Origin of the sequence: Euzebya rosea (assembly GCF_003073135.1) — a bacterium.
GTDB classification, from domain to species: Bacteria; Actinomycetota; Nitriliruptoria; order Euzebyales; family Euzebyaceae; genus Euzebya; species Euzebya rosea.
On sequence record NZ_PGDQ01000015.1, the window covers coordinates 1 to 114,070 of the forward strand.

105 protein-coding genes and 1 pseudogene (1 of these 106 cut by a window edge) are annotated in these 114,070 nt (G+C 71.7%); 66 read left to right on the forward strand and 40 right to left on the reverse strand.

Annotated features, from left to right (window positions below; all coding sequences use genetic code 11):
- The 3 genes and pseudogenes from CUC05_RS25405 to pdxH all read right to left on the reverse strand — a co-directional run.
- Nucleotides 1-831, reverse strand: a pseudogene (locus CUC05_RS25405) (hypothetical protein); the annotation flags it as partial.
- A complete protein-coding gene (locus CUC05_RS18485) occupies nt 767-1,282 on the reverse strand; it encodes a DUF2059 domain-containing protein (RefSeq protein WP_108667613.1) in 516 nt (171 codons plus the stop codon). The pseudogene CUC05_RS25405 and the gene CUC05_RS18485, both read right to left, overlap by 65 nt.
- Nucleotides 1,283-1,450: 168 nt before the next feature.
- Nucleotides 1,451-2,095 carry a pyridoxamine 5'-phosphate oxidase gene (gene pdxH / locus CUC05_RS18490; protein WP_108667614.1) on the reverse strand — a complete coding sequence of 215 codons (645 nt, stop codon included), beginning with the start codon at nt 2,093-2,095 and terminating at the stop codon, nt 1,451-1,453.
- 21 nt (nt 2,096-2,116) lie between these two features.
- Between pdxH and CUC05_RS24310 the strand changes: the two genes are divergently transcribed.
- Both CUC05_RS24310 and CUC05_RS18500 read left to right on the forward strand, forming a co-directional pair.
- Nucleotides 2,117-4,372 (forward strand): threonine synthase, encoded by a 2,256-nt coding sequence (locus CUC05_RS24310; protein ID WP_114476336.1) that lies wholly within the window; start codon nt 2,117-2,119, stop codon nt 4,370-4,372.
- A gap of 42 nt (nt 4,373-4,414) precedes the next feature.
- Nucleotides 4,415-6,145 carry a phospho-sugar mutase gene (locus tag CUC05_RS18500; RefSeq protein ID WP_205712425.1) on the forward strand — a complete coding sequence of 577 codons (1,731 nt, stop codon included), beginning with the start codon at nt 4,415-4,417 and terminating at the stop codon, nt 6,143-6,145.
- 30 nt (nt 6,146-6,175) lie between these two features.
- On the opposite strand, the gene hppD is transcribed toward CUC05_RS18500, so the two are convergent.
- Complete coding sequence (hppD, locus tag CUC05_RS18505) at nt 6,176-7,315, reverse strand: 4-hydroxyphenylpyruvate dioxygenase (RefSeq protein ID WP_108667616.1); 1,140 nt, start codon at nt 7,313-7,315, stop codon at nt 6,176-6,178.
- Nucleotides 7,316-7,379: 64 nt separating this feature from the next.
- On the opposite strand from hppD, the gene CUC05_RS18510 reads away from it, so the two are divergent.
- The gene (locus CUC05_RS18510) at nt 7,380-7,865 is read left to right on the forward strand and encodes an Lrp/AsnC family transcriptional regulator (protein WP_108667617.1); all 486 of its coding nucleotides are present in this window, start codon (nt 7,380-7,382) and stop codon (nt 7,863-7,865) included.
- Nucleotides 7,866-7,932: 67 nt separating this feature from the next.
- On the opposite strand, the gene CUC05_RS18515 is transcribed toward CUC05_RS18510, so the two are convergent.
- Together CUC05_RS18515 and CUC05_RS18520 are read right to left on the reverse strand one after the other, a co-directional pair.
- Entirely contained in the window at nt 7,933-8,376 is a 444-nt protein-coding gene (locus CUC05_RS18515; RefSeq protein WP_157965744.1) for a hypothetical protein, read from the reverse strand.
- Between the two features lie 80 nt (nt 8,377-8,456).
- Complete coding sequence (locus CUC05_RS18520) at nt 8,457-8,972, reverse strand: nitroreductase/quinone reductase family protein (RefSeq protein ID WP_157965745.1); 516 nt, start codon at nt 8,970-8,972, stop codon at nt 8,457-8,459.
- 82 nt (nt 8,973-9,054) lie between these two features.
- On the opposite strand from CUC05_RS18520, the gene CUC05_RS18525 reads away from it, so the two are divergent.
- Nucleotides 9,055-9,690, forward strand: a complete 636-nt coding sequence (locus CUC05_RS18525) for a TetR family transcriptional regulator (RefSeq protein WP_157965746.1) — start codon at nt 9,055-9,057, stop codon at nt 9,688-9,690.
- 477 nt (nt 9,691-10,167) lie between these two features.
- On the opposite strand, the gene CUC05_RS18530 is transcribed toward CUC05_RS18525, so the two are convergent.
- Nucleotides 10,168-10,497: a (2Fe-2S) ferredoxin domain-containing protein gene (locus tag CUC05_RS18530; protein ID WP_108667620.1), complete on the reverse strand. Its 330-nt coding sequence runs from the start codon at nt 10,495-10,497 to the stop codon at nt 10,168-10,170.
- Nucleotides 10,498-10,685: 188 nt separating this feature from the next.
- Here CUC05_RS18530 and CUC05_RS18535 point away from each other — a divergent pair, with 188 nt between their 5' ends.
- The 8 genes from CUC05_RS18535 (at nt 10,686) to CUC05_RS18565 (ending at nt 17,865) form a co-directional block, all read left to right on the forward strand.
- Nucleotides 10,686-11,354: a hypothetical protein gene (locus CUC05_RS18535; protein ID WP_108667621.1), complete on the forward strand. Its 669-nt coding sequence runs from the start codon at nt 10,686-10,688 to the stop codon at nt 11,352-11,354.
- Between the two features lie 68 nt (nt 11,355-11,422).
- The gene (locus tag CUC05_RS18540) at nt 11,423-12,169 is read left to right on the forward strand and encodes an SDR family NAD(P)-dependent oxidoreductase (RefSeq protein WP_108667622.1); all 747 of its coding nucleotides are present in this window, start codon (nt 11,423-11,425) and stop codon (nt 12,167-12,169) included.
- Between the two features lie 64 nt (nt 12,170-12,233).
- Nucleotides 12,234-12,680, forward strand: coding sequence for a hypothetical protein (locus CUC05_RS24315; RefSeq protein ID WP_114476337.1), 447 nt, complete (start codon nt 12,234-12,236; stop codon nt 12,678-12,680).
- 12 nt (nt 12,681-12,692) lie between these two features.
- A complete protein-coding gene (locus CUC05_RS24855) occupies nt 12,693-13,778 on the forward strand; it encodes a hypothetical protein (protein WP_157965747.1) in 1,086 nt (361 codons plus the stop codon).
- Nucleotides 13,775-14,425 carry a DUF4129 domain-containing protein gene (locus tag CUC05_RS24860; protein WP_157965748.1) on the forward strand — a complete coding sequence of 217 codons (651 nt, stop codon included), beginning with the start codon at nt 13,775-13,777 and terminating at the stop codon, nt 14,423-14,425. The genes CUC05_RS24855 and CUC05_RS24860 overlap by 4 nt, the downstream gene beginning before the upstream one ends.
- Complete coding sequence (locus CUC05_RS18555; protein ID WP_108667624.1) at nt 14,422-15,564, forward strand: DUF4350 domain-containing protein; 1,143 nt, start codon at nt 14,422-14,424, stop codon at nt 15,562-15,564. The genes CUC05_RS24860 and CUC05_RS18555 overlap by 4 nt, the downstream gene beginning before the upstream one ends.
- A complete protein-coding gene (locus CUC05_RS18560) occupies nt 15,557-16,519 on the forward strand; it encodes an AAA family ATPase (RefSeq protein WP_108667625.1) in 963 nt (320 codons plus the stop codon). The genes CUC05_RS18555 and CUC05_RS18560 overlap by 8 nt, the downstream gene beginning before the upstream one ends.
- Nucleotides 16,516-17,865 (forward strand): DUF58 domain-containing protein, encoded by a 1,350-nt coding sequence (locus CUC05_RS18565; protein WP_108667626.1) that lies wholly within the window; start codon nt 16,516-16,518, stop codon nt 17,863-17,865. The genes CUC05_RS18560 and CUC05_RS18565 overlap by 4 nt, the downstream gene beginning before the upstream one ends.
- A 22-nt stretch (nt 17,866-17,887) precedes the next feature.
- On the opposite strand, the gene CUC05_RS18570 is transcribed toward CUC05_RS18565, so the two are convergent.
- On the reverse strand, nt 17,888-18,316 hold the full coding sequence (locus tag CUC05_RS18570) for a hypothetical protein (protein ID WP_157965749.1): 429 nt from the start codon (nt 18,314-18,316) through the stop codon (nt 17,888-17,890).
- A gap of 136 nt (nt 18,317-18,452) precedes the next feature.
- Here CUC05_RS18570 and CUC05_RS18575 point away from each other — a divergent pair, with 136 nt between their 5' ends.
- A complete protein-coding gene (locus CUC05_RS18575; RefSeq protein ID WP_205712426.1) occupies nt 18,453-19,985 on the forward strand; it encodes a choice-of-anchor B family protein in 1,533 nt (510 codons plus the stop codon).
- A 106-nt stretch (nt 19,986-20,091) separates the two neighbouring features.
- On the opposite strand, the gene CUC05_RS18580 is transcribed toward CUC05_RS18575, so the two are convergent.
- The gene (locus CUC05_RS18580) at nt 20,092-21,111 is read right to left on the reverse strand and encodes a stage II sporulation protein M (protein WP_108667628.1); all 1,020 of its coding nucleotides are present in this window, start codon (nt 21,109-21,111) and stop codon (nt 20,092-20,094) included.
- 96 nt (nt 21,112-21,207) lie between these two features.
- Between CUC05_RS18580 and CUC05_RS18585 the strand changes: the two genes are divergently transcribed.
- Both CUC05_RS18585 and CUC05_RS18590 read left to right on the forward strand, forming a co-directional pair.
- Nucleotides 21,208-23,028 carry an AMP-dependent synthetase/ligase gene (locus CUC05_RS18585; protein ID WP_108667629.1) on the forward strand — a complete coding sequence of 607 codons (1,821 nt, stop codon included), beginning with the start codon at nt 21,208-21,210 and terminating at the stop codon, nt 23,026-23,028.
- A gap of 10 nt (nt 23,029-23,038) precedes the next feature.
- A complete protein-coding gene (locus CUC05_RS18590; protein ID WP_157965750.1) occupies nt 23,039-23,887 on the forward strand; it encodes an RDD family protein in 849 nt (282 codons plus the stop codon).
- Nucleotides 23,888-23,948: 61 nt separating this feature from the next.
- Here the strand turns inward: CUC05_RS18590 and CUC05_RS18595 are convergent, their stop codons facing one another.
- Both CUC05_RS18595 and CUC05_RS24865 read right to left on the reverse strand, forming a co-directional pair.
- A complete protein-coding gene (locus CUC05_RS18595; RefSeq protein WP_108667631.1) occupies nt 23,949-24,290 on the reverse strand; it encodes a hypothetical protein in 342 nt (113 codons plus the stop codon).
- 120 nt (nt 24,291-24,410) lie between these two features.
- The gene (locus CUC05_RS24865; protein ID WP_157965751.1) at nt 24,411-25,184 is read right to left on the reverse strand and encodes an alpha/beta fold hydrolase; all 774 of its coding nucleotides are present in this window, start codon (nt 25,182-25,184) and stop codon (nt 24,411-24,413) included.
- A 148-nt stretch (nt 25,185-25,332) separates the two neighbouring features.
- Here CUC05_RS24865 and CUC05_RS18605 point away from each other — a divergent pair, with 148 nt between their 5' ends.
- Together CUC05_RS18605 and CUC05_RS18610 are read left to right on the forward strand one after the other, a co-directional pair.
- Entirely contained in the window at nt 25,333-25,827 is a 495-nt protein-coding gene (locus CUC05_RS18605; protein WP_157965752.1) for an SRPBCC family protein, read from the forward strand.
- A 17-nt stretch (nt 25,828-25,844) separates the two neighbouring features.
- On the forward strand, nt 25,845-26,237 hold the full coding sequence (locus CUC05_RS18610) for a RidA family protein (RefSeq protein ID WP_108667633.1): 393 nt from the start codon (nt 25,845-25,847) through the stop codon (nt 26,235-26,237).
- 6 nt (nt 26,238-26,243) lie between these two features.
- Here the strand turns inward: CUC05_RS18610 and CUC05_RS18615 are convergent, their stop codons facing one another.
- The 3 genes from CUC05_RS18615 to CUC05_RS18625 are packed head-to-tail and all read right to left on the reverse strand — an operon-like array spanning nt 26,244 to nt 28,883.
- Nucleotides 26,244-26,660 (reverse strand): DUF3052 family protein, encoded by a 417-nt coding sequence (locus tag CUC05_RS18615; protein WP_108667634.1) that lies wholly within the window; start codon nt 26,658-26,660, stop codon nt 26,244-26,246.
- Complete coding sequence (locus tag CUC05_RS18620) at nt 26,657-27,094, reverse strand: DUF3151 domain-containing protein (RefSeq protein WP_108667635.1); 438 nt, start codon at nt 27,092-27,094, stop codon at nt 26,657-26,659. The genes CUC05_RS18615 and CUC05_RS18620 overlap by 4 nt, the downstream gene beginning before the upstream one ends.
- A gap of 7 nt (nt 27,095-27,101) precedes the next feature.
- Entirely contained in the window at nt 27,102-28,883 is a 1,782-nt protein-coding gene (locus CUC05_RS18625) for a sensor histidine kinase (protein ID WP_170128059.1), read from the reverse strand.
- 174 nt (nt 28,884-29,057) lie between these two features.
- Here CUC05_RS18625 and CUC05_RS18630 point away from each other — a divergent pair, with 174 nt between their 5' ends.
- From CUC05_RS18630 to CUC05_RS25165, 12 genes are all read left to right on the forward strand, one after another.
- Nucleotides 29,058-29,432: a response regulator transcription factor gene (locus tag CUC05_RS18630; protein ID WP_205712427.1), complete on the forward strand. Its 375-nt coding sequence runs from the start codon at nt 29,058-29,060 to the stop codon at nt 29,430-29,432.
- Between the two features lie 69 nt (nt 29,433-29,501).
- Nucleotides 29,502-31,118, forward strand: a complete 1,617-nt coding sequence (gene argS, locus CUC05_RS18635) for an arginine--tRNA ligase (protein WP_108667638.1) — start codon at nt 29,502-29,504, stop codon at nt 31,116-31,118.
- 31 nt (nt 31,119-31,149) lie between these two features.
- Nucleotides 31,150-32,424 carry a diaminopimelate decarboxylase gene (gene lysA / locus CUC05_RS18640; RefSeq protein WP_108667639.1) on the forward strand — a complete coding sequence of 425 codons (1,275 nt, stop codon included), beginning with the start codon at nt 31,150-31,152 and terminating at the stop codon, nt 32,422-32,424.
- Nucleotides 32,425-32,446: 22 nt separating this feature from the next.
- Nucleotides 32,447-33,751, forward strand: coding sequence for a homoserine dehydrogenase (locus tag CUC05_RS18645; RefSeq protein WP_108667640.1), 1,305 nt, complete (start codon nt 32,447-32,449; stop codon nt 33,749-33,751).
- A gap of 81 nt (nt 33,752-33,832) precedes the next feature.
- Entirely contained in the window at nt 33,833-34,807 is a 975-nt protein-coding gene (locus tag CUC05_RS18650) for a homoserine kinase (protein WP_108667641.1), read from the forward strand.
- A 219-nt stretch (nt 34,808-35,026) separates the two neighbouring features.
- Nucleotides 35,027-37,000: a transcription termination factor Rho gene (rho, locus tag CUC05_RS18655; RefSeq protein ID WP_108667642.1), complete on the forward strand. Its 1,974-nt coding sequence runs from the start codon at nt 35,027-35,029 to the stop codon at nt 36,998-37,000.
- A gap of 17 nt (nt 37,001-37,017) precedes the next feature.
- A complete protein-coding gene (locus tag CUC05_RS18660) occupies nt 37,018-38,103 on the forward strand; it encodes a DUF1385 domain-containing protein (RefSeq protein WP_108667755.1) in 1,086 nt (361 codons plus the stop codon).
- Nucleotides 38,104-38,116: 13 nt separating this feature from the next.
- Nucleotides 38,117-39,205 carry a peptide chain release factor 1 gene (gene prfA, locus CUC05_RS18665; protein WP_276308922.1) on the forward strand — a complete coding sequence of 363 codons (1,089 nt, stop codon included), beginning with the start codon at nt 38,117-38,119 and terminating at the stop codon, nt 39,203-39,205.
- 263 nt (nt 39,206-39,468) lie between these two features.
- Entirely contained in the window at nt 39,469-40,464 is a 996-nt protein-coding gene (locus CUC05_RS18670; RefSeq protein ID WP_108667643.1) for a hypothetical protein, read from the forward strand.
- A gap of 442 nt (nt 40,465-40,906) precedes the next feature.
- The gene (gene wrbA, locus CUC05_RS18675; RefSeq protein ID WP_108667644.1) at nt 40,907-41,518 is read left to right on the forward strand and encodes an NAD(P)H:quinone oxidoreductase; all 612 of its coding nucleotides are present in this window, start codon (nt 40,907-40,909) and stop codon (nt 41,516-41,518) included.
- A 172-nt stretch (nt 41,519-41,690) separates the two neighbouring features.
- Nucleotides 41,691-42,512: a N5-glutamine methyltransferase family protein gene (locus tag CUC05_RS18680; RefSeq protein WP_108667645.1), complete on the forward strand. Its 822-nt coding sequence runs from the start codon at nt 41,691-41,693 to the stop codon at nt 42,510-42,512.
- Nucleotides 42,513-42,555: 43 nt separating this feature from the next.
- The gene (locus tag CUC05_RS25165) at nt 42,556-43,536 is read left to right on the forward strand and encodes an L-threonylcarbamoyladenylate synthase (RefSeq protein ID WP_114476338.1); all 981 of its coding nucleotides are present in this window, start codon (nt 42,556-42,558) and stop codon (nt 43,534-43,536) included.
- Here the strand turns inward: CUC05_RS25165 and CUC05_RS18690 are convergent.
- The gene (locus CUC05_RS18690) at nt 43,533-44,297 is read right to left on the reverse strand and encodes an SDR family oxidoreductase (RefSeq protein WP_157965753.1); all 765 of its coding nucleotides are present in this window, start codon (nt 44,295-44,297) and stop codon (nt 43,533-43,535) included. The genes CUC05_RS25165 and CUC05_RS18690 overlap by 4 nt on opposite strands.
- A gap of 73 nt (nt 44,298-44,370) precedes the next feature.
- On the opposite strand from CUC05_RS18690, the gene rpiB reads away from it, so the two are divergent.
- The 13 genes from rpiB to CUC05_RS18755 all read left to right on the forward strand — a co-directional run bounded on the left by rpiB (nt 44,371) and on the right by CUC05_RS18755 (nt 55,095).
- A complete protein-coding gene (gene rpiB, locus CUC05_RS18695; RefSeq protein ID WP_108667648.1) occupies nt 44,371-44,820 on the forward strand; it encodes a ribose 5-phosphate isomerase B in 450 nt (149 codons plus the stop codon).
- A 60-nt stretch (nt 44,821-44,880) separates the two neighbouring features.
- A complete protein-coding gene (locus CUC05_RS18700) occupies nt 44,881-46,149 on the forward strand; it encodes a serine hydroxymethyltransferase (protein WP_108667649.1) in 1,269 nt (422 codons plus the stop codon).
- Between the two features lie 121 nt (nt 46,150-46,270).
- The gene (locus CUC05_RS18705) at nt 46,271-47,437 is read left to right on the forward strand and encodes a glycosyltransferase family 4 protein (RefSeq protein WP_108667650.1); all 1,167 of its coding nucleotides are present in this window, start codon (nt 46,271-46,273) and stop codon (nt 47,435-47,437) included.
- Between the two features lie 126 nt (nt 47,438-47,563).
- On the forward strand, nt 47,564-47,839 hold the full coding sequence (locus CUC05_RS18710) for an AtpZ/AtpI family protein (RefSeq protein ID WP_108667651.1): 276 nt from the start codon (nt 47,564-47,566) through the stop codon (nt 47,837-47,839).
- 51 nt (nt 47,840-47,890) lie between these two features.
- A complete protein-coding gene (locus CUC05_RS18715) occupies nt 47,891-48,343 on the forward strand; it encodes a hypothetical protein (RefSeq protein WP_108667652.1) in 453 nt (150 codons plus the stop codon).
- A complete protein-coding gene (atpB, locus tag CUC05_RS18720) occupies nt 48,340-49,161 on the forward strand; it encodes a F0F1 ATP synthase subunit A (RefSeq protein ID WP_108667653.1) in 822 nt (273 codons plus the stop codon). Before CUC05_RS18715 ends, atpB begins: the two co-directional genes overlap by 4 nt.
- 151 nt (nt 49,162-49,312) lie before the next feature.
- Complete coding sequence (gene atpE / locus CUC05_RS18725) at nt 49,313-49,585, forward strand: ATP synthase F0 subunit C (protein WP_108667757.1); 273 nt, start codon at nt 49,313-49,315, stop codon at nt 49,583-49,585.
- A gap of 11 nt (nt 49,586-49,596) precedes the next feature.
- Nucleotides 49,597-50,139 carry a F0F1 ATP synthase subunit B gene (gene atpF / locus CUC05_RS18730; protein ID WP_108667654.1) on the forward strand — a complete coding sequence of 181 codons (543 nt, stop codon included), beginning with the start codon at nt 49,597-49,599 and terminating at the stop codon, nt 50,137-50,139.
- A gap of 11 nt (nt 50,140-50,150) precedes the next feature.
- Nucleotides 50,151-50,684, forward strand: coding sequence for an ATP synthase F1 subunit delta (gene atpH / locus CUC05_RS18735; RefSeq protein WP_108667655.1), 534 nt, complete (start codon nt 50,151-50,153; stop codon nt 50,682-50,684).
- Nucleotides 50,685-50,733: 49 nt separating this feature from the next.
- The gene (gene atpA, locus CUC05_RS18740; RefSeq protein WP_108667656.1) at nt 50,734-52,356 is read left to right on the forward strand and encodes a F0F1 ATP synthase subunit alpha; all 1,623 of its coding nucleotides are present in this window, start codon (nt 50,734-50,736) and stop codon (nt 52,354-52,356) included.
- A 56-nt stretch (nt 52,357-52,412) separates the two neighbouring features.
- Complete coding sequence (locus CUC05_RS18745) at nt 52,413-53,297, forward strand: F0F1 ATP synthase subunit gamma (protein WP_108667657.1); 885 nt, start codon at nt 52,413-52,415, stop codon at nt 53,295-53,297.
- Between the two features lie 47 nt (nt 53,298-53,344).
- On the forward strand, nt 53,345-54,766 hold the full coding sequence (atpD, locus tag CUC05_RS18750) for a F0F1 ATP synthase subunit beta (RefSeq protein WP_108667658.1): 1,422 nt from the start codon (nt 53,345-53,347) through the stop codon (nt 54,764-54,766).
- Nucleotides 54,763-55,095, forward strand: coding sequence for a F0F1 ATP synthase subunit epsilon (locus CUC05_RS18755; RefSeq protein WP_108667659.1), 333 nt, complete (start codon nt 54,763-54,765; stop codon nt 55,093-55,095). Before atpD ends, CUC05_RS18755 begins: the two co-directional genes overlap by 4 nt.
- 92 nt (nt 55,096-55,187) lie before the next feature.
- Here CUC05_RS18755 and CUC05_RS18760 read toward each other — a convergent pair whose 3' ends face one another.
- Nucleotides 55,188-55,838, reverse strand: a complete 651-nt coding sequence (locus CUC05_RS18760; RefSeq protein WP_108667660.1) for a hypothetical protein — start codon at nt 55,836-55,838, stop codon at nt 55,188-55,190.
- Nucleotides 55,839-55,957: 119 nt separating this feature from the next.
- On the opposite strand from CUC05_RS18760, the gene CUC05_RS24875 reads away from it, so the two are divergent.
- The 10 genes from CUC05_RS24875 to CUC05_RS18810 all read left to right on the forward strand — a co-directional run bounded on the left by CUC05_RS24875 (nt 55,958) and on the right by CUC05_RS18810 (nt 66,751).
- Nucleotides 55,958-57,193 (forward strand): DUF418 domain-containing protein, encoded by a 1,236-nt coding sequence (locus CUC05_RS24875; protein ID WP_157965754.1) that lies wholly within the window; start codon nt 55,958-55,960, stop codon nt 57,191-57,193.
- Complete coding sequence (locus CUC05_RS25725) at nt 57,163-59,085, forward strand: ATP-binding protein (RefSeq protein ID WP_240606289.1); 1,923 nt, start codon at nt 57,163-57,165, stop codon at nt 59,083-59,085. Before CUC05_RS24875 ends, CUC05_RS25725 begins: the two co-directional genes overlap by 31 nt.
- A gap of 115 nt (nt 59,086-59,200) precedes the next feature.
- On the forward strand, nt 59,201-60,559 hold the full coding sequence (murA, locus tag CUC05_RS18775) for a UDP-N-acetylglucosamine 1-carboxyvinyltransferase (RefSeq protein WP_108667662.1): 1,359 nt from the start codon (nt 59,201-59,203) through the stop codon (nt 60,557-60,559).
- 63 nt (nt 60,560-60,622) lie between these two features.
- Nucleotides 60,623-61,360, forward strand: a complete 738-nt coding sequence (locus CUC05_RS18780) for a CPBP family intramembrane glutamic endopeptidase (protein ID WP_108667663.1) — start codon at nt 60,623-60,625, stop codon at nt 61,358-61,360.
- A complete protein-coding gene (locus CUC05_RS18785) occupies nt 61,357-61,791 on the forward strand; it encodes a hypothetical protein (RefSeq protein WP_108667664.1) in 435 nt (144 codons plus the stop codon). The genes CUC05_RS18780 and CUC05_RS18785 overlap by 4 nt, the downstream gene beginning before the upstream one ends.
- A gap of 472 nt (nt 61,792-62,263) precedes the next feature.
- On the forward strand, nt 62,264-64,033 hold the full coding sequence (locus tag CUC05_RS18790) for a 3-hydroxyacyl-CoA dehydrogenase family protein (protein ID WP_205712428.1): 1,770 nt from the start codon (nt 62,264-62,266) through the stop codon (nt 64,031-64,033).
- A gap of 68 nt (nt 64,034-64,101) precedes the next feature.
- Nucleotides 64,102-64,407: a hypothetical protein gene (locus CUC05_RS18795; RefSeq protein WP_205712429.1), complete on the forward strand. Its 306-nt coding sequence runs from the start codon at nt 64,102-64,104 to the stop codon at nt 64,405-64,407.
- Nucleotides 64,404-65,162, forward strand: coding sequence for an SDR family NAD(P)-dependent oxidoreductase (locus CUC05_RS18800; protein ID WP_108667665.1), 759 nt, complete (start codon nt 64,404-64,406; stop codon nt 65,160-65,162). The genes CUC05_RS18795 and CUC05_RS18800 overlap by 4 nt, the downstream gene beginning before the upstream one ends.
- A 145-nt stretch (nt 65,163-65,307) precedes the next feature.
- Nucleotides 65,308-66,240 (forward strand): peptidylprolyl isomerase, encoded by a 933-nt coding sequence (locus tag CUC05_RS18805; RefSeq protein WP_157965755.1) that lies wholly within the window; start codon nt 65,308-65,310, stop codon nt 66,238-66,240.
- A 4-nt stretch (nt 66,241-66,244) separates the two neighbouring features.
- Entirely contained in the window at nt 66,245-66,751 is a 507-nt protein-coding gene (locus CUC05_RS18810; protein ID WP_108667667.1) for a peptidylprolyl isomerase, read from the forward strand.
- Between the two features lie 11 nt (nt 66,752-66,762).
- Here the strand turns inward: CUC05_RS18810 and nrfD are convergent, their stop codons facing one another.
- The 9 genes from nrfD to CUC05_RS18860 all read right to left on the reverse strand — a co-directional run bounded on the left by nrfD (nt 66,763) and on the right by CUC05_RS18860 (nt 77,893).
- A complete protein-coding gene (nrfD, locus tag CUC05_RS18815) occupies nt 66,763-67,740 on the reverse strand; it encodes an NrfD/PsrC family molybdoenzyme membrane anchor subunit (RefSeq protein WP_108667668.1) in 978 nt (325 codons plus the stop codon).
- Nucleotides 67,737-68,729, reverse strand: coding sequence for a 4Fe-4S dicluster domain-containing protein (locus tag CUC05_RS18820; RefSeq protein ID WP_108667669.1), 993 nt, complete (start codon nt 68,727-68,729; stop codon nt 67,737-67,739). The genes nrfD and CUC05_RS18820 overlap by 4 nt, the downstream gene beginning before the upstream one ends.
- Complete coding sequence (fdh, locus tag CUC05_RS18825; protein ID WP_157965756.1) at nt 68,726-72,022, reverse strand: formate dehydrogenase; 3,297 nt, start codon at nt 72,020-72,022, stop codon at nt 68,726-68,728. The genes CUC05_RS18820 and fdh overlap by 4 nt, the downstream gene beginning before the upstream one ends.
- A gap of 87 nt (nt 72,023-72,109) precedes the next feature.
- Entirely contained in the window at nt 72,110-75,238 is a 3,129-nt protein-coding gene (locus CUC05_RS24880; protein ID WP_108667671.1) for a cell wall-binding repeat-containing protein, read from the reverse strand.
- 205 nt (nt 75,239-75,443) lie between these two features.
- The gene (locus CUC05_RS18840; protein WP_108667672.1) at nt 75,444-76,073 is read right to left on the reverse strand and encodes an MBL fold metallo-hydrolase; all 630 of its coding nucleotides are present in this window, start codon (nt 76,071-76,073) and stop codon (nt 75,444-75,446) included.
- A gap of 29 nt (nt 76,074-76,102) precedes the next feature.
- The gene (locus CUC05_RS18845) at nt 76,103-76,483 is read right to left on the reverse strand and encodes a hypothetical protein (RefSeq protein WP_205712431.1); all 381 of its coding nucleotides are present in this window, start codon (nt 76,481-76,483) and stop codon (nt 76,103-76,105) included.
- A gap of 11 nt (nt 76,484-76,494) precedes the next feature.
- Nucleotides 76,495-76,956, reverse strand: coding sequence for a methylmalonyl-CoA epimerase (gene mce, locus CUC05_RS18850; protein WP_108667673.1), 462 nt, complete (start codon nt 76,954-76,956; stop codon nt 76,495-76,497).
- The gene (locus CUC05_RS18855; RefSeq protein WP_108667674.1) at nt 76,956-77,645 is read right to left on the reverse strand and encodes a hypothetical protein; all 690 of its coding nucleotides are present in this window, start codon (nt 77,643-77,645) and stop codon (nt 76,956-76,958) included. The genes mce and CUC05_RS18855 overlap by 1 nt, the downstream gene beginning before the upstream one ends.
- Complete coding sequence (locus CUC05_RS18860) at nt 77,642-77,893, reverse strand: hypothetical protein (protein WP_108667675.1); 252 nt, start codon at nt 77,891-77,893, stop codon at nt 77,642-77,644. The genes CUC05_RS18855 and CUC05_RS18860 overlap by 4 nt, the downstream gene beginning before the upstream one ends.
- 69 nt (nt 77,894-77,962) lie before the next feature.
- Between CUC05_RS18860 and CUC05_RS18865 the strand changes: the two genes are divergently transcribed.
- Nucleotides 77,963-78,493, forward strand: a complete 531-nt coding sequence (locus CUC05_RS18865; RefSeq protein ID WP_157965757.1) for a hypothetical protein — start codon at nt 77,963-77,965, stop codon at nt 78,491-78,493.
- 38 nt (nt 78,494-78,531) lie between these two features.
- A complete protein-coding gene (locus CUC05_RS18870) occupies nt 78,532-79,974 on the forward strand; it encodes a hypothetical protein (protein WP_108667677.1) in 1,443 nt (480 codons plus the stop codon).
- Nucleotides 79,975-79,983: 9 nt separating this feature from the next.
- Here CUC05_RS18870 and CUC05_RS18875 read toward each other — a convergent pair whose 3' ends face one another.
- Together CUC05_RS18875 and CUC05_RS18880 are read right to left on the reverse strand one after the other, a co-directional pair.
- On the reverse strand, nt 79,984-80,556 hold the full coding sequence (locus CUC05_RS18875; RefSeq protein ID WP_108667678.1) for a hypothetical protein: 573 nt from the start codon (nt 80,554-80,556) through the stop codon (nt 79,984-79,986).
- The gene (locus CUC05_RS18880; RefSeq protein WP_108667679.1) at nt 80,553-81,110 is read right to left on the reverse strand and encodes a hypothetical protein; all 558 of its coding nucleotides are present in this window, start codon (nt 81,108-81,110) and stop codon (nt 80,553-80,555) included. The genes CUC05_RS18875 and CUC05_RS18880 overlap by 4 nt, the downstream gene beginning before the upstream one ends.
- Before the next feature lie 68 nt (nt 81,111-81,178).
- Between CUC05_RS18880 and CUC05_RS18885 the strand changes: the two genes are divergently transcribed.
- Together CUC05_RS18885 and meaB are read left to right on the forward strand one after the other, a co-directional pair.
- On the forward strand, nt 81,179-82,360 hold the full coding sequence (locus CUC05_RS18885; protein WP_108667680.1) for an acetyl-CoA C-acetyltransferase: 1,182 nt from the start codon (nt 81,179-81,181) through the stop codon (nt 82,358-82,360).
- A 109-nt stretch (nt 82,361-82,469) separates the two neighbouring features.
- Nucleotides 82,470-83,417 carry a methylmalonyl Co-A mutase-associated GTPase MeaB gene (gene meaB / locus CUC05_RS18890; protein ID WP_108667681.1) on the forward strand — a complete coding sequence of 316 codons (948 nt, stop codon included), beginning with the start codon at nt 82,470-82,472 and terminating at the stop codon, nt 83,415-83,417.
- On the opposite strand, the gene CUC05_RS18895 is transcribed toward meaB, so the two are convergent.
- The 5 genes from CUC05_RS18895 to CUC05_RS18915 form a co-directional block, all read right to left on the reverse strand.
- Entirely contained in the window at nt 83,378-85,027 is a 1,650-nt protein-coding gene (locus CUC05_RS18895) for a hypothetical protein (RefSeq protein ID WP_157965758.1), read from the reverse strand. The genes meaB and CUC05_RS18895 overlap by 40 nt on opposite strands.
- Before the next feature lie 65 nt (nt 85,028-85,092).
- Nucleotides 85,093-86,604, reverse strand: coding sequence for an aldehyde dehydrogenase family protein (locus CUC05_RS18900; RefSeq protein ID WP_108667763.1), 1,512 nt, complete (start codon nt 86,602-86,604; stop codon nt 85,093-85,095).
- A gap of 192 nt (nt 86,605-86,796) precedes the next feature.
- Nucleotides 86,797-87,228 (reverse strand): hypothetical protein, encoded by a 432-nt coding sequence (locus CUC05_RS18905; RefSeq protein ID WP_157965759.1) that lies wholly within the window; start codon nt 87,226-87,228, stop codon nt 86,797-86,799.
- A gap of 113 nt (nt 87,229-87,341) precedes the next feature.
- Nucleotides 87,342-88,766 (reverse strand): serine/threonine-protein kinase, encoded by a 1,425-nt coding sequence (locus tag CUC05_RS18910; protein ID WP_108667684.1) that lies wholly within the window; start codon nt 88,764-88,766, stop codon nt 87,342-87,344.
- Between the two features lie 133 nt (nt 88,767-88,899).
- Nucleotides 88,900-89,466 (reverse strand): DsbA family oxidoreductase, encoded by a 567-nt coding sequence (locus CUC05_RS18915; RefSeq protein WP_157965760.1) that lies wholly within the window; start codon nt 89,464-89,466, stop codon nt 88,900-88,902.
- 125 nt (nt 89,467-89,591) lie between these two features.
- On the opposite strand from CUC05_RS18915, the gene CUC05_RS18920 reads away from it, so the two are divergent.
- Entirely contained in the window at nt 89,592-91,430 is a 1,839-nt protein-coding gene (locus CUC05_RS18920; RefSeq protein WP_170128060.1) for a trypsin-like serine protease, read from the forward strand.
- Nucleotides 91,431-91,488: 58 nt separating this feature from the next.
- On the opposite strand, the gene CUC05_RS18925 is transcribed toward CUC05_RS18920, so the two are convergent.
- Nucleotides 91,489-92,490 (reverse strand): acyl-CoA dehydrogenase family protein, encoded by a 1,002-nt coding sequence (locus tag CUC05_RS18925; protein WP_108667687.1) that lies wholly within the window; start codon nt 92,488-92,490, stop codon nt 91,489-91,491.
- Between the two features lie 9 nt (nt 92,491-92,499).
- Nucleotides 92,500-93,672 (reverse strand): acyl-CoA dehydrogenase, encoded by a 1,173-nt coding sequence (locus CUC05_RS18930; protein WP_157965761.1) that lies wholly within the window; start codon nt 93,670-93,672, stop codon nt 92,500-92,502.
- A 131-nt stretch (nt 93,673-93,803) separates the two neighbouring features.
- Here CUC05_RS18930 and CUC05_RS18935 point away from each other — a divergent pair, with 131 nt between their 5' ends.
- Nucleotides 93,804-94,619, forward strand: a complete 816-nt coding sequence (locus CUC05_RS18935; protein ID WP_157965762.1) for an NAD(P)H-binding protein — start codon at nt 93,804-93,806, stop codon at nt 94,617-94,619.
- Between the two features lie 370 nt (nt 94,620-94,989).
- Here the strand turns inward: CUC05_RS18935 and CUC05_RS18940 are convergent, their stop codons facing one another.
- On the reverse strand, nt 94,990-96,876 hold the full coding sequence (locus CUC05_RS18940) for an HNH endonuclease (RefSeq protein WP_157965763.1): 1,887 nt from the start codon (nt 96,874-96,876) through the stop codon (nt 94,990-94,992).
- A 297-nt stretch (nt 96,877-97,173) separates the two neighbouring features.
- Between CUC05_RS18940 and recA the strand changes: the two genes are divergently transcribed.
- Complete coding sequence (gene recA, locus CUC05_RS18945) at nt 97,174-98,217, forward strand: recombinase RecA (RefSeq protein WP_108667764.1); 1,044 nt, start codon at nt 97,174-97,176, stop codon at nt 98,215-98,217.
- An 89-nt stretch (nt 98,218-98,306) separates the two neighbouring features.
- Here the strand turns inward: recA and CUC05_RS18950 are convergent, their stop codons facing one another.
- Nucleotides 98,307-100,778 carry a protein kinase domain-containing protein gene (locus CUC05_RS18950; RefSeq protein ID WP_108667691.1) on the reverse strand — a complete coding sequence of 824 codons (2,472 nt, stop codon included), beginning with the start codon at nt 100,776-100,778 and terminating at the stop codon, nt 98,307-98,309.
- A 61-nt stretch (nt 100,779-100,839) separates the two neighbouring features.
- The gene (locus tag CUC05_RS18955) at nt 100,840-101,652 is read right to left on the reverse strand and encodes a sulfite exporter TauE/SafE family protein (protein WP_108667692.1); all 813 of its coding nucleotides are present in this window, start codon (nt 101,650-101,652) and stop codon (nt 100,840-100,842) included.
- Between the two features lie 120 nt (nt 101,653-101,772).
- Here CUC05_RS18955 and CUC05_RS18960 point away from each other — a divergent pair, with 120 nt between their 5' ends.
- The 5 genes from CUC05_RS18960 (at nt 101,773) to CUC05_RS24885 (ending at nt 107,230) form a co-directional block, all read left to right on the forward strand.
- Entirely contained in the window at nt 101,773-102,546 is a 774-nt protein-coding gene (locus CUC05_RS18960; RefSeq protein ID WP_108667693.1) for an enoyl-CoA hydratase/isomerase family protein, read from the forward strand.
- 47 nt (nt 102,547-102,593) lie between these two features.
- Entirely contained in the window at nt 102,594-103,520 is a 927-nt protein-coding gene (locus CUC05_RS18965) for a class I SAM-dependent methyltransferase (protein ID WP_108667694.1), read from the forward strand.
- Nucleotides 103,521-103,531: 11 nt separating this feature from the next.
- A complete protein-coding gene (locus tag CUC05_RS18970) occupies nt 103,532-104,458 on the forward strand; it encodes an acyltransferase (RefSeq protein ID WP_108667695.1) in 927 nt (308 codons plus the stop codon).
- A 93-nt stretch (nt 104,459-104,551) separates the two neighbouring features.
- The gene (locus tag CUC05_RS18975; protein WP_108667696.1) at nt 104,552-106,075 is read left to right on the forward strand and encodes an LVIVD repeat-containing protein; all 1,524 of its coding nucleotides are present in this window, start codon (nt 104,552-104,554) and stop codon (nt 106,073-106,075) included.
- 66 nt (nt 106,076-106,141) lie between these two features.
- A complete protein-coding gene (locus CUC05_RS24885) occupies nt 106,142-107,230 on the forward strand; it encodes a trypsin-like peptidase domain-containing protein (RefSeq protein ID WP_157965764.1) in 1,089 nt (362 codons plus the stop codon).
- A 3-nt stretch (nt 107,231-107,233) separates the two neighbouring features.
- Here CUC05_RS24885 and CUC05_RS18985 read toward each other — a convergent pair whose 3' ends face one another.
- Entirely contained in the window at nt 107,234-110,383 is a 3,150-nt protein-coding gene (locus CUC05_RS18985) for a protein kinase domain-containing protein (protein WP_170128061.1), read from the reverse strand.
- Between the two features lie 113 nt (nt 110,384-110,496).
- Here CUC05_RS18985 and CUC05_RS18990 point away from each other — a divergent pair, with 113 nt between their 5' ends.
- On the forward strand, nt 110,497-111,234 hold the full coding sequence (locus CUC05_RS18990) for a Type 1 glutamine amidotransferase-like domain-containing protein (protein ID WP_108667765.1): 738 nt from the start codon (nt 110,497-110,499) through the stop codon (nt 111,232-111,234).
- Here CUC05_RS18990 and CUC05_RS18995 read toward each other — a convergent pair.
- Both CUC05_RS18995 and CUC05_RS19000 read right to left on the reverse strand, forming a co-directional pair.
- Complete coding sequence (locus CUC05_RS18995) at nt 111,158-112,693, reverse strand: sensor histidine kinase (RefSeq protein WP_108667698.1); 1,536 nt, start codon at nt 112,691-112,693, stop codon at nt 111,158-111,160. The genes CUC05_RS18990 and CUC05_RS18995 overlap by 77 nt on opposite strands.
- Complete coding sequence (locus CUC05_RS19000) at nt 112,690-113,376, reverse strand: response regulator transcription factor (RefSeq protein WP_108667699.1); 687 nt, start codon at nt 113,374-113,376, stop codon at nt 112,690-112,692. The genes CUC05_RS18995 and CUC05_RS19000 overlap by 4 nt, the downstream gene beginning before the upstream one ends.
- A gap of 136 nt (nt 113,377-113,512) precedes the next feature.
- Here CUC05_RS19000 and CUC05_RS19005 point away from each other — a divergent pair, with 136 nt between their 5' ends.
- Nucleotides 113,513-114,070: the 5' portion of a hypothetical protein gene (locus CUC05_RS19005; protein WP_157965765.1), read on the forward strand. The gene runs 174 nt beyond the window's last position; only the first 558 of its 732 coding nucleotides appear in the window; its start codon is at nt 113,513-113,515; its stop codon lies off the right edge, out of view.

Here is a 114,070-nt window from a genome sequence, read left to right on the forward strand (position 1 = left end):
TTCCTCGCCGTCGGTGAGGCCGTCGTCGTCGGTGTCGGGGTCGAGGGGGTCGGTGCCGTGGTCGTTGACTTCCTCGCCGTCGGTGAGGCCGTCGTCGTCGGTGTCGGGGTCAACCGGGTCGGTGCCCTCCTCGTCCTCCTCGTCGTTGGTCAGTCCGTCGTCGTCGGGGTCGTCGTCGACGGCGACACGCGCGGGCAGCACGACCGTGCCGCTGCGGCCGGGACCCTCCGTGGAGGTGATGGCGACGTCCATCGCGGGGTTGCCGTCCACGGGCAGGCGCACGAACACGGTGCCGGTGATCGACTCCCCACCGGCGAGGGGGATGTCGACGTCGGCGCGCAGCGGGTTGTCCTCGAGGTCCTCGGCGGCGCCGAACAGCTCCTCGGAGGTGCCGACGACGACGGTGCCGGGCGGCAGGGACGCCAGCACCTCGGTGACCGTGGCGACGCCATCGGTGCGGTTGGTCAGGGTGATGTCGACGGGCACGACGCCGTCGGCGTCGGCCTCACCCGGGTCGACCGTGACGGCCACGGCGGAGTCCGGGACCTCGTCGGCGACGGTCGCGCAGGTGGAGGAGGCGTGGGCGCTGGCGACGGCGACGTCGACGTTGGCGAGCTCGGTCAGGCCCAGCAGCGGCAGCGAGGCGAGGGTGTCACCGATGTAGAGGTGCAGGCCGGACACGGTGACCCCGTGGCGGTCGGTGTCGGCGACGACCTCGTTGAGGACGAGGGTGGCGACCTCGAGCGGCTCGGCCAGGCCCAGCGGGTCAAGCGGCAGCGGGACCTCGATCGGGATGGCCAGGTTGGTCGGGACCAGCCCGGCCAGCGGCACGTCCCTGACCCAGGATCCGCAGCCGGTCGATGGTGGTGGACGTCGTGGCGACGCCGTCGCAGTCGAGGCTGACGGCGGCGTGCACGGCCCCGACCTCGACGACGGCGCCGACCCCGGGGATCTCCAGGAGGACGACGTCGGCGACCTCGCTGTCGGCGAGCGCAGCGCCGTCGGGACCGGCGGTGGCCGCGACCTCGATGACGGCGGCGCCGACGAGCGGGGCGGCGGGCACGGGCACCAGGACGTCGTTGGCCTCGACCGGGTCGGTGCCGGCGGAGAAGGCCATCACGCTCGGCAGGCCCTCCAGCGGCAACACCTCCGTTCCGAGGAGGTCGACATCGGTCGACAGCCCGCGGGCGTCGGCGACGGAGGCAGTTGGGTCCTGGGCGCTTGCCGGGGCGGCGACGGCAAGCAGCAGGACGCACAGGATGGCGGCGGTGAGACGGGACACGATGTGTTCTCCCTGTGGGGGTGGCGCGCGGTCCGAGCAGGCGGGGACGGGACGGCGCGATGGTGATTTGTGACTACGCAGTCGTACGTACACAGGGGGTCTCGGTCACTCGGAAGAGGACCTTTACCGAATCACATCGTTCTGGTTCCGGAAATCCGGAGCGGGGAGTCAGGGCGCCAGGCGGGAGATCCGCCACGCACCGCGCTGGAACTCGTAGACGAACCGGTCGTGCAACCGGTCGTCCCGCCCCTGCCAGAACTCGAAGCGCCGGGGCGTGACCACGTACCCGCCCCAGCCGTCCGGCCGGGGGACCTCACCGGTGCCGACCATGGCCGCCACGTCGGCGAGCCGCTGGTCGAGGACGTGGCGTCCCTCGATCGGCGCGGACTGGGGGGAGGCGTGCGCACCGAGCTGTGATCCCCGCGGACGGGAGGCGAAGTAGGCGTCGGACTCCTCGGGGGTGGCACGGACCGCCGAGCCGAGGACCTCCACCTGGCGGGCAGGGTTCGCCCAGCGGAACAGCAGGGCGACGTGTGGGTTGTCGTCGAGGTGTCGTGCCTTGCGCGAACCGTAGGAGGTGTAGAAGTACAGCCGGCCGTTCTTGATGCGGCGCAGGAGCACCGTCCGGGCCGCGGGACGGCCGTCGCGGTCGACGGTCGCGAGGGTCATCGCGCTCGCCTCGACGCCCTGGTCGGTCGTGCCCGCGTGGTGCAGCCAGGCCTGCAGCTGGGCGATCGGATCGGCCTGCAGGTCGTCCGAGTCGAGGCCGTCGTCGCCGTAGCCACGGCGCTCGCTCACCGGATCCGTCGTCATGACGTCCTATCCTCAGCCATCGTGGAGTCCAGCCTCAGCTTTCTCGAGGGTTCGCGCAGCGGGGCACGCTATGACGCGGACGTGCTTCAGCGCGTCGATCCCGTCGATGGCGCACCGTTGCTGGCACGGTACGACCTCGAGCGGGCCGCGCGCACGCTGACCCCCAGATCACTCGCCGAGCGGCACGGTCCGGGCATGTGGCGCTGGCGCGAGCTGCTGCCCGTCAGGGACGCACGGCATCGGGTACACCTCGGCGAGGGCTCCACGCCGTTGCTGAAGGCCACACGGCTGGGCCCCGCCCTCGGGGTGGACAACCTGCTGGTCAAGGCGGAGGGGCAGCAGCCGACCGGCTCGTTCAAGGCGCGGGGGATGACCGCGGCCGTGTCGCGTGCCCGCGAGCTGGGTGCCAGGTCGCTGATCGCGCCGTCGGCGGGCAACGCCGGGGGTGCGCTGGCCGCCTACGGCGCCGCGGCGGGCCTGCCGGTCACCGTCGTGATGCCGGCCGACGTCCCGGAGTCCAACCTGGTCGAGGCCCAGATGTGCGGCGCCCAGGTCGTGCTGGTCGAGGGCTTCATCACCGACTGCGGGCGGGTGGCCCGCGCGATCGCCGAACGAACGGGTGCCTTCGACGTCTCCACGATGAAGGAGCCCTACCGCGTCGAGGGCAAGAAGACGATGGGGCTGGAGCTCGTCGAGCAGCTCGGCTGGACGATGCCCGACGTCATCGTCTACCCGACGGGCGGGGGAACCGGCCTGATCGGGATGTGGAAGGCCTTCGACGAGCTCGAGGCGCTGGGCCTTGCCGGCGCGGGCCGTCCGCGGATGGTCAGCGTGCAGGCCCAGGGGTGTGCCCCGATCGTGCGGGCCTTCGCCGCCGGCGCCGAGACCGCAGAGCCGTGGGTCGACCCGTCGACACGGGCCAGCGGGCTGCGGGTGCCGTCGGCGATCGGTGATCGGCTGATCCTGTCGGCGCTGCGCGAGTCCGAGGGCACCGCGGTGGCGGTGCCCGAGCAGGAGATCGACGCGGTCCAGCGCCTGGCCGGTCGCCGGGGCGTGGGGTATGTCTCGCCCGAGACCGCCGCGGCGCTGGCCGCGGTGGCCAGCCTCGCCGACGAGGGATGGCTGTCCGCCAACGAACGCGTCGTGGTCTTCGACACCGGGATCGGCCACAAGTACCCCCCACCGGAGCTGCCCCGCCCCGTCACCCTTCGCCCCGAGGACGCCGACGATCCCGACCTGCTCGAGCTCGTGCGACGTGGGCGGGCCGGCCGGGCGACCGCTCCCACGCGGTCGGCAACGCCGTCCAGCCGTGACGACGGACCTCGAGGCGAGCCATCCGAACCCGCCGGCCCGGCCCCACGCCTCGAGCCCGACGAGCCCGACGATGCGGTCGAACCGGACGGCGACGAGCCAGTCGCGCTCGACGAGGCACCCTCCCCTCCCACGTCACGCGAGACCGGACGGGCACGCATCGCCGAGCTGATGGCCCAGCGGATCGTCACGCGCGACCCGGACGAGATCGACTCCGACGACGAGGCCGATCCCGACGAGATCGACTCCGACGACGCGGGCGACCCGGACGATGCCGAATCCGACGACGCCGACGGCGAGCCCGTCGAGGGCGCCGTCGACCCGGACGAGGTCAGCGACGAGCCCGTCGAGGACCCCGCCGCCGCCGGTGGTGGCGACACCGTGGTCGTGGACGACGCCGAGCTGTCGGCGGCGCGCGCCGTTGCCCCTGCGCCGGTGCACATCGCCCGCCGGGACATCGGGGGCCCACGTGTCCCCGGTGAGGCACAGGTCCTCCGATCGCCGGAACCCCAGCCACGCGTGCCCGGGACCGCCGGCGCCGGGTCCGTCCCCGACGTCCGTCCCGCGGCAGTCGCCCCGCCCGCAGACCCCGTCGCTGCCCAGCCCCCCGCCCCCGTCCAGCCGTCGGCGGGCCCGCCTGCCGCGACACCGGTCCAACCGGTGTCACCTGCCCCGCCGCCCCACGAGGGACCGGGCCCCGAGCAGCCGACCGTCGCCCCGCCGTTGCCCGAACCCGCGATGCCGACGCCCTCGGCCATCCCGTCGACGGGTGCGTCCACACCGGAGGCCGCAGGCGCCCCCGACGCCGGACCCCCGGCAGGCCGGGCGCCCGACACCAAGGATCCGTTCGCCGCCGACGACGCACCTGCCGAGGCGACGACGGACGAACCCTCGCTCCGGCTGCCGCGTCCACCGTTCCGCGAGATCGTGGTGCACCCGCTCCCCACCCCTCCCCGGGACGCCTGAACACGAGTCGGATCTCCGCCCGGTGCTCTAGGGTGCGGGCCGATGGCTTCCACTTCCAACGACGGCGTGATGGACCACCGCGAGCAGGCCCTTGCCTGGTTGGCGGAGGACCCCGATCCCGACACGCGGGAGGAGCTCCAGCGCCTGCTGGACCTCGATGACCTCCCCGGTCTGGAGGACCGCTTCGGCGACCGCCTCGAGTTCGGCACCGCGGGCATGCGCGGCGCGATCGGGGCCGGCCCCAACCGGATGAACCGGGCCATGGTCCGCCGGGTCACCGCGGGCCTGGCCGACCGGCTGAACGCCGCCGCCGGAGCCGGTGCCCGAGGTGTCGTCGTCGGCCGCGATGCCCGCCACAAGAGCGACGCGTTCGAGGCCGACACCGTCCGGGTCCTCGCCGGCGCGGGCCTCGGGGTGTGGACGTTCCCCGAGGTCGTGCCCACGCCGATCGTGGCCTTCGCGATCCGCTATCTCGAGGCGGCGGCCGGCGTGATGATCACCGCCAGCCACAACCCGCCGGCCGACAACGGCTACAAGGTCTACGGCCCCTCCGGACGGCAGATCGTCGCGCCGCTGGACAGCGAGATCTCCCAGGCCATCGACGCCGTCGGGTCGCTCGGCAGCGTGCCGCTCGCCCCGGCCGACGATGAGCTGATCTGGCGTGCCCCCAACGACGTGATCGACCACTACGTGGCGGCGGTGGTCGACCTCATCGAGGCCGACGGGCCACGTGACCTGCGCATCGCCTACACCCCGCTGCACGGTGTGGCCGGCGAGCTGTGCGGTCGTGTCCTCCGGGAGGCCGGGTTCACCGACCTGCACGTGGTGCCCGAGCAGGCCGAGCCCGACCCGGCGTTCCCGACGGTGGAGTTCCCCAACCCCGAGGAGCCCGGGGCGATGGACCTCGCCGTCGCGATGGCCACCGATGTCGACGCGGACCTGATCCTGGCCAACGACCCCGACGGTGACCGCATCGCCGTCGGCATCCGGCGGGACGGCGAGTGGCGGCTGCTCAACGGCGACGAGATCGGGACGCTGCTGGCCGAGGACCTGCTGTCCAACGGCCGCATGACCGGTGGGCTGCGCCCGGCCGTGGGAACCACCGTCGTGTCGTCGTCGTTGCTGGCGCGCATCGCCGCCGCTCACGACGCGATCTACCGCGAGACCCTCACCGGGTTCAAGTGGCTGTCGCTGGCCGCGGAGGAGCTGGCGGACGCCCGGATGGTGCTCGCCTACGAGCAGGCCCTCGGCGTGACCGTCGGCGACCTCGTCCGGGACAAGGACGGCATCTCGGCGGCGCTGTGCGTGGCCGACCTCGCCGCACGGACGAGGGCACGGGGCCGTACGGTCGGCGACGTGCTCGACGACATGGTCGGCGCCTACGGCGCCCACATGACCCTGGGCCGGTCGGTGCTGCTGGACGACGGCGAGGACGACCTGGTGCAGCAGGCGCTCGACGGACTGCGGCAGCAACCCCCGACCGACCTCGAGGGCGAGGAGATCGTCGAGGTCTGGGACCACGACGCCGGCATCGTCACCCGCACCGACGGCTCCTTCGACGAGATCGACCTGCCGGCCACTCCGCTGCTGCGCTACGTCGGCGCCGACGGGACCCGTGTCATGGTCCGGCCCAGCGGGACCGAACCGAAGCTGAAGTTCTACGCCGAGGCGGTCGAGCGCCACGACGACCCGGCCGAGGCACGACGGATCGCCGAGGCCCGGGCCGACCGGGTCCTCACGGCCTTCATGGAACGCACGCTGCCCGGCGGATGATCCGCCGGGCAGGGACAGCTGGCACGCTCGCTACAGGTTGCCGCGGAGGTCCTGCTCGCGTTCGATGGCCTCGAACAGGGCCTTGAAGTTGCCCTCGCCGAAGCCCTTGGCGCCGTGCCGCTCGATGATCTCGTAGAACACCGTGGGGCGGTCCTGCACGGGCTCGGTGAAGATCTGCAGCAGGTAGCCCTCCTCGTCGGTGTCGATGAGGATGTTCTGCTCGGCCAGGGCCTCGATCGGCTCGGCGATCTCGTCCCAGTCCAGCTTCTCCTGCTGCTCGGCGTAGTAGGTCTCGGGGACCCGCATGAAGCGCACGCCGTTGGCGCGGAGGGCCTTGACGGTCTCGACGATGTCGTCGGTGTGCAGGGCGAGGTGCTGGACGCCGGGGGTGCCGTAGTAGTCCAGGTACTCCTCGATCTGGGACTTCTTCTTGCCCTCGGCCGGCTCGTTGATGGGCAGCTTGATGCGGCCCTCGCCGTCCCAGAGGACCTTGCTCATCAGGGCCGAGTACTCCGTGGAGATGGCCTCGTCGTCGAAGTGCTTCAGCTGGGTGAAGCCCATGATGCGGCTGTAGAAGCCGGCCAGGTCGTCCATGCCGCCGAGGTGGGTGTTGGCGACGACGTGGTCGACGAAGCGAAGGCCGATGTCGGTGCCCTCGGGGGCGTACAGGGGGGTCTTGGTACCGGTGCCGTCGGTCGCCTCGTGGGCGAGCGGCTGGTACCCGGGCAGGAAGACGCCGGAGTAGTTGGAGCGGTCCACGAAGCTGTGGACGGTGTCGCCGTAGGCCTTGATCCTCGCGATGACGACCTTGCCGTGCTCGTCCTCCATGACCGTGGGGGCCATGACGCTCTCGGCGCCGCGCTCGAGGGCGACGCGGTGGGCGGTCTCGGCGTCGGGGACCTCCAGGGCGACGTCCTTGACGCCGTCGCCGTGGGCCAGCTGGTGCTGGCAGATCTCGGAGTCCGGGCCGAGCCCGGCGGTCATCACCCAGGTGATGTCGCCCTGGCGCATGACCCAGGACGCCTTGTCGCGCTGGCCCGTCTCGGGGCCCGCGTAGGCGACGGGGGTGAAGCCGAAGGCCGTGCGGTAGTAGTGCATGGCCTGCTTGGCGTTCCCCACGTAGTACTCGATGTGGTGGTACCCGAGCAGGGGCATGAGGTCTGCGGTCATTCCCGTGATCTCCTTTATGATCGGCAAGCAGGACTGGACTCCAGCCTAACAAGTGGAAAGCGCCATGGGAACACTGGAATCGATCGCACAACCCCGGCTGGACGAGATCGACCGTCGGATCCTGCAGCTGCTGCAGGCCAACGCGCGCATGTCCAACGCCGCGGTGGCCCGCGAGGTGGGCCTGACCCCGCCGGCCACGCTGGAGCGGACACGTCGGCTCGAGGACGCGGGGATCATCCGCGGGTACCACGCCGACCTGGATCCCGAGCCGCTCGGCTACGGCATGACGGTGCTGCTGCTGATCCGCCTCGACCACCACGGACGCGAGGCGGTGCACGCCTTCCGGGACGCCATCGCCGACGTCGACGCGGTGGCCGAGTGCCACTATCTGACCGGGACCGCCGACTTCATGCTCAAGATCCGCGTCCCGGACGTCGCCGGGTACCGCGAGCTGCTGGAGGACGAGGTGTCGGGCCTGCCCGGCCTGGCCCACGTCGAGTCCGCGGTGGTCCTGGAGACGTTCAAGGAGGACCGCTCGGTCCGCGTGTGACCGCCGGGTGCAGCCGGACACGACGACGCCCGCCCGCGTGATGCGGACGGGCGTCGAGGTCGTCGGGTCAGCGGGCGCTCGTGGCCAGGTTCAGGGTTGCCAGCGGGCTGCCGGCGAAGTTGAGGATGTCCACGGTGATGGTCGAGCAGTGGGTGGCGTTGGTCACCAGCAGCGCCTCGCTCGGCCCGTCGAGGACCGTCGTGCCGTAGGTGCCGTCCTCACCGATGGCCATGTCGAAGTCGCTGACCTCGTCGTCCCAGGTCAGGAACAGGTCGACGTTGGCCTTCGTGTCGGTCACGGGGTTGCCGGCCAGGTCCACGGTGAAGGTGATGGAGGTCTCACCGACGAGGGGCTCCAGGGGTGTGTCGGGCGTGTGGGACTCACCGGCGAGGGTGATCGTCGGGTTGCTGGTGGTGCAGGGCTGCAGGACGTCGTCGTCGGCGCCCACGGGCACGGCGGCCATGACGACGAGGGCCAGGACGGCGATCAGCTTGACGGGAAGGGACGGCACGAGGTCTCCGAGCACGGTTGGGGGTGGTGTCGCACGGACAGTTCGCCACCCCGGTCTCGATTCCTCCCCGCTGCTACCGATCAGGCAGGGGAGAGGCGCAGGATCGGCAGGTGGCGGCCGGCCTCGTCGATCAGCCGTTGGTAGTCCGCGAACCCGGCGTAGAGGGTCGTGGCCTTCACGAACAGGTCGTCGCGCTCCTGCCCCTCGACCTCCCGGGCGACGTAGTCATGGGACTCCCCGTCGGCGGTCAGCGTCACCGTGGGGTGGGCCAGCACGTTGTGGTACCAGGCGGGGTAGTCGGGTCGACCGAACGACGACGCCATCAGCATCACGTCGTCGCCTTCGGTGAAGTACACGAGCTGGACGGTGCGGGGGATTCCGGTCGTGCGTCCGGGGACGGTGAGCTGGACGTGTCGGTAGATCCCGAAGATCGACGCGCGACCCCTGCTCCACTTCAGCAGGTACGGGTCGACGGGGGTCAGGACGTTGATGCCCAGCCAGCGTCCCATCGAGGTGCGGCCGAACCGGGCGTAGGGTTCGGCGAGCCAGCGCGGTCCGCGGAGGGGGTTGGTGGGGTCGACCGGAGGGATGCCCATCGTCGGCAGCGTAGGGTCTGCAGTGCATGGAGGGGGTCGCGAGCAGCCGGTTGAGGTGTTACCGGTGGTATCATCTGCGGTGATGTCGAGCCGCACTGCTGCCACCGAGGAACGCCGAGCGCGTCGCCGATCCGAGTTCCTGGACGCCGCTGACGCCGCCATCCGCGAGGCCGGCCCGGCGGTGACCATGGCGGACGTGGCTGCGGCTGCCGGGGTGACCAAGCCAGTCCTCTACCGGTTCATCAGCGACAAGGGCGACCTGGCCGGCGCGCTGGCCGACCGGTACGTCAAGCGGCTGCAGGACATCCTCGACGTGGAGCCCACCGAGGAGAGCGACCCGCGAGGCATGCTCGACCGGACGATCACGGCCTACTTGGCCTTCATCGAGTCCGAGCCGGAGATCTACGAGTTCCTGGTCCAGCGGGCCCCCGTGGAGTCGCCGGACGTCATCGAGCACCTCAGCCGCTTCACCCACCGGCTGGCCGGCAAGGTCACCGACGTCGTGACCGCCGAGCTCGAGCGGTTCGGCCGATCCACGGCCGGCGCGGAGGCCTTCGCCCACGGCATGATCGGCATGGTCCAGGCGGCGGGGGACTGGTGGCTGGCCCGCCGCAGCGAGGGCGAGCAGATGAGCCGCGACCAGCTGGCCCGCCACCTCGTCCGCGTCCTCTGGACCGGCCTCGCCGGCCTCCCCCCGGCCGACCCCGAGACCACCTGACCCCCGGGCCTGCGGCTGCCGTCCCGTCCGCCCGCCCCGCCCCGACCCGCCCCGGGGACGGAATTCGACCCATTTCCGCGGGGGAACGTCGTGGCTGGGTCAACTTCCGTCAGGGCGTGCCCGGGGTTCAGGGGTTTCGGCGCCTCGCAGGGGTGAATACCGTCGACGGGTGGGTCAAGATCCGCCAACGCCACAACGCGCTTCGGGGCCCCGGGCTGCCCTCCGGGCCTCGGCCCTCGCTGGCGCTCGGACCTCGTGTCCTCGGTCAGCCCTGCTTGCACAAGGGGGCTCCGCAGGCTCCGCCCCCTTTCGAACCCCCGGGCTGCCCTCCGGGCCTCACGAAGCGCCTGCGGCGCGGTTCGGGTCCTCGGTCAGCCCTGTTTGCCCAAGGGGGCTCCGCAGGCTCCGCCCCCTTTCGAACCCCCGGGCTGCCCTCCGGGCCTCACGAAGCGCCTGCGGCGCGGTTCGGGTCCTCGGTCAGCCCTTGTACCGGAAGTCGTCCTCGCCGATCTGGAGGAAGCCGACCGGATCGCCGCCCTCGAGGTGGTCCATGATGCCGGGGACGTCGGCCTCGGTGACGCCGCCGTAGTAGACGTCGTCGGGGTAGACGCCCACGACGGGGCCGACGCGGCAGGCCTCAAGGCACAGGGCGGCGACGACCTTGACGTCCTCGTTGCGGCGGCGTCCCTGCTCCTCCCGCAGCGCGTTGAAGATGTCGGCGCCCCCGAGGGGGAAGCACGACGGGCGGGGATGTTCGGGGTCGCGCTCGTTGATGCAGACGAACACGAACTTGCTGGGCTTCGACACGTGACCTCCGACGGGTTCGGTGGGGGACGATCGTAGTGCGGCGCACCTCCACTACGCTCCCGGACATGGAGTCCACCGGCCGCCTCGTCGGCGCGCACGTCCGGCTCGGCATGGTCCGCGATGCCGACATCGACCCCGCCGGCCACGCCAGGCCGGCCGGCTGAGCCCGTCGGCCTAGACTCCGGCGGGTGCCCGACGAGCAGCCGATCGACGCCTTCGACCCCCGGTTCCCCGACCGCGGGACCGAACGGGACGACGTCGACCGCAAGCGCAGCCTCGTCCAGTCACGTGGCCCGGGACCCAACCCGGGCGATCCGAAGGTGCGCATCCTCCGCCTGGCGATCCCGGCCCTGGCCGCGGCAGCCATCCTCGTCATCGGGGCCGTCTTCTTCCAGGGCCTGCAGCCCTCCGGCGCCACCACGGTCGTCATCGGCCACGTCGACGCCGTCCGCGACGCCGTGGCGGACCGGCCCCGCCGGGTCTGCCTGAACGACAACAACCCCTGCGCCTGGATCACCGAGTTCGACGGCCTCCTGCACGCCTTCAACACCAACGGCCCGCTGCCGGAGGAGTACGGTCGCCTCGGGGTCGCCTGGTGCCCTTCCAGCGGATGGTTCGGCGCCAACTCCACCGGCTCGCGGTGGGACCAGCACGGGCAGATCGCCGAAGGACCCTCGCCGCGCTCCCTCGACCGGTTCACCGTCACCGTGGAGAACGACGGGGACGTGGTGGTCGACTTCGCGTCGTTGACCGCGGGACGTGCCGACTGGCAGGTGGAGGAGGTCCTGCCGCCCGACGGCCCCGCCTGCGAGGAGATCCCGTTCGAGCGCGACCCCGACCTCGACCTGCAACCCTGACCGATCACACGACCCCGACCACGCGACCCCGATCACACGACCCCCGACCACGAAGGACGACAGCACCGATGGACATGGGACTCCGCGGCCGGGTGGCCGCCATCGCCGGCGGCACCTCCGGACTGGGCCTTGCGACCGCCGAGGCGCTGCGGGCCGAGGGGGCCACCGTCGCCGTCTGCGGCCGCAGCGCCGACCGGGCCGACGCGGTCGGCGACCGGGTCGACCACGTCGCCACCGTCGACGTCACCGACCACGACGCCGCGACCGCCTGGATCGACGAGCTGGCCGACCGGCTCGGCGGGCTGCACATCCTCGTCGCCAACGCCGGCGGCCCACCCCAGGGCATGGCGACCGCGTTCGACGTCGCCGACTACCGTGCCGCGGTCGAGCTGAGCCTCCTCAGCCAGATCAACCTCGTCCAGGCCGCCCTGCCGCACATCCGCCGGGCGGGCTGGGGACGCATCCTGTTCGTCACCTCCAAGTCGGTGAAGCAGCCGATCCCCGGGCTGGCGCTCTCCAACACCGCCCGCGCCGGCATCCTCGGCTACGCCAAGTCCCTCGTCGCCGACCTCGGCGCGGGCAACATCACCGTCAACGTGCTGGCCCCGGGATCGACGCGGACGGCCCGCCTCGAGCAGCTCGCCGGCGACGACGTCGAGGCCGGCCTGGAGGCCATGGCCGCCAACATCCCGCTGGGGAGGGTGGGTCGCCCGGAGGAGTTCGGGGCCGCCGCCACGTTCCTCGCCAGCGAACGTGCCAGCTTCGTCACCGGCGTGGTCCTGCCCGTCGACGGGGGCGAGATCCAGGGGTTGTGACTCCTCCGGTCGTCCACCCGCCGGCTGGCTCCTCCGGCCCCTCGGCGGGGTAGGGTCCGCAGCCATGATCGTGGTCATCCCGGTGGTCGTCGTGCTCGGCGGCCTCCTGCTGTGGGCGCTGTACGCCGAGGAGGTCCCCGTCGAGACGGGGCCGGTCCTGCGTCCGTGGGACGGCATCCCGACGACGGCCGACATCACCCGCACCGACTTCCCGCTGGCGGCGGTCGGCTACGACCGTACGGCCGTCGAGCAGCACCTCGCCCGGGTCGCCGCGGCATGGGATGCGCTGCAGGGCGCCCACGCCCACATCACCCCCGATCCGGACGACCCCGCAGCTGGCCCGGTGCTGGCCGAGTCGCCGGACCCACCGCCCCCGCCGATGTCAGCCGCGCCGGGATCGGAAGAGGACACCCGGGCCGAGGACACCCGGGCCGAGGACACCCGGGCCGAGGATGCACCGGCCGGGGGCGCGCCGGCCGACCAGGCACCGCCGCGACCGCCGGCGCACTAGGCTGCCCGCCTGATGGGTGAGGACGGTCGGGTGGCAGCAGACGGGGGCGCAGCGTCCTCCTCGCGTGCCACGGCTGCCCCGCCGGCTCCCATCGCGCCCGCCTTCGCCCCGCCCGAATCGACCAACGCGCCGGCGACCGGGTCCGTGGCCGCCGCCATGGAGCGCGACCGCCACACCGCCACCGTCTCACCCGCGGGGAACGGGCGGGCCCGTCCGGTCGACCCGCCCGTGCCCAGCGGCCCCATGGGGTTCACCGACATCCTCGACGGCGCGTTCCAGCTGTACCGGGCATCCCGGCGGGTCATCGTCGGCGTGTCGCTCGCGGTCCTCGTGCCGCTCCACCTGCTTGTGGCCTTCCTGCAGCGCGACTCCGTCCTGACCGGCGGGCTCGGGGGCCTGCTGGAGGATCCCGAGGCCGCCGCCGCGCTGCTCGGCGAGGGTGGGGACCCGACCGCCGCCGTGGTCGGGCTGGTCCTGGTCCAGGCCACCGTCCTGCCGTTGCTCGCCGGTGGCTGGATCGCGCTGGCCAGCCGGGTGATCGACGGCGGCCAGCCCTCCGCGGGCGTGGTCGTCCGCACCTGGCGACAGCGCGGGCCGGCGTTGCTGGGGGCATGGTGGCTGCACGCCCTGGCCTACGCGGTGCCCGCAGCACCGCTCGCCCTGCTGGCGCTCGCCGGGGCAGAGGTCGCGGCCGCCGTGGCGCTGGCCCCGGTCCTCCTGCTCACCTCCCTGCTGCTGCCCTTCTTCGTGCGGGTCGCCCCCGCGGTCGTGATCGAGGGGCTCGGCCCGGTCGCGGCGATCCGACGTTCGGTGGCGCTGACCAGGCGCCGGTACGCCGCGACCCTCGCGGTGGTCCTCGGCACGACGTTCGTGATCGCCCTGATCGCCACCCTCATCAGCGGGGTGCCGGAGGTCCTCGGCTTCATCGGCGGGTTCGGGTGGGCGTGGGTGCTGCTGGCCATCGCCGCCATCACCTCCGGCCTGATCCAGGGACCGCTCACCGCCCACACCGCGACGCTGATGTTCATGGACTCACGGGCCCGCCTCGAGGGCCACGACCTCGTGCAACGGGCACGACGCCGGCGGGAGCTGCCATGACCCCGCTGCTGGCGCAGGCCTCGCCCGAGGAGGTCCGCCGGGCGGTCGAGGAGGTGCTCGGACGGCCCGAGTACCGCCAGACCGCAGCCGGGGACTCGTTGCTGGACCGCCTCGTCGATGCGCTCGTGGAGCAGCTCGGACGGCTGCTGCTGCGCCTCGCCGGCCAGGGCGGGGACGGGTCGTGGGTGGGCAGCGTGGTGCTCGCGGTGCTGGTGGTCGCCATCGTGGTGGTGGCCTGGCGCACGCTCAGCCGGTTCCGACGTGGCCACACCGTCGATCCGATCGTGGACGGGCCCACTGGTCGTTCCGCTCGGGACTGGGGCAGCGAAGCCGCCTCGCACGCTGCCGCCGGCCGTCACCGTGACGCGCTGCGCTGCCGGTACCGCGAGACGGTCGCCCTGCTCGCTCGGGCGGGCCTGCTGGAGGAGGTGCCCGGCCGCACCACGGGCGAGTACGCCGCCGCGCTGGCCGACGCCCTGCCCGCCGGCCGGACTGCCTTCGACCGGCTGACCCGCCTGTTCGAGGCCGCCTGGTACGGCCGCCGGGACGTCACCGCCGAGGACGTGCAGGACGGGCTCGACGCGCAGGCTGCCGTCGTCGCCGCCGGCTCGTTGCCGTCCCCGGTCGGCGGAGGGGGGAGCGGGTGACCCGGCGACGCTGGGGGATCCTCGGGGCCGTCGTCCTCGTGGTGGTCGCGGTCGTCGCGATCGGGCCGCGGCGGGGGGACGGGCCGCCCCTCGACCCCGACTCGACCGGGCCGGCCGGTGTGGCCGGCATCCTCGACGTGCTGGAGGAGGTCGGTGCCGATGTCGAGGTTGCCGACGGCGTCCCCACGGCCACCCACGCCACCGCGCTCGTGATCCTCGACCAGATGACCGACGACCAGCGAGCCGGCGTCCGCAGCTGGGTCGCCGACGGCGGGACCCTCGTCGTGGCCGACCCGCTGTCGGCGCTCGCCCCGGGACTGGGTGGGGTCACCAGCATCGCCTTCACCGAACCCACCATCGAGCCGGCCTGCGACGCCCCGGCCGTCGCGGGCGTGGAACGGGTCAGCGTGGCGGACGGGATCGTCTTCACCCTGCCCGAGGGGGCGACGGGCTGCTTCCCCCGCAACGGCGGCCACTGGATGGTGACCGAGGAGGTGGGGGAGGGCCGCATCGTCAGCCTCGGCGGCCCGTTCACGCTGACCAACGAGCTGCTCGACGCCGCCGACAACGCCGTCCTGCTGGTCAACCTCCTCCAGCCCGTCGACGACCGCGCCGTCCGCGTGGTCACCGGTGACGACCCGACGGCCCGCGGCGAGGACGGCCTGCTGGCGATCCTGCCCGAGCAGGTCCAGGTCGCGCTGCTTCAGATCCCGTTGCTGTGGCTGGCGATCCTGTGGTGGCGGGCACCCCGCCACGGCCGACCGGTGTGGGAGGACCCGCCCGTCCGGGTCGACGCCTCGGAGACGACCGTGTCCACCGGCCACCTGCTGCAGCGTGCCGGCCGAGCGGCCGACGCCGGGGCGGTCCTGCGGCAGCAGGCGCTGCTGGAGCTGCACAGCCGGCTGGGCATCCCCGACGACGTGCACGGCGAGGAGCTGATCACCCTCGTGGCCGACCGGACCCGCCTTCCCGCCGAGGACCTGCGGGCAGCCCTCGACGGGCCGTTGCCCCACACCGACGACGAGCTGGTCCTGCTCGCCCGCCGGACGGCCGCCCTGCGTCGCACGCTGCACCGCGTGGACGCCCACCGACCCCCGACCGACGACCTCGTGCCCGACAGGAGCCCGACCCGTGAGTGACCCCAGGAACGCCATCGTCGCCGTCCGCGACGAAGTGGCCAGGACCGTCGTCGGCCAGCACGGCACCGTGAGCGGGCTGCTCACCGCCCTGCTCGTCGGCGGCCACGTGCTGCTCGAGGGGGTGCCCGGCACCGCCAAGACCCTCGTCGTCGCGTCGATGGCCGCGGCGCTGGACCTGCAGCAGACCCGCGTGCAGTTCACCCCCGACCTGATGCCGTCCGACGTGCTCGGCCAGAGCGTCTACGACGCCGACGCGACGTCGCTGCAGGGGGCGTTCAGGTTCCGCGAGGGGCCGGTGTTCACCAACCTGCTGCTGGCCGACGAGATCAACCGCACCCCACCGCGCACCCAGTCGGCGCTGCTGGAGGCCATGGAGGAGCGCCGCGTCACCGTCGAGGGGACCCCACGGGTGCTGCCCGATCCGTTCCTGGTCGTCGCCACCCAGAACCCGGTCGAGTACGAGGGCACCTACCCGCTGCCGGAAGCGCAGCTCGACCGGTTCCTGTTCAAGCTGGTCGTCGGGTACCCCGCCGTGGAGGACGAACACGAGGTGCTGCGCCGACACGACGCCGGCATGAACCCCCACGACGTGCGTGCCTCGGGCATCCGGCCGGTCGCGGGCCCCGAGGACCTCGCGGCAGCTCGTGCCGGCATCCAGGCCATCCGCACCGACCCGGCGGTGCTCGCCTACATCGTCGACATCGCCACGGCCAGCCGCCAGTCACCGTCCCTGGTGCTCGGGATCAGCCCACGTGGCTCCACGATGCTGCTGAAGGCCGCCAAGGCATGGGCGTGGCTGACCGGCCGTGACTTCGTCACCCCCGACGACGTCAAGGCCATGGCGATGCCGGCCCTCCGCCACCGCGTCCAGGTCCGCCCCGACGTGGAGCTCGAGGGCGGCGACGCGGACTCGGTCCTGCGGGGCATCCTCGCCGCGGTGCCCGTGCCACGGTGATCCCCACCCGGCGGCTGCCGGCGGCCCTCCTGCTGGTGGGCCTCCTCGTGCTGCCGTTGGGCACGTGGGGCGCAGGCACATGGGTGCTCGGCAACCTGCTGCTCCTCGTGGCGGTCGTCGTCGACGTGGCCCTCGCGGTGTCGCCCCGCCGACTGGTCCTCCAGCGCGAGGTCGACCAGGTCCTCGTGATCGACACCGACGCCCGGCTTCGGTGGGTGGTCACCAACCCCACGCGACGACGGGCACGGGTGCACCTGGCCGACGCCCTGCCCGAGAGCCTGCGCGCCGTCGACCGGCGGGCCCGGGTCGTGGTGCCGGGCGGCGCGCGGGTCCACGCCGACGGGACCGTGCGGCCGGCCCGACGCGGGGCCATCGACCTGGAGGCCGTCACGCTCCGGTCGCGTGGCCCGCTCGGCCTGGTCGACCGCCAGCGGACCGTGCCGGTCCACACCCGGGTCCGGGTCCACCCGGCCTTCCCGAGCCGCCAGGAGACCGAGCTGCGGCTCCACCGGGCCCTGCGCCTCAGCGAGGGCGTCCGGACGGTTCGCCTGCGTGGCCAGGGCACCGACTTCGAGTCGCTCCGGGAGTACACGCCCGACGACGAGACGCGTCGCATCGACTGGGCCGCCACCGCCAGGGCACTGCGGCCGATCGTGCGGACCTACCGGGCCGAACGCAACCAGCACGTGCTGATCCTGCTCGACCACGGGCGCACGATGGCGGGCCGGATGGGCCGACGACCGATCGACGATCGCCACGACGGCCCCGAGCTGCTGGGCCGAGCCCCGCGCCTGGAGCACGCCATGGACGCGGCGATGGCGCTGACCCGCATCGCCACCGGCCTCGGTGACCGCGTCGGGTTGGTCACCTTCTCCGACGTGGTCACCGGCACGCTGCCGCCCCGGGGCGGCAACGCCCAGATGACCCGGCTGGTGCAGACGCTGGCCGACATCGACCCCGAGCTGGTCGAACCGGACTACCGCGGCGCGTTCGGTGAGGCGCTGGCCCGCTACCGGCGACGGGCGCTGGTGGTCGTGCTCACCGACCTCGCCGCCGGTCCCGTCCACGAGTCGTTGGTCCCGGCGCTGCCCCTCCTCGGTCGACGCCACCTCGTCCTCGTTGCCTCCCCGGCGGATCCCTCGATCGCCGCCTGGACCACCGACGCCCCCCGCGATCCGACCGCCGCCTACCGGATGGCGGCCGCGATCGAGGCGGAGGAATCGCGTCGCCGGGTCAGCCGCACGCTGCGGACCGTCGGTGCGACCGTGGTCGACGCCACCCCGACGCTGCTGCCCGGACGGCTGATCGACGCCTACCTCGACCTCAAGGCCGCAGGGGCGCTGTAGCCGGCGTCCTCGTCGGCTCGGGTCAGCGGCTGGCGATCGACCGACGGGCCCATGCCAGCGCGGCGACGATGACGACGAGGACCACGCTTCGGCCCATCGCCCCGTCCGCGTCCGAGCCCCCGGCAGCCGCGTCGCCGAGCTGCAGCACCAGCAGGACCGCGAAGACGGTCAGCGCCGCGGTGGTGGCGGCCCCGGATCCCCGCAGCACCATCACGCCGAGGGCGGTCGTCGTCAGTCCCAGGACGAGCAGTCCGCCTGCGGCCCCGGGTGACAACAGGATGAGGTCGCTGGCCATCGCCAGGAGGCCCAGCACGGCGTTGGCGAGGCCCAGCAGGACCAGGAGTCCCCCGGCGGTTCGGGCGGGCCAGGCGCGGGCGGTGGGTGTCGGACGGGTGGCGGCGTCGGTCTGGACCATCGAGAAGTTCCCCCTGCGGCGAGTGGTGGTTGACACAGACTAGTCATCCTGCTTGGGTCCGTCGGGACGGGGGACGTCACACACCCTGCAGGGCCGCCGTACCTGCGTTCGGATTCCTCCGTCATCCCGCCACGCTGCCCTGGGGCAGCACCCCCTACCGGAGGATCCTGTCTTGGACCACGTATCCGTCCCGCCGTCCGTACGTGCCCTGCGCGTGCTGCTCGCCGTCAGCCTCGCGCTCGGCGTGCTCGCCATCGCCCCGTCCACCGCCCGAGCCCACGACTCGTGCGCCATCGCCCGCCCGGCCGCCACCGGGTTCGTCGCGTCCGTCCTTTCGACCGTCAACGTCTTCTCCTCGTTCGTGGAGACCACCTCCGCGCCGTGCGGTGACAAGTACGGCGAGGTCGACGTCCAGCTCACGAGGGACTGGGGGCAGGACGACACCGCCGAGCAGTCCAGCCCGCCGGACGCCTTCTCGCCGGGGGCGACCGCCGCCACGAACGGCAACGCCCCCTCGACCCACGCCCCGTGCCGCCAGGGCATGGCCGCCGACTTCTTCCCCTGCGACGGCATCGACATGCTGAGCCACGTGTCCCACGCCGAGCTCGGAACCACGTTCGTCAACGACATCTGGGGCTGGACCGACCCCAGCACCCGCAAGGACTACGCGCTGGTCGGCGCCAGCAACGGCACCGTCTTCGTCGACATCAGCGACCCCAAGCGCCCCGAGGTCCTCGGCATCCTCCCGACCGCGTCGACCCGCGGTGGCGGCTCGTGGCGTGACATCAAGGTCCACGAGGACCACGCCTTCGTCGTCTCCGAGCACCGTGACCACGGTGTGCAGGTCTTCGACCTCACCCGCCTGCGCGACTGGGACGGCACCTACACCACCTACGACATGGACGCCCACTACACCCAGCACGGGTCGGCGCACAACATCAACATCAACACCGACACCGGCTACGCCTACTCCGTCGGCGCCGGCAGCTACCAGGGCGTCCCCGCCGTGTGCGGCACCGGCCTGCACATGATCGACATCAACGACCCGAAGAACCCCGAGTTCGCCGGGTGCTTCCAGGACCACGGCTACATCCACGACACGCAGTGCGTGGTCTACGACGGTCCGGACGCCGACTTCCGCGGCCGTGAGATCTGCGTCAACTCCAACGGCATCCAGTACCGCCTGAACGGCGAGAACTACCTGTCCATCGTCGACGTGACCGACAAGGCCAACCCCGTGGCGCTGGCTCGGGTGCCCTACGGCGGCTCCGGATACTCCCACCAGGGATGGCTGACGGAGGACCAGGGGTACTTCCTGCACGGCGACGAGGGCGACGAGATCCTCGCCGGCATCAACTCCACCACCCGGGTGTGGGACCTCACCGACCTGACCGACCCGTTCGTCAGCGAGGAGTTCGTCAACGACACCACCTCGATCGACCACAATCTCTACACGCAGGGCGACTACGCCTACGCCTCCAACTACACCACGGGGCTGCGCGTGTACGACGTCAGCGATGTCGCCGACGGTGAGGTCGAGGAGGTCGCGTACTTCGACGTCTACCCGGACAACGACAACACCTCGTTCGAGGGTGGCACCTGGTCCAACTACCCCTACTTCCGGCAGAAGGGGATCGTGGCGGTGTCCAGCATGGACCGCGGCCTGTTCGTCCTGCAGCCGCGGGTCGGCCGCAACGGCGGCTGATCGGGGGGCACTTCACGGAGGAGGGGACGCCGCGACGGCGTCCCCTTCGCCGTTTCCGGGTCGGCTGAGCCGGGTCGCTCGTGCCCGGGTCGGCTGAGCCGGTCGGTCATGCCCGGGTCGGCTGGGCCCGCGCCGACTCCCAGGTGGCCCGTTCGGCCTGGCGCAGCGTCCCGGTCAGGCCCCGTGCGGCGGCCTGGCGGCCGTACACCAACGCGAAGGCCAGGAACGCACCCTCGGCCAGGACGCCGACGCCCACACGCAGCCAGGTCGGCAGCGGCGCCCCGGTCACGAACCCCTCGATCAGGGCCGCCACGCCGAACACGACGATCAGCCCGCCGACGATGGTGATGGCTCGGCTGGCCTGGTCCTGGAGGGACTCGGCCCGACGACGGTCGCCCGGATCGATCCACGACCAGCCGAGCGCCAGCCCCGTACCGGCGGCAACGAAGATCGCGGTCAGCTCCAGCAACCCGTGCGGGGTGATGAACCCCCAGAAGACCTCCGCCACCCCGTTGGCATGGAACAGGCCCCCGGCGAACCCGACGTTGGCGGCGTTCAGGCCCAGCAGCAGCACCGTGGGCAGGCAGGCGAGGATGCCGCCGGCGAAGGCCCCGAAGCCCACCTGGATGTTGTTGAACCCGACCTCGGCGAAGAACTGCCCCGAGGGGCGGTCGGAGTAGTACTCCACGAAGTCCCCGGCGATCAGGGCGTCCTGCACGGCCGGCGGGATCGCCGCGTCCAGCGCAGCCGGCGACGTCGCCGTCCACGCGCCCAGCCCGAACGCGATGGACAGGAAGATGGCCGTGGCCACGCCGATCGGCCAGCGCTGGTGCCACATGGCGGCCGGGAAGGTCTCGGTGAAGAAGCGGACGACGAGCTGCCAGCTGCGTGGTCGTGTGCCGTGAACCGTCGCCCCGGCACGAGCGACCAGCTGGGACAGCCGCAGGGTCAGCTCGGGGTCGCCCAGGGTCGTCCGCGCGGTCGAGAGGTGCGTGGCCGTCCGCTGGTAGTCCCCGACGAGCTGCCGGATCTCCGCGGCCGACATCGTGGCCGGGTCCCGTCGAGCCGCCCGGTCCAGCCGCTCCCACATCGGGGCGTGGGCGGCGACGAAACGGTCCAGGTTCATCGTCGCGAACCCTATCCCGAACAGCCCGTTCCCTGCGGCACCGGCCTGCTCTAGGGTGACTCCGGTCAGGAGTCGAACCGTTGGAGGACACCAGGGATGCCGGAGACGTTGACACGCGAGCAGCTCCTCGAGGACATCGAGGGCCAGACCGTCGGGCAGTGGCTGCTGGACGCCGCAGCCGAGCAGCCCGACGACGTGGCGCTTCGCTGGAAGGACGGGGACGCGTGGCACGAATGGACCTGGGCGCAGGTGCTGGACCAGGCCAGCCGCATCGCTGGGACCTACCGCAGCTGGGGCATCGAGCCGGGTGACAGCGTCGCGCTGTTCCTGCGCAACCGACCCGAGTTCCACGTCGCCGACCTCGGCGGGTTGCTGTGCCGCGCCAAGACGGTGTCGATCTACAACTCCTCCGCTCCCGAGCAGGTCGAGTACCTGCTCGGCCACATGGAGGCCAAGGCGGTCATCTGCGACGACGTGGAGTTCCTCGAACGGGTCCTCAAGGTCCGCGGCCAGCTGCCCGACCTCGAGCACGTCGTCGTGGTCGACGACCCCGAGGGCCTCCGGCCCGACGACGTCCTGTCGTTCTCCTCGTTGCTGGACGGCGATCCCGTCGACGTGGAGTCGGCCGTGGCCGCCAGCCAGCCCGACGACCTCGTCACCCTCATCTACACCTCGGGCACGACAGGACAGCCCAAGGGTGTGATGCTGGACCACACCAACATCTGCGCTGCCGGGCAGGCCACCTTCGGCCTGCTCCACGAGGAGGACCGGACCGGCCAGCGGATGGTCAGCTACCTGCCGATGGCCCACATCGCCGAGCGGATGGTCAGCCACTACGGCTGGCTGCGCCAGCGGCACGTCGTCACGACCTGCCCCGAACCCACCGAGCTGCTGCCCTACCTCGTGACCGTGCGGCCACAGGTGCTGTTCGGTCCGCCCCGGGTCTTCGAGAAGCTGCGCTCGGGCATCCTGGCCGCGGTCGCGGCCAAGGGCGGCGACGCGGCGGAGAAGTTCGACCAGGCGCTGCAGGTCGGGCAGAAGGTGGCCGCGCTGACGGCCGACGAGCAGCCCGTGCCGGCCGAGCTCGCCGCCATGCACGCCCAGGTCGACGCCGTGGCCTTCGCCCCGCTGCGCGCCATGGTGGGTCTCGACGAGATGCGCATGGCCTTCACCGGTGCCGCGCCGCTGCCGGGGTTCGTGTTCGACTTCATGCGTGGCATCGGGGTGCCCTTCAGCGAGATCTACGGCATGAGCGAGAACACCGGCGGCATGACCTGGGACCCCTACCGGGTGAAGCGACGGGCCGTCGGCCGGGCCCTGCCGGGCACCGAGGTCGTCCTGGCGGAGGACGGCGAGGTCCTGTGCCGCGGCCCCATCGTCACCCGCGGCTACTACAAGGACCCGGAGCGGACCGCCGAGTCCTTCGACGACGACGGCTGGTTGCACACCGGCGACATCGGCCAGTTCGACGACGAGGGCTACCTCTCGATCGTGGACCGCAAGAAGGAGCTGATCATCACCGCGGGCGGCAAGAACGTCTCGCCCGCCAACATCGAGGCGATGCTCAAGTCCCTGCCGCTGGTCGGCCAGGCCTGCGTCATCGGTGACGACCGGCCGTTCCTGACCGCCCTGCTCGTCCTCGACCCCGACGTGGCGCCCGGCTGGGCGCTGGAGAAGGGCATCGAGGACCGCTCGCTGGCCGCCCTCGCCGAGGACCCGCTGGTGCTGGAGGAGATCGACCGCGGCGTCCGCGAGGTCATCAAGGGCTTCAACAACGTCGAGCAGATCAAGAAGTGGACGGTGCTGGGCGACGACTGGGTACCCGACTCCGCCCAGCTGACGGCCACCATGAAGCTCAAGCGGCGCGGCGTGCACGCCACGTACGTCGACCGGATCGAGGCGCTGTACGCCTCGTGAGGCCCTGCCGGTGAGCCTCCTCCCCGGGCCCGCGCACGCCACACGGCGCCGGGCCGCACTGGTCACCCCCGAGGCGGTGACGATCGACCTGCCCCTGGCCGACCTCGGGTCCCGGACCCTGGCCATCCTGGTCGACCTGATCATCCTGTTCGCGCTGCAGTACGCCGTGGTCGTCGCCGCGGTGCTGGCGGTGGGGGTCGGCTTCGGGCTGGGGTTGGGTGGCGGCCCGGGCTGGCTGGCCATCGTGGCGTTCCTGCTGCTGAACTTCGCGATCCTGTGGGGCGTCCCCGTCGCCTGCGAGGTGCTGCTGCACGGACGAACCCCCGGCAAGGCGCTGCTGGGCCTCCGCGTCGTCACCGTCGACGGGGGCACCGTCCGGTTCCGCCATGCCTCGATCCGCTGGCTGCTGGCACTGGTGGACTTCTACCTGCTGCTCGGCATCCCGGCGATCGTCACGTCGCTGGTCACCGCACGGAACCAACGTCTCGGGGACCTGGCCGCCGGCACCGTGGTGATCCGGGACCGGGTCCGTCGTGGCGTGGTGGACCAGCCGGTCGCGTGGCAGGTCCCTCCAGCGCTCGTCGGATACGCCCGGACGCTGGACGTGTCTGGCCTCGACGGTGAGGACTACACGCTGGTGCGGTCCTTCCTGCTCCGCTCCGGGTCCTTCGCGGCTGACCAGCGGCAACGGATCGCCGAGGAGGTCGCCACGACGATCGCCGCGCGCATGCGGCACCGTCCGCCGCCGGGAACGCACCCGGAGGCGCTGCTGGTCTGCGCCGCGGCGCTGGTCCAGCAGCGCGACACCGCGCCAGTCCCGACGGTCCCCGACATCGTCGACCCCTTCGCCCCGGCCTGAGGGGTGCGACCCTGCTGACGGCTGCGAGCTGGGTCGCGTGCCGTCGTGGGCACCCCCGCGGTCAGGCGGCGGCCAGCTCGCGTTCCTGCATCCAGCGGACCACACCGGCGCGGCCGGACGACCGCCCGTCACGCAGCTTGGCCTGCTGGACCCACGCGAACACCAGCGCTGTGGTGGCCGCGTCCTGACGCGACCAGGTGGCGCGCAGCGCGTCGTGGAGGTGGGGGACGTGCTGGAGCGCGTCGACCAGCCCGGACCGGTTGCGGGTGAGGACATCCAGCGGCGTGTGGCGCAGCAGCCGGCTCAGCCGGGCGATGTCGGCTGGTCGACCCTCGGCGAGCGTGGCACCGAGGGCGGGGTCGCCGGAGGTCAGGTGGCCGTACAGCTCGTCGAGGAAGTCCATGTCAGGTCCCTTGGAAGTGGATCGTCACACTTCGTATCGACCTGTATGCCCGTCGACAGGAGGACCAACCCGAAGATGGTCACTTCGGGTCAGTCCCGCCTGGTCATCCGTTGCCGACGCTCAGGTCAGGTACTCCAGGATCGCGGCGGCCAGGATGTCGGGCTGCTCGAGCATGACCCAGTGGGCGGCCGTCGGGATGACCCGGACGCGGGACACCGGGATCTCGGCGTGCAGCTCCTCGGTCATGGCGATTGGGGTGGACCGGTCGTGGTCGCCGACGACCAGCAGCGTGGGCTGGCCGATGTCCTCGCGGGGGATGCGGGGCATCTTCGCCAGGGCGCGGCAGGACTTGGCGTAGGCCTGCGGGTCGTTGCGGAGGTACATGTCGCGGGTCAGGCCGACCAGCTGGGGCAGCTTGGCCTGGGTGCGGGGGGCGAGGGCGCCGGGCAGCCACCCGTCGACGACGGCGTCCATGCCCTCGGCCTCGACGAGGTCCGCACGGTCGTTGTAGGCCTTCTTGGTCTCCGGCTCGAACCAGGAGATGCCGCCGACCAGCACGAGCTGGTCGATGGCCTCCGGCTTGTCCAGCGCCGCCTGCTGGGCCACGAGGCTGCCGAGGGAGTGGCCGACCAGCGTGACCGGCGGCAGCTCGAGGGCGGCGATCAGGGCGTTGACGTCCTGGGCCCACATCTGGACGGAGTACCCACCGGACCCGGCGTCGCTGCGGCCGTGGCCGCGGAGGTCCAGGGCGATGACGTGGTGGTGGACGGCCAGGCACTCGATCACGCCGTACCAGGCGTGGAGGTCGCCACCCAGGCCGTGGACGAGGACCACGGGCGGGCCCTCCCCCTTGGAGACGTAGTGGTGGCGTACGCCGTTGAGCTCGATGAACATCGGTCTTCCTCTGCAGGTCTGTGAAACGGGGGCCCGGGGCGATCCCGTGCGGACACGGTGCCGGGCGACGGCGGCGGGCTTCGCGGATGTCGCGGCTCGTTGGCCGCTCGCGTGGCTCGGTCCCGAACGGGGTACCGTCCGCCGTACGATGGCAAGGGTAGAGGAACGCGTCCACATCCACCGACCCACCGACCAGGTGTGGCAGCTGCTGGTGCGCTGGGAGGACCAACCCGCCTGGATGCAGGACGCCCAGTCGGTCACCGTCACCAGCGACCAGCGGGAGGGCGTCGGCACGGTCATCCACGTGCCGACCAACATCGCGCTCGGCCTCGTCATCCCCGACGAGATGCGGGTCACGGAATGGGTCGAGGGCAGGAAGATCGCGGTGCTGCACACCGGTCCGATCATCAAGGGACACGGCGCCTTCGAGCTGACCCCGACCAGGCTCCCCGACGGCCGCGAGGGGTCGTTGTTCACGTGGTGGGAGCAGATCGACGCCCCCCTCGGCCGGGTGGGCGACCTGGTTGCGCGCAACGTCGCCGTGCCCTACGTCTCCCACATCTTCCGACGCAGCCTCCGGGCGCTCAAGCAGGTGGCGGAGGACGAGATCCCGGTGCAGCCGGTCCCCGACCGGACCGGCTGACTGCCACACTGTCGGCCATGCGACGTCTCGTGGCCGGATCCTCTCCGTACGAAGCTCCCATCGGCTTCTCCCGTGCGGTGCGCGTGGACGACGTCGTGGAGGTCGCCGGAACCGCCCCGGTGTGGCCCGACGGGTCGTGCCCCGAGGACGCCGAGGCCCAGGCCGACCGCTGCTTCGAGATCGCCCTCGACGCGTTGCGACGGGCCGGCGGTGACCCGGCCGACGTGGTCCGCACCCGCATGTACCTGACCGACGCGTCGGACTGGGAGGCGGTCGGCCGGGCCCACGGCCGGCGGTTCGGTGCCGTCAGGCCGGCGGCCACGATGGTCGTCGTGGCCGGCCTGCTGGATCCGCGCTGGAAGGTCGAGGTCGAGGTGCGGGCGATCCTGCGTCGCCAGCCCGGCCGGTGATTCTCCTCAGCCCTTCCTGAGCTCCTTGCGGATCACGAGCTTCAGGCCGCTCCACACCTCGTCGATGGCGCAGACCTTCGTGTCGACCAGCCCGGTCGGCAGCGCCACCTCGCGGATCACGTCCTCGGTCATGTCGGTCGGGACCCGGCTGGCCTTCTTGGGCCAGGCGATCCAGATGGCGCCGTCCTCGGGGATGCGGCGACGGGCGATCGGCAGGCGCCGCTCGAACTCCGCTCGGGTGTCGTAGAACCCGATCACCATGTCCATGTTCCCGCGCAGGTGGGTGTGCATGGAGATGCCGTCGGGGACCGGCAGGAGCGCCAGTCCCACGAACTCGGGAGGCGGGTTGTCCAGCCCCAGCCGCATGCCCGCGGCCAGGCCGAGCTTCTTGGCCAGCGGCGTCCCCGAGTAGCCGGCGTTCACTGCCCCGCCACTCCCAGGTGGTCCTCGGGGTCGAGCTGCAGCAGGAAGTCGCGGCAGCGTTCGGGCTCACCGGGTTCACCGATGGCGGCAGCAGCACGGCGAAGGGCGTCGAGGGAACGGAGGAAGCCACGGTTCGGCTCGTGCGACCACGGGGCCGGTCCCTGTCCGCGCCACCCGGCGCCGCGGATGGCGTCCAGGCCGCGGTGGTAGCCGACGCGGGCGAAGGCGTAGGCGCCGATGGGGTCGCCGGCGTCCAGCGACCGTTCGGCGAGCTCGGCCCAGACCGGCAGGAAGGAGGGGGCGCTGGCGGCCACGTCACGAAGCGCCGACATGGGGTCGTCGGCGGCCGTTGCGGCCTCCAGTGCGGCGACCGTGTCGGCCGGCCAGGCGGGGATGTGGGTCGGGGTCACACCGTGCAGGGGGAGTTCGGGCATACCTCGGTCATACCACGACGTCGGGGGCCGTTGTCGCGTCCGGGTGGCGCAGGCGGACGTCGAACCGTGCCCCGCCGTTGTCAGCCGGCCGGTACGACACCGTCCCGCCGAAGCGCTCCGCGAGCGCCTTGACCAGGCCGAGGCCAAGCCCGGTGCCACGCGACTGGCGGCCCCGGACGAACCGCTCGAACAGCGTCGGGACCAGCGAAGCCGGGACGCCGTCGCCGTCGTCGATGACCGACAGCGTGACCCCGTCGTCGTCGGAGGTGGTCCGGACGGTGACGTGCGGGCCGCCGTGGCGGTAGGCGTTGGTCAGCAGGTTGCTGACGATCCGCTCGACGTACCGGTGATCGGCGGTGACCCGGTCGTCCTCGCACGGGTCGAGGTCGACGACGGTGCCGTCGGGCGGCGGTGCCGACGCAAGGGCGGCCTCGATGACCGGACCGAGCGACACCGGCTCCAGGACCAGGGGCGACCGTCCCGACTCGATGCTGGCCAGCTCCAGCAGGTTGTTGACCATGGCCATCATCGTGTCCAGCTGCCGCACGGCCATCTGCTCGAGCTGGGTGCGCTGGGCCTCGTCGAGGCCCTTGCGGCCCATCTCGAGGGCCTGCAGCGATCCGCGGATCGTGACCAGCGGCGTCTTCAGCTCGTGGGCCACATGGTGGACGAACGCCTCCTTGGCCTCGTCGGCGCTGCGCAGCTCGGCCACCAGCGCACGTTCCCGCTCGTAGGCATCGGCGTTGGTGACGATCACCGCCGCCTGTGACGCCAGGGCCGTGGCGATGAGCTCGTCGACCTCGGTGAACTCCTGCCCGCCCCGCTTGTCGGTCAGGTACAGGTCGCCGATGACCCGACCCTGGTGGGCGACGGGCACCCCGAGGAAGGTCCGCATCACGGGATGGTTCTCGGGGAAGCCGACGCTGGCCGGATGGCTGCCGAGGTCCTTCAGGCGGATGGCCCGGCCACCCACCATGACCGCACGCATCACTCCTCGACCGACGGGCAGGTCGCCGATCACCTCCACCAGCTCGGGATCCATCCCGGTGTGGATGAAGCTGGAGAAGGAGTCGCGGCCCTCGCCCAGCACGCCCAGGCCGACGTAGGTCGCGTCCACGAGGTCGGCGGCGGCGTTGACGATCTGCTGCAGCGCGTGGTCCACACGCCGTTCGGTGGTCAGGACGGTGTTGACCTCGACCAGCCGCTGCAGCCGTCGGGTCAGCTCGCGCTCGCGGTCGTACCGGGTCGACATCTCGATGGCGATGGACGCCTGGCCGGCCAGCGCCGTGATCAGCGCCTCGTCGGTGTCGGTGAAGCCCGCCCCTCCCTCCTCGTCGGTCATGTCCTTGTTGGTCATGTAGAGGTGGCCGAGGACCTTCTCGCCCGAGCGGATGGGGACACCGAGGAACGATCGCATCGGCGGATGGTTGGGCGGGAAACCCTGGCTGGCGGGGTGCAGCGCCAGGTCGGGCAGCCGCAGGGCCCGCCCCTCCACGATGACCGCCCCGAGGATCCCGTGGCCCGTGGGGAGGTTGCCGATCCGCTCGACGGTCGCGGGGTCCATGCCGGTGTGCAGGAACGCGTCCAGTGTCCGCCCGTCGTTGCCGACGATCCCCAGGGCGGCGTACTCGGCGCCCGAGACGGTTCGTGCAGCCTCGACGATCTGCTCGAGCATCTGCTCGGGGTCGTCCTGGACGCGGGTGATGGCCGTGACCGCATCGACGAGGGCACGCATGCGCGCGACGGACGCCTCGGCGAGGCCCCCCGGCTGCTGGTCTCCTTGGGTCACATGGCGAGTATGCATGTCCGCACCCCGGTGGTGTCGGGGGCGATGCGATGCCGAGGCTCACCGGACGCGGACGCCCATTCGGTACCCTCCACCCGTCCCCTGCAGCGGGTAGCCTTCCCGCGGCTTCACCAAGGAGCGGGGGACCGCAGGCGAGGACGACGACAAGGACGACACGTGGCACGAGTGATGGCAGTCGATGACGACCACGTCATCAGGGGCCTGCTCGAGGTCAACCTCGAGATGGAGGGCCACGAGGTCATCACCGCCGTGGACGGGCAGGACGCCCTGGACCGTGTGCACGACGAACGCCCCGACCTGATCCTGCTCGACGTCATGATGCCCAACGTCAACGGATGGCAGGTCGCGGAGACCCTCAAGAACGACCCGGAGACGCGCCACATCCCCATCGTCTTCCTGTCGGCCCGCGCCATGGAGGCCGACGTGCGCAAGGGCACCGACCTCGGCGTGCAGGCCTACGTGACCAAGCCGTTCGACCCGATCGACCTGATGGACCTGGTCAACCGCCTGATCGCCGAGCGGTCCGCCTAGGCGTCCCCTGCCAGCTGTCGCTCGGCGCGCGGTCGGGGAGGTCCCGCGGGGCTGGCTACGCTGTCGGGGATGATCGGACCCGAACAGCTCGCGACCGCCGTGGCCAAGGCCCTGGCCGACGCCGGACTCCCCGAACGCACGCCCACCTTCGAGCGGCCCAAGAACCGCGATCACGGTGACTGGTCGACCAACGTCGCGCTGACGCTGGCCAAGCCCGTCGGACGCCCGCCGCGCGAGGTCGCGCAGACGATCGTGGACACGCTCGGCGACGTCGAGGGTGTCGACGGCGTGGAGATCGCCGGTCCCGGGTTCATCAACTTCCGCCTTGCGCAGGACGCGTTCGGGGCGATCGTGCGGGCCGTTGTCGAGGCCGGTGAGGACGGGTGGGGACGTTCCACCAGCGGAACGGGACGCAGCGCCAACATCGAGTTCGTGTCGGCCAACCCCACGGGCCCGCTCCACGTCGGCCACGGCCGCTGGGTGGCCATGGGCGACGCGCTGGCCAACGTGCTCGAGGCGACCGGGTGGTCGGTGACGCGGGAGTACTACCTCAACGACGCCGGCAACCAGATCACGCTGCTGGGGGCGTCGGTCGCCGCCCGGATGCGTGGCGAGGAGGTGCCCGAGGACGGCTACCGCGGCGCCTACATCACCGAGATCGCCGACCAGCTGACCGCGGCCGGCGTCGACCCCGCCGACACCGCCGACGTGGTCGCGAAGTCCGTGGCGGCGATGACCGACCAGATCCGCGCCACCATGGAGTCCATCGGCATCCACATCGACGTGTGGTTCTCCGAGAAGACCCTGCACGCCGACGGGGCGATCGACGAGACGATCGGCTCGTTGCGCGAGCGCGGCCACGCCTACGACGCCGACGGCGCGGTGTGGCTGCGGACCTCGGCGTTCGGCGACGACAAGGACCGCGTGCTGGTCAAGGCCGACGGCACCAAGACCTACTTCGCCGCCGACACGGCCTACCTCGCCGACAAGGTGTCGCGGGGCTTCGACCTGGCCATCTACCTGCTGGGCGCGGACCACCACGGGTACGTGGGGCGGCTGCACGCCATCGCCCGGGCCGAGGGCATCCCCGACGGGGTCGTGGAGGTCATCATCGGCCAGCTCGTCAACCTGCTGCGCGACGGCGAGCCGGTGCGGATGGGCAAGCGGTCGGGCAACTTCGTCACCCTCGACGAGCTGGTCGAGGAGGTCGGCGCCGACGCGACCCGCTACACGTTCCTGCGCTCGTCGATGGACACCCCGCAGGACTTCGACATCGCCCGGGTCGTCAGCGAGGACAAGGCCAACCCGGTCCACTACATCAACTACTCCTACGCCCGGATCGCCGGGATCGGCCGCAAGGCCGCCGAGGTGGGCTTCGACGCCGGGGCCGTCGAGGAGGCCGACCTGACGCTCCTCGACCACGACACCGAGCAGGAGCTCATCCGCCGCATCGACGCGTTCGGCGAGACCGTCGAACGTGCCGCGGCCGACCGTGCCCCCCACCGGGTGGCGCGGTACGCCGAGGACGTGGCCGACGCGTTCCACCGCTTCTACACCGAGTGCCAGGTCATCGACACCGACGCCCCCGAGCTGTCGGCTGCGCGGTTCTGGCTGTGCGAGGCCGCTCGGATCACCGTCGCCGCTGCGCTGGGCATCCTGGGCGTGACCCCGCGGGAGCGCATGTGATCGCCGCCGGTCGCGGACCGGGCGCGCCGTCGTGAGCGGGCCCCTGCCGCCCCATCTGCTGCCCGACAACGCCACCGTCGGTGATGCCGGACAGCTCGTCATCGGCGGCTGCGACACCCTCGAGCTGGCCGCGGCGTTCGGCACGCCGCTGTTCGTCTACGACGAGGACCACCTGCGGGCCCGTGCCCGCGAGGCGGTCGCGGCGTTCGGCGACCACGCCACCTACGCCTCCAAGGCGTTCCTGTGCCGGGCGATGGCCCGCCTCGTGCACGAGGAGGGCATGTCCATCGACGTCGCCACCGGCGGGGAGATGGCGGTCGCGCTGGCCGCCGACGTGCCGGCGGACCGCCTGCACCTGCACGGCAACAACAAGTCCACCGCCGAGCTGCGCGACGCCATGGAGGCCGGGGTCGGACGGATCATCGTCGACTCCACCGACGAGATGGACCGCATCGAGGCGCTGGTCGCCGACGGGGCCCCGGCCCCGCGGGTCCTCCTGCGCGTCACCCCGGGCGTGAAGGCCGAGACCCACGAGTTCATCGCCACCGGCCAGGACGACTCCAAGTTCGGCTTCACCGTCGCCACCGGCGTCGCGCTGGACGCGGTCCGGCGTGCCGAGGCCAGCGACGCGATGGACCTGGTCGGCATCCACTGCCACATCGGGTCGCAGGTCTTCGAGGCCGAGTCCTTCGCCAAGGCGCTGGGGGTCCTCGCGACCTTCACCGCCCCGCTGGACCTGCCCGAGCTGGTCATCGGCGGCGGGCTGGGGGTGCCCTACGTGACCGGCGAGCACGCGCCCAGCATCACCGAGTGGGCCGCCGAGCTGACCTCGGCCGCGGCGTCCCTGGGCATCACGGCGACCCTCGGCATCGAGCCGGGCCGCGCCATCGCCGCCGCCGCTGCGGTCACCCTCTACACCGTCGGCACCGTCAAGCCGTTGGAGGGGATCCGGACCTACGTCGCCGTCGACGGCGGCATGAGCGACAACCCCCGCCCGGTGCTGTACGGCAGCGGCTACGAGACCTTCCTCCCGCGTGCGGTCGAGGCGGCACGGCCCCAGCGGGTGCGGGTGGTCGGCAAGCACTGCGAGTCCGGCGACATCCTCGTCCGCGACGCACGGGTGCCCGCCGACCTCGCCGTCGGGGACGTGCTCGCCACGCCGGTCACCGGTGCCTACGGCCACTCGATGGGCTCCAACTACAACAAGGTCCTGCGCCCGCCGGTGGTCTTCGTCCGCGACGGCGACGCCCGCCTGGTGGTCCGGCGGGAGACCCCCGCCGACCTGCTCCTGACCGACGTCGGGTGATCGCGACGTAGCATCTGGCCGCATGGCACACGATCCGTCCCAGCCCCAGCGCACCCTGACCGTCGGCCTGCTCGGCCTCGGCGTCGTCGGAAGCGGCGTCGCGACCCTGCTTCGCGATCACGCCGACGAGATCGCCGGCCGCGTCGGCGCGCGGCTGGAGATCGGACCGGTCGTCGTCCGTGACGTCAACAAGGTGCGGGACGTCGACGTGGCCGTGACCGACGACGTGTCCACCGTCGTCGGCGCCGAGGGCGTCGACATCGTCGTGGAGGTCATGGGCGGCATCGACCCGGCCCGCGACCTGCTGACCCGCGCGCTGAAGGCCGGCCAGAGCGTGGTGACGGCCAACAAGGAGCTCATCGCCACCCACGGCGCCGAGCTGCTGACCGCCGCGCAGGAGCACTCCGTCCGCCTGGAGTACGAAGCGGCCGTCGCCGGCGCCATCCCGATCATCAAGCCGATGCGCGAGTCGCTGGCCGGCGACCGGGTCCGCAAGGTGCTGGGCATCCTCAACGGCACCACGAACTACATCCTCACCCGCATGACCGAGGAGGGTGCGGAGCTCGCGCCCGTCCTGGCCGACGCCCAGGCGCTGGGCTACGCCGAGGCCGACCCGACCGCCGACGTCGGCGGGCACGACGCCGCTGCCAAGGCCGCGATCCTGGCCAGCCTCGCCTTCGACGCCCACGTCGTCCGCGACGACGTCTACACCGAGGGGATCATGTCGGTCACCGCCACCGACATCGCCAACGCCAAGCGCATGGGCTACGTCATCAAGCTGCTCGGCATCGCCGAGGAGCACGACGACTCCAGCATCGGCGTGCGCGTCCACCCGGCGTGGATCCCCACCTCGCACCCGCTGGCGTCCATCCGCGAGGCGTACAACGCCATCTTCGTGGAGGCCGACGCCGCCGGGGACCTGATGTTCTACGGCCGTGGTGCAGGGTCGTTGCCGACCGCCTCGGCCGTCGTCGGTGACGTCGTCACGGCCGCCCGGGCCATGCTGGCGGGGGAGCGGTTGCCGTCGGTCGCCGTGGCCGACAAGCCGATCCGTCCCGTCGACGAGGAGATCGTGCAGTACTACCTGCTGCTCGACGTGGCCGACGAGGCCGGGGTCCTGTCCCGCGTGGCGGCGACCTTCGGGGACCACGACGTGTCGATCAAGAGCGTCTGGCAGGAAGGGGAGGGGGATCAGGCCCAGCTGCTGCTGATCACCCACGCCGCGCGCGAGGGCAACGTCAGGGCGTGCGTGGAGGCCCTGAAGGACCTCAGCGACGTCAACGCGATCGCGTCGTCGATGCGCGTGGAGGACCGGCGCGAGGGCTGATCGCCCCGGGCAGCACCACAGCCGGCGTCCCTGACGGGCTGCCGCACGAGGCCCCTTGGAGGGGCGGGACGAGGAGCGAGCGTGACCGAAGCCGATCACACCGTTGCGATGGTGGCCGACACCGTCAGGGCCGTCGACCTCGACGCAGACCTGGACGGTCGGTCGGTGGTCGCGGCGGTCGAGGTCCCTGCGACGTCGGCCAACCTCGGTCCCGGCTACGACGCGCTCGGCGTGGCCCTCGACGTCCCGCTGCTCGCCATCGCCAGGGCGCCGGGACCGGAGCGGGTCACCTCCCACGGCCTCGGTGCCGGCGAGCTGCCGACCGGTGAGGGCAACCTCGTCTGGCGGGCCGTCGTCGCCTGGTGCGAGCGGGTCGGGGCCGACGTGCCCGACGTCTCGATCGACGTGCACAGCGCCATCCCGCTGGAACGCGGGATGGGGTCCTCGTCGGCCGCGGCGGTGGCCGGCCTGGTGCTGGCCCGCGCGCTGGTCGGCGGCCCGGGTGGCAACGCCGACGTGCTCGAGCTGGCCACGGCCCTGGAGGGGCACCCCGACAACGCGGCGGCGGCGATCGCCGGTGGCCTGGTCGCATGCCTGCCCGACGGCGGGTTCCAGCGGGTCACCCCGGACACGGGCCTCATCCCGGTGCTGCTGATCCCCACGACACGCCAGAACACCGGCCACGCCAGGGGAGTGCTGCCCGTCGAGGTCCCCCTCGCCGTCGCCGCGGCCAACGGTGCCCGGGCGGTCGCGACCTTCGCCGGCCTCGCCGGCCTGGTCCCGCTGCAGGCCGCCGCCATGGTCGACGAGCTGCACGAGCCCCCTCGCCTGGCGATCATGACCACCAGCGGCCAGCTGGTCGGCCGACTCCGCGAGGCCGGCGTGCCGGCGGCTCTGTCGGGGGCGGGCCCGTCGGTGCTGGCGGTGCTGGACCACCCCTCCCAGCTCCGGGTCGTGGCCGACGCCGTCGACGCCGTCGACGGCGCCGTGGAGGTCCTCGAGACCACCTGGAACCTGGCCGGCGCCCGCGTGCACCGAGCCCCCGTGCCGGCCTGAGCGCCGACGGGCAACCTTGTTGCCGTCCGTCGGTGACCGGTATGCTTCCTTCAGCGGCGAGCCGGGACGCCGCACTCCAGCCACGCTGGATCGCCGAGGGTTCCCTCGCTCCGCACTTGTTCCCGACGACCATCTCGACCCGCATGCGCGGGTCGACACGCCAATGGGGTGACGTGATCGAGACGTCCCCCAGTGCCTGAGAACCACACAGGAGAGGGCATGGATCGCAGCGTCCTGGCTCGCAAGCCGATGACCGAGCTGAAGGACATCGCCTCGCATCTGAACATGCGTGGGTACCAGAAGCTTCGCAAGGCCGAGCTGATCGACGCGATCGTCGAGTCGGCCACCGGCCAGGCGTCCGCGTCCGCGAACGGTGCCGCCGAACCGGGGGACGACGCCGCTCCTGCCCGCTCGCGCACCCGGACACGCAGTCGTGACGACGCGTCCGCTGACGCGCCCGCTGACGACGCGCCTGCTGATGATGCGCCTGCTGGTGACGCGCCGGTCGAGTCGGCGCCGGCGGGGGAGGACGCGGCAGCACGTGCTGCTCGGGAGGAGACGGCCCGCAAGGTGCTGCCCCCCACCGCCCGCCAGGCCGACGCCGCTGGGGACGGCGGTCAGGGCAAGGGCCAGCAGGAGGAGCGCAGCCGCTCCCGCGACCGCAACAGCTCGCGTGGTGGCAACCGCAACGACGACAACGGCCGTTCCCGTGGCAGCGCGCAGGACAGTGGTCGTGATTCGGGCGGTCGTGATTCGGGCGGTCGTGACTCCGGTCAGGGTCGTGGGTCCGGTGGTCGTGACAGCGGTTCTGGCCGTGACAGCGGTGCTGGCCGTGACAGCGGTGGCAGTCGTGACAGCGGCGGTGGCAGTCGTGACGGCGGCAAGGGTGAGGACCGGCCGCGTGACGGCGGGCGCAAGGACGACGACCGTGGTCGCGCCGACGCCCCTCGCGCCGACGACAACGGCAACGACGACGATGACGACGATGACGACGACGCGGCGAGCCGCAAGCGTCGCAGCCGTCGGGACCGTCGCAAGCGCAACCGCGAGCGCGCCCAGCAGGAGAACCAGCAGGGCGGCGGCGGTGGCGGGGGCGGCAACGAACCCGGAGAGGTCCGCGCCGGTGTGCTCGACATCCTCCCCGAGGGGTACGGCTTCCTGCGCACGACCGGCTACACCCCGGGCGACCGCGACGTCTACGTCTCGCAGGGCCAGATCCGCAAGCACGGGCTTCGTCGCGGCGACGTCGTCCAGGGGCCGATCCGCCAGCAGCGCAACAACGAGAAGGTCCCGGCGCTGCACCACGTGCAGAAGGTCAACGGCGGCGAGCTCGAGGGCGGACAGGTGCCCGAGCGGCCCGACTTCCGCGACCTCGTGCCGGTGTACCCCAGCGAGCAGCTGCGCCTGGAGACCGAGAAGGCCCCCACGGTCCTGCGTGCCATCGACCTGCTGGCCCCGATCGGACGCGGGCAGCGTGCCCTCCTCGTGGCACCGCCGGCAGCCGGTCGAACCGACACCCTCAAGGGCATCGGCCAGGCCATCGCGACCAACGCGCCCGAGGCCCACCTGATGGTCCTGCTGATCGACGAGCGTCCCGAGGACGTCACCGACGTCAAGCGCGCCATCCCCGGTGAGGTCATCGCGAGCACCTTCGACCGTCCGGTCGAGGACCACACGCAGGTCGCCGAGCTCGCCATGGAGCGGGCCCGCCGGCTGGTCGAGCTCGGCCACGACGTCGTCGTGCTCGTCGACTCGTTGACGCGGCTGACCCGCGCCTACGGCAGCGGCGGCATCGATGCGACGTCGCTGTACCCGGCCAAGCGCTTCTTCGGCAGCGCCCGCAAGGTCGAGGACGGCGGCTCGCTGACGATCGTGGCCGCCATGCTGACCGGCGACGGAAGCGCGGTCGACGAGGCGATCCTCGAGGAGTTCCTCGGGACAGCGAACGCCGTCATCCACCTCGACGGCGACGTGGCCCCGCACCTGCGGCCGGTCGTGCGCCCCGACACCTCGGCCACTCGCCGCGAGGAGCTGCTCGTCGACGACGAGACCCTCCAGGCGATCTGGGCGGTTCGCAAGCGCCTGGCCGACCTGCCCCACGACGAGGCCGCGCGCACGATCGCCAGCGACCTCGAGGGCACCCTGGACAACGCCACCTACCTCGCCGGTGCCGGAGGTTCCAGCACACGGTGAGCGACACTGAGCAGGACATGAGCGACCACAGCAGCAGCGACACCCCCCACCAGCACTTCTACGGCGGCCAGGCCGTCATGGAGGGTGTGATGATGCGGGGTCAGAAGACCTGGGCGGTCGCCGTCCGTCGTCCCGACGGGACGATCTACCTCGAGCGGCACCCCGTCAGCGACCTCCCCCAGCGCAAGCCGATCTGGACCAAGCCCATGCTCCGCGGCATGTGGGGCCTGGTCGACGCGCTGACCATCGGCACCAAGGCGCTGACGATCTCCGCCAACGCCGCGGTCGATGACGAGGAGCAGCTGTCCAAGGGCGAGATGAGTGGGTCGCTGGCCATCGCGCTGCTGGCCTTCATCGGCATCTTCATCGTCCTGCCGAACCTCGGCCTGGCGGCGATCGAGGAGCCGTTGGGCGGAGGGGACTCCCTCACCTTCCACCTGGTCGAGGGCGTGGTGCGGCTGGGCATCTTCCTGCTGTACCTGCTGGGCATCTCGATGCTGAGCGACATCCGCCGGGTCTTCCAGTACCACGGTGGCGAGCACAAGACGATCCTCGCCTGGGAGCACGACGAACCGCTCCGAGCCGGCGCGATCCAGCCGTACTCCACCAAGCACCCCCGCTGCGGGACCAACTTCCTGCTGATCGTGATGCTGCTGGCCATCGTGATCTACACGACGGCGGGCATCATCTTCCCCGCGCCGGAGGGGGCCAACTTCTTGGCCTTCCTCGGCTACCAGGTGGCCCTGCGCGTGATCCTCCTCCCCGTCGTGGCGGGCCTGGCCTACGAGGTCCTGCGCCTCGGCGCCGACCAGACCAACCCGCTGATGCGGGCGCTGGCGACCCCCGGCCTGTGGCTGCAGAAGATCACCACCAAGGAGCCCGACGACGAGCAGGTCGAGGTCGCCATCCGCGCCTTCGAGGCCGTCGTCCCCACCGCCCACCTCGCCGGTCGCACGACCGACCTTCCCTCCCCGGTGGTGTGGGGACCGGACACGACGACGGAGGTCGTGGGCCTGCCTCGCGACGAGGCTGCCGTGCCGCCGCCCCCTGGCGTGGATGCGGTCGACGACTCCGGGGTCGACCCCGGCTCGACGATCGCCTGAGCGAGGTCGCGACATGATCGACGATTCGATGCGTCAGCGTCTCGAGGAGCTCGTGGCCACCCACGCCGAGCTCGAGATGGACATGACCGACCCGGCGGTCCTCGGTGATCAGGAGCGCTACACCTCCACCGCCAAGCGGCATGCCGAGCTGAGCGAGGTCGTCAAGGTCTACGCGAAGTACCAGGAGCTGCTTGAGGACGCCGAGGCCGCCGAGGAGCTGGCCGAGCTCAGCGACGGGGCCGAGGGCGACAGCATGGTCGCGGAGGCGAAGGCCAACCGTGCGCAGGCCGAGGGCATGGAGGACCAGCTGAAGGTCCTCCTGCTGCCCAAGGACCCGATGGACGACAAGAACGTCATCCTCGAGATCCGCGCCGGGGCAGGCGGCGACGAAGCCGGCCTGTTCGCCGCCGAGCTCGAGCGCATGTACACGCGGTACGCGGAGGGACGCCGCTGGAAGGTCGCCCGGCTGAGCGTGTCGGAGAACGACGTCGGCGGGGTCAAGGAAGTCACGTTCGAGGTCAACGGGACCGGCGCGTACTCGGTGCTGAAGCACGAGTCCGGCGTCCACCGGGTGCAGCGCGTGCCGCAGACCGAGTCGGGCGGACGCATCCATACCTCCACCGCATCGGTGGCCGTCATGCCCGAGGCCGAGGACGTCGACGTCCACATCGACCCGTCGGACCTCAAGATCGACGTGTACCGGTCGTCGGGCCCCGGCGGGCAGTCGGTCAACACGACGGACTCGGCCGTGCGGATCACCCACGTCCCGACCGGTGTCGTCGTCGCGATGCAGGACGAGAAGAGCCAGCTGCAGAACAAGGAGAAGGCCCTCCGCGTCCTGAAGGCCCGCCTGCTGCAGGCCGAGAAGGACCGCATGGCCGCCGAACGCGCCGACGCCCGCGCCAGCCAGATCGGCACCGGCGACCGGTCGGAGAAGATCCGGACCTACAACTTCCCGGACTCCCGCGTCGCCGACCACCGCATCGGCTTCAAGACCAACGACCTCTCCGGCGTCCTCGAAGGCAAGCTCGACGAGCTCTTCGACGCCCTCATCCGCCAGGAACAGGCCCAGAAGCTCCAGGCCCTCACCGAAGACGCCTGACCCCACCCGCCGGGCCCCGCTCGGCAAGCCCCGCGTGACGGAATTTGACCCAACGGGTGGTCTGGTCGTCGGGCATGGGTCAACTTCCGTCATGGGCGGCCGTCCAAGCCGGCGTTTGGCCACGCAGGCGGGTCGGAAACCTTCAGCAGGCAGGTCAAGATCCGTCAGCGGGTCGTTCCGATGACGGTCAGCAACGGGATGTTGTCCACAGGCGTCGACGATTCGTCGGCCCGCCACCACGGCGACGGCGCACCGTGGGACCTGTGCTTCCAGACCCCATCCGCGCCATCACGTCCGGCCACCCGGCGGGCCTCGTCTGCCGGAAGCAGATCCTCGAGGCGGGGTACGGCGACGGAGCCATCCACGCATGGCATTCCCGAGGACTCCTGGTCCGCCTGGCTCCTGGTTGGTACCGGGACGCCTCGTTCCATCCCCATCCGTTTCAGCATCAGCACCTCGTCGACGGCTACTTCCGCTCCTCCGCCAAGCGCCCGCGGCCGTTCGTCAGTGGAACCGCTGCGCTGGAGGTCTATGGCGTACTCGATCCTGTGGACCAGCCACCCACGTTGCTGGTGCCGTGGGCCTGGCAGGTCAAAATCCGGACTCAGCCCTTCGCTCACCATCGGGTTCGCGGCTTGTCCGACGTCATGGCATGGACGGCCCGGGGCCTGAACGTCGCCGAACCCGCTCGCGCCCTCGCTGACGTGTTCGCGCTGGAGGGTGCGCCGCTGGACCGGGTCGCACACCTCACGTACCAGACCATGCATGCCTTGAGGTTGCGTCCGGTGGACCTGCTCCAGCGCTGGAATCAGCTCGGCGACCCGGGTTCCAGGAGGTTGATCGAGCTGGCCAGTACCGGAGTCCTGGACGTCGAGAGCCCTGCTGAGTGGGCGGTCCTCGATGAGGTCTTCGGTGCGTTTCCTCCTGCCCCCGACGCCCAGGTCCAGATCACGGAGCGGTACCGAGCGGACTTCGCCTACGTGTTCGCTGCGCTCACCCTCGAGTACCAGAGCGAGCGCTTCCATGCCCGACGCATCGATGAAGACGGGGTGCGGACGGCGGACGTCCGCAAGCGCGGATGGGACTCGCTGTACATCACGAAATCCATGGTCAAGGACGCGCATGGGACCGCAGAACTGGTGCACCGAACACGTCGTGAGCGCGAGATGCTGATGCTCGAGGGCCGCCTTGCCCGCCCGTTCCTTCCCGCTCAGCGCCACCGACGCGTGCCGCTCCGGACCCTCGTCCCCTTGGGCTAACCCGGTCGTCGCGGCCGTCGTGGGTGCGGTTCGAGGGGCCGGCGACGCCGAGGACACCAAGGACGCCGAGGACACCAGGGACGCCGACCGTGACGGATCTTGACCCATCTCAGCAGGGGGCGACCTGGAGGTTGGGTCATTATCCGTCACCATGGGGCCGCGCCCTCGGGGCTACGGCCGTGAGCTGGGTCGAGATCCTCCGCCCGATGGGTCAAGATCCGTCAGGGGAGGCAGGGGGGCAGGGGGGGCGGCCGGACGCCGACGGCCGGACGCCGTTGGGCGACGGCCGGCGCCGCCCGGCGGTAACTGCGGTGAGCCGGCCGGCAGCCCATGCGAGTCGGCCACCGGGGTGACAGGGGAGGGGGTGGGGGACGTTTGCGGGTCCGGCGGGGCGGCTACGTCTGGAACCGTACGAACTTGAACCAACCCTCGGAGCCACCCCATGAGCGCTGACATCGGAATCATCTTCCACTCCATGTACGGACACACCCACGAGCTCGCCGAGCAGATCGCTGCCGGCGTCGAGCAGGGGGAGGGGAAGCCGCAGCTGCGTCGGGTGCCCGAGCTGATGAGCGAGGGACAGCTGGCCGAGGCGGGTGCCGCCGAGGCGCAGGACACGCTGTCGACCGTCCCGCTGGCGACCATCGACGAGCTCGCCGAGTTCGACGGGATCATCTTCGGCTCGCCGACGCGCTTCGGGAACCGGACCTCGCAGATGTCGTCGTTCCTGGACCAGACCGGCCCGCTCTGGGCATCCGGCGCCCTCGTCGGCAAGACCGCGGGCTTCTTCACCGGAGCATCGACCATGCACGGCGGGTTCGAGTCGACGATCCTGACCATGTCCACCTTCGCCTACCACCACGGGATGCTCATCGTCCCCATGGGCTACAGCGACGACGCCGCCAGCAAGACCCGGTCCGGCGGTGGCCCCTACGGCCCCTCTCACTGGTCCCCGCAGGGCGAGGAGAAGGACGGCCTGTCGGAGCACGAGATCTCCATCGCCAACTCCTACGGACGTTTCTTCGCCGAGGTCACGGGCAAGCTCGCCGCCTAGGCGGTCAGGTCGAGCCCGGCACTCCCATCACCCAGACCACCCCGAGGACCAGTCGTCCGGCCACGACACGGTCCGCCCCACGCCCCCGGCTCCTCCAGCCGGGGGCGTACCCGTTCCTGACCGACCACTCAGCCCTGACCATCCTCGCCCCGACCGATACCGTGAGCCGGCGATGACCGACCACGCCGACACCGACGCCGCCGCTGGACCCGTCACCACCCCCACGCGGGCCGAGGTGGCCGAGCGGCTGCGGGCGGCCGGCGTTCCCAGCCCGGACGCCGACGCCCGCTGGCTGCTGGAAGGGTTTCCCAGCGACCCGGCCGGGCTGGCGGATGCGATCCGCCGCCGTGCGGCACGCGAACCACTCCAGCTGATCCTCGGCACGGCGCCGTTCCGCTGGATCGAGGTGCAGGTGGCCGCCGGCGTGTTCGTTCCCCGGCCTGAGACCGAGGTCCTCGCCGGGCTGGCCATCGACCGCCTCTCCGACGGGGCGATCGTCATCGAGCCGTGCACCGGCACCGGCGCGATCAGCTGCGCGATCGCCCACGAGACCGGCGCATCCCGCATCGTGGCAACCGACATCAACCCCCGCGCGGTGGAGCTCGCCAAGCGCAACGCTCGACCTCACCCTCAGGTCGAGGTGCACCACGCCTCGCTCTTCGCCGGGGTCGACCCGGCACTGCTCGGCGCGGTCGACGTCATCGTGTGCAACCCGCCGTACCTCGACCCGGCCCAGATGGCCGGGGTCGACCCGGAGGTCCGCGACCACGACCCGTACGAGGCGCTCGTCGGCGGCGAGTCCGGCTGGGAGGTCATCGCCGACCTCGTCGCCGCAGCCCCGCACTGGCTGAAGCCGGGCGGCTGGATCGTGATCGAGGACGACCCGTCGCGCGTGGACCAGACCGCCCAGGCCCTCGCCCACCACGTCGGCCCGTCCTCGATCGAACCCGACCTGACCGGACGCGACCGGTTCGCGATGGCCCGACGGGCGTGACCGGGCTGCGCGACCGACCCCTCCGGCTGGCATCCTCCCTGCTGTGAGCACCATCATCAGCCTGTCCGAGGACCGCGACGGGGCGCTGGAGAAGGCGACGGAGACGCTGCAGGCCGGCTCGGTCGTCGTCCTGCCGGTCGGCGGCGTCTACGCCATCGTCGCCGACGCGTTCCGCACCGCGGCCACGCAGCGGATCTTCGCCGCGCGTCGCCGCAGCCGGGTCACACCGCTCCCGGTCCTGCTGCGGTCCGAGCGACAGGTCGGGGCGCTGGCCGGGGACGTCCCCGACTGGGCCGACCGGCTGATGGCTGCGTACTGGCCCGGTGACCTGACCCTGGTGCTGCCCGCGACCGTCGACCTGGCCTGGGACCTGGGCAACGCCAAGGGAACGGTGCAGCTGCGCCAGCCCGCCGATGAGTTCGTGCGTGACCTGATCGGGGCCGTGGGCCCGCTGGCGTGCACCGCCGCCAACCGGCTGTCCCAGCCGCGACCCACTACCGTGGAGGAGGCGAAGGCCCAGCTCGGCGTGCTGGTGCCGGTCTACCTCGACGGCGGCGAGCTCGACGGACGTGTGTCCACCATCGTCGACGCAACCGGCACGTCCCCGGTCGTGCACCGCGAAGGCATCGTGCCGGAGGACCACATCCACCTGGTCGCCTCGGGCGAGCTGGAGTGGGGCGAGAAGCCCGACCCGTCGCTCCTGCCGGTCGACGCCCCGGAGGACCAGGGGGAGGAGGGGACAGCCGCCGACCACGGCACCGACGCCCCCGGAACCGGTGTGCCCGATAGCGGCGAGCCCGACGCCGATCAGGCCCATGCGAACGGGGCCGACACCGACGAGCCCGGCATCGACGAGCTCGGCATCGACGAGCCCAACATCGACGAGCCCAACATCGAGGAGATCGACGACGCAGCCGTCACGGTCGAGTCACCCGAGGTCGAGTCACCCGAGGTCGAGTCCCCGGCGAACGCGACGCACGGAGGCGAGGCGCACGACGACCGCCCGGAGCCTCCATCCTCCTAGTCCTCGGCCACCGCCTTCCGGTAGGCCTCGTCGCTCTGGTTCGTCGGCACCAGGGCGATCTCGACCGTCCCGACCGACGCGGGGGCGGTCACGGCGTGCAGGACGGCCGCGGCCACGTCCTCGACCTGCATCCCGACCGACTTGGCGAGCGTGCGGTACCGATCGATGACCGCCGAGTCCGGCTGGTCGTCGAAGATCTCCGTCGCCACGAAGCCGGGTGACACCGTGGTCACACGTACGCCGGACTCCTGCAGCTCCATGCGCAGGGCCTCGCTGATGGCGTGGACCGCGAACTTCGTGGCGGAGTAGACGCCACCCTCCGCCGCCGGAATTCGCCGTCCGGACATCGAGGAGATGTTGACGATCGACCCGCCGCCGTCGGCCCTCAAGGCCGGCATCGCCGCCTGGGTGACCTCCAGCAGGCCGAGCACGTTGACGTCGAACATGGCCCGCCAGTCCGCCGGGTCGGTCTCGCCGATCAGCCCCATCCGTGCGATACCCGCCGAGTTCACCAGCACGTCCAGTCCACCCAGCCCCTCCACCGCCGTGGCGACCAGGCCAGCCGCACCGCCGGCAGTCACGTCACCCACCACCGGCACGACCCCGTGGGACGCCGACAGGGACTCCAGCCGCTCTGCTCGACGCGCCAGGCCAGCCACGGTCGCGCCGGCCTCGGCGCACGCCACCGCCACCGCGCGGCCGATGCCCGAGGACGCACCGGTGACGAGGACGCGCTGGCCGGCCAGGGACGAGTTGCTCATGTGGGACTCCGATGTGATCGGGGGCGACGACGGGGCAGGCCACCCTAGACCCCGGGCCGGTATCGTCCCCTCCATGCGCATCGCCATCGGGGCCGACCACGCCGGCTACGACCTCAAGGAACACCTCAAGACGACCCTCGCGGCCCTCGGGCACGAGGTCGACGACCACGGCACCGACTCCGCCGAACGCGTCGACTACCCGCCGATCATGGCTTCCGTCGGCCGGGCAGTTGCCAGCGGCGACGCCGACCGCGGGATCGTCCTCGGCGGGTCCGGCCAGGGCGAGCAGATCGCCGCCAACAAGGTCGACGGCATCCGCGCCGCCCTGTGCAACGACATCTGGACCGCCCGGCTGTCCCGCGAGCACAACGACGCCAACGTCATCGCGATGGGTGCCCGGGTCGTCACCCCGCACATGGCCGACGAGATCCTCGAGCTGTGGCTGACCACGGACTTCGAGGGCGGTCGCCACCAGGCCCGCATCGACAAGATCGCCGATATCGAGCGCGGCGACGCCAGCTAGGCACGCACGGCGGGGGAGTGGCCTCGAACTGGCAGGCGGCACGGCGGTACCCTGCTCGGCATGACCTACTACGGCCCCGACTGGGCGCAGCTGGAAGCACAGGACCCGGAGATCGCCGAGGCGATCACCAGCGAGCTGAACCGCCAGCGCACCCACCTGCAGCTGATCGCGTCGGAGAACCTGACCTCGCCGGCGGTCCTCGCCGCGCAGGGCAGCGTCCTGACGAACAAGTACGCCGAGGGGTATCCGGGCAAGCGGTACTACGGCGGCTGCGAGTTCGTCGACGTCGCCGAGTCCCTCGCGATCGAGCGGGCCAAGGAGCTCTTCGGGGCCGACCACGCCAACGTGCAGCCCCACGCGGGCGCCCAGGCCAACATGGCCGCCACGTTCGCCCTCGGCGTCGAGCACGGGGACACCGTCCTCGCCATGTCGCTGCCCCACGGTGGCCACCTGACCCACGGCTCGAAGGTCAACTACAGCGGCAAGTGGTTCGACATCGCCGCCTACGGCGTGCGTGAGTCCGACCAGATCATCGACATGGACGAGGTGCGCGCGATCGCCCTCGAGCGTCGTCCCAAGCTGATCATCGCCGGCGCCACGGCCTACCCCCGCCACTGGGACTTCGCCGGCTTCCGCGCGATCGCCGACGAGGTCGGCGCGGCCTTCATGGTCGACGCGGCCCACTTCGCCGGTCTCGTCGCCGGTGGGGCCCACCCCTCACCGGTGCCCCATGCCGACGTCACGACCTTCACCAACCACAAGACCCTGCGCGGCCCCCGCGGCGGCACCATCCTCGCCAAGGAGGCGTTCGCCAAGGCCGTCGACAAGGCCGTCTTCCCGATGATGCAGGGCGGACCGCTCGAGCACGTCATCGCCGCCAAGGCCGTCTCCTTCAAGGAGGCCATGCAGCCGTCCTTCGCCGAGTACGCCGCCAACGTGGTCGCCAACGCCCGTGCACTGGCCGCAGCGCTCGAGGACCACGGTGTCCGGATCGTCTCCGGCGGCACCGACATCCACTACCTGCTCGCGGACCTGCAGAGCCTGGACATCACCGGCGCCGACGCCGAGGCCCGCTGCGACGCGGCCGGGATCACGCTGAACAAGAACGCCATCCCGTTCGACCCGCGGCCCCCGATGGTCGCCTCCGGCATTCGCGTCGGCACCGCCGCCGCGACCACGGTCGGCATGGGCACCGAGGAGATGGCCCAGATCGCCGGGTTCATCGTCCGGGTGCTCAAGGACGAGGGCGAGGTCGACACCGTCCGCAAGGAGGTCGCCGAGCTGTCGGCGAACTTCCCGGCCTACCCCGCGCCCGCCAGCCAGGCGTAGGCCCCACCCAGGCGCAGGACCCCGCAGACCCAGCCGGACACAGGACGTCGGCCCGCGGGCCGGGCGGCCATCCCCACGCGCACCGGTTCCGGCCGGTGCGCGGTAGCGTCGAGGCCCACCGATGGATCAGGCATTCCTCGACAACCTGCTGATCGCCGTTGCCAGCCTGCTGGTGACGGTCCTGGCCACGCCCGTGGTGAAGCGGATCGCCCACGCCGTGGGGGCGGTGAAGGACCCGGGGGACCGGCACATCCACTCCACACCCACCCCGGAGCTGGGCGGCCTGGCGATGCTCGCCGGGGTGATGGGGGCCTTCGCGCTGGCCAACGGCCTGGGCACCTTCGACCAGCTGTTCCGCACGACGTCGGAGCCCGAGGCCATCCTCCTCGCCGCCCTCGTCATCGTCTACGTCGGCGTGATCGACGACACGAGGGGACTGACGCCGGCCGCCAAGCTGGCCGGCCAGATCCTCGCCGCGGGCACCCTCGTGCTGTTCGGCGTGACGCTGCGGTTCGTCTACATCCCCTTCGGCGGCGGCAACATCGTGTCGCTGTCGCCCGACGCCGCCGCCCTCCTGACCATCATCCTCGTCGTGGCGATGATCAACGCCGTCAACCTCGTGGACGGCCTGGACGGCCTTGCCGCCGGCATCGTCGCCATCGCGGCCATGGCGCTGTTCGCCTACGCCGAGCTCGGCCCGGTCCCCGTGGCCTCCGCCACCTCCGCGGCAGGGCTGGTGCTCGCCGCCGTGGTCGGCGCGTGCGTGGGCTTCCTGTTCTTCAACTTCAACCCGGCGTCGATCTTCATGGGCGACACCGGCGCGATGCTGCTCGGCCTGCTGATGGGCGCGGCAGGCGTCAGCGCGATCGGCAACCTCACCGCGCCGACGTCCACGGACTTCTTCGCCGTGTCGGTCCCGGCCCTCATCCCGGCGCTCGTCCTGGCCGTGCCGTTCATCGACACGGTGCTGGCGATCATCAGGCGCGTGAGCAGCGGCCAGTCGATCGCCGCGGCGGACAAGAAGCACCTCCACCACCGCCTTCTCGAGCTCGGCCACAGCCAGCGTCGGGCCGTCCTGGTGCTCTACAGCAGCTCGGCCCTGCTGGCCGCTGCGGTGGTCGGTCCGTCCCTAGGCGATCCGACCCTCGTGCTGTCGGTGACCGGCGGGCTGTTCATTCTGCTCGTCTCGGCCCTCCTCGTGCAGGGTTGGCGGACGAATCGTCGCGAGAAGGCGGTCGAGCGGGGGTACAACGTCCGTCGCCACCCGGGCGCCAGCGGTCCCCGGTAGGCTGCTCGGGCCGTACCATTTGCCCGTCCGCGGAAGCTTGTGTATGTTTTCACAAGCTCGAGGACGGGCGGTTCCAACGGACCCCCCGGACCGGGCCGGTCAACGACGACCTGGAAGGCAATCACCATGAGCGGATCACCTCTCGATGCCCTCGGGTCGGCCAAGGCCGACAAGTCCTTCGCATACACCGCCGACCTCCTGGCAGCAATCTTCACCTGGGGTGGAATCGGATTCCTGATCGACCGCTTGGTCGGAACGGAACCCGTGTTCATGGTCGTCGGCTTCGTCATCGGCAACATCGCCGGCATCTACCTGCTATACATCCGTGCCAAGCAGGCAGACGCTGCGGACGCGTCGATGGCCGCCCGCTCCGAAGAGGGCACCACTCCACGCAGTCGCTGAGCCACGCACGTCGCCGCTACACCCAACGCACCGAACAGGCCCCCTCGTCCGATGCCCATCTTCACTCCCAACCATGCTCCCGAGCAGTCGCTGGCCGTTGCCGGCGTGCTCGGTGCGTGCGCTGTGGCCGTGATCGGGACGGTCGTCGCGGGTCTCCTCGACGGTGCCGAGGCCGGCGTGGCCGTCGGGTTCGGCGCCGCGCTGGTCGCGGTGCTCTCGGTCGTCGCGATGCCGCTGTACAAGCGTGGGGCGAAGGCGGGTAACGACATGGTGGTTGCCATGTCCTTGGCGGCACTCGGCCTGCGCGGCATGGTCGCGCTGGTCGTCCTGGTGCTCGTCGCCCAGCTGGGCCTGCTCCCCATGAACTCCTTCGCGATCGGCCTGGCCCTCGGCCTGGTCGGTGCGCTGGTGGCCGAGATCGTCGCCGCCGCCCGCGACCCCCGATTCTTCTGGTTGTCCATCCCTTCGACCCCACACAGTGACACCGAAAGGCAGCTCACGTGAACCTCATCCTCGCAGCCGATGCCCACCCGTACGGTGGCAGCTTCGGTGTCCCACCCGCGGGCGAGATCTTCAACCTGCCGGCGCTGTTCGAGATCGGCGGCCTGGAGATCACCCGTACCTGGCTGATCATCCTCTTCAGCCTGATCTTCGCCTCGGTCTTCATGCTGATGGCCCTCGGCAACCCCAAGGTCGTGCCGAACAAGCTGCAGGCCGCTGGCGAGTCGGTGGTCGAGTTCGTCCGTGACGGCATCGCCGTGGACATCATCGGCCCGGAGGGCAAGAAGTTCGCGCCCTTCCTGACCACCATCTTCCTGTTCGTGTTGTTCAACAACATGTTCAAGATCATCCCGTTCGTGAACTTCCCGGCGACATCGCGGATCGCGATCCCGCTGATGCTGGCGCTCGTCACCCTGGTCGTCTTCGTGGCCACCGGCGTGAAGTACCAGGGCATCGGCTACTTCAAGGAAGTTGCGTTCCCCCCGGGCGTCCCCGCCCCCGTGTACCTCCTGCTCACCCCCATCGAGCTGGTGTCCACCTTCATCCTGCGTCCGCTGACCCTGACGGTCCGGTTGTTCGCCAACATGGTCGCCGGTCACATCCTGCTGACCATCGTCTTCCTGGCGACCCACGCGTTCTTCCGGATCCCCGGCCTGATCCCCGAGGACGCCAACATCCTCGGCCTCCCCATCGGGATCCTGACCCTCCTGATCTCGCCGCTCGCGGTCGGGTTCGAGGCGTTCGTCAGCTTCCTGCAGGCCTACATCTTCGCCATCCTCGCCGCTGTCTACCTCTCCGGTGCAGTCGAGGCCCAGCACTAGGACCGCTCCGGCGGTTCGGTCGGCCACCCATGGCCGATCAACGTCCAGTCAAGTTCCCGCAAGCCCGCAAATCCCCTGAATGATCAAGGAGTCAAAGATGAAGAAGCGACTGCTGCCCCTCGCAGCCGCCGTCATCGCGCTGTTCGCCATGATGGTCGAGCCGGCGTTCGCGACCGAGGCCGCTGGTGAAGCCGCCTCCGGCCTGACCGGCAACATCGGTGTCATCGGTGTCGGCCTCGTGTTCGGCCTGGGCACCCTCGGCCCGGGTATCGGCCTGGGCATGCTCATCAAGGGTGCGATCGAGTCCATGGCGCGTCAGCCCGAGGCTGCCGGTCAGGTCCGCACCACGATGTTCATCGGTATCGCCGTGGTCGAGGCGCTCGCCCTGCTGGGCTTCGTGCTCGCCTTCATCATCAACGCGTAGGGGAGGGCACCATGCCGATCCCCATGCTCGTCCTGGCCACCGAGGCCGGTGTCGACACCGAGCTGCAGCTGCTGCCGGCGATCCCGGAGCTCATCTGGGGCTTCATCGCGTTCTCGCTGCTCTTCATCGTGATCAGCGGGCGCGTGTTCCCGCAGATGAACAAGGCGCTCGAGGAACGTCGTGCCGCCATCCAGGGTCGCATCGAGGAGGCCGAGGCCCAGCTGGCCGAGGCCGAGAAGACTCGTCGCGAGTACCAGGAGTCCCTGTCCGAGGCCCGCAACGAGGCCAACCAGATCATCGAGGACGCCAAGGCGCAGGGTGAGCGGCTCAAGGCCGACATCGTCGCCCGGGCCGAGGAAGAGGCCGCCGCCATCCGTGCGCGCGCTGCTTCCGACAGCGAGGCCGAGAAGGCCCGCGCCCTCGAGGAGCTGCGCGGTCAGGTCGCCACCCTCTCCACCGACATCGCCAGCAAGATCGTCGGTGCCGAGGTCGACCAGTCCCGTCACGACCAGCTCGTCGACAGCTTCATCTCGAAGCTCTCGACCACCAACTAGAAGGAAGTCCGATGGCTGACGACATCGCCACCGCATACGGTCGCGCGGTCGTGGAGATCGGCCGCGCCGAGGGCGCGGCCGACCGGGTCGTCGACGAGCTGTACGAGTTCGCTCGTACCGTCGACGGCAACGCCGACCTGCGCAGCACCCTGACCGACAGCAGCGTGCCCCTCGAGGCCCGCCGCAACGCGATCACCGAGGCGCTCCAGCGTGCGCACCCCGGCACGATCGCGGTCGTGCAGATGCTGTTGTCGGCCGACCGGATCCGCCACGTCTCCGACATCGCGTCGGCGGCCACCAACCTGTCCGCGGAGTCCCGCGGCGCGTCGGTCGCCGTCGTCCACAGCGCCAAGCCGTTGGGCGAGGCCCAGCGCCAGGCGCTGGCCACCGCGCTCAGCGCACGAGCCGGCCAGCCGGTCGAGCTCAAGGTCACCGTCGACGAGGACCTGCTGGGCGGCATCGTTGTGCAGCTCGGGGACACCGTCATCGACGGCTCCGTCCTGCGTCAGCTCACCCAGCTGAAGTCGGCCCTGGTCACCGCCTGACCACCCACACCGTTCACCCCAACACACCAAGCGTGAAAGCGACCAACCGATGACTGATCTTTTCAGCGCCGACGACATCTCGGCGATCCTGAAGTCCAAGATCGATGCCTACACCCCCACGGTGACCAGCGAGCAGGTCGGTCGCGTGGTCGAGTCGGGTGACGGCATCGCCCGCGTGAGCGGTCTGCCCGGAGCGATGGCCAACGAGCTGCTCGACTTCGGCGTGGACCACGAGGGGCGCCAGCTCCTCGGCATCGCCCTGAACCTGGACGAGACCACCATCGGTGCGGTCGTCCTGGGTGACTCCTCCAGCGTCGAGGAAGGCGACCCGGTCAAGCCGACGGGTCGCGTCCTCTCGGTCCCGGTGGGCGACGCCTACCTGGGTCGCGTCGTCGACCCGCTGGGTCGGCCGATCGACGGCAAGGGTCCGCTGGACCCCGCCAAGCTGGACGGCCGGCGTGGCCTCGAGGTCCAGGCGGCCTCCGTGGTCGAGCGCCAGCCGGTCGGCGAGCCGCTGCAGACGGGTATCAAGGCCATCGACGCCATGACCCCCATCGGCCGCGGCCAGCGCCAGCTGATCATCGGTGACCGCCAGACCGGCAAGACCGCGGTCTGCGTCGACACGATCATCAACCAGCGCAAGAACTGGGAGTCGGGCGACCCCAAGAAGCAGGTCAAGTGCGTCTACGTCGCCATCGGCCAGAAGGGCTCGACGATCGCTGAGGTCGTCGCCAAGCTCGAAGAGCACGGTGCGATGGATTACACGACGATCGTCGCGGCTGCCGCGTCGACGCCGGCCCCCTTCCAGTACCTGGCCCCCTACACCGGTGCGGCCATCGGCAACTACTGGATGTACAAGGGCCAGCACGCCCTCGCGGTGTACGACGACCTGTCCAAGCAGGCCGACGCGTACCGCCAGATGTCGCTGCTGCTGCGCCGCCCGCCGGGTCGTGAGGCCTACCCGGGTGACGTCTTCTACCTCCACTCCCGCCTGCTCGAGCGTGCAGCGAAGCTGTCCGACGAGCTCGGCGGTGGCTCCATGACGGCCCTGCCGATCATCGAGACCAAGGGTGGCGACGTCTCGGCGTTCATCCCGACCAACGTCATCTCCATCACCGACGGCCAGGTCTACCTCGAGACCGACCTGTTCTTCCAGGGTGTGCGTCCCGCCATCAACGTGGGTATCTCCGTGTCCCGCGTGGGTGGGTCGGCCCAGACCAAGCCCATGAAGAAGAACGCCGGCACCATGCGCGTGGACCTCGCGCAGTTCCGTGAGCTCGAGGCCTTCGCGCAGTTCGGTTCCGAGCTGGACAAGGCGTCCCAGCAGCAGATCGACCGTGGTCGCCGCACTGTCGAGATCCTCAAGCAGGGTCAGTACCAGCCGCAGTCGGTGGGCCAGCAGGTCCTCTCGATCTGGGCGACCGGTAACGGCTACCTCGACGACGTGCCCGTCCCCGACGTCCGTCGCTTCGAGTCCGAGCTCCTGGCCTACTTCACCAGCCGTCACCCCGACACGCTGGAGGCACTCAACAACGGCGAGTACTCCGACGAGGTCCAGTCGACCCTGAAGACCGGTGTCGAGGGCTTCAAGGCCACGTTCGTGCCCTCCGAGGTCACCGAGGTCGAGGAGAAGGTCACGATGGAGGACCTCGACACCCTGTCGAGCAACTAGCGCGCGTCCCCGCGCTGCCGAGCCAGACACCCTGACCACCACCAAGGAACCGATCCATGCCAGGAGCAGCAGAACTCCGCGCGCTGCGTCGCCGGATCAAGAGCGTCAACTCGACGAAGAAGATCACCAAGGCGATGGAGCTGATCGCGGCGAGCCGTATCACCAAGGCTCGGCTCGCCGTGGAGTCTGCGCGGCCGTACGCCGAGGGCATCTCGCGGGTCATCCGCGACCTCGCCGCGGAGTCCACCATCGGGCAGCACCCGATCCTGCAGGACCGTGAGAACCCCACGACGGCGGCGGTCATCGTGATCACCTCCGACCGCGGCCTGGCCGGCGCGTACAACACCAACGCGCTGCGCCTGGCCGAGAAGGTCATCAACCGCGAGACCGCAGCCGGCCTCGAGGTCCAGCTGCACACGGTCGGGAAGAAGGGTGACGGGTACTTCCGCTACCGCGGCTACACCCCCGCCACCACGTGGGAGGGTGTCACGGACAAGCCGACCTACGCCGACGCGGCGGCGGTGGCCGAGCCCATCGTGCAGTCCTTCATCGACGAGCAGGTCGACCGCGTCTTCCTAGTCTACACCGACTTCAAGTCCGCGCTGACCCAGACGCCCAACGCCGTGCAGATCCTGCCGGTGGACCGTCGGGCCTTCGAGGGCGGACAGGGCATCAGCCCCGAGTTCATGATCGAGCCGGAGCCCGAGGCCATCCTCGACGCGCTCATCCCGCGCTACGTCGAGCACCAGGTGTTCGCCGGGATGCTGGAGTCCGCCGCGTCCGAGCACGCCAGCCGCCAGCGCGCGATGAAGTCGGCCACCGACAACGCCGGCGACGTGCTGGAGAAGCTCACCATCGAGGCCAACCAGGCCCGCCAGGCCGCAATCACCACCGAGATTTCCGAGATCGTCGGCGGGGCCGAGGCCCTGTCCAACGGTTAGACACTCCTCACCTTTTCATTGCCTTCGGCACTAGGAGCATCAACAACATGAGCGAGAACCTCGCAGAAGGCCGGATCCTCTCCATCGTCGGGCCTGTCATCGACGTCGAGTTCCCCCCGGACGAGCTGCCCGAGATCAACACCGCGCTGAAGCTGACGCGCGAGCTGGACGGCGAGTCCAAGGTCCTGACGGCCGAGGTCGCCCAGCACGTCGGTGACCGCGTGATCCGCGCCATCATGATGCAGCCGACCGACGGCCTGCGTCGTGGCACCACCGTCCGCAACACCGGCAAGCCGATCCAGGTTCCGGTCGGCGAGGGTGTCCTGGGCCACGTGTACAACGTGCTCGGCGAGCCCCTCGACGTGGACGCCAGCGAGATCCAGGCGTCGGACCACTGGTCCATCCACCGCGACTCGCCGCCGTTCGACGAGCTCGAGCCGCAGGCCAAGATGTTCGAGACCGGCATCAAGGTCATCGACCTGATCCAGCCCTTCGTGGAGGGTGGGAAGATCGGCCTGTTCGGCGGTGCCGGCGTGGGCAAGACCGTGGTCATCCAGGAGATGATCCAGCGTGTCGCCGAGCAGCACGGTGGGTTCTCGGTGTTCGCCGGTGTCGGCGAGCGCACCCGTGAGGGCACCGACCTGCGCCTCGAGATGGAGGAGGCTGGCGTGCTCGAGAAGACCGCGCTGGTCTTCGGCCAGATGGACGAGCCGCCGGGCGTGCGCCTGCGTGTCGCCCTGTCGGCGCTGACGATGGCGGAGTACTTCCGCGACGTCGACCAGAAGGACGTCCTGCTCTTCATCGACAACATCTTCCGCTTCACCCAGGCGGGCTCCGAGGTCTCCACGCTGCTCGGCCGCATGCCGTCGGCCGTGGGATACCAGCCCACCCTCTCCAACGAGATGGGCATGCTGCAGGAGCGGATCACCTCGACCAAGGGTCACTCCGTGACCTCGATCCAGGCCGTGTACGTCCCTGCGGACGACATCACCGACCCGGCTCCCCACGCCACCTTCGCCCACCTCGACGCCCAAACGGTGCTGTCGCGTGCGATCTCCGAGCTGGGCATCTACCCGGCCGTGGACCCGCTGGACTCCTCCAGCCGGATCCTGACCCCCGAGGTCGTGGGCCAGCGTCACTACGACGTCGCCCAGCGCACCCAGCAGGTCCTCCAGCGCTACAAGGACCTGCAGGACATCATCGCCATCCTGGGTCTGGACGAGCTGACGGAGGAGGACAAGGTCACCGTGCAGCGCGCCCGCAAGGTGCAGCGGTTCTTCTCCCAGCCGTTCTACGTCGCCAAGCAGTTCACCGGCGTCGACGGCGTCACCGTGCCGATCGCCGACACCGTGGAGAGCTTCGAGAAGCTCATCGACGGCGAGCTGGACCACATCCCGGAGCAGGCCTTCTTCAACGCCGGTGGCATCGACGACGTCCTGGCCAACGCCAAGAAGCTCGAAGACGCATGATTGACGCGAAGATCGTCTCGCCGGACCGCGCCCTGTTCGAGGGTGACGTGTCCGAGGTGTACGCACGCTCGACCGAGGGCGAGATCGGCATCCTCACCGGCCACCAGCCGGTGCTGCTGCTGCTCGCCTCGGCTCCGCTGGAGCTCGTCGGTGCCGACGGCACCCGGACGACCTTCGCCGTCCGTTCGGGCTTCCTGCAGTACGCGGATGGCAAGCTGACCGTCCTGGCGGACTTCGCCGAGGAGGTCGCCGACAAGGACGCCGCCCACGCGGCCGTCGAGAAGTACACCAAGCCCGGCCGGGAGGCACACGCCCCCGCCCCGGCCTAGGTACCGAACCACGCACGACGCCCGCCCCTTCCGGGGGCGGGCGTTCGTCGTTGCGTGGGGCGGCCGCCCGAAGTGCGGCGGGTCGAGTCCGGCTAGGGCAGGGTGACGCAGTTGCCGGAACCGACCGTGACACCGTGCGCGGAGTCGGCCACGAGCGCGCACAGCTGGGTGGCCTCCGGGGGACGGTCGGCGAAGCTGTAGCCGGTGAAGGGGCTGCCGCCGTCGTAGAGGAACCACTCGCCGGGCGACGGGCTGTTCGTGCCCGCGTTCTGCGGCTCGACGCTGTTCCAGAAGAAGTGGACGTGGAAGTCCTGGTCGCCCGACCCGATCAGCGGCACGAAGTTGTACGGCGTGAATTCCACGGCGTAGGCGCTGCCGGACGCGGTGATGGCGTCGATCTGCACGTAGCGGCCGCCGGGCAGGCCCTCCGTCGGCGGTCCCGTCGGCTCGGGGGCCCCTGTGGCCTCGGCGGCGTCCTCGGGGTCGTCCTCCAGCACGTCGTCGTCGGGCGCCGACGGATCCTCCGCCCCCTCGATCGGGTCGTCGTCGCCCGGGTCGCCGCTGACGTCGAGCTCCGCCTCCTCCTTGGGGTTCTCCAGCGGGACGACGCCGTCCTCAGCGGCGGCATCGGTGGCCGTCGCAGGCGCGGTGGTGGCCTGCCCGACCGCGGTGTCCTCGCCGCCGCCCCCGCAGCCGGTCAGCGCCATGGCGGCCACGAGCAGGGCGACGTGCAGGGTTCGCATGCCACCGGTCTAGCGCATCGCCACCGGTCTTCGCCACGACGGGCACCGGACGTCGCCGGACCGAAAGAGTTGGTCAAGGCCTCGGCGACGGCCCGACGACGGTCGCATGATTGGTCCACGTGACCGCCACCACCATCCGCCGCGACCGCATCCTGGGCGTCGACATCGCCCGTGCCGTCGCGATCCTCGGGATGGTCATGGTCCACTTCGGCCCGTACGAACCCGACACGTCGACCACCGTCGGATGGATCTACCGCACGTCCTACGGTCGCGCGTCGATGTTGTTCGTCATGCTCGCCGGCGTCGGCGTCAGCATGTTGTTCCGCGGCACCGAACGGGGTCGGCCCGACGCGGCACGTCGGCGCACCCTCGCCTGGACCAAGGTCGCGTGGCGCGCGGTGGTCTTCCTCCCGCTCGGGCTGCTGCTGCAGATGCTGCCCACCCCCGTCGCGGTGATCCTGCACTACTACGCCGCCTACTACGTGGTCGGTGGGCTCGGGGCCATGCTGCCCACGCGGTGGCTCGTGGCCGTGACCGCTGGATGGACGGTCCTCGGCCCCAGCCTGTACGTCGCCCTCTTCGGCACCGCACTGTCCGTGCGCGGCATCACCGAGAACCCCCTGGACGTCGTCGGCGTCGCCGGGGACATCCTCGTGACCGGCTTCTACCCCGTCCTGACCTGGGGGCCCGCGGTGCTGGTCGGGGTGCTCGTCGGCCGCGCGGACCTGCGGGACCGGGCCACCCAGGGGATCCTCCTCGTCGGCGGGGCCATCGTGGCGACGGCGGCCTACGGGGCCAGCGAGCTCGCCCGCGCCACCAGCACGGCCGCTGCGAACTCGCCCTACCTGCTGGCCGAGGGCCACAGCGGTACCCCCCTCAACGTCGTGGGGGCCGTCGCCGTCGCGGTGGCGGTCCTCGGTGCCAGCCTGCTGGTCGGGTCGCTGGTCCCACGGCTGTCCTGGCCGCTGGTCGCCGTCGGGCAGATGGCCCTGACCGTCTACACCGGTCACCTGCTCGTCCTGGCCGTCGCGCCGGAGTGGTTGGAGGGTCGCGGTTCGGTCGAGGACGCCGTCTTCCAGGTCGCCAGGTTCTTCGTGGTGACGACCGTCCTGTGCACGTTGTGGAGATGGCGTGTCAACAGAGGCCCCCTCGAGTGGCTGCTCGCTCTACCATTCGAGGCGCGCCGAGGTGACCGCCCCCTCACACCTCGGGTGCGAAACGACTCGTGGCCATATCCCACCCCACCACACATCCCATCAGCCTCGACGGAATCCTTGACGTCTGTCCCGAGGCATTCTGCGCCACCGACGCCGAGCTCAACGTCGTGGAGTGGAACCGCGCCGCCGAGTCGCTGACCGGCTTCAGGCGCCAGGACGTGCTGGGCGGTCCGCTGCCGCACCTGACCCCGGCGCAGCGCGACGACCTCGCGGCGGCGTTGGACACGTTCGACGACTGGGCCGACGAGGTGCCGCTGGTCTTCCCGCGCCGCCATGCCGACGGTCGGACCATCGAGGTGTGCGTCACCGCCTACACCCGCCTGGCCGACGAGTCCGGCCGCCCGACAGGGTTCGGGTCGTTCTTCCGGGCCGTCCGTGCAACGGACCCACGCACCCACGCGCGCAACGTCTACTCCCGCGCGCTGGCGCAGTCGGTCCGCCGCGACGACGTCGTCGCCGCCGTCGCCATGGTCCTGCAGGACCTGCTGCCGGGCGACGCGGGCTACATGCTGACCCGGGGTCCGACGGGCTGGGACGGGTCGGTGGCCATCGGCGACCACCAGGAGGTTGCCGAGTCCATCCACGTCGACAGCCCCTCAGCCCTCGACGAGGTCGTCAGGACGGGTATCGCCCAGCTGGTCGAGCTGCCGGTCAACGGCGTGGCGACCCCCGCGCTGGCGGTCCCCGCCGGTCCGGAGTCGGCCGGCACGGTGCTGGCGATGGTGGGGGAGGGGGTGCGGCGCCGCGACGACGACTCCCTGGAGCTCGCCGGGGCGCTGGCGTCGGAGGCATGGGCCGCCATGCAACGCGTCGACGCCCTCGCCGACCTCGAGGGCAAGGTGGAGATCCTCGAGGCGATCGCCGGTGTGGCCCAGGCGTCGGGCATGGATCCCGACCGCATCGTCAACCACATCGCCCGCCACGCCGCCAACGCCCTGTCGTGCGAACGCTCGGCCATCTACCTGTGGAACGACGACCGGACCGAGCTGGAGCTGGCGGCCTTCCACTCCTCGGACCGGACCTGGGAACCCGGCGACGTCATCCACGCGGAGGGACGGCGGGCGGCCGAGGAGATGTTCGCCTCCGTCGAGCCGTTCCTGACCCAGGACACCCGTACCTGCCCCTGGCTCGCCGGTCCCTGGGATCGCGAGACGGGCGCGATCAGCGTCCACGGCCTGCCGCTGCTGGTCGGTGAGCTGGAGGTCGGGTACCTGGTCGTCGCCCACACCGACGCCAACCCGCGGGGGTTCACCAGCCTCTGCACCCAGGTCGGGGCTGCGCTGTCGCGACAGGCGGCCCTGGCGATCAGCAACGCCCGGCTGCTGGCCAGCCAGACCGAGGCCAACCGGCTGCTGCACGAGGGCAACCGACGTCGTGCCGACTACGTCGAGGGGATCACCCACGACCTGCGGACCCCGATCACGGCCGTGCTGGGGTTCGCCAAGACCCTGCGTCGTGCCGGAGGGCGGCTCAGCGAGCAGGACCGGGCCGAGGCGCTCGACACCATCGAGCGGCAGGCCCTGCGGGTCAGCCGGATGCTCGACGACATGATGGACTCCGCCCGTGCCGACGCCGGCGAGCTCCAGCCCGACAAGCAGGTCGCCGTGCCCCTCCACCACGTGGTGTCGGAGGCCCTGATGATCGCCGCACCCGAGCAGCGGAGCCGCCTCAGCGCCAGCTGCGACCCCAGCGTCATCGCGTGGGGCGACGCCGACCAGCTGACCCGCGTCGTGCAGAACCTGATCGCCAACGCCCTGCGCTACGTCCCCGGCAGCTCGCCGGTGGAGGTCATCGTCGAGCGGACCGACGGCATGGCGCAGATGCTGGTGATCGACCACGGTCCCGGCATGCCCGCCGGGGTCAACGTCTTCGGCCGCTTCGCCCGGGGAGACGTCCGGGGGACCGGCCTCGGCTTGTACACCGTGAAGACGATCGTCGAGGCCCACGGCGGATCGATCGTCCTGCGCGACACACCCGGCGGGGGCACCACGATGGACGTGCGGTTGCCGCTCTTCGGCGACACATCCTGACCTGCCGGTCCTGCTCGAGGCGCCGTCCGCACCCCGACGCGGCGGTCGTGCACCCTGCCCATCGGGCCGGTGGCTCCCGGGGACCGCGGCCCACCGGGGATACACTCCGAGCGCGATGACCGCCACTCCACACACCGTCGACGCGCCGCTCGTCGACGGATCGCACGCCCGCTCGGCGCTGGCCCCGCTCGAGGATGCCTTCGTCGTCCGCGGCCCCGCCACCCTCACCGGGACCGTCCGGATCGGTGGCGCCAAGAACTCTGCGCTGAAGCTGTTCGCGGCCGCCCTCCTGGCGCCCGGCACCAGCGTCCTGACCAACGTCCCGGGGATCTCCGACACCTACGCCATGGCCGACGTGGTCCGCCACCTCGGCGCCACCGTCACCATCGAGGCCGACGGCACGGGCACCCACACGGTCAGCATCGACGTGCCCGACCGGCTGGGCGAGGGCACGACCCTCGAGCTGGCCGGACGGCTCCGGTCGTCGCTGGCCACGTTCGGGCCGCTGATGGCACGCATGGGCTACGCCCACATCGCCCAGCCCGGCGGCTGCAACCTGGGGTCCCGCGGCGTCGACCTGCACCTGGAGGGCATGGCCGCCCTCGGTGCGGAGATCACCGTCGGCGCCGAACACTTCGAGGCCCGCGCGCCGCACGGCCTCGTCGGCGCGGACTACGAGCTGGAGTACGCAAGCGTCGGGGCAACCGAGAACCTCGTCATGGCCGCCACGACCGCCCGGGGGACCACCCGGCTGCGCAACGTCGCCCGCGAGCCCGAGATCGCCGACCTGATCGACTTCCTCAACGGCCTCGGCGCACGCATCACCGGCGCGGGCACCCCCGAGCTGACCATCGAGGGCGTCGAGTCGCTGACACCCTGCCGGCACCGTGTCGTGGGGGATCGCATCGAAGCCGGCACGTTCGCGGTCGCCGCGGCGATGACCGGCGGCGACGTCACCATCGAGGGTGTCGACCCGTCCCACCTGGCCCGCCCCCTGGACCGCCTCCGGGCCGCGGGTGTGCAGCTGCGGACCGGCGCGGACTTCATCCGCGTCCTGCCCGGCGCACAGCTCGTCGCGGCCGACGTCGCCACGTTGCCCTATCCCGGCTTCCCCACCGACATGCTGGCGCAGTTCCAGGCGCTGCTGTCCCAGGCGCAGGGCCAGTCCCTGCTGACCGAGAACGTCTACGAGGGGCGCTTCGCCCTCATCGAGCAGATGCAGCTGATGGGCGCCGACATCACCCGTGAGGGCCACCACGTCGTCGTCCGAGGACCCCGCGCACTGCACGGCGCCGTCGTCCGGGCCACCGACCTGCGTGCCGGTGCGGCCCTGGTCCTCGCCGGCCTCGTCGCCGAGGGCGAGACCGTCGTCCGCGACCCCTTCCACATCGACCGTGGATACGCCGACTTCCTCGGCAAGCTGACCAACCTCGGCGCCGACGTCGAGCGCGTCGGCACCCCGGCAGCGGGATAACGCGTGCAGCCCGAGGTGGGCGACCGGGTTCCGGTGTCCCCAGCCGACTGGAGTCCCGCACCCATGGACGGCCGCGATCGGCGGCACGCCATCCCGTGGGAGTGGTGGGACGCGATCGTCGTCTACGTCCTGTGGCTGGTGGTCGCAGGGGCCGGCGCGACGATCGTCGGATCGGCGTTCGGCGACCCCCTCTCGCCGGAATCCACCGCGGTCGGGGTGCTCGTGGCCGTCGTCATGCTGACGGCCGTCACCGTGTCCTGGGTGCGGTTCCGTGGGCTGCAGGCGAAGGTCCCCGACGCCGTGCGGCGCGCGTTCGGCGTCAAGCAGCCGACGTTGCGTGACGTGTGGCTGGGGCTGGCCTACGGGCTGGGATCGTTCGTCGTCGTCCAGCTTGGGTTGGGCATCGCCCTCACCACCCTGATCGAGGCGATGGGCCGCGAGACCCCGGCGGTGCAGCAGGGCGTGCAGGAGGCCGCGCAGGCAGGCGGGGTCACGCCGTTGCTGGTCGGGCTCGGGGTCGTGCTGCTCGGGCCGCTGGGGGAGGAGCTGCTGTACCGCGGCGTCCTCTTCCAGGCGCTCAACAAGCACCTTCCCGCCTGGCCTGCCATCGGACTGTCCGGCCTGGCCTTCGGCGTCACCCACGTCGAGGGGTTCGTGATCGCCCTGACGTTCCCGCTCGGGATGGTGCTGGCCTGGGTGATGCGACGCCACGGGACCCTCGTCGTGCCGGTCGTCGCCCACGTCGTGTTCAACCTGATCGGGTTCCTGCTGATCCGGTCCGGCGCAGCCGGGGTCGGATGAGCCCGCTGCAGCCCGAGGTGACCGTCGAGGTCGAGGACGGGGCCGGTCCCTTCGCCGGGATGCTTGGCGGCCTGCTGAGCGCCAACCTCGTCGCCGACCCGTCGAAAGGTGCGCTGGTCCGCCGGTCCAGCGGTGCGGTGGGGATCGTCGTCACCGACACCGATGAGCAGGTCCGCCTGCACTTCGCCGGCGACCAGCTGTGGGTCACGTCGGGCCCGGCGATGGCTGCGGAGCTGCGCCTGGTCGGGACCGCCGACACCATCCTCGGCCTGTCCACCGTGCCCCTGCGCTTCGGCATCCCCGACCTGCTGACGTCGTCGGGCCGCGGCCTCACCAGCCGCTGGGTCGCCGGTGGCCTGCAGATCCACGGCCTGCCCCGCCACGCCATGCTCCTGCGCACGGTGCTGAGCCTGCTGAACGTGCTCAGCTAGCTCTGTTCGTTGGTCCTCGCTCCGCTCGTCGGGTCCCTGTTCGTTGGTCCTCGCTCCGCTCGGACGGTCCTCGGGCTCGTGACCGACGAATCGCTCCCTCGATTCTCGACCCTCGCTTCGCATCGGGCGCTGCGAGTCTCGCTCGCGTTTCGTCGGCGCCCTGCGGCGGTGCGTTGGCACCTCGGTGCGTGCGGCACACGACTGGTGTGTGCGTTCGACCTCGCGTGGGGCGGTCCATCGCACCCGCGCTCGGGCCGTGTGTGGCATCCACGCCCGATGGGGGCGGGCTTGCCGCACGCGGGCTCACCCCGTGTGGGATCGACCGCCCATACAGGGGGGCAATGCGCACGCCGTGTTCGGGTGCCTCGGTCGGGCGCCCACCTGATTCGGGACTGACCCAGCCCACCCCATAGACTCACTTGTCCCTGCGCCGACGCCACGGCGTGGGCCGGACAACCCTCTAGGGAGAGCTGTGGAGCGCATCGAGAAGGTCGGCGTCGTCGGCTGTGGAACCATGGGATCGGGCATCTGCGAGGTGGTCGCCCGCGGCGGCCGCGCGGTGCAGTTCGTCGAGATCAACGACGAGATGGTCGAGAAGGGCCTCAGCCGGATCCGCAACTCCCTCCAGCGTGCGGTCGACCGCGACAAGCTCGGCGCGGAGGAGATGGAGGAGATCCTCGACCGGATCACCGGCCACACCGACTTCGCCGTGCTGTCCGACAGCGACCTCGTCATCGAGGCGGTCCCCGAGCAGCTCGACATGAAGCAGAAGACCTTCGAGCAGCTCGACGCGGTCCTGCGGCCCGACGCGATCGTCGCGACCAACACCTCCTCCCTCGGGGTCATCGACGTCGCGGTCCACACCAAGCGGCCCGACCGCGTCCTCGGCTTCCACTTCTTCAACCCGGCCCCCGTCATGGAGCTGGTGGAGATGATCACGACGGTCGTCACCAACCCCGAGGTCGTCGAGCTGGCCAAGGCCTTCGCGACCGAGCTCGGCAAGACCCCCGTCGTCGTCCGCGACCGCGCCGGTTTCATCGCCAACCTGCTGCTGTTCCCCTACCTCAACCAGGCCGTCGGCATGGTGGAGGAGGGCTACGCGACCCGTGAGGACATCGACGCCGCCATGCGGTTCGGCTGCGGCCACCCGATCGGCCCGATCGGCCTCGTCGACCTGATCGGCATCGACTCCACCAACTCCATCATGGAGCGCATGTACGAGCAGTTCGGCGACGTGCGCTACGCCCCGCACCCGATCATCCGGCAGCTCAAGACCGCCGGCTTCATGGGTCGCAAGTCCGGCCGTGGCTTCTACACCTACGAGAAGCCCAACTCCTCCCGCCTGGCCCCCGACGACGCCAGCGACGTCACCCCGATCGACCCCGACTCCATCGCCAGCTGGGGCACCATCGGCGTGCTCGGCACCGGCACCATGGCCTCCGGCATCGCCGAGGTCTGCGCCAAGGCCGGCTACGACGTCATCGTTCGCGGCCGCAGCGTCGCCAAGGCCGAGTCGGCGAAGGCCGCTGTCGGCACGTCGCTGCAGCGCATGGTCGACAAGGGCCGCATGGAGGCCGACGCCGCCGAGGAGGCCCTCGGCCGCATCAGCGTCACCGACGGCCTGGCCAGCTTCGCGGAGTGCGACATCGTCATCGAGGCCGTCGCCGAGCTGATGGAGGTCAAGCGTCCCCTCTTCGAGGAGCTCGACCAGATCACCAAGCCCGACTGCGTGCTGGCCACCACCACCTCCTCCCTGCCGGTCATCGAGATGGCCATGGCCACCAACCGGCCCGAGAAGGTCATCGGCCTGCACTTCTTCAACCCGGCCGCCATCATGAAGCTCGTCGAGGTCGTGCCGACGGTGCGGACCGACGACACGACGCTGATGCAGGCCCGCGCGATCACCGAGAAGCTCGGCAAGCACGGCGTGCTCTGCGGCGACCGGGCCGGCTTCATCGTCAACGCGCTGCTGTTCCCCTACCTCAACGACGCCACCCGGATGCTGGAGGACGGCTACGCCACCGCACCCGAGATCGACACGGCGATGAAGCTCGGCTGCGGGCATCCCATGGGGCCGTTCGCGTTGATGGATATCGTGGGTCTCGACGTGACCCTGGAGATCTGCCGGGCGCTGTACGCGGAGTTCCGTGATCCGGGCTTCGAGCCGGTCCCGCTGCTGGAGCACATGGTGAGCGTCGGATATCTCGGCCGCAAGGTCGGCCGAGGCTTCTACACGTACTAGATTGTGGGGCCAGACACACAACCCGTGGTCGACCACCACGAAGGCCCCTGTCGAGGAAGTCGATTGACATGAGCAAGGGTGCGCGCCGCAAGCGCAAGTCACGGCCATGGCAGAACCCCGAAGCGCTGCAGGACATGGCTCACATCTACTCGCGGTCCCAGATCGACCCGGACATGCAGCTGGACGGCTACGACGTCCAGAACGTGCCGGCCGAGCGGGCGGAGAAGGACTACATCTGTCCTGACTGCGGGAACACGATCCCCGAAGGCGAGGCCCACGTCGTGGTCTGGCCCCACGGGGATCCCGACCTGCGCCGCCACTGGCACCGCTACTGCTGGCGCATCGAGGTCGGCCGCAGCGACGGGGCGGCGTGAGCCAGGACCGCAGGGTCGCGCTGGTCACCGGCGCGTCCAGGGGTATCGGGGCGGCCACCGCCATCGCGTTGGCTGCCGACGGCTACGACGTGGCCCTCGCCTCCCGCACCGTGGAGGATCTCGAGACGGTTGCCGCGCAGTGCGGTGAACACGGCGCGCGCACGCTGGTCGTGCCGACCGACGTGATGGAGGAGGCGCAGGTCCGGCATGCCGTGACCCACACCGCCGCAGAGCTCGGCCGGCTGGACGTGCTGGTCAACAACGCCGGCTGGAACTCCTTCATGGTGCCGATCACCGAGATGCGCTCCTCCGGGTGGGAGAAGGGGCTGACCCTCAACCTCACCCAGGCGTTCTGGGCCACCCAGGAGGCCGGCAAGCTGATGACGGCGCAGGGCTCCGGCTCGATCGTCAACGTGTCGTCGGTCGCCGGTGCCGGGTCCTCGCCCGGAATGGCCCACTACGGTGCCGCCAAGGCCGGCCTGATCAGCCTGACCGTCAACGCTGCCATGGAGATGGGCCACGCCGGCGTGCGCGTCAACGCCGTCGCGCCGGGCTGGGTGAAGACCGACATCTCCAAGTTCGCGTGGACCGACGACGACACCGAGAAGGCGTTCGTCCAGCGGGCACCGATCCAGCGGTGGGGTGTGCCGCGCGAGGTCGCCGACGCCATCGTCTTCCTGGCCGGCGACAAGGCGTCCTACATCACCGGTCAGACGCTGGTCATCGACGGCGGGCTGACCCTCAACACCTTCTGAGGGACGTTCGGTCGAGCTGACCGGACCACCCCATTCCCGGGGGGTCGCACGAGCGCGATAGCCTTCGGGTCGATTCACCGTCCGACCGGGTCGGTTGCTCCCCGGAGCCAGCCTGCCCAGACCAGAAACGCGGGGCACACACAGCGTGAGCGGAAGCCAGCACAAGAAGCAGGAGAAGGCTCGCCGGCAAGCAGAGCGCGAGAAGGCTCGCCAGGCGGAGCGTCGTCGCAACCAGATGACCGCGATCGCGGTCGTCGCGGTGCTGGTGCTCGGCGGCATCCTCGTCGCGGCCACCGTGATGGACCGCCGGTCGCAGGACGACGACGTCGCCGACCTCGCGAGCGAACTGGCCAGCGAGCTCGAGGCGTCCGCCAGCGAAGCCGTCGAGGACGGGTCCGAGGCACCCAGCGAGGACGCCGAGCCCGCCACGATGGTCCCCGACGACCCCGCGGTCGAGCCCGGTGAGGCCGTCGACTCCGGCCTCGAGCCGGTCATCGACGACCGTCCCGTCGCCTGCGACGCCGAGGAGCCGTCCAACGTCGCCGACACCCGCCCGCAGTTCCCCGGTGGACCGGCGGACGTGCTGGAGGAGGGGGTGGACTACGTGGCCGTCGTCGAGACGTCCTGTGGCACCGTGACCCTCGACCTGCTCGAGGACGACGCCCCCGAGACCGTCAACTCCTTCGTCTTCCTCGCCCAGCAGGGCTTCTTCGACGGCCTGGAGATCTTCCGCAACGCCACCAGCATCGGCGCCCTGCAGACCGGTGGTGGCGACCAGACCAACACCTGGAGCATCGGCTACAGCCTGCCCGACGAGCTCGGCCTGGCCGAGTCCGACGGCTACCCCGTCGGGTCCGTGGCGATGGCCAACGCCGGCCCCAACACCGGTGGCAGCCAGTTCTTCTTCGTCTACAACGAGCTGTTCGACACCGCGTTCGACCAGCAGCGTGCCTACAGCGTCTTCGGCCAGGTCACCGAGGGCCTCGACGTCCTCGAGGAGATCGGGGCCATCGCCGCCGAGGGCGAGACGCCCACCGAGCGCGTGTACATGGAATCCGTCACCGTCCAGGAGCAGTAGGGCCATGGCCGACCACTACGCCGAGCCCGAGCAGGTCCTCGATGACGCGTCGCGCCACTCGGCGACGCTGTCCACCTCGATGGGCGACATCTCCCTGCAGCTGTTCTCCAACGAGGCGCCCGTCGCGGCCAACAGCTTCGCCTTCCTGGCCGGCAAGAAGTTCTTCGACGGCACGATCGTCCACCGGGTCGTCCCCGGCTTCGTGATCCAGATGGGCGACCCGACCGGCACCGGGACGGGTGGGCCGGGCTACCGCTTCCCCGACGAGCTCGCGTCGGCCCGCAACCGCGGGTACGAGCGCGGCACGCTCGCGATGGCCAACGCCGGCCCCAACACCAACGGCAGCCAGTTCTTCATCTGCCTCGACGACGTCGGCCTGCCGCCGAACTACACCGTCTTCGGGCAGGTGACCGACGGCATGGACGTCGTCGACGCCATCGCGAAGACCCCGCTGGACGGCGAGCGACCCCGCGAGGACGTCGTCGTCGAGTCCGTGCGGATGGCCGAGTAGCCGACCCGGGACTACCCCTCGGTCGAGGAGGCGCGGGCGGCGATGCGTCGGCGCTGCGGCCCGACCGTGGCAGCGGGATCGGCCGCGGAGGCGAAGCCGGCGCGGAACACCGACCAGCGGGTTGCCGCCGCGCCGGCCAGCATGCCGAGCGCGCCCACGCGACGAGCCAGCCGCCCGCCGCGCCCCGACGGGGCAAGCGCGACCAGGGCCGACCCGGCGGCGGTTGCCGCCGTCGCGATCCCGGCCCACCGGGCCGAGTCGCCCTCGCGGTAGGGGCCGGCCACGTCGTCGTCCAGCGCCCGGTGCATGCGCTCGGTGGTGACCAGCTCCGCCAGTCCGCCGGCGACCGCCACCGCACGGGCCGCCGGGTCCGTGGGGTCGACCAGCACCGCGGCCGCCCCGCTGGACATCGTCGAGCTGGCGGCGAACACGGCCGGCAGCGTCCGCTCGGCCTGGTGCCACACGGGCACGGCGGTGTTGGTCAGCAGCACCGCGGTGTAGGTGGAGAGCGCCGGACCCAGGCCTGCCGCCGCGGCGCCGGCGACGCGACGGAGCCGGGGGAACCAGCCGAGCGCCTCCAGGCCTGCCGCACCGATCGCGGCCGGGGCGTAGAGCGCGAGGATCCAGGAGCCGACGCTCATCGGCGAGGTCGGCTTGAGGACCCGCAGCATGTGGTGGAACCGTTCGGGACGGCCGAGGTCGCGGATCAGCAGCGGCGGGCTGGTGGCGACCGCTCCTGCGGCGACCAGGCGTGCCGTGCGGGCCAGCGTCGTCCTCCCGGTGGCCTCAGCGACCGCCGCCAGCACCGACGACGCACCGGCGGTCCCACCGACGAAGAAGTAGGCGGGCACCTCCCACGTCCACACCGGTGCCTTGACGATCGGCAGGTCGTAGTAGCTGCGCGGTTCGGCGTCGGGGACGACCGATCCGCGACCGCCCCGCACCCTGGGGCGGCGCGTTCCCGCGCCGTCCTGCTGCGCACGGCTCATCGGGACGCCCTCCGGCCGGCGACGAGCACCGCGCCGGCGATCCCCGCGACCATGACCGCGGCTGCCCGGGCCGCTGCCCGCCACATGTCCGGCAGGTCCTTCGTCGTGGCGATCGGGTCGGGCGGCAGGCCGTAGACCTCGGGGTCGTCGAGCAGCAGGAAGAACGCGCCGCAGCCGTCGACGCCGTTGGCGGTGTCCTCGCCGTACAGCTGGGCCCCCGGCAGCCCGGCGGCGACGACCTCCTCCAGGCGATCCCCGGCGGCCGCCCGCATGTCCTCCCAGGTGCCGAACATGATGGAGTCGGTGGGACACGACTGGGCGCACGCCGGCGTCATGTCGCCCTTCATGCGGTCGTAGCACATGGTGCACTTGAAGGCGCGACCGTCGTCGGGTCGGCGATCGACCACGCCGTAGGGACATGCCGGCACGCAGTAGCCGCAGCCGTTGCAGATGTCGTCCTGCAGGACCACGGTGGCGAACTCGGTCTTGAACAGCGCACCGGTCGGGCAGACGTCGAGGCACGCGGCCGTGGTGCAGTGCTTGCACACGTCGGAGGCCATCAGCCAGCGGAAGTCGCCGGCGCCCGCGGCGGCGTCGACGGCCAGCGCGATCCCGTCGGCGTCGGCACGCGTGAGGTCCAGCTCCTGGGGATCCCCGGCGAACCCGCCGGTACCGACCGCGCTGAGGTCGGGGCCCTGCTGGCCGGCCGAGACGAACGCCCCGTCGGCACCCTGCCGGCGGATCTCGGGCAGCCGCTGCTCGACGAACTTCACGGCCCGCCAGCTCTCGCTGCCCAGGCCGCCGGTGTTGTCGTAGGAGAACCCCGTCAGCTCCAGCGGGGTGGACGGCACGTCGTTCCACTCCTTGCAGGCCACCTCGCAGGCCTTGCAGCCGATGCACACGGTGGTGTCGGTGAAGAACGCCATGCGCGGCCGGTCGTCGTCGTAGCCGACGGTGGCGGGGGAGGAGGTGTAACGGCTGGGGTTCATGGCCGGTCGCTGCCTGACGGGTCGGCGGGCTGCTGGTCGGTGGGTGATCGGTCCGTGGGGTCCCCGTCGGCGGTCGGATCGCGACCGTCCCGTTCGGCGTGGCGGCGGACGAGGTCCCGCCGGGCGGGGCCGCGGGGACGCCGACCCGGACGGATGTCGCAGGTGGCCGCCTTCACCTCCTGGATGTGCACGTTGGGGTCCAGCGCCAGGGCGAACAGGTCGTTGGCGGCGTCACCGGTGCTCAGCCCCCGGAACCCCCAGTGGTAGGGCAGGCCGATCTGGTGGATCTCCCGCCCACCGACCCGCAGCGGCTGCATGCGCTCGGTGACCAGCACGCGGGCCTCGATGGCGGCCCGGGCGCTGATGACGGTCGCCCACCCGCCGTTGGCAAGGCCCCGCTCCGCGGCGAGGGCGGGGGAGACCTCGCAGAACATCTCCGGCTGCAGCTCCGACAGGTGGGCGACGGAGCGGCTCATCGCCCCCGCCGTGTGGTGCTCGGTCAACCGGTAGGTGGTCATCACGCAGGGGTAGGCATCGGCGTCCTGCCCGCTGCCGTGGGAGACGTTCTCGGGCCGGTCGAACCGTTCGCGCATCGGGTTGGCCTGCTGGCGGTACATGGCGTTGCGCACGGGTGACTCGTGCGGTTCGTAGTGGGTCGGCAGCGGCCCGTCGACCACCCCGCGCGGCACGAACAACCAGCCACGACCGTCGGCCTGCATCACGAACGGATGGTCACCACCGATGGCTGCCTCCGCCGTCGCACCCTCGGGCGGGACGTAGTCCGGCGGCTTGTCGCCCTCGAAGTCGGGCACGTCGTGCCCCGTCCAGCGGCCCTGCTCGGCGTCCCACCAGACGTAGGCACGATCCGCCGACCACGGGTTGCCCTCGGGGTCCGCCGACGCCCGGTTGTAGAGGATCCGACGGTTCGACGGCCACGCCCAGCCCCATTCCGGCGCCACCCACGACTGCTCGTTGCCCGGACGGCGACGTCTCGTCTGGTTGACCCCGTCGGCGTAGCAGCCGGTGTAGATCCAGCAGCCCGCCGCGGTCGATCCGTCATCGGCCATCTGGGTGTAGCTGGACAGCGGCTGCCCGTCGGCGTCCCACCCGTTGATCTCGCGCAGCACCGCGTCGGCCGACGGGTCGTCGTGGGGGCCCTCGGTCGGGTAGTCCCAGGTCAGGTGGCGGATCGGCTGGTCGCGCTCGAGCTCGCTGTCGGCCAGCTTCGCCTTGATCCGCAGCCCCAGCTGATGGGCGAACCAAAGGTCGCTGCGGCAGTCACCCTGCGGCTCCACCGCCCGGTCGTGCCACTGGAGCAGCCGCTGGGTGTTGGTGAAGGTGCCGTCCTTCTCCACGTGGCTGGCGGCTGGCAGGAAGAACACCTCGGTGCCGATGTCGGTGGTGACCATCTCGCCGGTCTCGACCTCGGGGCCGTCCTGCCAGAACGTTGCCGACTCGATCAGCTGGAAGTCGCGCACGACCAGCCAGTCCAGCTGGGCCATGGCCATCCGGTGCAGCCCCGAGTTGGCGTTGCCGACCGCCGGGTTCTCACCGATGACGATGTAGCCCTCGACGTCGCCGTCGAGCATGTCCAGCACCGTGCGGTAGGCCGAATGGTCACCGGTCAGCCGCGGCAACCAGCCGAACCCCCAGTCGTTGTCGGCTGTGGCCGCGTCGCCGAACCAGGCCTTCTGCAGGCTGACCAGGTAGTCGCGCATGTTCCCCCAGAACCCGGCGGTGGCGGCGTTCGCCTCGACATGGCTGGACAGGTCGGAGGACGTGGAGGCCTGCGGCATCGGGATGTAGCCGGGCAGGATGTTGAACAGCGTCGGGATGTCGGTGGACCCCTGGATGGACGCGTGGCCACGCAGGGCCAGGATGCCGCCGCCGGACACCCCGATGTTGCCCAGCAGCAGCTGCACGATGGCGGCGGTGCGGATGTACTGCACCCCGACGGTGTGCTGCGTCCAGCCGACGGCGTAGCAGAAGGCGGCCGCCCGGTCGGGGGTGCCCGTGGACGCCAGCGCCTCGGCGACCCGGAGGAACGTCTCGCGTGGCACGCCGCACACCTCCTCCACCATCTCGGGGGTGTAGCGGGCGAAGTGGCGGCGCAGGACCTGCATGACGCACAGCGGGTCGGTGAGGGTGGGGTCCTCGTGGGGCGGGTTGCCGCCCTCGAGCTCGCCCCCGTGCGCGCCGGCCCGTTCGGTCTCGGCGGCCGTGGAGTCACGATCGCCGGCCGCACCGGCGGCGGTCATGCCGCGGTACTGCCAGCTGGCGGTGTCGTAGGTGCCGGTCTCGGGGTCCCAGCCGGAGAACAACCCCTCGATGTCGGGCTGGTCTTCGCCGCCGTCCTCGGTGTCGAGGAACGACTCGTCCAGCAGCGTCGCGGCGTTGGTGTAGCGCTCGACGTACTCGCGGAACCACTGCTCGGTGGTCAGCAGGTGGTTGACGATCCCGCCGAGGAAGGCGATGTCGCTGCCGGCGCGCAGCGGCACGTGGATGTCGGCCACGGCGCTGGTCCTGGTGAACCGCGGGTCGACGTGGATGATCGTCGCGCCACGCCGCTTGGCGTCCATCACGTGCTGGAACCCCACCGGATGGCACTCGGCCATGTTGGAGCCCTGGATCACCACCACGTCAGCGTTGGCGAGGTCCTGCAGGAAGGTCGTGGCACCGCCACGCCCGAACGACGTCCCCAGACCGGGGACGGTGGAGGAGTGTCATATCCGGGCCTGGTTCTCGACCTGGATGGCCCCGAGCGCCGTGTAGAGCTTCTTGAGGAGGTAGTTCTCCTCGTTGTCGAGGGTGGCCCCGCCGAGGTGCGCCAGCCCCATCGTGCGCCGCAGCGGCACGCCGTCGTCGTCGCGGTCCTCCCACGTGCGGGCACGGGTCGCGATCACCCGGTCGGCGATCATGTCCATCGCCACGTCGAGGTCGAGGTCCTCCCAGTCCGTGGCGTGCGGCGGGCGGTACCGGACCCGTGTCTCCCGCAGCGGCGAGTCCAGCATCGTGCGGGTTGCCGCACCCTTGGGGCACAGCTTGCCGCGCGAGATCGGCGAGTCGGGGTCGCCCTCGATCCGCAGGACCTCCCCGTCCCGGACGTGGACCCGCTGCCCGCAGCCGACGGCGCAGTAGGGGCAGATCGACTGCACGACCCGGGCGGCATCCTCGGTCCGGGGCCGCCGGGCCGCCGACGCCGCCGACTGGGCGGCACGTCCGCGACCGAGCAGGTCGCCGGTCCGGATCTGCCGGGCGACCGGCCACGCGTCGAGGAGCTGGAGCAGTCTCATGGTGCGTCGCCGACCCTCCCACGTCGTGTGGCCGGCGTCAACGTGCGCCGACCGCACGTTTCTGACGCCGAGGATGCGGACGGCTCGTCACTCCGCGAGCAGCCGCCGCAGCCGGGTCTCCAGGGTGTCCGACAGGGCTGCGGACCCACCGATGAGGACCAGCTCGGCGACCTCGTCGCGGTGGGTGCCGACGAAGCCGAGCAGCTCCTCGGCCCGGTCGTTCGTGTCGCCGTCGGCCAGCAGCAGGACACTGCCGGTCCCGACCGCCGCGCTCGCGGCCAGCGCGTCGGGGAACCGCCTGCCGGTGGCCACCCAGACCCGGCGGGGCGACGTCCCGGCGTCCACCGCCAGGTCGGCCACGATCCGGGCGGTGGAGTACCGGTCGGTCCCGCTGACGCGCAGGGTCCGGGCGCCGGTGTCGCGGACCTGCTGCTCGGCGTCGACCGACACCGCGGAAGGCCCACCGAGGACCAGGACGGACGTGGGGGACAGTGTCCTCAGGGCGTCGAGCGTGCTCGGCGACAGGCCGTCGGTCGCCGCGAGCAGGATCGGGTGCCCGTCGGCCGCCCCGTGGGCAGCGGCGACGACGGCGTCGGACCACCCCTGCTCGGGGTCGGGGTGGGTGCCGCGGACGACCGCCACGCGTGAGCCGTCGCCCCCCTCCGCCACGACGCGCTGCGCGATCAGCCCGGCCGTGGCGAACCGGTCGCTGCCGGCGAGGCGTTCCACGGCCAGGCCGGCAGCACGCAGGTCGGCGTCCACCCGGGCCGAGAGGGCCTGCTCGCCGCCCAGCAGCACGGCCCGGGTCGCCCCCAGTCGGACGATCTCGGCGGCCGTGTCGGCCGACAGGCCGTCCCCGGCCGTCAGCAGCAGGGAGGCGTCCATCATGGCGGCCAACGGGCCGCCGGCGATGGCGTCGGGCCACGCGTCGGCGCGTGCGACGACCACCGTGGATGCGGTCTGGCGGGTTGCGGCCGAGAGCGCGGCGGCCGTCGCCGTCCGCGACGGTCCCGCCACGCGGCTGATGGCGACGGGGTCCGGGTCGGACCACAGCAGCCGGCCGTCGGCGCCCGCACGGGCGGCCGTGAGGGTCATCGGGACGTCGCCGAAGACGGCGAAGGACTGGACCAGCAGGTCCACGCCGTCGCCCGCGCCGTCGAGGTCGCCGGCCGGCTCGATGGTGGTGAACCCGTCGGGCACGCCGGGCACCGTCCAGCGGACCGCACCGCCGTCCAGGGCGAACACATCGGTCCCGGTCGCGTCGGCGTCGGTCCCCCCGCCGGCGCCCTCGTCGCCGTCGCCGCTGTCGCCGTAGCCGAACGCGACGTCGAAGCCGAAGTCGATGACGACGGCCTCGGCCCCACCGTCGCCGTCGACGTCGCCGAGGACGGTCAGGTCGGCGAAGATCGGGAGGTCGCGGGTCAGCAGCGTCTCGCCGTCGTCACCGGCTTCCACCAGCAGCAGGCTGGTCTCCGTGCCGGACTGGGGGTCGTAGTCGAACCCCATCAGGACGACGTCGTCGGTCCCGTCGCCGTCGGCGTCCGCCGCGCGACTGTCGTACCAGAACGTGGTTCCCTCGGTGACGGTGGTCAGCAGCTCGTCGCCGTCGTCGCCGGCGAGACGGATCAGGTGCAGCTCACCGGACTCCTCGCCGGTGTCGCTGTCGTAGGTGAACACCTGGCGCCGCAGGACGATGTCCTTGCCGGCGACGCCGTCGATGGGGGTGGTCGCCACCAACGAGACGCCGTCGCTGTAGGCGTCCCCGTCGACCGTCGGAGCGGTCCAGGTCCACAGCTGGCTGCCGTCCGTGGCGTCGAGCACGGTCAGGTGTGGCCGGGACGACTCGGGGTCGGAGGAAGCGGACCGGTCGGTGACGAGCACGTCCACGGCGCCGTCGCCCGTCAGGTCGCCGGGTGCACGCGCACCGACCGACTCCGACAGGACCTCGTGGGACCAGGCCGTCGACAGGTCAGCGCCGTCGAGCAGCAGGACGTCGTGGTGGGCACGCGTGCTCGTTTCCTGGCACTGCAGCTGGATCAGCAGCTGGGTGCACGTCCGGGATCCGTTCGCCCCGTGGGTACGGGTCACCAGCACGTCGGTCAGGGCGTCCCCGTCGATGTCGGGCACGGGCACGGCGTGCAGGACGGTGCCCTGTCCCGACTCCGCCAGCTCGCGGATCGTGGTGCCGTCGGCGCCGTCGACCAGCAGGATCGTCGACGCCCCCTCGAAGGACTGTGTCTCCGTGGTCGTCACCGGGCCGGGGAACGTCCCCGTGCGTTCGGCATCGCTGGACTCGGTGTAGGTCGTCCGCGTGCTGATCAGGTCGAGCGCGGCGTCCCCGTCGAGGTCACCGGACGCGAGGAAGGTGAGGGGGAAGTTGGAGGACTCGATCCGGTAGGTCTCCCCACCGGTGTCGACGTCCCAGCTGTAGGTGTAGCTGACGTGCCCGTCGACGGCGTCGCGCCACAACGACGTGCCGGTGGCACCGCTGAGCATGCTGACCTCCCAGGTGACGGACTCCACGAACTCGTCCCGGCAGGAGGTCTCGTCGCAGTGGCCGGATCCCGCGTACTCGGTCAGGCCGACACCGGTGGCCAGCAGGTCACGACGACCGTCGCCGTCCACGTCGGGCACGGCCTGCAGCAGCGTGCCGACCAGCCCGTCCGGCTGCGGTGCGATCCACAGCGGCGCGCCGTCGACCCCGCTGAGCGCGACGAGCGTGACCCCCGCCGCGTCGAAGGTCAGGGTCACGATGTCGTCGTGGCCGTCACGGTCGAGGTCGCCGATCGGGAACGTGTCGGACCCGTCGTCACCGCCGTACACCACACCGACCGGCATCCCCATCTGCGCCCAGGCGCCGTCCCGGTTCCCGGCCGCGGTGCCGTCGTCGCTGCCGTCACCGTCCGCCACGTCGGCCGCCGGCCGCGGGGCCCCGTCGACGGTGAGGACGCGGCCCTCGACGTCGCCGGCCCGCACCGCGAGGTCCAGGAGCGCCGTCGCGACGGGGCCGTCGCCCGCTGCCGCTCGGGCGTCCCGCAGGCGTTGTGCGTCGGTCGAGGGGGACAGGACGGAGGTCGACCGGTGCTCCATCGTGGGTGCGGTGGACCCTGCACGTGCTGCAGGGGCCGCGGCGAGCAGGAGCAGCAGCACGGTGAGCCCGGCGAGGCCACGGGCGGCTGGCCGGGCAGCCGGCCGGGCGGAGGGGGGCAGGGACACGACGACTCCGAGGGGCGGTCGAGGACATGGACGGTTCGGACCGTCCTACGCTTCGACAGCCCCCCCGGTTACGAAGTTGTGTGACCGGTGGTGCAGTTCCTGCATCGATCGCAGCGTCGTCGGTCGCCGCACGGACCCGTCGACGGGGAGTGACCCTCGCGGGATCACAGTGACCCTGGCGGGATCACAAATGACCCTCGCGGGATCACAGGGTGGCGGACTGGCCCCAGTCGAGGGCGATCAGCTCGATGCCGTCGTCGGCGAGCACACCCCCGGCCATCCCAGCGATGAACTCGCGACCGGAGGAGGAGAGGTAGAAGTCGTGGATCGGGACGACCTGCTGCGGTGCCAGCCGACGGGCGAACGCGACGCTTGCCGTCGTGGACCCCCACGGCACCAGCAGCGGGAGGGCAAGCACGGGCGCGGTGGTCGCCGGCTGGTAGCTGTCCCCGGGGTGGGTGAACAGCCCGTCGATGGTCCAGGCCCGGTTGGGTGGCCTGGCGCCGGAGGGCACCTGCTCGTGCACGACGTCCTCGACGCTCGTACCGGCCGGTGCGGTGGTGTCCACGGGGATGTCGTGGGTGGCCAGCAGGTCGGCGACCGACTGCGGCCCGTGCACGACGACATCGGTGCCCCGGTCCAGCAGCCAGCGGACGAAGTCGGGGTGCACGTGGTCGCCGTGCTCGTGGGTGATCAGCACCCGCTGCACGTCACCGATGCTGTCCAGGTCGATCGCGCCGGAGGTGAAGGTGAAGAACCCGGGGTCGAACAGCGTCGTCCCGTGGTCGTCGGTCACCGTCAGGCAGGAGTTCGTCAGCCGGCGAAGCGTGGCCATGTCGCGTGTCCTCCGGTGGTCGGGGTCCGTCAGTCGTCGCGGTCGTCGGTGACCTCGAGCGGGGGCAGGTCCTCCAGCGACACGGACTCCCGCTTGATGCCGCGCTCGTAGTCCTTCATCCGCTTGGGGTAGCCGACCTTGCGGGCCTCGTACAGCGGCACGCCGGCGTCCTCGCAGATCTTGCTGGCCTGCTTGGCGTGCTTGACCGGTCGGCGCAGGTACTCGCCGTCCCAGGCGACCAGCAGCAGCGTCATCGCGTAGACCGCGGTGGGAGGTTCGATGAACCCCTCGACGCCCTCGTGGGTGGCGAGGAACTCCTTGAGCTCGCTGATCGCCTTGCCGCTCGGCCCACCGGTCGAGGGCACGTCGTCGTCGCCCTTGCGCCGCTTGAACCGGTCGAACAGTCCCACGCTCGCGGAGTCTAGGGCTGGGGATGCCCCGACGCAGCGCCGGGCGGGTCGTATGGCCGCCCCTCCAGCGTCGGGTCCTCCACCAGCTCCACCAGCACGCCCATGGCGTGCTTGGGGTGGAGGAAGGCCACGGTGCAGCCGCGGCTGCCGGGTCGGGGGTGGTCCTCGACCAGCCGCACGCCGATGTCCTGCAGCTCCTTGAAGGTGGCCTCGATGTCGGCCACGCCGTAGCCGATGTGGTGCACACCCTCGCCGTTGCGCTCCAAGAACTTCGCCACCGGCGAGTCGTCACGCGTCGGCGTCAGCAGCTGGATGAACGACGGGCCGATCGCCAGCAGGGCCTCGGCGACGCCGTCGGTCTCGATGGTCTCCCGATGCGCCACCTCCGCCCCGTACAGGCGCTCGTGGAACGCGATGGCCGCCTCGAGGTCCTCGACGGCGTACCCGACATGATCGATTCGTTGCAGCTTCATCAGGAGGGAATCCTTGCACGTTGTTCGTCGCCGACCGATTCGGTGATCCAGGCGAGCTCCTCCTCGAGGCCCTCGGCGCGGGCCACGGTGACGGCGTCGGCCAGCCGATCGTCGTCGAGCAGGGCCACGACCTCGTCCAGCCGATCGGGATCCTCCAGGTACACCGCGATGCGGAGGATCGCCTCGGTGGACAGCGCATCGACGGTGGCGACCAGCGCGGGGCTGGAGATGCCGCCGACGAAGTCGGCCATGACCAGCCACTCCTCCCGAGCGGCAAGCTCGCGGCCGACGTCGGCGACCACACGGGCCGGCAACGACTGCACGAGGTCGTCCACGACGCGGGGGTCGATCTCCTCGGCGACGTCGGCGAGGAAGCCGGCGGAGAACCGGCCGGACAGCTCCACGGCCTTCTGCGGCGGGGTGACGGCGGTGGTGCGGGCGGCCAGCACCGGACCGAGGGCGTGCTCCGCCAGCTTGGCCGCCAGCGGCGCCGGCACGAAGTTGGCGACGTTGGCCGCACGCTGGAAGGCGTCGCGGCCCTCCTCGAACAGCCGCTCGGCGATGCGGTCGCGCAGCGTGCGGAGGTCCTCCACGGGCAGGCCCGACAGCGGTTCCAGCCGGTCGGGGTCGACCTTCAGCAAGCGCGCGAGCCGCAGCAGCTCCAGGTGGGCGGGGTCGAACCGGCTCACGGCAGGATCACCCGCTTGACCACACCACGGAGGGGGCGGGGGACCAGCCGCAGGGCATCGTCGATGGCCTGCACCAGGTCGGACTCCTGGCCCCTGCGGGCGTCGACGACCAGGCCGGCCAGGTCGTCGACGACGGCCTGGTCCAGCGTGGCCAGCGATCCGGGCGGGGGTTGGCCGAGCGCGTCGCGGAGCGCCGACAGGTCGGCCGACCCGGGGGCGGTGTCGAGGTCGTCGTCGGTGGGAGGCATCGGCGCATCGTCTCGTGCAGCGTCCGCGTGGGCCAACTCTGCGTCGCATCGACGGATACCGTGGGTGCCATGGCGGCGTGGCGGACGGGCGGCAGGACGGTCGGGCTGGTGTTCGTGCTGCTGGCGATCGCGTGCGGTGGGGGCGGCGACGGCGACCCGGTGGCCGACGGCGTCGAGGTGCCCGCGACGTTCGCCACCGACATCGCCAGCGAGCTGCTGGCCCCGCTGGAGGGGCTCGGCGAATGCGGCGAGCAGCCCGAGGCGGTGGCACCGGTGGACAGCGTCGAGGGGCTGCACCTGCCCGACGGTGCACGGCTGACGGCGGTCAGCCAGGACGGCCCGCTCGTGCAGGTCGAGGGCTGGGTGCCGCTGACCCCCATCGGCGTGCGGGCCGACTACGTCAGCGCCGCCAACCTCGAGGTGCTGGAGATCATCAACGTCGAGGACGAGATCTGGGAGTCCGAGACCCTCGTCACCGACGGACAGCACCGCCTGTTCGTCAAGGCGCAGGGGATCTGCCGGACCGAGTCGATCTTCGTCGCCCTGATCACCGCCGAGGACGGCTCGCCCCCGGCCCCGCTGGGACAGGACGGCGGCTGACGCAGGAACGTGGGCATCCGGCGTCGAACCCCCCGGCCATGCGCCTTCGCCTGGTCCTCCTCGCCCTCACCGCTGCCCTGCTGGGCAGCGTCCTGCCCGTGGCCGTCGCCGGCGGTGACGACGTCGCCTGCGTGGACCTCGTGCCCGAGCCGATCGGGTTCGCCGAACGGGTCGTCATCGACCCGGACCGGGCGGGTGGGGAACCGGTGGCCGTCGTCGGCCACGACGGCTCCCTGAACGTCTCGGCCCACGCCGGGACCACCCACCTGTACAAGAACCCCGACGCCCTCGGCGGCGTGGACGACTTTGCGGTCGGCTACACCAACCAGGTGCTGAACTGGCGCTCCGTCGACGGTGGCCGGACGTGGGACTACATCGGCCTCGCCGGGCTGAACACCGGCCCGCACTCCGCCACCTCCACCGGGTTCTCCGACCCCGACTACGCCATCGACCAGGCCGGCAACATCTACAACACCGAGATCGACCTGGCGAACGTGTCGGTCTTCGCCTCGCTGGACGACGGGCAGAGCTACGCGCTGGCCAACCCCGAGGCCACCTCGGGCGACCGGCCGTGGCTGGCGGCGCTGGAGGACGGCGAGGTCTTCCTCTACGTCAACACCGCCCGGCAGCTGTGGCGCTCGACCGACCACGGCGTGACCTGGCTGCCCATCGGCGTCAACGTGCCGATCAACGCCAAGCCCTACCCGGACCCGACGAACCCCGACGACGGCCTGATCGGCCCGGTCGGCCGCAGCTCGATCGCGATCACCGCCGACGACGGCGAGTCGTGGATGGTCCACCAGGGGCCGACCCTGCGCAGCGGCACCCAGTTCTTCGACACCGGCCTGGCCGTCGACGCCGTCGGCAACGCCTACCGGGCCACCGCCGGCCAGGACGGCGACGGGGGGTACGTGGACTTCGGGTACTTCGACCGGGACACCGAGACGTGGGGCGAGGTCAGCCAGATCCCGCTGCCCTTCGAGGGCCGTGCGATGTGGTCGTGGGTCACCGCCGGCGACGAGGATCGGGTCAACGTCAGCTGGATGATGAGCCCGGCCGACGACCCCCGCTCCTTCCACCTGGTCAGCGCCACCACGCTCAACGCGACCGGCACCACGGTCACCTGCCCCGACGGGACCACGGCGTTCGTCCCGCCGCAGTGGAGCGTCGCCGTCGCCACCCCCGATCCCATCCACGTCGGCGCGGTCTGCCTGTCGGGGACGACCTGCAACCTCAACACCGGCGAGGGCGGCGACCGCCGGCTGGGCGACTTCTTCACCACCGAGGTCGACCCGCAGGGGCGCGTCTTCCTCGTCAGCGCCGACACGACGCTGGAGAGCCCGCTGGGCGGACCCAAGCCCGTCGGCAACCCGATCTTCGTGCTGCAGGACGAGGGGCCGCTGCTGTACGAGACCCCCCGCGAGGTGCGCGACACCCGCTGCCTGACCCCGACGGCCGGTACCCCCCTCTGCCAGCGCTGACCGGATCGGTCAGGGGCGGTGGCCGGTGCGGCGCAGCTGCACTGCGTCGACGAAGGCGGGATGGACGTCGCGCAGGGTCGCGCCGCCGTCGTCCTCCGGCCAGCCCCGCACGCCGATGTGCCGGCCGGTCCAGAACATGCCGACCACCATCAGGTACAGCCCGACGACCAGGGCCATGACGAGCATGCCGCCGGCCCGCGAACCGATCAGCCACAGGCCGACGGCCACCCAGGTGAGCAGCAGCGCCGCGAGGATGACCCCGAGCCGGCGACGGCGCAGCGCCACGATCCGGTCGTGCACGCTCGGGGACAGCGGCACCCGCCCGGTCACACCCCGGCTGGTCACGATCGGCACGGCCACCGCGCCGACCATCCACCAGGACGCGAGCGGCGCCCACGACGTGGTGGCCATCGCGGCCAGCAGCAGCAACGCGAGGGGCAGCCACGCCCACGAGGGCGACCGGGCGAACCAGACCGGGGTCGGCAACGCGTCGTGCCGACCCGTCCGGGCGCAGACCAGGGGCAGGTCCCCCGCGAGCTCCTCTGCGTCGATCCGGAGCAGCGAGGTCGTCGTCTCGCTCACGTGTCCGACGCGGTGGCGCCGGCCGTCCCGATCAGGGCGTCCAGCGACGGCTCCTGCAGGACGGGGTCGGGGTCCGGGCGTTCGGTGACCCGTTCGGCCGCCGTGACGAAGTCGTCGTGCACGTGGTCGAGGTGCAGCCACTCGCCCGTGGTGTCGGCCCGCACGGTGACCGCCCAGAGGGTGCCCACGACCGCGACGACGACCTTGGTCACGACCGTGGCCGCCAGGGCCGTCATCGCAACGGTCTGGAGCAGGCCGGACGTGGTCAGCGCGAGCAGGACGAGCACGACGACGGCCACCGAGGTGACGTCGCGGGTCCGCCGCAGCAGGTAGTGCACGCGGGCCACCGACGGCAGCATGCTGACGATCACCGGCAGGGGCTCCGCCGACGCCGTCCGGGGCCACAACCGCGCCCAGGTCGCCCATTCGAGGGCCGGTGGCAGGTCGGAGGTGCGCAGCTGCACCCGGTTGATGCACCGCTCGCCCGTCTTGGCGCAGCGGGCGGGAAGCGACCCTCTGCCGCCCTCTTCGGTACCGACCCAGACTGCTGACATTGCAACGGGATCCTATCCCCATCAAGAATGGTCCTCACGAGCCCGCCTCACCCACCAGGGAGAACCACATGCAAGATGTCGTCATCGTCGGCTACGCCCGGACCCCCATCGGGAAGTTCCAGGGTGGCCTGTCCTCCCTGACCGCCATGGACCTCGGTGGTCGCGCCATCGCCGCCGCCCTCGAGCGGGCCGGTGTGGCCCCCGAGCAGGTCGACCAGGTCTACATGGGCCACGTCCTGCAGGCCGGCCAGGGCCAGATCACCGCTCGCCAGGCCGCGGTCAAGGCCGGCATCCCGATGCACGTCCCGGCCACCACCATCAACAAGGTGTGCCCCTCCGGCATGTCCGCGATCGGGCTGGCCCGCCAGACCCTGATGCTCGGCGAGGCCGACGTCATGGTCGCCGGCGGCATGGAGTCGATGTCCAACGCCCCCTACGTCCTGCCGAAGGCCCGCAGCGGCTACCGGATGGGGCACGGCCAGATCATCGACTCGATGGTCCACGACGGCCTCTGGGATGCCTTCGAGCACGTCCACATGGGTGAGGGCTCCGACGCCAAGAACACCGAGTACACCATCGCCCGCGAGGCGCAGGACGAGTGGTCGGCCATGTCCCACGAGCGGGCGGTCGCCGCGTGGAAGGACGGGCGCTTCGACAACGAGGTCGTGCCCGTCGAGGTGCCCCAGCGCAAGGGCGACCCGCTGGTCGTCGAGCAGGACGAGGGCATGCGTCCCGGCACCACCGCCGAGTCGCTGGGCAACCTGCGTCCGGCGTTCACCCGCGACGGGACCATCACCGCTGGCAACGCCTCGCAGGTCTCCGACGGCGGCGCCGCGCTGGTGCTGACGACCGCCAGCAAGGCCGAGGAGCTGGGCCTGACCCCGCTCGGCCGCATCCTGGCCTACGGCACCGTCGCCGGTCCCGACCCGTCGCTGCACCACCAGCCGGCCGACGCCATCCGCAACGCGGCCGCCAAGGTCGACCTGGACCCGTCGGGCCTGGACCTCTACGAGATGAACGAGGCGTTCGCGTCGGTGGCGATCCACTCCGCCGGCCTGCTCGGCGTCGACAGGACCAAGGTCAACGTCAACGGCGGTGCGGTGGCGCTCGGCCACCCCATCGGCTGCACCGGCGCCCGCATCACCATCAGCCTGCTCAACGAGCTTCGCAACCGCGGTGGCGGCACCGGCGCCGCGTCGCTGTGCGGCGGCGGTGGCCAGGGCGACGCCCTGATCGTCGAGGCGCTGTAACCCACGTCCCCTCCGTGCGCAGCGGTCACCCCGACCGCTGCGCACGGTCGCGTTCCACCCCGCATGACCCCACGTCGTGTGCCACCCGTGTGACCCCACCCGGAGCCCCATGCCCCTCGACACCGCGGACCTCGTGGACCGGCTGCTCGCCGGCCAGCGACGAGCCCTGGCCCGCGCCCTCAGCACCGTCGAGGACGGCGACGACGAGGCGCTGCGTGCGATCGTGGCGGCCCTGCACCCGCGTACCGGCGGCTCGCACCTGATCGGCCTGACCGGGTCGCCGGGGGTGGGGAAGTCCACGCTGACCAGCGCGGTCACCCAGGCGATGCGGTCCCGGGGGCTGACCGTGGCGGTGCTGGCCGTCGATCCCTCCTCACCCTTCTCGGGGGGTGCGCTGCTCGGCGACCGGGTGCGGATGGCCGACCATGCCGTCGACGACGGCGTCTACATCCGCTCGATGGCCACCCGCGGCCACCTCGGGGGGTTGTCGTGGGCCACCCCGCATGCCCTGCTGGTGCTCGAGGCCGCCGGGTTCGACGTCGTCATCGTCGAGACGGTGGGGGTCGGACAGGCCGAGGTCGAGATCGCCAGCATCGCCGACTCCACCGTGGTCGTGCAGGCCCCCGGCATGGGCGACGCCGTGCAGGCCGCCAAGGCCGGGATCATGGAGATCGCCGACATCCACGTGGTGAACAAGGCCGACCGCGACGGCGCGCAGCGCACCCTGCGGGACATCCGCGGGATGCTCGACATGGCACCACCGGGGGAGTGGACGCCGCCGGTCGTGGCCACGACGGCCGCCACCGGTGAGGGTGTCGACGCGCTGGTGGAGGGGTTGCTCGCCCACCGCCGCTGGTCGCTGGAGTCCGGCCGCCACCTGCGGCACCGCCGCGCGGCCGCACGGGTGCAGGTCCGCGAGATCCTGCTGGCCCAGGTCCGGCGGCGCATGGCCGGACTGGACGAGGGGGAGGCGTTGGAGGCCGTCGTCGCGGCGGTGGCCGCGCGCGACATGGACCCCTACACCGCCGCGGACCGCCTGCTGGCCGAGATCGGCTGACCGTCCTCGTCGAGCGCGACGCCCCGACCGGGAAGCGCCCGGCTGACGAGCGCTCGTCCAGCACCGCGGGCGGGGTCGGCCAGTGCCCGGCGGGCACGACGCATCGTCGCCGCCGGCACCGTGCCGGGGCCCGCGACCAGCGTGGCCGCCAGCAGGGCGGTCGCGAGCAGGAACAGGACCGCGGCGATCTCAGGGGCGCCGTCACCGGCCAGACGCGGCAGGTCGAGGTCGATGCCCGGGCGGCGCCACGTCCGGCTGCCGTCGTTGACGACGGCAGCGAGGAGCAGGCCGTTGGTGGCCATCAGCACCGCGGGCACCAGCGTGGCGGCGATCCGTCCGACGCGGCCTGCAGCGGCCAGCAGCACCACGATCGCGGTGGCGACGACCGCCATGCCGCCGATGCCGTAGCGGCCGTGCAACGACCCGCCCGAGGCGTGGAACTCCAGCGCGGCCAACGCCAGGAACGCCACCAGCACCCCGCAGGCCGTCCAGCACACCACGACGGGGTTGCGACGCAGGCGGACGTCCCAGCCGCGCCGACGTACGGGTGACCGGCGCGGTCCGCGCACCCATCGGGCAAGGCCGAGTCCGGCCCCGACCAGGCCCGCGACCAGCACGGCCTCGGTCAGGTCGGCGCGGAGCCCGCCCGCCCAGTGCCCCGTGGTCAGGTCGGCCAGCATCCGGTCCCACAGGCGCAGCCACACGACACGGCTGCCGAGCAGCGTCGCGAGGGGCTCGTTGAGGTCACGCTGGAACTTATCCAGCAGCCACGTGGAGGCGGTCGGGTCGCCGTAGCGCACGACGTTGCCGATCCAGAAGGCGGCAGGGGGGATCACGGCAAGCGCCCAGAGGGCCTGCCGCGGTCGCAGGCGCGGGCGGTCGACCTGCGCGGTGCGCCACCACCCGTAGGCCACGAGCGCCCACATCAGCCCGATCGCCGGCAGGACGGTCACGCGGGTCAACCCGCCGACGGCCGTCAGCAGCGCCAGGAGGGGAAGGGTGCGTCGCCCGGGACCCCGCAGCGCGGTCTCGACCCCCAGCAGCAGGCAGCACGTGGTCATGGCGAACCCGGCCGTGTCGTTGAAGACCACGCCGGCGAGGTGGGACAGGGTCGGTGTGACCGCCACGGTCGTGGCGGCCAGCGCACCGACGGCGTGGGGTCCCCAGCGCCGTCGTGCGCGCCCACGGACGGGCTGGGCCAGGCGGCCGGCCAGCACCCCCGTCGCCCACACGCCGAGCACCAGCCAGGCGGTGGACACGAGCCTTGCCAGCGCCATGCCGCCGCCGCGGCCGATCAAGCCGTCGCCGATCCACAGGGCGGTGCCCTGGAGGGCGTAGGGCAGCGGGGGGTGGTTGGCGGTCCAGATGTCGAGGCGGCCCTGCCGCCCCTGGTCACGCTCCCAGTACAGCCGCTGGGCCAGTCCGGGCTGGCGCAGGTCACGCGGGATGGGGTCGTCGATGGACGGCACCCGGCCGTGCTCGACCAGCTCGGTGGCGTAGGCGACGTGGGCGGTTTCGTCCACGGGCCAGAAGGTCGGCACCACCACGAGGTGGGCGATCCCCAGGAGTGCGGCCAGCACCATTGCCGGCCACAGGTGTCGAATGTTCAACGATGCCGATAGTAGGCACGTCGAGGCGGCCCGGGAACGGGCCGGTTGGCCGAGGGGGAAGGTGCCTAGCGGGTGTGGCGGCCGTGGATCAGCTTCATGGCCTGCTCGGCCAGCCCGAAGATCCATCCGGGACGCTGGAAGCTGGCGAACTCCATGCCGAGGTCCAGGCGTCGCTTGGTGATCGCGCGGGCCTGGGTGAACTCCTTGAGGCCGTCGGCGCCGTGGATGCGCCCGAAGCCCGACTCGCCACGGCCGCCGAAGGGCAGCTCGGGAAGGGCCGCGAAGCGCAGGACGCTGTTGACGCTCACCATGCCGCAGTTCAGCTGGCGAGCCAGGGCCATGCCGCGACGCTTGCTGAAGACCGTCGCACCGAGCCCGTAGGAGGAGTCGTTGGCCTGCCGGACCGCGTCGTCCATGTCGGACACCCTGACGATCGGCAGGATCGGCCCGAAGGTCTCCTCGGTCATCAGGGAGCTGTCGAGCGGCACGTCGGTGACCACGACCGGGTCGACGTAGGGGTCGCGGATGGACTCGAGGCCCCCGACGACGGCCCGTGCCCCACGGTCGAGGGCGTCGGTGACGTGGCGGCGGATGATGTCGATCTGCGACGGCATGGTGATGGGGCCGTAGTCGGCCTCGTCGTCGTCGCCGGCGCGGATGCCCTGCGCCTGCGCGACCACCTCGTCGACGAAGACGTCGTGCACGTCGGTGTGGACGTAGACGCGCTCCACGCCGGCACAGGTCTGCCCGCCGTTGGCGCAGCCACCCCACAGCGCCGCCTCGGCGGCCTTGGTGAGGTCGGCGTCGGCGTCCACGAGCATGGCGTCCTTGCCGCCGCACTCCATGACGACCTTGGTCAGGTTCTCCGCGCACGCGGCCATGACCTTGCGGCCGGTGGCGGCGGACCCGGTGAAGGCCAGCACGTCGATGCCCGGGTTGGCGCACAGCGCCGCGCCGGTTTCGCCCTTGCCGGTGATGACCTGCAGGACGGGTTCCTCGTCGACGACCTCCGCGAACAGCTCGGCCAGCCGCACACCGACCCCGGTGGTGTACTCCGACGGCTTGAAGACCACGGCGTTGCCGGCGGCGAGGGCGTAGGAGATCGAGCCCATCGGCGTGTGCAGCGGGTAGTTCCACGGCCCGATGACGCCGACGACGCCGGCGGGCAGGTACTCGAGGTAGCCGACGTGGTCGATCTGCAGCGGCGTGCCCCCGACCCGCCGCGGCTTCATGATCTTCGCGGCGTTGCGTGCAGCCCAGTCGAGGTGGTCGGTGACCAGCAGGATCTCGAGGAGGGCGTCCTCGTGCGGCTTGCCGTTCTCGACGTGCATCAGCTCGCACAGCTGCTCGCTCTGCCGGGCGATCAGGCCCTTCCAGGCCAGCAGGCGGTGCTTGCGCCCGTCGAACCCGAGGTCACGCCACCAGGCCGCTGCGGCGCGGGACCGGATGACGGCGTTGTCGACGTCGGCTGCCGAGTGGACGGGGTAGGTGGCGATCGTCTCGCCCGTGGCGGGGTTGAGCGACACGAACGTGTCGTCGATGTGCAGGTCCCTGGCGGTGTCGGTCGAATCGGCCATGCGCGCGTGCGGCTCCTCGGGCGTGGGGTGGGGCGTGCTGCTCATCATCGGGCACCCACGTCGTCGGCACACGACGAACGCATGAGTGAACAGTGATAAGTCAACTCTCCCAGCACACGGGCAGGAGTGTCAAGGCCGACCGGCCAGCCCCCCGGTCGCGGTCCCGAGCCGGCCCGTCAGTCGACGGGCCTGTCAGTCGAACAGGCTGTCGATGCGGACGCGAGCGCGGGCCCGGGCGGCCTCACGGCGTGGCGTCGTCGGACGGTGCCGCTGCAGGTGGTACCCGTCGACGTCCCGACGGATGGCGATGCGTCCCTCGGCCGGCGTCGGGTGCACCACCGCCGCGGCATCCAGCCAGATGGCGTCGTCCCCATCGCGCAACGCGGCGGCGGTCGAGACCCAGCCGTCCTGCCCGACCACGAGCGCGCCGACGGTCGTCAGGGTCCGACGCGGGGTGGCCAGTAGGCTGCCCTCGACGCTGTCGACGGCGTCGAAGGCCGCCCAGATGTCCTCGGGCAGGTCGACGGCGGCGAGCGAGGTGTCGGCGTCGACGACGAGCGGGGCGCCGCCGCTCCAGCGCGCGAGCAGCAGTCCGAAGGCTGCGACGATCAGCAGTTGGACCATGGCCGGCATCTCCTGGGGTGCGGGGGCTGTAGTCCTTGATCGGATGCCGGCATGCATGCCTTAGCGCTCCGACGTCGATCGACGCCATCGGCTGCGGGCGTCCTGCCCCACGGTCAGCTGGGTGCGGGGGTGGCGTCGCCCCGACCGGAGTCCGCACCCTCGTCGTTGGTCTGCGCGCCGGGCAGCGGGATGGGGACGAGCTGCCCCGACGACTCCGTCGGCCCGCTCGTGGGCTCCGGCGCGGTGGGTGCCGGCGTCGGCGTGGGGGTCGGTTCCGGTTCGGGTTCCGTCGTCGGGTCCGGCTCGGGCTCCTCCGTGGGCTCCGGTGTGGTCGGGGTGGCGGTGGGCTCCACGGGCACCTCGGGGGCCGTGGTCTCCACGGGTGTCGTCGCCGGGGGTGTGGTCGGCACGATCGAGGGGGTGGCGGTGGGCGTGGGGCCGGACGTGCCGTCGGAGTCCGAGGACGCCGCCACGAACGCCGCGACCGCGATGCCGACCAGCGCGAGGAAGCCCAGGATCGTCCACACGGTGCTGGCGATCCCGCGGCGCCTGGGGCGGCTCGGTGGGGGAGCTGGCGGTCGTGGTGGCAACGACGTCACCAACGTCTCGGTCCGGCCGTCGGGTCCGCCCCGGCGAGGGGGAGGCCCGACGCCCGGGGGAGGGGGCGGTGCGGCGGGGGGCAGCACGGGGATGGCCCTCGTGGCGGCCGAGACCGCAGCCGGTGCGCCCGCTGCGCCCGCGAGGAGCATGCCGCGCATGGTGCCGGCATCACGTGGCCGCTCGGCGGGATCCTTGGCCAGCGCGCTCTCGATGGTGGACACGAGCTGCGGGTCGAGCCCCTCCCTGACCTCGTGCAGGGGAGGGAGGGGGTCGGTGCGGTGCATCATCGCCAGGGTCAGCGGGTTGGCGTGCTCGAACGGCGGGTGGCCGGCCAGCATCTCCCAGAAGACCACCCCGGCGGAGTACAGGTCGGATCGTGTCGTGGCGGCCTCGCCGGTGGCGACCTCGGGGGCGGTGTACTTGGGGGTGCCGAGGAACTGGTTGAGCTGCGTCAGGTCGCGGCCGGCGGCGACGAGCGACTTGGCGATCCCGAAGTCGCCGAGCTTCGCGCCGTCGCCGGCCAGCAGGATGTTGGCCGGCTTGATGTCGCGGTGGACGACGCCCGTCTCGTGGGCGGCCTCGAGCGCGGACAGGATCTCGGTCATGACGACAACCGCGTCGTCGACGGGCAGGGGGCCGATCTCGGTCATGTGCTCGCGGAGGGAGGGGCCGTCGACCAGCTCCATGGCCATCCACGGGGTCTCGTGGTCCACCCCGGCGTCGTACACACGGACGATGTTGCGGTGGTTCAGCGAGCCGGCCAGCCGCGCCTCGCGCAGGAACCGCTCGCGGAGGGTCGCGTCCTTGCCGATGTCCTCGCGCAGCAGCTTCAGGGCGATGTCGCGGTCCAGGACGCGGTCGTGCGCTCGGTGGACGTTGGCCATGCCCCCCGAGCCCAGCGACTCGCGGATCTCGTACCGGCCGGCGATGACACGCATGGCTGCCCAGTCTTGCGCGAAACGCCGGCCGGTGTGGGAGGGCCGGCGATGTCCGGCGGTTCGGTGGCCGACGGTTGTCGGGTTCCTGCGACGGGCGGCCCGTTTGCCGACACGCGTCCGGGGTGGGCAGCGCTCAGACGGCGGCGGCGAGGGCGCGGACCTGGTCGGTGTCGAGCAACCCGGGCACGAGCGTGCGGCTGGCCAGGATCACCGGTACGCCACCGACGCCGTCGCGACGGTGGGTCGCCATGAGTCGCCGTCGCGACGCCAGGGCCACGCGGTCGCTCAGCAGGTCGCCGACCGCCGTGCGGTCCAGCCCGGCGTCGTCGGCGATGTGGACGAGGGTCTCGATGTCGTCGATCGTGCGCTGCTGCTCCCAGAAGGCCCGGTAGACCGCGAGGCGCAGCTCGTGGGCCCGTTCGGTCGTCTCACCGTGGGCCAGGAGCACGTGTGCAAGCCCGGTCGGCGGCAACGACCGGGGACGACGCAGCGACAGGCCCTCGGCCGCCGCCACCGGGGTCAGGCGGTCGATCACGGCCAGCGTGTCGAGGTCGACGGGCATCGCCATGTCGATCCCGATGGCCTCGAAGCCCTCGAAGGCGATCGGCAGCCCCTCCCTGGCGAGGGCGGTCAGGCGCATCACGGCCACGGCGGCCGCCGGGGAGGTCGGGTCGTGGAACAGGGTCACCGCGTCGCTCATGCCACCCATCATGGGGGAACCCGCACCATCGGCGGCCCGTCGTTCGTCCAAGGCCTGCGATGGTTCGCGGTTTCCCCTTCATCTCAGCGCGCGCGGCTGCCGCTCTGTCCCTCCTGGGACTGCTGGTGGCCGCACTCGTCGTGCCCGCGTTCGCGTCGGAGTGGGCGGTGGTCGGCGGCGGCCCCGCTGATCCCGCGGCGTGGCCCTCGACGGTCGCGCTGATCCGGGCCGACGCGTCCGACGACGTGGCCGGACAGTTCTGCACCGGAACTGCCGTCGCCGAGGACCTCGTGCTGACGGCCGCCCACTGCTTCTCCTCGATCACGGGCGAGCAGTCGCGCACCGCATCCGACGTGCGGGTGGTGGCCGGACGGGCGGACCTGACCGACCGCAGCGTGGGCACGGACCGGCTGGGCGTCGACCTGTACGTGCACCCCGACTTCATGGCCGCCAACCACCACAACGACGTGGCCCTGCTGCGCGTCGATGCACCCCTCCACGTGCCCGTCCAGCGGCTTGCCGAGGCCGGCAGGGCCACGCCCGATCCCGACACGGTCGGCGTCATCCTCGGCTGGGGGCGGACGGGGTCGGGGCCCGAGGCCTCGTCCTCGTCGACCGCGGTGCTGCACGAGGCCCATGTGCCGATCGTCTCGGCGGCCTCGTGCGCCGACGCCTTCGACCCCTCACCCGATCCCTCCCTGCACATCTGTGCCGGGGGCGGCGGGACCGAGGACGATCCCCGACCCGACGCCTGCCGCGGCGACTCGGGCGGTCCGCTGCTGTTCCCGGTCGCCGACGAACCCGCCGAGCAGTTCGGCATCACCGCCTTCGGGTCGCCCCAGTGCGGCGTGGGCCAGCCCGGCGTGTACGCCAGCGTCGCCGCAGCCCGCCCGTTCATCGACGACGTCATCGCCGGCAACGTGGGACCGACCGTGCCCGAGGACGACCCCACGTTGGTCGACCGGGTCGTGCGCGTGGCGGCCGACTCGACGACGACGACGTCGCCGATCGAGCAGGCCGTGGCGTCCTCTCGCGCGGTCTTCGCCGAGGCCAGCAGCGACGTGGCCGTCATCACCCGCGACGACGCGTTCCCCGACGGGTTGGCCGGCAGCGCTCTGCTCTACGGCCGTGGACCGCTGCTGTTCACCTCCTCCCGGGGCCCCCTGGCCGACGCGACCCGGCAGGAGCTCCGCCGTGCGCTTCGCCCCGGCGCCACGGTGTACGTCCTCGGCGGCCGGGCGGCCGTCCCGGAGGAGGCCGTCGAGGCGGTGCGCGCGGAGGGATTCGTCCCGGTCCGCCTCGCCGGTGACAGCCGCGAGACAACCGCGGTCGCGGTCGCCGACGAGGTCGTCGCCCGCTACGGCAAGGACAACCGACCCCCGTTCGGCACGGTCGTGCTCGCGACGTCCGGGGCGTGGCCGGACGCCGTGCTGGCCGGGCAGCTGTCGGTGTGGTGGGGCTACCCGATCCTGCTGGTGCCGGCCGACCGGATGCCGGAAGCGGTGGAGGCCGCCCTGCGGCGCATGCAGGTCGACCGCCTGCTCGTCGTCGGTGGCCCGTCCGCGGTCAGCGACACGGTGGTCGACGTGGCCGCCCGGGTGAGCGGCGCCGATGAGGTCCAGCGGCTCGCGGGTGCCAGCCGGGCCGAGACCGGCAGCCAGATCGCGGCGTTCCATCGCCTGGAGCTCGCCGCGCGTGGACAGGCCCCTCCCGACACCGCGGTCGCCGTCAACGTGCGTCGCGACGACGGGTATGCCCACATCCTCTCCGCCGTGCCGATCGTCGGCGCCACGGCCGGGGTGTTCGTGCCGGTCGAGGGCGAGCACGGCGACGTCCTGCCGGGCCTGGTCGAGCTCCGCATCTGCGGCATGGGTGCGCAACCCCTCGCCGTCGGCGGCCATGACCTGATCACCGACGACGTGATGACCCGGGTCGCCCGAACGCTGGGGCAAGCAGCCTGCTGACGTCGCGACGGGCCCGCCGTGGTGGCGGGCCCGTCGAGGATGCTGGGTTGAGCCGTGGCTAGCCGAAGACGAGGTCGGCGATGCGACCGCGGTGCCACGACGCCGTCCCGTAGGCCCCCTCCAGCGCCTTGCCGCGCTTGAGCCACAGGTGCAGGTCGTGCTCCCAAGTGAAGCCGATGCCACCGTGGGCCTGCAGGGAGTTGGTGTTGGCCGTGCGCTCGGCGTCGGAGGCGAAGGACTTCGCGACGCTGACCGCCTCGACCCGGTCGTCGGTGTCGTGCTGGACGGCGTAGGCGGCGTACCAGGTCGCGGCGCGTGAGGTCTCGACCTCGAGCACCGTCTCGGCCAGCAGGTGCTTGACCGCCTGGAACGACCCCACGGGACGGCCGAACTGCTCGCGCTCCATGACGTAGGCGACGCTCATCTCCAGCACCTGCTGCCCGATGCCGTTGAGCCAGGCCGCCGTGGCGGTGGCCGCCCGGTCGAACGCCCGCGCCGCGGCTGCCGGATCGTCGGTGAGGAGGGTGTCCGGACCGGTCGTTGCCGTGACGGTGAAGACCCGGCGGGCGCCGTCGAGCGACGCCTGCGGGGTGGCCTCGAACTCGGTGGTGAGGTGCAGGGCACCGTCCACCTCGACCAGCAGCGCGTCGGCGATGTGGGCGTCGGCGACCAGCGGCGCGCCGCCGAGCTGGACCGTCACCACGGCCTCACCGGCGGCGATCTTCGGCAACCACTCCGCCTTCAGCTCCTCCGAGCCGTAGTCGGCGATGGTCGGCGCGGCGACGGCAGCGACCTCGAGGAACGGTTCGGGCAGGTTCGCCCGTCCGGCTTCCTCCAGGAGGAGCGACATGTCGACGTCGCCCATGCCGAGGCCACCGTGCTCCTCGGGGATGGCCACGCCGACGAAGCCGGTCTCGGCCAGCTGCGCCCAGCGCTTGGGGTCACGGCCGGTCTCGGACTCCCACGCCTCGCGGACGACGGAGGCCGGGTACTCGCCGGTCAGGAACTCACGTGCACCCGACGCCAGGTCCTTGGCGTCGTCGGTGAAGTCGAACTGCATGGTGGCCTCCTACTTCCCAGCCACACGCGGTTCCTTGGGCAGCCCAAGGACGCGCTCGGCGATGATGTTCTTCTGGATCTGCGTGGTGCCGGCGTAGATGCACGCCGCACGCGAGTACCAGTACTTCTTGTGCCAGGTGCCGTGGTCGACGGCGGCGTCGGCCTCGGGCGCCAGCTCGGCCAGCGGGCCCATGACGTCCATCCCGGTCTCGAAGATGTCGCGCTCCATCGTCGACCAGAACAGCTTGTTGAGGCTGGCTTCCGGCCCGACGGGTTTGCCGTTGGTGATGGAGGTGAGGGTGCGCTGGCCGTTGCGGCGGAACACCTGGTTGCGGACGTGGAGGGCGGCGATGCGGTCGCGGACCTTGGGGTCGTCCTGGGCACCGACGCTGCGGACGATGTCGACGAGGCCGTCGAGGTCCTTCTGGAAGCGGACGTGGCTGCCGAGGCCCGTGCCACGTTCGAACGACAGGGTCGTCATGGCGACCTGCCAGCCGTTGTCGACGCCACCGACGACGTTCTCGGCGGGGACCCGGACGTCGTCGAAGAAGACCTCGGCGAACCCGGCGTCGTTGTTGATCTGGTTGATCGGACGGACCTCGATGCCCGGAGTGGACATGTCGATCATCAGGTAGGTGATGCCCTTGTGCTTCGGCACGTCGGGGTTGGTCCGGACGAGGGTGAAGATCCAGTCGGCGAAGCGGCCTCCGGAGGTCCAGATCTTCTGGCCGTTGACGACGTAGTGGTCGTCCTCGAGCACCGCCGTCGTGCGGATCGCGGCCAGGTCCGAGCCGGCGTCGGGCTCGGAGAAGCCCTGGCACCAGATGTCCTCACAGGACAGGATCCCGGGCAGCCACTGGGCCTGCTGCTCGGGGGTGCCGTGGACCATGAGCGTCGGGCCGGCAAGGCCGAGGCCGAGGGTGTTGATGCGCTGCGGACCGTTCGCCCGTGCGTACTCCTCGGCGAAGACCGCCTGGGTCATGAGGTCGGCGTCACGGCCACCGAAGGCCTTGGGCCAGTGGATCGCGGCGTAGCCGGCGTCGAAGAGGGCGCGCTCCCAGGCCCGGTACAGCTCGAACTCCTCCTTGCCCTTGACGGGAGGCAGGTCGGGCACGTTGGCGGCCAGCCAGGTGGACACCTCCTCGCGGAAGGCCTGCATCTCTGGCGTTTCTCGGAGGTCCACTACGATCCTTTCAGGTCAACTGACTCTGGTCAGTTTGTATACCCCTCGCGGGGTGCTCGCCCAATCCCGTTTCGGTCGACGGTCAGGGTTGAGACCGGGTATCCCGTCGGGACGCTCGCTACCGTGTGGCCATGCCGGTCATGGTCGTGGGAGTCGAGAACGTCGTCGGTCGTCGTGCCGTGGAGCTGCTGGTCCCTCGCGGAGGTGAGGTACGCGTCTTCGTGCAGGCTGCTGCGACGGACGGTGTCGAGGAGGAACGGCTGGCCGACCCCGATTCCTTCCGAGCCATGGGCTGCAAGGTGGCGCACGGGTTCCTCGACGACGAGGCCCACCTCGAGACCGCCCTCGAGCAGGTCCACACCGTCCTGCTGCTGGCCGGCCGTCCGACGGACGATCCGGACGTGTACCTGGACCGGGCAGCGACCGTCATCAGCGCGGCCATCGGTGCGGGGTGTCGACGGCTGGTGCTGCTCAGCGACCTGGCGGTGACGGAGTCGGGAGGCAACCCGTGGCTCGAGGCGCTCGCCGAGGCGGAGTCGTTGGCTGCCGACGCGCCGATGGAGTCGGTCGTGCTCCGCTCCGCCCTGCTGTACGGGCACGACGACCCGTTGACCGTGGCGCTGGCCGCAGGCGCGGCAGGGGAGGGGGCGTCGGGTGCCCACTGGCCGATCGCTGCCGACGACGTGGCCATGGCTGCGGTGCTGGCCGACGCCGAACGCGAGCTGGACACATCCCTGCATGTGGTCGTCGACGTTGCCGGACCGGTCCGGGTGACGACCGCGGAGCTCGCCGCCGCGTTGGCGGACGTGGTGCCCGCGGAGGACGGCGAGCCGCTTCCGCCCGCCGCCCTGGACCTGGTGCACCGGGAGGTCGAGCGTCCCGACGGTGCGCTCGGCGTCAGCGGCGCGATGCTCGAGGACTTCGGCGCCTCCGTGGGCCAGCGGTAGAACCCGAGCTGGGGGACCGGCCGGTCTCGCCGACCGATCCCGCCCACACAGCCGCGTAGGTCGTGGAGCCGGGGCCCGGCCGGCCTCGATCGATCCTTCCCCACAGAGCTGCGTTGGTCGCACCTCGTGGCGACAATGCGGTGGGTGGTCGGGCTGCAACTAGGCGAGACATCCCCGCCCAGCCCGCTGTTCCGCGTGGCCGGCCGGCCTGCCTCCGCACCATCCACCGCTGCGGGACCACCTCTCCAGGCTCCCTGACCTGGACCGAGCAGGGGTCAGATCGACGAGATGACTGCGGGTCGGCCGGGCGAACGGTCGACGTGGAACGGTTGTGGGCAGCCCGAGGGCCCCGCCGGCGGCGGGGTGCGGGTCAGATCGGTAGTCGTCCATCGCCGGGATCGTCCCGGTCCGTGCCAGTCCGATCCGGGGAGGTCCGACCTGGGGCCGTCCGGCCCGGGACGGTCTGGCCCGAGGACCGTGCCGTCCGGTCGGGTCCTGACGTGGTGGTCTGGTCGGGAATGCTGGGTCTGGGGTTGTCGTCGGGAAACCGGGTGGTCCGGGTGACGGTCTCACCGTCGCGGGTGCGGGTGATGGTGACGGTGCCGGTGGGCAGGTCGAAGGTCAGCAGCCAGCCGTCGTGGTGCACCGCGTTGTGATGATGGCGGCACAACGGCACCCCGTTGTCCTGATCGGTCGGCCCGTCGTGACGCCACCACTGGACGTGATGCAGGTCCGTCCAACCGATCGGCCTGCCACACGGCGTCCGATCCTCGACCGGGAACCCACACCCACCGAACAACAACTTGGCGGCCGTGTGCTGGGCTGTCGTCCACGCCCTGGTGGTCCGACCGATGTCCAACGGCATCCCCCGCGCATCGATCACCGCCCGGGTCAACCGGGCATCACACGCCAACCGCCGGGCCGTCTCCGGAGAGACCACCGTGCCGAACCCCCCGACCCCCGCGACCTCTGCCTCACCAGTCAACGTCGTCAGCGGGACGGTGATGGTGACGTGGGGCTTGATGCCCCGCGACGTGGGCAGCTCACCCGCCTGCAGCCCGGCGGTGATCAGGTCGAGGAACGCGTCGTAGCGACGCTGCTCGGGGGTGCGTCGCTCGTCCTCGGGGGTGTTGGGCGGGTCGAACACATGGGCCGCCTCCAGGCCGGCGTGGAGGAGCTCGCGGTCGGTGTCGGTCAGCACCACCCGCAGCACCGTCTGCCCGGTGATCCGATCCGACCCGAACGTCACCGATCGGCGGGCCCGCTGCGCCGCGGCAGCACGCTCCAACGCCGCCACATCAGCAGCCCGCAACATGTTGGCCTCGGTCCGCACCCGATCCGGCGACGCCCCCGCCACCGCCGACTCCAACAACGCCTCCCGGCGGGCCCTCCGGGCCGCCTCGTCCGCCGCCGCCTGTACGGCGGCCCGTTCGGCCCGTTCGCGGGCGAGCTGCTCCTCCCGAGCCGCGGCCTCGCGGGCCAGCCGCATCCGCTCCGCCAACGTCGCGGCCTCCGCCTGTGCCCGCTCATCAGCCAGACGACGCTCCTGACGAGCACGGTCCTCCTCAGCAGCCCTAGCGCGGGCGGCGGCGTCCTGATCGGCCGCCTGCTTCTCCGCCGCCGCCACCAACCCCGCCGCATGATCCCGCGAGATCACCCCCGCCTGCAACCGGTCCAACACCTCCCCATCGTCAGCCAGGCCGACCGCCAGACGCACCTCACGTGCCGCCGTGGCCCCCGACAGGCCGAACACCCCCGCCACCCACGCCGACAACGACACCGCACCATCGCACTCAGGCAGACCAGCCACATCCGCCGCCACGATCCCCCGCAAACGCGCCGCCGACAACGCCGCATCCACCCCCGCGAGGCCCTCCATCGCGCGACGGACCGACCCCGGCTCGACAGCGCCCGAACCACCGTCGCCGGCCACCCCCGAGGCGGTGCCAGCAGCCATGCCCGCCAGCCAGTCGTTCAACCGGCCCAGGACCCCCAGCGCCTCACCCACCAACACCACCGGATCACCCTCCCCACCGGCACCCTCCGGACCGCCGAGCCCCCCAGCCCTGCCATCCGGCGGCTGACCAACCGTGTAGTCCGCCCCGTCCTCCCCCGCCAGCCACACCTCGGGCACCCCACCACCCGATGCCGGCAGCTCCTCCGCGAGGTAGGCGACGACGTCCTCCTCCGCAAGCCACACTTCCGCCAGCCGGCCACCCCACCAGGTCGGCCCGGCCTCCTCCACCACCGTTGCCATCGTCGCGTTCACCTCCTCCCGGAATCCAGTTCTCGATGTCCCGATCAACCTACGCGGGGGGTGTGACATCGGGTCCTCGGCCAGCACCGTGCACGGTCCCGCCGGCGCTGCTCGAACCGCTCCCGAGGGCGTCATCCGCTTGGCGACGCCGGCCCCGCCGGCCCGTCCGACTCCACCCGTTGTCCACGAGCGGCCGTCACTCCAACGGGGCGATGTCACACCCCTCCGGCATCATCGGGAACCAAGAACGAGAACCAGGAGAAGGGCTTCCACATCATGAACACCCAGGGCAGCGGGATGACTCCCGAGCAGAAGGCCAAGGCACTCGACGCCGCGCTCGGCGCGATCGGCAAGCAGTTCGGCGGCGAAGCCATCATGCGGATGGGCGAGTCGCCCAAGAAGCTCCTCGAGGCCATCCCCACCGGTGTCCTCCCCATCGACATCGCCCTCGGCATCGGCGGGCTCCCGAAGGGTCGCATCATCGAGATGTACGGCCCCGAGTCCTCCGGCAAGACCACCGTGGCCCTCCACGTGCTGGCCCAGGTCCAGGCCGCTGGCGGTGTGGCCGCGTTCATCGACGCCGAGCACGCGCTGGACCCGACCTACGCCCAGGCCCTCGGGTGCGACCTGAACTCGATGCTGGTCTCCCAGCCCGACTCCGGCGAGCAGGCCCTCGAGATCGTCGACACGCTCGCCCGCTCGCAGGCCGTCGACCTGATCGTCATCGACTCCGTGGCCGCCCTGACCCCACGCGCCGAGATCGACGGCGAGATGGGTGACTCCCACGTCGGCCTGCAGGCCCGCCTGATGTCCCAGGGCCTGCGCAAGCTCGCCGGGATCACCCAGAAGGGGGGCACCACGATCATCTTCATCAACCAGCTTCGCGAGAAGATCGGCGTGATGTTCGGATCCCCCGAGACGACCCCCGGCGGCAAGGCGCTGAAGTTCTACGCCTCCGTCCGCATCGACATCCGTCGGATCGGCTCGGTCAAGGACGGCGACCAGTTCATCGGCAACCGGACCAAGGTGAAGATCGTCAAGAACAAGGTGGCGCCGCCGTTCAAGGTGACCGAGTTCACGATCGTCTTCGGACGGGGTGCGGCCAACGAGCTCGCGGTCCTCGACCTCGGCGTCGAACACGGCGTGATCCGCAAAGCCGGCGCCTGGTACTCCTACGACGGCGAGCAGATCGGCCAGGGTGCGGCCAAGTCCGGCGAGTTCCTCCTCGAGCACCCCGAGGTCCTGGCCGAGATCGAGCTCAAGGTCCGCGAAGCTGCCGGGCTCATCACCCCCGAGCCCGGGTCCGGGACCGACGACGCAGAGGACCTGCAGGACGCCTGAGCACCGGCCTGCCCGTCGCGTGGCCCGGGTGCCCCACCGGGGGTGCCCAGGCTCCCGGGCTCAGGTGGCCGAGTATGCAGCTGCCGGGCTCAGGCCGGGCAGGACTGGCCGGCCCAGGAGGGGTCGGTGGCATCGGCCACACCCTCCGGGACCGGCATCCGTTCGAGCGCCCCGGCCCCGGGGCCGAGCCCGCGGTAGGCGATCCTCGACCCGCCGTCCGCCGGGTCGTCGAGCTGGACGACCAGCACGTCCCCGCAAGGCGACACGTCGGCATCCTTCACCGACGCCCCCGGCGGCATGGCCACCTCGATGTCCTCCGTCGTCCCGGGCCGACGGACGTAGACCCGCTCGGCGCCGGAGCGGTCGCTCGACCAGATCAGCTCGCCGCTCGCCCCGAACGTGGGGTGGAAGTCGCTGGAACCCGGCTCACCCGCAGCCAGCACGACCTCGCCGTCGGGCAGCTGCACCCAGATGTCCAAACCCTCGGCGGTGTTGACGTGGAAGGCGATCGCCTCGTCGACCGGTGACACGGCAGGGCGATTCAGCACTGACGGACTACCGCCGGAGTCGATGCGTGCGGACAGCCGCAGCGGGGTGATGGTGCCATCCAGGTCGGTCACGAAGAGGTCCCGTCCGCCGAGGTCATCGGGCGCCGAGAACACGATCCGCTGGCCGTCGGGGAACCACGCGGGGTCGGAGTGCGAGGGTCCCTCGGTGATGACCCGGCTGGCCCCGGACTCCAGGTCGACCAGCACGAGTCGACCGTCCTGCACGGCGAGCACCGCCTCGTGCCCCGGCTGCCACCCCGGCTGGCCGTTGCCCGGACCGGTCACCTCCAGGACCTCCTGCGCGTTGCTGCCGTCGGCGGCCGAGACCCATACCCGACCGTCGCCCACGAACGCAATCCGTCCCTGCTGCGCAGCAGGGACGGAGGAGGTGGCTGGGGCGGTCGCCGAGGGATCCGCGGACCCCGTGTCGCCCACGTCGTCTGCGGGGTCCCCCGCCGAGGAGTTCGCGCCGTCGGACCCAGCAGCCCCGGTCGCCCCGTCAGCCCCGTCGCCCCCGGACACGCCGGCCGCCTCCCCGGAACCGTCAGCTTCATCCGACACGGGCTGCAGCCCCGCCTCCCCCGGCTCTGCCTCCGACGGGGAGGCCACCGCGGTCTCCGACGAGGTCCCGGCGTCGGCGCTGTCGTCGCCGCCGGATCCGAGGAGGAAGGCGACCACACCGACCACGACGGCGAGCAGGACCAGCAGCAGCACGATGACCCACGTGCGGCTGCTCGACCCTGACCCCCGACCCGCCTGGTACGCGTTCGGCGGCAGGCCCGGTGGCAGGCCCGCGGGACCTCCACCCCACCCCTGTCCCTGCAACGACCGGCCGGATGGATCCAGCCCGGCCGGAAGCCCGCCCTGCTGGTGGGGAGGCTGCTGGTACGCCCCCGAACCCGGCACCCCCGACCCCGACGCCGGACCAGCCACCCCCGATGCGCCACCACCGGGCGTCCCCGATGGAGACTGCGACGACGCCGCCTGCGACGGACGTGTGGACGCCGACGTCTGGGAGGCGCGCAGCTGCTCGGGAGAGATGACCGTCGTGACCGGCGCCGGACCGGAGTCGTCCTGGTCGGGTGTGTCCTCGGCAGGCGCCTTCGTGGGCGCCGACCCCCACCCGGACGCGATCGGCGGCGTCGAGCGAGGCACCGGCAACCCCAGCGCCTCGGCTGCGGCATCGACGAACGCCGTGCACGACGGATACCGATCCTCGGCCTTCTTGGCCATCGCCTTGGCCAGCACCGCGTCCGCCGCGGCGGGGAAGCGGCCCTTGGACTCCCGGCTGAGCACGGGGATGGGATCGGAGAGGTGGGCGGTCAGCAAGGACAGGTTCGACCCGCCGGCGGGCAGGTAGGGCGGCAGGCCGACGATGCACTCCCACAGCACGCACGCCAGGGAGTACTGGTCGCTCGCCGGCACGGCCTTGCCCTCGATCTGCTCGGGCGCCATGTACAGCAAGGTCCCGACGAACTGCCCGGTGCGAGTCACCGTCGCCGCCGCGTTGTGCTTGGTCAGCCCGAAGTCGGTCAGGTAGACCCGCGTCCGCCCGTCCCCTTTCTCCTCCCAACCCTGGAGGAGGATGTTCGCCGGCTTGACGTCACGGTGGGCGAGGCCGATGTCGGACGCCGCGTCGAGGGCCTCGGCCACCGCACGGCAGATCAGCACGGCGTCGGCGGGCTCGAGCGGTCGATCCCGTTCCTGCAGCACCCGCTCGAGGTCCGGCCCGTCGATGTAGGTCATCACCAGGTACGGCAGGCCGTCCTGCTCGCCGGAGTCGAACACCTGGGTGATGTTGGGGTGGTCCAGGGAGGCGGCGCCCTCGGCCTCGCGGTCGAAGCGGGCCCGGAACTCCTGCTCCTTGGCGAACGTGCGGTTCAGCGTCTTGATCGCCACGCGCTTGCCGAGGGTCAGATGGCGTGCCTCGTAGACCACACCGACCGCGCCGCGTCCTGCGACCCGGACGATGCGGTAGCCCCCGATCTCGTGACCGGCCGGCAGCACGTCCATGCCCTAGAGACTAGTGGCGGGGCCGGATCGATACGCCGATGGGTGACAAGTCATCAAGTCGTCACTTCGTGATCGACCCGGCGCCGGAGACCTCGTTCGACTGCCGACCTCGCCGCACCAACCGCACGCCGGCGGTGACCAAGAGCACCGCGAACGCCGTCTGCAGGATGTCGGCGGGCAGGCGCTGGGCCAGCAGGCCGCCGAGCAGCCCTCCGGCGATGCCGCCGGCCCCGACCGTCAATCCCGCACGCCACCGGGTGTACCCGTTCCGTCCATGACGCCACGCACCGACGATGGCGGTCGGGATGATCACGGCGAGGGACGTCCCCTCCGCCAGGTGCTGGCCGAACCCGAAGCCCAGGACCATCGCCGGCACCATGACCACGCCGCCGCCGACCCCGAGCAGGGCCGACAGCAGCCCGGTGGCAAGCCCCGTGACCAGCAACCCGGCCAGCGCCAGCGTCGTCAGCGACACCACGCCGTCCTCGCCACCACCACCGGGCAGCACCAGCCGAACGGCCATCAGCAGCATGAAGACGCCGAACACCACACGCAGGCGGTCCGCCGGGATGCGCCGCATCACCTCGGCCCCACCGATCGCACCGGCGAGCGAGCCGACGGCCAGCGCTGCCGCAGCCGGCCAGGACACCGCGCCGTCCATCGCGAACGGCAGCAGGGCAGCAGGGGCGGTCACGATGATCGCGGCAAGGCTGGTCGCGTGCGCCTGGTGCTGGCCCAACCCCGCAACCAGGACGAGGCCCGGCACCAGCACGATCCCCCCACCGACGCCGAACAGGCCAGCCATCACCCCGGCGAGCAGCCCGAGGGCGAGCGCGCGGGACAGGGGGAAGTCACGTGGGGCGGCGGCGGTCATCGATGGGCGACGGTACCGGAGGGTGCCCGCGACCCCACAGCCGGCCCCGGTGTGGGTCGCGCCCCTGCTCGCCCGTAGACTCCACCGTCGACCACCTGAGCCGCTACCCCTGGAGACCCCGTGGGCGAGTTCGTCACCGTCACAACCGATGAGCACGGCGTGGCCACGATCCGGCTGGATCGTGCCCCCGTCAACGCGCTGAACCCCCAGATCTGGGCCGAGCTCCGCGAAGCCGGACAGCTCTGCACCGATGACAACGACATCAAGGCCGTCGTCATCTGGGGCGGCCCCAAGGTCTTCGCCGCGGGCGCCGACATCAAGGCCATGCGCGCCATGGACTTCCAGGAGTTCTTCGCCGCCGGCGGGGGCCTCCAGGAGTCCTTCAAGACCCTGGCCCGCATCCCGAAGGTGACCATCGCCGCCGTCAACGGCTACGCGCTCGGCGGTGGCTGTGAGCTGTCGTTGACCGCCGACTTCCGCTACGCCGCCGACAACGCCAGGTTCGGGCAGCCCGAGATCAAGCTCGGCCTGATCCCGGGCGCCGGCGGCAGCCAGCGGCTGACCCGCCTGATCGGCGTGTCCAAGGCCAAGGAATGGGTCTACGGCGGCGAGATGTACGACACGGCGACCTGCGAACAGCTGGGCCTGGTCGACCGGGTCTATCCGGCCGACGAGGTCTACGACCGCGCCGTCGAGGCGGCCCGCGCCTACGCCAAGGGCCCCTACGCGCTGCGCATGGCCAAGAAGGCCATCGACGAGGGCATCGAGATGGACATCGACTCGGCCCTTCGCCTCGAGACCACCCTGTTCACCGCCTGCTTCGCCACCGACGACCAGAAGCTGGGGATGGACGCCTTCATCGCCAAGGGCGCCGCGGAGTTCACCCAGCGCTGAACCCGGCGCAGTCCCCGGTCCAGACCACCCCCACCCAAGGAGCCCCCGTGGCCGCCGAACCTGCCAGCCCGATCGACCCGCGTGAGGCGAACATCGTCTACCACGACTGGGAGGCCGGAACCTACGACGACAAGTGGTCGATCAGCTTCGACGAACGCTGCATCGACTACGCCGTCGGCCGGTTCGCCAAGGCCCTGCACGGCCGCCCCCGGGCGTTCGAGAAGGTGCTGGAGGTCGGCACGGGCACGGGGTTCTTCCTGCTGAACCTGGCGCAGGCCGGCTTCGTGGGCGAGGCGCACGCCACCGACATCTCCGAGGAGATGGTGAAGGTCTGCGTGGAGAACGGGCGCCGGCTGGGGATCGAGGTGCACGGCAAGCCTGCCGACGCCGAGGCCCTGCCGTACCCCGACAACACCTTCGACTTGGTGATGGGCCACGCCTTCATCCACCACGTCCCCGACCTCGACACCGCCTTCAGCGAGTTCATGCGGGTCCTCAAGCCCGGCGGCCGCCTCGTCATCGCGGGCGAGCCGACCTACCTCGGTGATGCCGTCGCCAACCAGTTCAAGCGGATCGCACGGGTCGGTGTGAAGACCGCCGCCGCCCTCTTCGGCCGCGACCGTGTCCTCAAGGCACCCGAGCAGATGCCGGCAGAGGAGATGGAGGCGGCTGCCCTGGAGTGGCACGTCGACCTGCACATCTTCACCCCGACCGAGCTGCAGGACCTCGCGCTGAAGGGCGGCTTCCACGAGGTCGAGACCTTCACCGAGGAGCTGACGGCCAACTGGTTCGGCTGGCTGACCCGCACGGCCGAGGCCATGCTCGCCGACGGCATCCTGCCCGACCGCTACCCGCTCGTGGCCTACCGTGCGTGGAAGTCGTTGTTCTGGGTCGACGAGCACGTCCTGCGCCACGTCGTGCCCAAGGACCTCTTCTACAACGCCATCCTGACGGCCGTGAAGCCGAAGGGCTGACGCGGCCACCCATGGCCGCCGTGCCGCAGCTGCCCCCACCGCCGGACGGACCCGGCGGCCGAACCGACGTGCACGCGCCCGAGGGCCTGCCCGCCGCGACCGACACGCCGACGGAGCTGTCGGAGGCAGATGCCCGCGAGCTGGCCGGTGAGCTCGCCCAGCAGGCTGCCGACACCGCGGTCCGCGCCGCGATCGCGCGGGAGGCGACGATCCGGGCCACCCACCTGGCCTCCGACGCCGGCGTCGACGTCCCCGTCCCGCCCCTGCCGAGCCGCACCCGCTGGGGCTGGCGACGGGCCCTGGAGTTCGGTGTCCGGCGCCGCATGTACACCCCCGAGTACCTGGCGCTGTACTCCCGCTTCCTGGCCCATCGCCTGCGCCAGCCGCAGGTGCGCATGGGCGGCATGGTGTTCTTCGGCCGTCGGGTCGAGCTGAAGGCCCGGCCGGGCCACGGGGTGCTGGACCTCGGCGCCTGGTGCTGGATCGGCGACGCCAACAAGCTGCGCGCCCACGAGGGCAACCTGCGGCTTGGGCCCAAGGTCGTGATGGGCCGCGACAACGTCATCAACACCTACCTCGACATCGAGATCGGGACCAACGCCCTGCTGGGCGACTGGATCTACGTCTGCGACTTCGACCACATCTACGACCGCCTCGACGTGCCCATCAAGGCGCAGGGCCTGGTCAAGACCCCGGTCCGCATCGGCGCGGACGTGTGGGTGGGGGAGAAGGCCTCGATCCTCCGCGGCGCCGACGTCGGCTCCGGGTCGGTGGTCGCCAGCCAGGCGCTGGTCAAGGACACCATCCCGCCGTTCTCCATCGTGGTCGGCACCCCCGCTCGGGTGATCCGGTCCCGCCTGCCGCAGGGCATGACGGTGGAGGAGGGACTCGCGCTGCAGCGTGCCGGCCACCCGATCCCCGGCGACCCCCTGGAGTAGGCCGGCCCCGAAGCAGCCGGCGCGCGTCGCGTCGAGGGCGAGTGAAGTTCCCCGCGCGGCAGGAAATCCGGCGGCGCCGTCGAACCAGTCAGCATGCGCTACGCCCGTCTGCTGCTTGTTGCCCTCTTCGTCCTCGCGTTGCTGCCCGCCGTCCAGGCCGGCGCGGCCGTCCTCGACCTCGCCGACGTCCTCGAGGCGCGGGAGCTCGCCTCCGGGCCCTCCGAGGACCTGACCGCCTCGGCCAACATGTCCCACGTGGCGAACCTCCAGTGGGAGGACTCGTTCCGCCGCGCGGGCGGGCGCACCATCGACACCCAGGGCGGCACCGACGTGGAGTTCGCCACGATCGACGGACGCGACTACGCCGTGGCCGGCACCTACCAGAACGGCCTGCAGATCCTCGACGTGACCGACCCCGAGGCGCCGACGCAGGCGGGCTGGTACCACTGCGACATCCTCCAGGGCGACGTCCAGACCTTCACCCGCGAGGACGTCGACGCCGACGGGAACGCCTACACCCGGCACCTGGTCACCTACACCGCCGACTCCGGCTACACCGCCAGGCCCTCGGCGTGCTTCAACGACATCAACGCCGCCCCCGGCATCGGCACGCTGATCATCGACATCACCAACCCCGCCGAGCCGCGCAGCGTGTCCCACATCACCTTCGCCGGTGGATCGCACAACCAGACCATCCACCCCGACGGCAACTACCTCTACAACTCCAACTCCGGCGGCTGCGGTGACTGCATCGAGGTCATCGACATCACCGACCTCGAGAACCCCCGCATCCACACCAGGCTCCCGATCGGCACGCTGGACGACTCCCACGACCTGACGTTCAACGCCGACGGCACCCGGGCCTACTCTGCCGCCATCAACGGCACCGTCATCATCAACACCGAGGACCCGGCGGCCCCGTCGGTCATCACGACCATCTTCGACCCGGCCGTCACCCTCCACCACCAGTCCGACCCGGTGACCATCGGCGACCGCGAGTTCGTCGTCATCAACGACGAGCTGGCCGGTGCCGGGGGCAACGAGGTCTGCCCCGGCGGCGGCCTCCACGTGTGGGAGATCACCGGCGACATGGAGGACAACCCGGTCAAGGTCGGCGCCTTCTTCACCCCCGAGCTGACCGTCCGCGAGGGCGCCGGCACGGGCCTCGGCGGCACGGTGACCTGCACCAGCCACGTCTTCCGGATCTACCCGGAGCAGGAGAAGCTCGTCATCGGCTGGTTCGGCGCCGGCGTGCACGTGATCGACATGTCCGGCCTCGCCGACCTCCCCGTCGGCGGATCGGTCGGCGTCGCCGGCCAGTCCATCGGTGCCGGCATGGTCGAGGTCGGCTTCGCCCGCTTCGCCGACTCCGACACCTGGTCGGCGAAGGTCATGGACTGGGACGAGGACGGCTCGGCGTACATCTTCGCCGACGACCAGACCCGCGGCTTCGACGTGTACCGCTTCGACAACACCGCCGAGACCGCCGAGAACCCGGGCACCTGGCTGACGCCGGCCGACGCCCAGCTGCGCCTCGACACCCTGCTCGCCAGCGGCTTCCAGCCGAAGCAGTACCTGATCTGCGACCTGACCCTCGGCCGGGCGCAGCTCTCCTAGGAGTACCGCCTATGCTCCCGGGCGGCACGCGCAAGGCGTGTCGCCCGACACAGCGATGAGGAGCAGGTGAAGGAGCAGGCACCCCAGGGCAGGACCCGCCGCGCGGGACGGGTGCTGTTCGGCGACGAACGACGCATCGGCCTGTGGATCGTGCCGCTCATGGCCATCGTCACCCTCGCCGGTGCGGTCGTCGCCGCTGGCGTCACGATCCTGGTCTACAACCAGCGGGTCGAGGCGCTCCGCGAGGAGGTCGGTGGGGCCTCCGCTGCCGCCGACGAGGCCCGCGGGGAGATCGAGCGGCTCGTCGAGGACTACCGGGTCGAGCTCGGCCTGGCCGAGCCCCCCGACGGGGAGGAGGAGTCGGCTCCCACCGATCGCGGCCCGACCGACGCCGGCATCTTCGCCGTCGCCGGCCCCCGGGCTGTCGGCAACGCCTTCGCGTTCTTCTCCGACGACTCCCAGACCTTCCTCGTCACCACCACGACCGTCGTCGGCACCGCCACCCAGGTGGAGGTGTACCTGCCGTCCGGCCGCACCCCGGGCACGGTGCTGGCGACCGACGACGCCGTCGACCTGGCCACCATCCGCATCGACGTCGGCGGCATCGTGCCGCTGCGCTGGCGCGCCCCGCTGGAGTCGGTCCAGCCGGGAACGAGGGCTCGCATCCTCGGGGTGGCCGGGCCGGACCTCCCGGCCGATGTCCCCGTGACCGTCGCCGGGGTCGGCGGCCGGGTCCTGCTGCTGGACGGCAACCTGTCCTCCTACCTCTCGGGTGCCCCGGTGATCGACGGCAACGGCTTCGTCATCGCCGTGGCCAGCAACGTCTACCGACCCTTCGGACCCGTCGAGTCGACCCTGCTGCACGTCCCGCCCATCCGGGCGGTCTGCGAGACGCTGGTCAGCTGCGCCCCCGAGGACCTCGGTGGCCAGCCCCCGCTCGGCCCGGCGCCGACGGCGGTTCCGGCACCCAACTCGGTGCTGCCCCCGCCACCACCCCCTCCCGCGCCGCCGCCACCCCCTCCAGCGCCGCCGCCTCCGCCGGTCACGCCGACGGCCACGCCGACCCGCACGCCGACGCCGGCACCCACGCCGACGCCGTCGGACACCACCGGCCCCCCGACCCCACCGAGCGCCTCGCCGGCCCCCAGCGGCTGACGGTCAGCCCCGCCCGAGGGATCGCAGTCGTTCGTCGGCGTGCTCGGCCAGGTCCGGATCGGCGGACTTGAGCACCCGTCGCCAGCAGGCCGCCGCCGCCTCGGTGTCCCCGAGCGCCCGGTGCACGTCACCCATGACCAGGAGGGTGGGCTCCATCTGATCCGGACCCCCCGCGTCGAGGGCGGCCTTCGCCGCATCCATGGCCTCGGCCGCCCGACCGGCACCCAGCAGGACCTGGGCGATGCGACGCAGCGGCTCGGGGTCCGCCGGCGCGTGGTCCCGCCAGCGTTCGTAGAGGTGCCGGGCCTCCTCGGGACGTCCCTCGTCCTCGTACAGCTCCGCCAGCCCGACCAGGGCCGTGACGGCGGCTGGACCACCGCCGTCGGCGACCTGCCTGATCGTCCGGCGCGCGTCGTCCTCGCCGAGCCGAAGGCGGGCATGGGCGTGGAACAGCTGCGCGTGGTCGAGGACCACCGGGTCGTCCACTGACTCCAGCAGCTGTCCGAGCGCCGTCACGGCCATCGGATCATCGCCTTCGTCGACGTAGGAGAGGGCAGCCTCCAGCAGCAGGTCCTCGCGGTCACCCAGCGTTGCCCGTTCGGCCGCTCGCAGGAACGCCTGACGCGCGCTGTCGTGCTCGCCCACACGGCGGTGCAGCGCCGCCCGGGTCCGCATCACCATGACGAAGGCGTCGGTGTCGACCTCGGCCCGCGCGGCCGCACGCACGAGCAGCTCCTCGGCAGAGGCCTGCTCGCCACGTTCGGCGAGCTCCTCGGCGAGGATCGACATGGCCCGGGCGCTGACCTGGACCGACCGTGCCTCGCCGGCCGTCTCCAGCAGCGTTCGTGCGCGGGGCCAACGGCCCTTCATCAGCATGGCCTCGGCCAGGCCCACGCTGGCCTCCGGGGCGAGGGCCCAGTCGCCGGACGCGATCGCGCGACGCAGGTGGGCCTCGGCCGCGTCGATGTCGCCGGTGACCAGGGCCCGACGCCCGAGGACGACCTGTGCATGACGGGATGCGGTCGGGTGTCCCACGGCGAGTGCCTCGCGGAGCAGGCGGTCGGCCCGTTCGTCGTCACCGTCGGCCTCGGCCAGCAGGCCCAGGACGAGGAGCCGTTCGGCCCGGTGCTCGGGCCCACCACGGTCCAGGGCTCGTTCGAGCAACGCCCTGGCCTTCACGGGATCACCCGCATCGGCCAGCAGCTGGGCCGCGACGGCCTGCAGTGCCGCGCCGTGCTCGGTGGCGTAGGCAGCGAAGAGCGGTTCGAGGGCCGCCTCGACCCCGGCTCGGTCGTTGCGGGCCGCCGCGAGCGCGGCCCGGCCGTAGGCGAGGATCGGCCGGTTCGCGGGATGGCGCCCGAGGTCCTCCGCCGTGCGCAACCAGCCCTCGGCTGCCGACAGGTCGCCGCGGCCGGCCAGCTCGGCGGCCTCCAGGACCCCCGCGAGCGGAGCCGCGACGGGATGGCCACCGTCGACCAGCCGGCGGGCCATCGCCGTCGCCACCTCGGCGTCGCCGAGGTCCCGGTGGAGCGCCTGCAGCTCCAGGAGCGCGATCGCCACGGGCTCCGGCGGGAAGTCCCCGTCGACGACACGCCGGTAGCAGGCGATCGCACGATCCGGGTCGACCCGTTCGGCGCAGTTGCCCTGCACGATGATCGCCAGCCCGGCCGTCTCGACGTCCTTGGCCTCGAACTCCACGCGCGTGCTCACCGCCTCGGCCCGGGCAAGGTTGCCCGTCGCGAGGTCGAGCGCCGCCCCCAGCAGCAGCGCCCCCTGCCCCTGCCCGTCCGGCAGGTCGGCAGCGGTCCGGATGACGTCGCGTGCCACGTCCTCCTCGCCCATGCGTTGCAGCAGGTCGGCGTACTCCGCGAGCAGGTCGCCACGTGCCTCCCCGGGCCACGCGCTGGCGCGGGCCAGGCTGGTCATCGCCCCGTCGGGGTCGCCCATCGCCGCCAGCAGCCTGCTGAGGGTGATGGCGGCGTGCTCCCGCGCCGGGCCGTGCTCGGTGACGAGCGGCCGCAGGTGGCCGATCGCGGCACCGACGTCGCCCCGGGCCGCCTCGATCTCGGCCAGGCCGACGCGGGCCCGGTCGGCCACCATCCCGTTGTCGTCGTCCGCCAGCTCGGCGAGCAGCTGCTCGGCGCTGGGGACGTCGCCGGTCAGCCACCTGACCCGGGCCTCCTCCAACCTCGCGAGGCCCGGGACGGGCACGGTCGCCGGGCCGGATGCGATCGGAGGGCCGTCGGTGGCCTCGCCCGCAACCCTCGTGGGCGGCGACGGACCCACGGCATGGGCCGTCGGCAGCGGGCCCGGCTGGACACCACGCTGCAGCAGCCGCGTGGGGGACAACCCGAGGGTTGCCTGTGCCTGCTGGAGGATCCGACCGAAGGTCGCCGCGTCAGGCGGCCGGTCCGCTGGTGCCCGCGCCAGCCCGGCGGTGACCGCCTCCTCCACGACCGGCGGGACGCCCATCTCCTCCAGCGACGGCAGCTCGTCGTTGAGGATGGCGTACATCGTCTGGATCATCTCGGGCCGTCGGTATGCCGGGCTGCCGAGCAGCGCATGGTGGAGCGTGGCGGCCAGCGACCACAGGTCGGTGGCCGGGGTCACGGCCCCGTCGAAGGCCTCGGGCGCCATGTAGGCGACGGTGCCGAGCAGACCACCCTGCACCGTGAGCTGGCGGGTCTGCTGGGTTCGGGCGATCCCGAAGTCGGCCAGCTGTGGCTCGCCGAACTCGTCCAGCAGGATGTTGTCGGGCTTGATGTCGCGGTGCACGATGCCGGCGTCGTGCGCGGTGGCCAGCGCCCCGCACAGCTTCACCCCGACGTCGAGGACCTCCGGCACGTCCAGGCGGGTGCTGGAGGCGATGCGGCCGGCCCAGTCCCCACGGTCGAGGAAGGCCATCACGATGTAGCGGTGGCCCGACTCGGTGGTGCCAGCTGCGTGGACGGTGACGATGTGCGGGTGGCTGGACAGGCCGCCGAGGACACGGCGTTCGCGCTCGAACCGGCCGATGTCCTCCTCGCTGGCCCGGGTGTCGTGGAGCACCTTGATGGCGACCTCGCGCTGGAAGTCGACCTGCCACGCCCGATAGACCGTCCCGAAGGCGCCCGAACCGATCTCGGACAGCCGCTCGAACCCAGCCAGCTTCACGGGGTGGATGCTAGACCACGGGCCCGTCGGTCGGCTCGGGGATCCGGGATCCGGAGGTGCGGTGCACCGGGCGTCGACGTCTCGACCCCCTCGACCTGACAGACTCGTGTCCGATGACCGACGTGACGGCCACCACCGCCGGCCCGCTTGCCCTGGTCGGCAGCGGCGAGTTCCTGCCGGCCATGGCCGACGTCGATGCCGGCCTGCTGGACGGGCGACCACGCCGGGTCGCCGTCCTGCCGACCGCGGCGGGGCCCGAGGGCGACCGCAGCGTCCGACGCTGGTTCGACCTAGCGCACCGGCACTACGCGGGGCTCGACGCCGAGGTGGTCGAGGTCGACGTGCGCGACCGTGACGCGGCGATGGACCACCGGTTCGTCGACCTGCTCGACGGTGTCGGGTTGGTCTACCTGTCGGGTGGCAACCCCGGGCACCTCGCCGACAGCCTGCGAGGGACACCGCTCGGCGAGGCGATCGCGGCCACATGGCGGGCCGGGGCGGCGCTCGCCGGCTGTTCGGCCGGGGCGATGGCCCTGGGCCGAACGACCCTGACGATGCGCACCCACCCGGTTGAGGGGCTGGGGCTGGCTGGCCCCGTGGCCACCATCCCGCACTTCGACCGCTTCGGGTTCGCCCGACGGATCGCCGGCGCGGTGTCGTCGCTGGTGATCGACCGGGGCGAGACGATCGTCGGCGTCGACGAGGACACCGCCGTGGTGTGGTCGCCGACCGACGGTGGCTGGCGGGCGATGGGGGCAGCGAAGGTCTGGCTGGTCACCCCGTCGGGAGGCCGAGGGCAGGGGCATGGCCACGGCGAGCGCGTACCGCTGCCGGAGCCTGCCGCAGCCTGACCGCGAACGTCGCGCCGCCACCGAGTGTGTCCGACAACGCGATGTCCCCGCCGTGCGCCTCGACGATGGACTGCACGATCGACAGGCCCAGCCCGCTGCCGCCCGACGCCCGGGTGCGGGACTCGTCGGCGCGCCAGAACCGGGCGAACACCTGGGCCCCCACGTGGGAGGGGATGCCGGGCCCGTCGTCGCTGACCCGCACCACGACGTGGCCGTCGTCGATGGCGGTCACGACCCGGACCGTGGTCCCGTCGGGCGTGTGTTGCACGGCGTTGTCGACGAGGTTGCCGACCACCTGTCGCAAGCGGTCGGCGTCGCCGATCACGACCGCACCGTCCACCACGTCCAGCGCCACCCGGTGGTCCTCGTGGGCCACGCGGGCGTTGCGGACCACGTCGGCAGCGACGACGGACAGGTCGACGGGCGCGGCGTCCAGTGGGCGGCCGCGGTCGGTACGGGCCAGGAGCAGCAGGTCGTCCACCAGCCGCCCGAGCCGCGCGGCCTCCTGCTCGGTGGCCGACATCGCGTCGTCCATGGCGGCGCGATCGGCCAGCCCACCGAGCCGGTACAGCTCGGCGTAGCCCCGGATCGTCGAGGTGGGGGTGCGCAGCTCGTGGGAGGCGTCGGCGACGAAGCGGCGCAGCCGTTGCTCGGTCGCGTCCTTGTCGGCAAAGGCCTCCTCGATGGTCTCCATCATGCGGTTGAGGGCCTTGCCCAGCTGGTCCGCCTCCGTCCGCGAGTCGCCGTGCGACACACGATGCGACAGGTCGCCGTCGGCGATGACCGTGGCGGCCCGGGTCATACGACGCAGGGGCGTCACACCCAACCGCACGACCGCGCCGATCACGAACACCAGCACGAGCGCCGCACCGGCCGTCGCGGAGGCCACCACGACGGCGAGCCGGCCGGCAGCGGCGTCGACGTCATCCAGCGGCAGGGCGATCAGGCGGAGCCCGTCGTCGTCGGGGGTGGCAACGACACGGACGCGGTACCGGACGCCCGACGGGTCGCTGTCGACGGTGACCAGCGTCCCGTCGGGCTCGTCGATGTCGGCCACCGCCGCGGCCACCTCCTCGACGTCCGGACCGGGGTGCTCGTCACCGAAGGTGGGTCGTGAGACGGTCGTCACCGTGCCATCGACGCCGAGGACGCCGATCCACACCGGGGTGGGTGCCCGGTCCTCGGCGTCCGCGGCGGTGGCCTCGGGGTTGCTCGCCACGTCCTCGGGCAGCGTGGGTAGCGCGGGCACCTCGGGCAGCTCGGGAGGCAACGCCCCCTCCGGTCGGTTGGTCCCCTGCGGGGCGATGCCGAAGCGGCCGAATCCGCCGAGGCCCAGGAGCTGCTCGTCGACCTGATGCATCAGGTGCTCCCGGGTGGTGGTGACGGTGATCCAGCCGGCTGCCGCCAGCGCCACCACCACGACCACCATCCCGGCGACGAGCCGGGCGCGCAGGCTCACGGGTTCTCACGCAGGACGTACCCGACCCCGCGGATCGTGTGGATCAGCTTCGGGTCGTGGCCGTCGTCCAGCTTGCGGCGCAGGTACCCGATGTAGGTCTCGACCACGCCACCGTCGCCGTTGAAGTCGTAGCGCCACACTTCGTCGAGGATCTGGGCCTTCGACATGACCCGTCCGGCGTTGCGCAGCAGGCAGCGCAGCAGGTTGAACTCCGTCGCCGACAGGTGGACGGGTGCTCCGGCACGGGTCACCCGATGGGCCGCCTCGTCCATCTCCAGGTCCGCACACGACAGCTGCTGGCCCGTGGGCACCGCGCCGGCCCGCCGCAGGACCGCGGTGATCCTGGCGACCAGCTCCTCCAGGCTGAACGGCTTGGTCAGGTAGTCGTCCCCGCCGATCGTCAGGCCGTGGACACGGTCCTCGAGGGCATCACGAGCGGTCAGGAACACCGTGGGGACCGCGATGCCGCGGGCACGCATGCGGCGGCACACCTCGAAGCCGTCGATGTCGGGCAACATGACGTCCAGCACCGCGGCGTCGGGTGTCGTCCGCTCCAGCGCCCGCAACGCCTCGAGGCCGGATCCGACCCCCTCGACCCCGAAGCCGTGGTGCCGCAGGGCTGCCACGAGCATGGTGCGCAGGTTGTCCTCGTCGTCGACCAGGAGCAGGTGTTGTGCCGTCATGGGTCGACAGCATGCGCGGCGATCCTGGGAGTTCCCTGAGAGTCCGCCGTGCGCCGGCCGTGGGTCCGCGAGTTCTCGGAAAGCTCTCGTGTTCGTCCCAGCCGGGCCTCAGACGGGCGCCGCAGCATCCCGCGGCATGAGCACTCCCACACCATCGTCGACCGTGACCTGCCGGGACACGCGAAGGCGCGTCCCCCGCTTCCTGGTCCCGCTGCTGGCCCTCGCCCTCGTCGCCTCTGCGTGCGGCGGCGGGGACGACCCCGCTGCCGCCGAGGGCGTCGCGTCCCTCGTGTCGGCCGACGTCGCCGCAGACACCGAGTCCGACATCGGTACCGCCGCGGAGGAGGAGGTCACGGAGGAGGACCTGCTGGACTGGGTGGAGTGCATGCGGGGGGAGGGCATCGACATCGACGACCCCACCGTGGACGCCGACGGCAACCTCACCCTGGCCCCGCCCGGCGGCGGCGACCGTCCCGAGCCCGGTGAAGCCGGTGCTGACGTGACGGCCGGTGGCGGACGGGACGACGCCGGCCGCCAGGAGGCCTTCGACGTGTGCGGCGAGCCGCCGCTGCAGCGGGGCGGGTTCGAGTTCAGCGACGAGGACCTGACCGCGTTGCAGGACCAGGCGCTCGTCTTCGCCCAGTGCATGCGCGACCTCGGCCACGACGTCGCCGACCCGACCCTCGACGGGGGT

Excerpts from the sequence above, each read along its gene's own strand:
- pdxH (WP_108667614.1), bottom strand. The coding sequence starts at position 2,095 with ATGACGACGGATCCGGTGAGCGAGCGCCGTGGCTACGGCGACGACGGC.
- CUC05_RS18500 (WP_205712425.1), top strand. The coding sequence starts at position 4,415 with ATGGCTTCCACTTCCAACGACGGCGTGATGGACCACCGCGAGCAGGCC.
- hppD (WP_108667616.1), bottom strand. The coding sequence starts at position 7,315 with ATGACCGCAGACCTCATGCCCCTGCTCGGGTACCACCACATCGAGTAC.
- CUC05_RS18510 (WP_108667617.1), top strand. The coding sequence starts at position 7,380 with ATGGGAACACTGGAATCGATCGCACAACCCCGGCTGGACGAGATCGAC.
- CUC05_RS18520 (WP_157965745.1), bottom strand. The coding sequence starts at position 8,972 with ATGGGCATCCCTCCGGTCGACCCCACCAACCCCCTCCGCGGACCGCGC.
- CUC05_RS18525 (WP_157965746.1), top strand. The coding sequence starts at position 9,055 with ATGTCGAGCCGCACTGCTGCCACCGAGGAACGCCGAGCGCGTCGCCGA.
- CUC05_RS18540 (WP_108667622.1), top strand. The coding sequence starts at position 11,423 with ATGGACATGGGACTCCGCGGCCGGGTGGCCGCCATCGCCGGCGGCACC.
- CUC05_RS24315 (WP_114476337.1), top strand. The coding sequence starts at position 12,234 with ATGATCGTGGTCATCCCGGTGGTCGTCGTGCTCGGCGGCCTCCTGCTG.
- CUC05_RS24855 (WP_157965747.1), top strand. The coding sequence starts at position 12,693 with ATGGGTGAGGACGGTCGGGTGGCAGCAGACGGGGGCGCAGCGTCCTCC.
- CUC05_RS24860 (WP_157965748.1), top strand. The coding sequence starts at position 13,775 with ATGACCCCGCTGCTGGCGCAGGCCTCGCCCGAGGAGGTCCGCCGGGCG.
- CUC05_RS18580 (WP_108667628.1), bottom strand. The coding sequence starts at position 21,111 with ATGAACCTGGACCGTTTCGTCGCCGCCCACGCCCCGATGTGGGAGCGG.
- CUC05_RS18585 (WP_108667629.1), top strand. The coding sequence starts at position 21,208 with ATGCCGGAGACGTTGACACGCGAGCAGCTCCTCGAGGACATCGAGGGC.
- CUC05_RS18595 (WP_108667631.1), bottom strand. The coding sequence starts at position 24,290 with ATGGACTTCCTCGACGAGCTGTACGGCCACCTGACCTCCGGCGACCCC.
- CUC05_RS24865 (WP_157965751.1), bottom strand. The coding sequence starts at position 25,184 with ATGTTCATCGAGCTCAACGGCGTACGCCACCACTACGTCTCCAAGGGG.
- CUC05_RS18605 (WP_157965752.1), top strand. The coding sequence starts at position 25,333 with ATGGCAAGGGTAGAGGAACGCGTCCACATCCACCGACCCACCGACCAG.
- CUC05_RS18610 (WP_108667633.1), top strand. The coding sequence starts at position 25,845 with ATGCGACGTCTCGTGGCCGGATCCTCTCCGTACGAAGCTCCCATCGGC.
- CUC05_RS18620 (WP_108667635.1), bottom strand. The coding sequence starts at position 27,094 with ATGCCCGAACTCCCCCTGCACGGTGTGACCCCGACCCACATCCCCGCC.
- argS (WP_108667638.1), top strand. The coding sequence starts at position 29,502 with ATGATCGGACCCGAACAGCTCGCGACCGCCGTGGCCAAGGCCCTGGCC.
- CUC05_RS18645 (WP_108667640.1), top strand. The coding sequence starts at position 32,447 with ATGGCACACGATCCGTCCCAGCCCCAGCGCACCCTGACCGTCGGCCTG.
- rho (WP_108667642.1), top strand. The coding sequence starts at position 35,027 with ATGGATCGCAGCGTCCTGGCTCGCAAGCCGATGACCGAGCTGAAGGAC.
- CUC05_RS18660 (WP_108667755.1), top strand. The coding sequence starts at position 37,018 with ATGAGCGACCACAGCAGCAGCGACACCCCCCACCAGCACTTCTACGGC.
- prfA (WP_276308922.1), top strand. The coding sequence starts at position 38,117 with ATGATCGACGATTCGATGCGTCAGCGTCTCGAGGAGCTCGTGGCCACC.
- wrbA (WP_108667644.1), top strand. The coding sequence starts at position 40,907 with ATGAGCGCTGACATCGGAATCATCTTCCACTCCATGTACGGACACACC.
- CUC05_RS18680 (WP_108667645.1), top strand. The coding sequence starts at position 41,691 with ATGACCGACCACGCCGACACCGACGCCGCCGCTGGACCCGTCACCACC.
- CUC05_RS18690 (WP_157965753.1), bottom strand. The coding sequence starts at position 44,297 with ATGAGCAACTCGTCCCTGGCCGGCCAGCGCGTCCTCGTCACCGGTGCG.
- rpiB (WP_108667648.1), top strand. The coding sequence starts at position 44,371 with ATGCGCATCGCCATCGGGGCCGACCACGCCGGCTACGACCTCAAGGAA.
- CUC05_RS18700 (WP_108667649.1), top strand. The coding sequence starts at position 44,881 with ATGACCTACTACGGCCCCGACTGGGCGCAGCTGGAAGCACAGGACCCG.
- CUC05_RS18705 (WP_108667650.1), top strand. The coding sequence starts at position 46,271 with ATGGATCAGGCATTCCTCGACAACCTGCTGATCGCCGTTGCCAGCCTG.
- CUC05_RS18710 (WP_108667651.1), top strand. The coding sequence starts at position 47,564 with ATGAGCGGATCACCTCTCGATGCCCTCGGGTCGGCCAAGGCCGACAAG.
- CUC05_RS18715 (WP_108667652.1), top strand. The coding sequence starts at position 47,891 with ATGCCCATCTTCACTCCCAACCATGCTCCCGAGCAGTCGCTGGCCGTT.
- atpE (WP_108667757.1), top strand. The coding sequence starts at position 49,313 with ATGGTCGAGCCGGCGTTCGCGACCGAGGCCGCTGGTGAAGCCGCCTCC.
- atpF (WP_108667654.1), top strand. The coding sequence starts at position 49,597 with ATGCCGATCCCCATGCTCGTCCTGGCCACCGAGGCCGGTGTCGACACC.
- atpH (WP_108667655.1), top strand. The coding sequence starts at position 50,151 with ATGGCTGACGACATCGCCACCGCATACGGTCGCGCGGTCGTGGAGATC.
- atpA (WP_108667656.1), top strand. The coding sequence starts at position 50,734 with ATGACTGATCTTTTCAGCGCCGACGACATCTCGGCGATCCTGAAGTCC.
- CUC05_RS18745 (WP_108667657.1), top strand. The coding sequence starts at position 52,413 with ATGCCAGGAGCAGCAGAACTCCGCGCGCTGCGTCGCCGGATCAAGAGC.
- atpD (WP_108667658.1), top strand. The coding sequence starts at position 53,345 with ATGAGCGAGAACCTCGCAGAAGGCCGGATCCTCTCCATCGTCGGGCCT.
- CUC05_RS18755 (WP_108667659.1), top strand. The coding sequence starts at position 54,763 with ATGATTGACGCGAAGATCGTCTCGCCGGACCGCGCCCTGTTCGAGGGT.
- CUC05_RS18760 (WP_108667660.1), bottom strand. The coding sequence starts at position 55,838 with ATGCGAACCCTGCACGTCGCCCTGCTCGTGGCCGCCATGGCGCTGACC.
- murA (WP_108667662.1), top strand. The coding sequence starts at position 59,201 with ATGACCGCCACTCCACACACCGTCGACGCGCCGCTCGTCGACGGATCG.
- CUC05_RS18780 (WP_108667663.1), top strand. The coding sequence starts at position 60,623 with ATGGACGGCCGCGATCGGCGGCACGCCATCCCGTGGGAGTGGTGGGAC.
- CUC05_RS18785 (WP_108667664.1), top strand. The coding sequence starts at position 61,357 with ATGAGCCCGCTGCAGCCCGAGGTGACCGTCGAGGTCGAGGACGGGGCC.
- CUC05_RS18795 (WP_205712429.1), top strand. The coding sequence starts at position 64,102 with ATGAGCAAGGGTGCGCGCCGCAAGCGCAAGTCACGGCCATGGCAGAAC.
- CUC05_RS18810 (WP_108667667.1), top strand. The coding sequence starts at position 66,245 with ATGGCCGACCACTACGCCGAGCCCGAGCAGGTCCTCGATGACGCGTCG.
- nrfD (WP_108667668.1), bottom strand. The coding sequence starts at position 67,740 with ATGAGCCGTGCGCAGCAGGACGGCGCGGGAACGCGCCGCCCCAGGGTG.
- CUC05_RS18820 (WP_108667669.1), bottom strand. The coding sequence starts at position 68,729 with ATGAACCCCAGCCGTTACACCTCCTCCCCCGCCACCGTCGGCTACGAC.
- CUC05_RS18840 (WP_108667672.1), bottom strand. The coding sequence starts at position 76,073 with ATGGCCACGCTTCGCCGGCTGACGAACTCCTGCCTGACGGTGACCGAC.
- mce (WP_108667673.1), bottom strand. The coding sequence starts at position 76,956 with ATGAAGCTGCAACGAATCGATCATGTCGGGTACGCCGTCGAGGACCTC.
- CUC05_RS18860 (WP_108667675.1), bottom strand. The coding sequence starts at position 77,893 with ATGCCTCCCACCGACGACGACCTCGACACCGCCCCCGGGTCGGCCGAC.
- CUC05_RS18865 (WP_157965757.1), top strand. The coding sequence starts at position 77,963 with ATGGCGGCGTGGCGGACGGGCGGCAGGACGGTCGGGCTGGTGTTCGTG.
- CUC05_RS18870 (WP_108667677.1), top strand. The coding sequence starts at position 78,532 with ATGCGCCTTCGCCTGGTCCTCCTCGCCCTCACCGCTGCCCTGCTGGGC.
- CUC05_RS18880 (WP_108667679.1), bottom strand. The coding sequence starts at position 81,110 with ATGTCAGCAGTCTGGGTCGGTACCGAAGAGGGCGGCAGAGGGTCGCTT.
- CUC05_RS18885 (WP_108667680.1), top strand. The coding sequence starts at position 81,179 with ATGCAAGATGTCGTCATCGTCGGCTACGCCCGGACCCCCATCGGGAAG.
- meaB (WP_108667681.1), top strand. The coding sequence starts at position 82,470 with ATGCCCCTCGACACCGCGGACCTCGTGGACCGGCTGCTCGCCGGCCAG.
- CUC05_RS18900 (WP_108667763.1), bottom strand. The coding sequence starts at position 86,604 with ATGGCCGATTCGACCGACACCGCCAGGGACCTGCACATCGACGACACG.
- CUC05_RS18905 (WP_157965759.1), bottom strand. The coding sequence starts at position 87,228 with ATGGTCCAACTGCTGATCGTCGCAGCCTTCGGACTGCTGCTCGCGCGC.
- CUC05_RS18910 (WP_108667684.1), bottom strand. The coding sequence starts at position 88,766 with ATGCGTGTCATCGCCGGCCGGTACGAGATCCGCGAGTCGCTGGGCTCG.
- CUC05_RS18915 (WP_157965760.1), bottom strand. The coding sequence starts at position 89,466 with ATGAGCGACGCGGTGACCCTGTTCCACGACCCGACCTCCCCGGCGGCC.
- CUC05_RS18925 (WP_108667687.1), bottom strand. The coding sequence starts at position 92,490 with ATGCAGTTCGACTTCACCGACGACGCCAAGGACCTGGCGTCGGGTGCA.
- CUC05_RS18935 (WP_157965762.1), top strand. The coding sequence starts at position 93,804 with ATGCCGGTCATGGTCGTGGGAGTCGAGAACGTCGTCGGTCGTCGTGCC.
- CUC05_RS18940 (WP_157965763.1), bottom strand. The coding sequence starts at position 96,876 with ATGGCAACGGTGGTGGAGGAGGCCGGGCCGACCTGGTGGGGTGGCCGG.
- recA (WP_108667764.1), top strand. The coding sequence starts at position 97,174 with ATGACTCCCGAGCAGAAGGCCAAGGCACTCGACGCCGCGCTCGGCGCG.
- CUC05_RS18950 (WP_108667691.1), bottom strand. The coding sequence starts at position 100,778 with ATGGACGTGCTGCCGGCCGGTCACGAGATCGGGGGCTACCGCATCGTC.
- CUC05_RS18955 (WP_108667692.1), bottom strand. The coding sequence starts at position 101,652 with ATGACCGCCGCCGCCCCACGTGACTTCCCCCTGTCCCGCGCGCTCGCC.
- CUC05_RS18970 (WP_108667695.1), top strand. The coding sequence starts at position 103,532 with ATGGCCGCCGTGCCGCAGCTGCCCCCACCGCCGGACGGACCCGGCGGC.
- CUC05_RS18975 (WP_108667696.1), top strand. The coding sequence starts at position 104,552 with ATGCGCTACGCCCGTCTGCTGCTTGTTGCCCTCTTCGTCCTCGCGTTG.
- CUC05_RS18990 (WP_108667765.1), top strand. The coding sequence starts at position 110,497 with ATGACCGACGTGACGGCCACCACCGCCGGCCCGCTTGCCCTGGTCGGC.
- CUC05_RS19000 (WP_108667699.1), bottom strand. The coding sequence starts at position 113,376 with ATGACGGCACAACACCTGCTCCTGGTCGACGACGAGGACAACCTGCGC.